General features: G+C 59.4%; 104 protein-coding genes and 1 tRNA gene (1 of these 105 cut by a window edge). 54 read left to right on the forward strand and 51 right to left on the reverse strand.

What is annotated here, in order from left to right:
- The first annotated feature begins 103 nt into the window (after positions 1–103).
- Positions 104–1,036 (forward strand): lipid A biosynthesis lauroyl acyltransferase, encoded by a 933-nt coding sequence (locus J2Y39_RS03675; RefSeq protein WP_041479319.1) that lies wholly within the window; start codon positions 104–106, stop codon positions 1,034–1,036.
- Between the two features lie 35 nt (positions 1,037–1,071).
- The gene (locus J2Y39_RS03680) at positions 1,072–2,244 is read left to right on the forward strand and encodes a patatin-like phospholipase family protein (protein WP_041479321.1); all 1,173 of its coding nucleotides are present in this window, start codon (positions 1,072–1,074) and stop codon (positions 2,242–2,244) included.
- Positions 2,245–2,335: 91 nt separating this feature from the next.
- Here J2Y39_RS03680 and J2Y39_RS03685 read toward each other — a convergent pair whose 3' ends face one another.
- The 8 genes from J2Y39_RS03685 to puuE all read right to left on the reverse strand — a co-directional run bounded on the left by J2Y39_RS03685 (position 2,336) and on the right by puuE (position 10,464).
- A complete protein-coding gene (locus J2Y39_RS03685; RefSeq protein ID WP_056784020.1) occupies positions 2,336–3,121 on the reverse strand; it encodes an outer membrane protein OmpK in 786 nt (261 codons plus the stop codon).
- Between the two features lie 371 nt (positions 3,122–3,492).
- Positions 3,493–4,278, reverse strand: coding sequence for an outer membrane protein OmpK (locus J2Y39_RS03690; RefSeq protein ID WP_252869054.1), 786 nt, complete (start codon positions 4,276–4,278; stop codon positions 3,493–3,495).
- A gap of 162 nt (positions 4,279–4,440) precedes the next feature.
- The gene (locus tag J2Y39_RS03695; RefSeq protein WP_042608508.1) at positions 4,441–5,793 is read right to left on the reverse strand and encodes a nucleobase:cation symporter-2 family protein; all 1,353 of its coding nucleotides are present in this window, start codon (positions 5,791–5,793) and stop codon (positions 4,441–4,443) included.
- Positions 5,794–5,954: 161 nt separating this feature from the next.
- Entirely contained in the window at positions 5,955–7,268 is a 1,314-nt protein-coding gene (locus J2Y39_RS03700) for a urate hydroxylase PuuD (RefSeq protein ID WP_056784023.1), read from the reverse strand.
- A gap of 51 nt (positions 7,269–7,319) precedes the next feature.
- Positions 7,320–7,823, reverse strand: a complete 504-nt coding sequence (locus J2Y39_RS03705; protein WP_016773758.1) for an ureidoglycolate lyase — start codon at positions 7,821–7,823, stop codon at positions 7,320–7,322.
- A 119-nt stretch (positions 7,824–7,942) separates the two neighbouring features.
- Complete coding sequence (gene alc / locus J2Y39_RS03710) at positions 7,943–8,938, reverse strand: allantoicase (RefSeq protein WP_310215173.1); 996 nt, start codon at positions 8,936–8,938, stop codon at positions 7,943–7,945.
- Positions 8,939–9,025: 87 nt separating this feature from the next.
- Complete coding sequence (gene uraD / locus J2Y39_RS03715) at positions 9,026–9,541, reverse strand: 2-oxo-4-hydroxy-4-carboxy-5-ureidoimidazoline decarboxylase (protein ID WP_016773760.1); 516 nt, start codon at positions 9,539–9,541, stop codon at positions 9,026–9,028.
- On the reverse strand, positions 9,538–10,464 hold the full coding sequence (puuE, locus tag J2Y39_RS03720) for an allantoinase PuuE (RefSeq protein ID WP_056784025.1): 927 nt from the start codon (positions 10,462–10,464) through the stop codon (positions 9,538–9,540). The genes uraD and puuE overlap by 4 nt, the downstream gene beginning before the upstream one ends.
- 420 nt (positions 10,465–10,884) lie before the next feature.
- On the opposite strand from puuE, the gene uraH reads away from it, so the two are divergent.
- Complete coding sequence (uraH, locus tag J2Y39_RS03725; RefSeq protein WP_041479332.1) at positions 10,885–11,238, forward strand: hydroxyisourate hydrolase; 354 nt, start codon at positions 10,885–10,887, stop codon at positions 11,236–11,238.
- A 125-nt stretch (positions 11,239–11,363) separates the two neighbouring features.
- Here uraH and J2Y39_RS03730 read toward each other — a convergent pair whose 3' ends face one another.
- The 5 genes from J2Y39_RS03730 to J2Y39_RS03750 form a co-directional block, all read right to left on the reverse strand.
- The gene (locus J2Y39_RS03730; protein ID WP_310215176.1) at positions 11,364–13,202 is read right to left on the reverse strand and encodes a hypothetical protein; all 1,839 of its coding nucleotides are present in this window, start codon (positions 13,200–13,202) and stop codon (positions 11,364–11,366) included.
- Between the two features lie 95 nt (positions 13,203–13,297).
- On the reverse strand, positions 13,298–16,819 hold the full coding sequence (locus J2Y39_RS03735) for a calcium-binding protein (RefSeq protein WP_310215179.1): 3,522 nt from the start codon (positions 16,817–16,819) through the stop codon (positions 13,298–13,300).
- Positions 16,820–17,012: 193 nt separating this feature from the next.
- Positions 17,013–17,642 (reverse strand): LysE family translocator, encoded by a 630-nt coding sequence (locus J2Y39_RS03740; RefSeq protein ID WP_041479336.1) that lies wholly within the window; start codon positions 17,640–17,642, stop codon positions 17,013–17,015.
- Positions 17,643–17,727: 85 nt separating this feature from the next.
- Positions 17,728–19,077, reverse strand: a complete 1,350-nt coding sequence (locus J2Y39_RS03745) for an NCS2 family permease (protein ID WP_310215184.1) — start codon at positions 19,075–19,077, stop codon at positions 17,728–17,730.
- A 290-nt stretch (positions 19,078–19,367) separates the two neighbouring features.
- Positions 19,368–19,814, reverse strand: coding sequence for a MarR family transcriptional regulator (locus J2Y39_RS03750; RefSeq protein WP_310215187.1), 447 nt, complete (start codon positions 19,812–19,814; stop codon positions 19,368–19,370).
- Between the two features lie 81 nt (positions 19,815–19,895).
- On the opposite strand from J2Y39_RS03750, the gene J2Y39_RS03755 reads away from it, so the two are divergent.
- Positions 19,896–21,062 (forward strand): PLP-dependent aminotransferase family protein, encoded by a 1,167-nt coding sequence (locus J2Y39_RS03755; RefSeq protein ID WP_310215190.1) that lies wholly within the window; start codon positions 19,896–19,898, stop codon positions 21,060–21,062.
- Positions 21,063–21,229: 167 nt separating this feature from the next.
- Here the strand turns inward: J2Y39_RS03755 and J2Y39_RS03760 are convergent, their stop codons facing one another.
- The 5 genes from J2Y39_RS03760 to J2Y39_RS03780 form a co-directional block, all read right to left on the reverse strand.
- Positions 21,230–21,601 (reverse strand): glutathione S-transferase N-terminal domain-containing protein, encoded by a 372-nt coding sequence (locus J2Y39_RS03760; RefSeq protein ID WP_076566801.1) that lies wholly within the window; start codon positions 21,599–21,601, stop codon positions 21,230–21,232.
- 103 nt (positions 21,602–21,704) lie between these two features.
- A complete protein-coding gene (gene folE / locus J2Y39_RS03765) occupies positions 21,705–22,250 on the reverse strand; it encodes a GTP cyclohydrolase I FolE (RefSeq protein ID WP_011062625.1) in 546 nt (181 codons plus the stop codon).
- A 77-nt stretch (positions 22,251–22,327) separates the two neighbouring features.
- Positions 22,328–22,885: a Smr/MutS family protein gene (locus J2Y39_RS03770; RefSeq protein ID WP_016773770.1), complete on the reverse strand. Its 558-nt coding sequence runs from the start codon at positions 22,883–22,885 to the stop codon at positions 22,328–22,330.
- A 74-nt stretch (positions 22,886–22,959) separates the two neighbouring features.
- The gene (locus tag J2Y39_RS03775; RefSeq protein WP_056784040.1) at positions 22,960–23,280 is read right to left on the reverse strand and encodes a hypothetical protein; all 321 of its coding nucleotides are present in this window, start codon (positions 23,278–23,280) and stop codon (positions 22,960–22,962) included.
- A 131-nt stretch (positions 23,281–23,411) separates the two neighbouring features.
- Complete coding sequence (locus tag J2Y39_RS03780; protein WP_056784043.1) at positions 23,412–24,002, reverse strand: cysteine hydrolase family protein; 591 nt, start codon at positions 24,000–24,002, stop codon at positions 23,412–23,414.
- 239 nt (positions 24,003–24,241) lie between these two features.
- Here J2Y39_RS03780 and prmB point away from each other — a divergent pair, with 239 nt between their 5' ends.
- Positions 24,242–25,150: a 50S ribosomal protein L3 N(5)-glutamine methyltransferase gene (gene prmB, locus J2Y39_RS03785; protein WP_056784046.1), complete on the forward strand. Its 909-nt coding sequence runs from the start codon at positions 24,242–24,244 to the stop codon at positions 25,148–25,150.
- A 134-nt stretch (positions 25,151–25,284) separates the two neighbouring features.
- Here prmB and J2Y39_RS03790 read toward each other — a convergent pair whose 3' ends face one another.
- Positions 25,285–26,076: a hypothetical protein gene (locus J2Y39_RS03790; protein WP_071171526.1), complete on the reverse strand. Its 792-nt coding sequence runs from the start codon at positions 26,074–26,076 to the stop codon at positions 25,285–25,287.
- Positions 26,077–26,175: 99 nt separating this feature from the next.
- Entirely contained in the window at positions 26,176–27,129 is a 954-nt protein-coding gene (locus J2Y39_RS03795) for an alpha/beta hydrolase (RefSeq protein WP_041479390.1), read from the reverse strand.
- Positions 27,130–27,259: 130 nt separating this feature from the next.
- On the opposite strand from J2Y39_RS03795, the gene aroC reads away from it, so the two are divergent.
- The 5 genes from aroC to mtnC all read left to right on the forward strand — a co-directional run bounded on the left by aroC (position 27,260) and on the right by mtnC (position 31,480).
- Positions 27,260–28,351, forward strand: coding sequence for a chorismate synthase (aroC, locus tag J2Y39_RS03800; protein ID WP_024012223.1), 1,092 nt, complete (start codon positions 27,260–27,262; stop codon positions 28,349–28,351).
- Between the two features lie 34 nt (positions 28,352–28,385).
- The gene (locus J2Y39_RS03805; RefSeq protein ID WP_073472596.1) at positions 28,386–29,531 is read left to right on the forward strand and encodes an MFS transporter; all 1,146 of its coding nucleotides are present in this window, start codon (positions 28,386–28,388) and stop codon (positions 29,529–29,531) included.
- Positions 29,528–30,154, forward strand: coding sequence for a methylthioribulose 1-phosphate dehydratase (locus tag J2Y39_RS03810; protein ID WP_024012225.1), 627 nt, complete (start codon positions 29,528–29,530; stop codon positions 30,152–30,154). The genes J2Y39_RS03805 and J2Y39_RS03810 overlap by 4 nt, the downstream gene beginning before the upstream one ends.
- A gap of 92 nt (positions 30,155–30,246) precedes the next feature.
- The gene (locus J2Y39_RS03815; RefSeq protein ID WP_038861971.1) at positions 30,247–30,792 is read left to right on the forward strand and encodes an acireductone dioxygenase; all 546 of its coding nucleotides are present in this window, start codon (positions 30,247–30,249) and stop codon (positions 30,790–30,792) included.
- Positions 30,793–30,796: 4 nt separating this feature from the next.
- Complete coding sequence (gene mtnC, locus J2Y39_RS03820; protein ID WP_056784055.1) at positions 30,797–31,480, forward strand: acireductone synthase; 684 nt, start codon at positions 30,797–30,799, stop codon at positions 31,478–31,480.
- Positions 31,481–31,655: 175 nt separating this feature from the next.
- Here mtnC and J2Y39_RS03825 read toward each other — a convergent pair whose 3' ends face one another.
- A complete protein-coding gene (locus tag J2Y39_RS03825; protein ID WP_016773780.1) occupies positions 31,656–31,934 on the reverse strand; it encodes a DUF3509 domain-containing protein in 279 nt (92 codons plus the stop codon).
- Between the two features lie 385 nt (positions 31,935–32,319).
- Between J2Y39_RS03825 and J2Y39_RS03830 the strand changes: the two genes are divergently transcribed.
- From J2Y39_RS03830 to J2Y39_RS03875, 10 genes are all read left to right on the forward strand, one after another.
- Positions 32,320–34,158 carry a long-chain-acyl-CoA synthetase gene (locus tag J2Y39_RS03830; protein ID WP_310215208.1) on the forward strand — a complete coding sequence of 613 codons (1,839 nt, stop codon included), beginning with the start codon at positions 32,320–32,322 and terminating at the stop codon, positions 34,156–34,158.
- A 94-nt stretch (positions 34,159–34,252) separates the two neighbouring features.
- The gene (locus J2Y39_RS03835; RefSeq protein ID WP_056784059.1) at positions 34,253–34,771 is read left to right on the forward strand and encodes an ankyrin repeat domain-containing protein; all 519 of its coding nucleotides are present in this window, start codon (positions 34,253–34,255) and stop codon (positions 34,769–34,771) included.
- Between the two features lie 158 nt (positions 34,772–34,929).
- Entirely contained in the window at positions 34,930–35,460 is a 531-nt protein-coding gene (locus J2Y39_RS03840; protein ID WP_150741360.1) for a hypothetical protein, read from the forward strand.
- 71 nt (positions 35,461–35,531) lie between these two features.
- Entirely contained in the window at positions 35,532–35,723 is a 192-nt protein-coding gene (locus tag J2Y39_RS03845) for a PLDc N-terminal domain-containing protein (RefSeq protein WP_016773784.1), read from the forward strand.
- Between the two features lie 241 nt (positions 35,724–35,964).
- A complete protein-coding gene (gene speE, locus J2Y39_RS03850; RefSeq protein WP_016773785.1) occupies positions 35,965–36,840 on the forward strand; it encodes a polyamine aminopropyltransferase in 876 nt (291 codons plus the stop codon).
- A 288-nt stretch (positions 36,841–37,128) separates the two neighbouring features.
- Positions 37,129–37,362 (forward strand): hypothetical protein, encoded by a 234-nt coding sequence (locus J2Y39_RS03855; RefSeq protein WP_252877746.1) that lies wholly within the window; start codon positions 37,129–37,131, stop codon positions 37,360–37,362.
- A gap of 209 nt (positions 37,363–37,571) precedes the next feature.
- A complete protein-coding gene (locus J2Y39_RS03860) occupies positions 37,572–37,919 on the forward strand; it encodes a ribonuclease E inhibitor RraB (RefSeq protein ID WP_003223226.1) in 348 nt (115 codons plus the stop codon).
- 477 nt (positions 37,920–38,396) lie between these two features.
- A complete protein-coding gene (locus J2Y39_RS03865) occupies positions 38,397–39,806 on the forward strand; it encodes a circularly permuted type 2 ATP-grasp protein (protein ID WP_056784066.1) in 1,410 nt (469 codons plus the stop codon).
- A gap of 12 nt (positions 39,807–39,818) precedes the next feature.
- Entirely contained in the window at positions 39,819–40,769 is a 951-nt protein-coding gene (locus J2Y39_RS03870) for an alpha-E domain-containing protein (protein WP_016773788.1), read from the forward strand.
- The gene (locus J2Y39_RS03875) at positions 40,766–41,569 is read left to right on the forward strand and encodes a transglutaminase family protein (protein WP_056784068.1); all 804 of its coding nucleotides are present in this window, start codon (positions 40,766–40,768) and stop codon (positions 41,567–41,569) included. Before J2Y39_RS03870 ends, J2Y39_RS03875 begins: the two co-directional genes overlap by 4 nt.
- Before the next feature lie 121 nt (positions 41,570–41,690).
- Here the strand turns inward: J2Y39_RS03875 and J2Y39_RS03880 are convergent, their stop codons facing one another.
- A complete protein-coding gene (locus J2Y39_RS03880; RefSeq protein WP_252878162.1) occupies positions 41,691–42,512 on the reverse strand; it encodes a cytochrome c in 822 nt (273 codons plus the stop codon).
- 577 nt (positions 42,513–43,089) lie between these two features.
- On the opposite strand from J2Y39_RS03880, the gene J2Y39_RS03885 reads away from it, so the two are divergent.
- From J2Y39_RS03885 to J2Y39_RS03895, 3 genes are all read left to right on the forward strand, one after another.
- Positions 43,090–44,295 (forward strand): acetyl-CoA C-acetyltransferase, encoded by a 1,206-nt coding sequence (locus J2Y39_RS03885; protein ID WP_252877747.1) that lies wholly within the window; start codon positions 43,090–43,092, stop codon positions 44,293–44,295.
- Positions 44,296–44,319: 24 nt separating this feature from the next.
- Complete coding sequence (locus J2Y39_RS03890) at positions 44,320–46,464, forward strand: 3-hydroxyacyl-CoA dehydrogenase NAD-binding domain-containing protein (RefSeq protein WP_310215214.1); 2,145 nt, start codon at positions 44,320–44,322, stop codon at positions 46,462–46,464.
- Positions 46,465–46,556: 92 nt separating this feature from the next.
- On the forward strand, positions 46,557–47,285 hold the full coding sequence (locus tag J2Y39_RS03895; protein ID WP_252869065.1) for an amidotransferase: 729 nt from the start codon (positions 46,557–46,559) through the stop codon (positions 47,283–47,285).
- Positions 47,286–47,354: 69 nt separating this feature from the next.
- Here J2Y39_RS03895 and J2Y39_RS03900 read toward each other — a convergent pair whose 3' ends face one another.
- The 3 genes from J2Y39_RS03900 to J2Y39_RS03910 form a co-directional block, all read right to left on the reverse strand.
- Positions 47,355–48,326: a magnesium and cobalt transport protein CorA gene (locus tag J2Y39_RS03900; RefSeq protein WP_056784082.1), complete on the reverse strand. Its 972-nt coding sequence runs from the start codon at positions 48,324–48,326 to the stop codon at positions 47,355–47,357.
- Positions 48,327–48,458: 132 nt separating this feature from the next.
- The gene (locus tag J2Y39_RS03905; RefSeq protein WP_076566842.1) at positions 48,459–49,181 is read right to left on the reverse strand and encodes a 1-acylglycerol-3-phosphate O-acyltransferase; all 723 of its coding nucleotides are present in this window, start codon (positions 49,179–49,181) and stop codon (positions 48,459–48,461) included.
- Positions 49,182–49,400: 219 nt separating this feature from the next.
- Positions 49,401–50,090 carry a crotonase/enoyl-CoA hydratase family protein gene (locus tag J2Y39_RS03910; RefSeq protein WP_076566844.1) on the reverse strand — a complete coding sequence of 230 codons (690 nt, stop codon included), beginning with the start codon at positions 50,088–50,090 and terminating at the stop codon, positions 49,401–49,403.
- A gap of 64 nt (positions 50,091–50,154) precedes the next feature.
- On the opposite strand from J2Y39_RS03910, the gene J2Y39_RS03915 reads away from it, so the two are divergent.
- The 7 genes from J2Y39_RS03915 to J2Y39_RS03945 all read left to right on the forward strand — a co-directional run bounded on the left by J2Y39_RS03915 (position 50,155) and on the right by J2Y39_RS03945 (position 53,716).
- Positions 50,155–50,391 carry a hypothetical protein gene (locus J2Y39_RS03915; protein WP_150638707.1) on the forward strand — a complete coding sequence of 79 codons (237 nt, stop codon included), beginning with the start codon at positions 50,155–50,157 and terminating at the stop codon, positions 50,389–50,391.
- Positions 50,387–50,476, forward strand: a tRNA-Ser gene (locus J2Y39_RS03920). The genes J2Y39_RS03915 and J2Y39_RS03920 overlap by 5 nt, the downstream gene beginning before the upstream one ends.
- 431 nt (positions 50,477–50,907) lie before the next feature.
- Positions 50,908–51,162, forward strand: a complete 255-nt coding sequence (locus J2Y39_RS03925; protein ID WP_256811930.1) for a type II toxin-antitoxin system HicA family toxin — start codon at positions 50,908–50,910, stop codon at positions 51,160–51,162.
- The gene (locus tag J2Y39_RS03930; RefSeq protein WP_310215223.1) at positions 51,159–51,491 is read left to right on the forward strand and encodes a type II toxin-antitoxin system HicB family antitoxin; all 333 of its coding nucleotides are present in this window, start codon (positions 51,159–51,161) and stop codon (positions 51,489–51,491) included. Before J2Y39_RS03925 ends, J2Y39_RS03930 begins: the two co-directional genes overlap by 4 nt.
- A gap of 137 nt (positions 51,492–51,628) precedes the next feature.
- Positions 51,629–52,060, forward strand: coding sequence for a LexA family transcriptional regulator (locus tag J2Y39_RS03935; protein WP_236169525.1), 432 nt, complete (start codon positions 51,629–51,631; stop codon positions 52,058–52,060).
- A complete protein-coding gene (locus J2Y39_RS03940) occupies positions 52,047–53,327 on the forward strand; it encodes a Y-family DNA polymerase (protein WP_252877752.1) in 1,281 nt (426 codons plus the stop codon). The genes J2Y39_RS03935 and J2Y39_RS03940 overlap by 14 nt, the downstream gene beginning before the upstream one ends.
- A gap of 68 nt (positions 53,328–53,395) precedes the next feature.
- A complete protein-coding gene (locus J2Y39_RS03945) occupies positions 53,396–53,716 on the forward strand; it encodes a YbjQ family protein (protein ID WP_016773801.1) in 321 nt (106 codons plus the stop codon).
- A gap of 55 nt (positions 53,717–53,771) precedes the next feature.
- Here J2Y39_RS03945 and J2Y39_RS03950 read toward each other — a convergent pair whose 3' ends face one another.
- On the reverse strand, positions 53,772–54,050 hold the full coding sequence (locus J2Y39_RS03950) for a hypothetical protein (protein WP_056784095.1): 279 nt from the start codon (positions 54,048–54,050) through the stop codon (positions 53,772–53,774).
- Between the two features lie 221 nt (positions 54,051–54,271).
- On the opposite strand from J2Y39_RS03950, the gene J2Y39_RS03955 reads away from it, so the two are divergent.
- The 4 genes from J2Y39_RS03955 to J2Y39_RS03970 all read left to right on the forward strand — a co-directional run bounded on the left by J2Y39_RS03955 (position 54,272) and on the right by J2Y39_RS03970 (position 55,985).
- A complete protein-coding gene (locus J2Y39_RS03955; protein WP_024012286.1) occupies positions 54,272–54,460 on the forward strand; it encodes a hypothetical protein in 189 nt (62 codons plus the stop codon).
- A 312-nt stretch (positions 54,461–54,772) separates the two neighbouring features.
- Complete coding sequence (locus J2Y39_RS03960) at positions 54,773–55,144, forward strand: hypothetical protein (protein ID WP_016773803.1); 372 nt, start codon at positions 54,773–54,775, stop codon at positions 55,142–55,144.
- Positions 55,145–55,279: 135 nt separating this feature from the next.
- On the forward strand, positions 55,280–55,699 hold the full coding sequence (locus J2Y39_RS03965) for a YMGG-like glycine zipper-containing protein (RefSeq protein WP_024012287.1): 420 nt from the start codon (positions 55,280–55,282) through the stop codon (positions 55,697–55,699).
- A 118-nt stretch (positions 55,700–55,817) separates the two neighbouring features.
- Positions 55,818–55,985, forward strand: coding sequence for a hypothetical protein (locus tag J2Y39_RS03970; protein ID WP_016773805.1), 168 nt, complete (start codon positions 55,818–55,820; stop codon positions 55,983–55,985).
- Between the two features lie 68 nt (positions 55,986–56,053).
- Here J2Y39_RS03970 and J2Y39_RS03975 read toward each other — a convergent pair whose 3' ends face one another.
- The 6 genes from J2Y39_RS03975 to J2Y39_RS26420 all read right to left on the reverse strand — a co-directional run bounded on the left by J2Y39_RS03975 (position 56,054) and on the right by J2Y39_RS26420 (position 63,514).
- Positions 56,054–56,428, reverse strand: coding sequence for a hypothetical protein (locus J2Y39_RS03975; protein WP_310215232.1), 375 nt, complete (start codon positions 56,426–56,428; stop codon positions 56,054–56,056).
- Between the two features lie 267 nt (positions 56,429–56,695).
- Positions 56,696–56,854 carry a DUF6896 domain-containing protein gene (locus J2Y39_RS26410; protein WP_409037392.1) on the reverse strand — a complete coding sequence of 53 codons (159 nt, stop codon included), beginning with the start codon at positions 56,852–56,854 and terminating at the stop codon, positions 56,696–56,698.
- 301 nt (positions 56,855–57,155) lie between these two features.
- Positions 57,156–57,569, reverse strand: a complete 414-nt coding sequence (locus J2Y39_RS03980; protein WP_217851032.1) for a DUF6896 domain-containing protein — start codon at positions 57,567–57,569, stop codon at positions 57,156–57,158.
- Positions 57,570–57,779: 210 nt separating this feature from the next.
- On the reverse strand, positions 57,780–58,136 hold the full coding sequence (locus J2Y39_RS26415; RefSeq protein ID WP_409037393.1) for an Imm50 family immunity protein: 357 nt from the start codon (positions 58,134–58,136) through the stop codon (positions 57,780–57,782).
- Positions 58,137–58,274: 138 nt separating this feature from the next.
- Positions 58,275–58,661 (reverse strand): hypothetical protein, encoded by a 387-nt coding sequence (locus J2Y39_RS03985; protein WP_310215237.1) that lies wholly within the window; start codon positions 58,659–58,661, stop codon positions 58,275–58,277.
- Positions 58,658–63,514 carry an RHS repeat-associated core domain-containing protein gene (locus J2Y39_RS26420; protein WP_409037394.1) on the reverse strand — a complete coding sequence of 1,619 codons (4,857 nt, stop codon included), beginning with the start codon at positions 63,512–63,514 and terminating at the stop codon, positions 58,658–58,660. Before J2Y39_RS26420 ends, J2Y39_RS03985 begins: the two co-directional genes overlap by 4 nt.
- Before the next feature lie 239 nt (positions 63,515–63,753).
- On the opposite strand from J2Y39_RS26420, the gene J2Y39_RS04005 reads away from it, so the two are divergent.
- On the forward strand, positions 63,754–64,449 hold the full coding sequence (locus J2Y39_RS04005) for an HAD-IA family hydrolase (protein WP_056784114.1): 696 nt from the start codon (positions 63,754–63,756) through the stop codon (positions 64,447–64,449).
- Positions 64,450–64,511: 62 nt separating this feature from the next.
- Here J2Y39_RS04005 and J2Y39_RS04010 read toward each other — a convergent pair whose 3' ends face one another.
- Complete coding sequence (locus tag J2Y39_RS04010) at positions 64,512–65,258, reverse strand: 3-oxoacyl-ACP reductase family protein (RefSeq protein ID WP_056784118.1); 747 nt, start codon at positions 65,256–65,258, stop codon at positions 64,512–64,514.
- Positions 65,259–65,383: 125 nt separating this feature from the next.
- On the opposite strand from J2Y39_RS04010, the gene J2Y39_RS04015 reads away from it, so the two are divergent.
- Positions 65,384–66,307: a LysR family transcriptional regulator gene (locus tag J2Y39_RS04015; RefSeq protein WP_073473947.1), complete on the forward strand. Its 924-nt coding sequence runs from the start codon at positions 65,384–65,386 to the stop codon at positions 66,305–66,307.
- 131 nt (positions 66,308–66,438) lie between these two features.
- Here J2Y39_RS04015 and J2Y39_RS04020 read toward each other — a convergent pair whose 3' ends face one another.
- The 3 genes from J2Y39_RS04020 to J2Y39_RS04030 form a co-directional block, all read right to left on the reverse strand.
- Positions 66,439–67,167 carry an aspartate/glutamate racemase family protein gene (locus tag J2Y39_RS04020; protein WP_095180831.1) on the reverse strand — a complete coding sequence of 243 codons (729 nt, stop codon included), beginning with the start codon at positions 67,165–67,167 and terminating at the stop codon, positions 66,439–66,441.
- Positions 67,168–67,221: 54 nt separating this feature from the next.
- On the reverse strand, positions 67,222–68,760 hold the full coding sequence (locus tag J2Y39_RS04025; protein WP_310215247.1) for an NCS1 family nucleobase:cation symporter-1: 1,539 nt from the start codon (positions 68,758–68,760) through the stop codon (positions 67,222–67,224).
- A 574-nt stretch (positions 68,761–69,334) separates the two neighbouring features.
- A complete protein-coding gene (locus J2Y39_RS04030; protein ID WP_041479156.1) occupies positions 69,335–70,075 on the reverse strand; it encodes a phosphoadenylyl-sulfate reductase in 741 nt (246 codons plus the stop codon).
- Between the two features lie 165 nt (positions 70,076–70,240).
- On the opposite strand from J2Y39_RS04030, the gene thrH reads away from it, so the two are divergent.
- The gene (thrH, locus tag J2Y39_RS04035; RefSeq protein WP_122747089.1) at positions 70,241–70,858 is read left to right on the forward strand and encodes a bifunctional phosphoserine phosphatase/homoserine phosphotransferase ThrH; all 618 of its coding nucleotides are present in this window, start codon (positions 70,241–70,243) and stop codon (positions 70,856–70,858) included.
- 131 nt (positions 70,859–70,989) lie between these two features.
- Here the strand turns inward: thrH and pabB are convergent, their stop codons facing one another.
- From pabB to J2Y39_RS04055, 4 genes are all read right to left on the reverse strand, one after another.
- Positions 70,990–72,333, reverse strand: coding sequence for an aminodeoxychorismate synthase component I (gene pabB / locus J2Y39_RS04040; protein WP_310215252.1), 1,344 nt, complete (start codon positions 72,331–72,333; stop codon positions 70,990–70,992).
- Between the two features lie 303 nt (positions 72,334–72,636).
- A complete protein-coding gene (locus J2Y39_RS04045) occupies positions 72,637–73,623 on the reverse strand; it encodes an alpha-L-glutamate ligase-like protein (RefSeq protein WP_056784132.1) in 987 nt (328 codons plus the stop codon).
- A complete protein-coding gene (locus J2Y39_RS04050) occupies positions 73,623–75,158 on the reverse strand; it encodes an inactive transglutaminase family protein (protein ID WP_024012295.1) in 1,536 nt (511 codons plus the stop codon). The genes J2Y39_RS04045 and J2Y39_RS04050 overlap by 1 nt, the downstream gene beginning before the upstream one ends.
- A gap of 5 nt (positions 75,159–75,163) precedes the next feature.
- Complete coding sequence (locus J2Y39_RS04055; RefSeq protein ID WP_016773819.1) at positions 75,164–75,700, reverse strand: ATP-dependent zinc protease; 537 nt, start codon at positions 75,698–75,700, stop codon at positions 75,164–75,166.
- A gap of 404 nt (positions 75,701–76,104) precedes the next feature.
- Here J2Y39_RS04055 and J2Y39_RS04060 point away from each other — a divergent pair, with 404 nt between their 5' ends.
- From J2Y39_RS04060 to prpD, 6 genes are all read left to right on the forward strand, one after another.
- Positions 76,105–76,827 carry a GntR family transcriptional regulator gene (locus J2Y39_RS04060; protein ID WP_177180867.1) on the forward strand — a complete coding sequence of 241 codons (723 nt, stop codon included), beginning with the start codon at positions 76,105–76,107 and terminating at the stop codon, positions 76,825–76,827.
- Positions 76,824–77,717 carry a methylisocitrate lyase gene (gene prpB, locus J2Y39_RS04065; protein ID WP_024012298.1) on the forward strand — a complete coding sequence of 298 codons (894 nt, stop codon included), beginning with the start codon at positions 76,824–76,826 and terminating at the stop codon, positions 77,715–77,717. The genes J2Y39_RS04060 and prpB overlap by 4 nt, the downstream gene beginning before the upstream one ends.
- Before the next feature lie 138 nt (positions 77,718–77,855).
- Positions 77,856–78,983 carry a 2-methylcitrate synthase gene (prpC, locus tag J2Y39_RS04070; protein ID WP_076566881.1) on the forward strand — a complete coding sequence of 376 codons (1,128 nt, stop codon included), beginning with the start codon at positions 77,856–77,858 and terminating at the stop codon, positions 78,981–78,983.
- Between the two features lie 198 nt (positions 78,984–79,181).
- Positions 79,182–81,776, forward strand: coding sequence for a Fe/S-dependent 2-methylisocitrate dehydratase AcnD (gene acnD, locus J2Y39_RS04075; protein ID WP_310215257.1), 2,595 nt, complete (start codon positions 79,182–79,184; stop codon positions 81,774–81,776).
- A 53-nt stretch (positions 81,777–81,829) separates the two neighbouring features.
- Positions 81,830–83,020, forward strand: coding sequence for a 2-methylaconitate cis-trans isomerase PrpF (gene prpF / locus J2Y39_RS04080; protein WP_310215260.1), 1,191 nt, complete (start codon positions 81,830–81,832; stop codon positions 83,018–83,020).
- 186 nt (positions 83,021–83,206) lie between these two features.
- A complete protein-coding gene (prpD, locus tag J2Y39_RS04085; RefSeq protein WP_310215262.1) occupies positions 83,207–84,691 on the forward strand; it encodes a 2-methylcitrate dehydratase in 1,485 nt (494 codons plus the stop codon).
- 133 nt (positions 84,692–84,824) lie between these two features.
- Here the strand turns inward: prpD and J2Y39_RS04090 are convergent, their stop codons facing one another.
- A complete protein-coding gene (locus tag J2Y39_RS04090; protein WP_016773826.1) occupies positions 84,825–85,643 on the reverse strand; it encodes a pyruvate, water dikinase regulatory protein in 819 nt (272 codons plus the stop codon).
- 174 nt (positions 85,644–85,817) lie between these two features.
- On the opposite strand from J2Y39_RS04090, the gene ppsA reads away from it, so the two are divergent.
- From ppsA to J2Y39_RS04130, 8 genes are all read left to right on the forward strand, one after another.
- Complete coding sequence (gene ppsA, locus J2Y39_RS04095) at positions 85,818–88,193, forward strand: phosphoenolpyruvate synthase (RefSeq protein WP_056784146.1); 2,376 nt, start codon at positions 85,818–85,820, stop codon at positions 88,191–88,193.
- Between the two features lie 185 nt (positions 88,194–88,378).
- The gene (locus J2Y39_RS04100) at positions 88,379–89,368 is read left to right on the forward strand and encodes an alpha/beta fold hydrolase (RefSeq protein WP_252877761.1); all 990 of its coding nucleotides are present in this window, start codon (positions 88,379–88,381) and stop codon (positions 89,366–89,368) included.
- A 211-nt stretch (positions 89,369–89,579) separates the two neighbouring features.
- Positions 89,580–90,071 (forward strand): ribonuclease E activity regulator RraA, encoded by a 492-nt coding sequence (gene rraA, locus J2Y39_RS04105; protein WP_039762996.1) that lies wholly within the window; start codon positions 89,580–89,582, stop codon positions 90,069–90,071.
- Positions 90,072–90,092: 21 nt separating this feature from the next.
- Positions 90,093–91,088: a zinc transporter ZntB gene (locus J2Y39_RS04110; RefSeq protein WP_016773830.1), complete on the forward strand. Its 996-nt coding sequence runs from the start codon at positions 90,093–90,095 to the stop codon at positions 91,086–91,088.
- Between the two features lie 63 nt (positions 91,089–91,151).
- Positions 91,152–91,400, forward strand: a complete 249-nt coding sequence (locus tag J2Y39_RS04115) for a hypothetical protein (RefSeq protein WP_003223293.1) — start codon at positions 91,152–91,154, stop codon at positions 91,398–91,400.
- A gap of 2 nt (positions 91,401–91,402) precedes the next feature.
- Positions 91,403–92,227 carry a mechanosensitive ion channel family protein gene (locus tag J2Y39_RS04120; RefSeq protein ID WP_016773831.1) on the forward strand — a complete coding sequence of 275 codons (825 nt, stop codon included), beginning with the start codon at positions 91,403–91,405 and terminating at the stop codon, positions 92,225–92,227.
- Between the two features lie 90 nt (positions 92,228–92,317).
- Positions 92,318–92,908 carry an RNA polymerase sigma factor SigX gene (sigX, locus tag J2Y39_RS04125; RefSeq protein ID WP_016773832.1) on the forward strand — a complete coding sequence of 197 codons (591 nt, stop codon included), beginning with the start codon at positions 92,318–92,320 and terminating at the stop codon, positions 92,906–92,908.
- 107 nt (positions 92,909–93,015) lie between these two features.
- Positions 93,016–94,050, forward strand: coding sequence for an OmpA family protein (locus J2Y39_RS04130; protein WP_039762998.1), 1,035 nt, complete (start codon positions 93,016–93,018; stop codon positions 94,048–94,050).
- Between the two features lie 88 nt (positions 94,051–94,138).
- On the opposite strand, the gene cobA is transcribed toward J2Y39_RS04130, so the two are convergent.
- The 8 genes from cobA to J2Y39_RS04170 form a co-directional block, all read right to left on the reverse strand.
- Positions 94,139–94,891 (reverse strand): uroporphyrinogen-III C-methyltransferase, encoded by a 753-nt coding sequence (gene cobA, locus J2Y39_RS04135; protein WP_252879747.1) that lies wholly within the window; start codon positions 94,889–94,891, stop codon positions 94,139–94,141.
- A gap of 13 nt (positions 94,892–94,904) precedes the next feature.
- Positions 94,905–97,616, reverse strand: a complete 2,712-nt coding sequence (locus tag J2Y39_RS04140; RefSeq protein WP_310215269.1) for a molybdopterin-dependent oxidoreductase — start codon at positions 97,614–97,616, stop codon at positions 94,905–94,907.
- On the reverse strand, positions 97,616–97,933 hold the full coding sequence (gene nirD / locus J2Y39_RS04145) for a nitrite reductase small subunit NirD (protein WP_041479130.1): 318 nt from the start codon (positions 97,931–97,933) through the stop codon (positions 97,616–97,618). Before nirD ends, J2Y39_RS04140 begins: the two co-directional genes overlap by 1 nt.
- Entirely contained in the window at positions 97,930–100,383 is a 2,454-nt protein-coding gene (gene nirB / locus J2Y39_RS04150) for a nitrite reductase large subunit NirB (protein ID WP_310215272.1), read from the reverse strand. Before nirB ends, nirD begins: the two co-directional genes overlap by 4 nt.
- 375 nt (positions 100,384–100,758) lie before the next feature.
- Positions 100,759–102,432 carry a bifunctional protein-serine/threonine kinase/phosphatase gene (locus J2Y39_RS04155; protein WP_310215274.1) on the reverse strand — a complete coding sequence of 558 codons (1,674 nt, stop codon included), beginning with the start codon at positions 102,430–102,432 and terminating at the stop codon, positions 100,759–100,761.
- Positions 102,433–102,439: 7 nt separating this feature from the next.
- Positions 102,440–103,651, reverse strand: a complete 1,212-nt coding sequence (locus J2Y39_RS04160) for a NarK/NasA family nitrate transporter (protein WP_041479125.1) — start codon at positions 103,649–103,651, stop codon at positions 102,440–102,442.
- A gap of 431 nt (positions 103,652–104,082) precedes the next feature.
- A complete protein-coding gene (locus J2Y39_RS04165; RefSeq protein ID WP_056784167.1) occupies positions 104,083–104,658 on the reverse strand; it encodes an ANTAR domain-containing response regulator in 576 nt (191 codons plus the stop codon).
- 15 nt (positions 104,659–104,673) lie between these two features.
- Complete coding sequence (locus J2Y39_RS04170) at positions 104,674–105,885, reverse strand: CmpA/NrtA family ABC transporter substrate-binding protein (protein ID WP_310215277.1); 1,212 nt, start codon at positions 105,883–105,885, stop codon at positions 104,674–104,676.
- A 218-nt stretch (positions 105,886–106,103) separates the two neighbouring features.
- Between J2Y39_RS04170 and J2Y39_RS04175 the strand changes: the two genes are divergently transcribed.
- The gene (locus tag J2Y39_RS04175) at positions 106,104–107,123 is read left to right on the forward strand and encodes a quinone-dependent dihydroorotate dehydrogenase (RefSeq protein ID WP_056784173.1); all 1,020 of its coding nucleotides are present in this window, start codon (positions 106,104–106,106) and stop codon (positions 107,121–107,123) included.
- Positions 107,124–107,423: 300 nt separating this feature from the next.
- Here the strand turns inward: J2Y39_RS04175 and rmf are convergent, their stop codons facing one another.
- Positions 107,424–107,639, reverse strand: coding sequence for a ribosome modulation factor (gene rmf / locus J2Y39_RS04180; protein ID WP_003223300.1), 216 nt, complete (start codon positions 107,637–107,639; stop codon positions 107,424–107,426).
- A gap of 530 nt (positions 107,640–108,169) precedes the next feature.
- Between rmf and rlmKL the strand changes: the two genes are divergently transcribed.
- Both rlmKL and J2Y39_RS04190 read left to right on the forward strand, forming a co-directional pair.
- Positions 108,170–110,440, forward strand: a complete 2,271-nt coding sequence (gene rlmKL, locus J2Y39_RS04185) for a bifunctional 23S rRNA (guanine(2069)-N(7))-methyltransferase RlmK/23S rRNA (guanine(2445)-N(2))-methyltransferase RlmL (protein WP_310215281.1) — start codon at positions 108,170–108,172, stop codon at positions 110,438–110,440.
- Positions 110,441–110,584: 144 nt separating this feature from the next.
- Entirely contained in the window at positions 110,585–112,969 is a 2,385-nt protein-coding gene (locus J2Y39_RS04190; RefSeq protein ID WP_310215284.1) for a diguanylate cyclase, read from the forward strand.
- Between the two features lie 159 nt (positions 112,970–113,128).
- Here J2Y39_RS04190 and dacB read toward each other — a convergent pair whose 3' ends face one another.
- Positions 113,129–113,993, reverse strand: the 3' portion of a protein-coding gene (gene dacB / locus J2Y39_RS04195) for a D-alanyl-D-alanine carboxypeptidase/D-alanyl-D-alanine-endopeptidase (protein WP_041479117.1). It continues 596 nt past the right edge of the window; the window shows 865 of its 1,461 coding nt (coding positions 597–1,461); the start codon falls outside the window, past its right edge; the stop codon is at positions 113,129–113,131.

Raw genomic sequence — 113,993 nt, forward strand, 5'->3', positions numbered from 1 at the left:
GCTTGTCACTAAAAGTGCCGAGACTTATAACGAGAACGCCCGCGAGCCGCAAGCCGGGTCGAACGATGTAGAATGCGCGGCCACTGTATTTACGGAAGCTTTAATGGATCGCCCGCGTTTTCGAAAAGCATATCTTGCTCCGCGCTTCTGGCCGCTCTGGTGCGGTCTGGGGCTTTTGTGGCTGATCGTGCAGTTGCCGTATCCGGCGCTGCTGACCATCGGTCGAGTTTTGGGCGCGTTGATGTATCGCGTCGCCAGCGACCGGCGAACCATCGCCCGGCGCAATCTGGAATTGTGCTTCCCGGAAAAATCCGCCGCCGAGCGCAAACGCCTGCTCAAGGAAAACTTCGCCTCCACCGGCATCGCCTTTTTTGAAATGGCGATGAGCTGGTGGTGGTCGCGCGAACGTCTGGCGAAACTGGCCCACGTCGAAGGCCTTGAACATCTGCAGAAGGCCCAGCGCGAAGGCAAAGGCGTGATTCTCATGGCCGCGCATTTCACCACACTGGAAATCGGTGCGGCGCTGCTCGGCCAGCAGCACACCATCGACGGCATGTACCGCGAACACAAAAACCCCTTGTTCGACTTCGTCCAGCGCCGTGGCCGCGAGCGGCACAATCTCGATTCGCTGGCGGTGGAGCGCGATGACGTGCGCGGCATGCTCAAACTGCTGCGCTCGGGACGGGCGATCTGGTATGCGCCGGATCAGGATTACGGCGCCAAGCAGAGCATCTTCGTGCCGCTGTTCGGCATTCAGGCCGCCACCGTCACTGCGACGACCAAGTTTGCACGGCTGGGCAAAGCGCTGGTGGTGCCGTTCACTCAGGAACGTCTGGCCGACGGCAGTGGTTATCGTCTGGTGATTCATCCGCCGCTGGAAGATTTCCCCGGCGAGAGCGAGGAGGCCGATTGCATCCGCATCAATCAGTGGGTCGAGAGTGCTTTGCGTGCCTGCCCCGAGCAGTATCTGTGGGCGCATCGGCGCTTCAAGAGTCGCCCACCGGGCGAGCCGAAGCTTTATCCCAAGCGTCGTTGATTCACCCGTACTGACAAGCACTGTGGAGTGTTGCGATGAGTCCTGCTGAACCGGTCACAGGTTTGATTCTTTCCGGCGGCGGGGCTCGGGCGGCTTATCAGGTCGGGGTGCTGGCGGCGATTGCCGAGTTGCTGCCGGTCGGTGCGGACAATCCGTTTCCGGTGATCGTCGGCACCTCGGCCGGGGCGATCAATGCGGTCAGCCTGGCCAGTGGTGCCATGGATTTTCGCGCTGCCATCGAACGCCTGACCCAGTTCTGGCAGGGCTTTCGCAGCCACCGCGTGTTGCGCAGCGACTGGCCCGGGGTCATCCATCAGGCCAGCCGTTTTGTCAGCCACAGCCTGCTCGGCCTCGGTCGGCAGATGCCGGTGGCACTGCTCAACAGTTCGCCGCTGCGCGAGCTGCTCGAGGAAAAACTGCACCTGCCCGGCATCGCCGAATCCATCGCGCGCAAGCAATTGCACGCGGTAGCGGTGACCGCGTTCGGCTACGAATCGGGGCAAGCGGTGACGTTCTATCAGGGCGGCGGCACCATCGACGCCTGGCTGCGGCACCGCCGTATTGGCGTGCCGACGCAATTGTCGGTCGATCACCTGTTGGCCAGTTCGGCGATTCCGCTGTTGTTCGCGCCAGTGAAAATCGGCGAGGAATATTTCGGTGACGGCGCAGTGCGCCAGTCGGCGCCGATCAGCCCGGCGCTGCATCTGGGGGCCAGTCGCGTGCTGGTGGTGGGCGTCAGCGGCAACCCGCGCGGCGTCGATCCGCAGCAGCCGCTGGAGCGCGCCTACAGCGGCCAGCAACCGACTCTGGCGCAGATTGGCGGGCACATGCTCAACAGCACGTTCATCGACAGTCTGGAGAGCGATATCGAGTTGCTGCAGCGTCTGAATCAGTTCAGTCATTTGCTCCCGGCCGGCACACCCACTCGCGCGCTGGGTGTGGCGCCCGTGGAAGTGCTGGTGATTGCGCCGAGTCAGCCGATCGACGAAATCGCCGCGCGGCATCGCCAGGAGTTACCGGCGGCGTTGCGCCTGTTTCTGCGCGGGCCGGGGGCGACGAAGACGAGCGGGGCGGGGGTGCTCAGTTATCTGCTGTTCGAGGCGGGGTATTGCAGCGAGTTGATCGAGTTGGGACGGCGGGATGCGTTGGCCAAGCGCGAGGAGCTGTGCCGGTTTTTGCGGATATCTGAAGCGGTGGCTCCTGCCTGAAATCTGCGGTGAGGCCTTCGCGAGCAGGCTCGCTCCCACATTGGAACTCGGTCTGAATGTGGGAGCGAGCCTGCTCGCGAAGCTTTCAGGGTCAGAAGTGGAACTTGACCAGGAAGCTTGTGGTGCTCTGATCGGTCTTGAAGTACTGGCTGTCCTTGATCCCGTACTTGTCCGACCAGTAGTCGTACTCGACACCGACATACAACTGCTTCTCGCCGAAATTCAGCGCCTTGCCCAGGTCGTATTTGACCTGCGGGTTGAAGTGCAGGTTGGCGTGGTAGTCGCCCTTGGAATTGGAGTCGTTGTCGACCACCCAGTCCATGAAACCGTCGATGAGGATGTTCGATTTGCCCACCGGGATGGTGTAGGACCACACCGGGGTGATCTGCCAGACATTGTCACCGGCGCGTGCGCCCTGGGTGTGACGCTGGTAGAAGTTCAGCTGGAAGTAATCGAAGCCTGGAATCGCCAGGTCGAAGCCCGGACCGATCAGGTACGACTCGGTATCGCCTTCACCGAACTCGTAGGTCATGGCCAGCAGCACGTCAGTCACCGGACCAAAGGCCAGTTTCTGATCGAAGATCTTGCCGAACGACAGGCGCGGGCTGAGCTCGCCGTAGTAGGTGTTGGAGCCGACGCCGCCATCATCCTTGCCGTTGTAGAAGATCTTGTCGATGAACAGGAAGTTGTCCCCATACTTCCAGGCATCGGCGTGCTCGAAGGTCACGGTCTGCTGAATGCGCGGGTTGACCTGGAAGTCCTTGCCATACAGGTAGGTCAGGCTGTTGTTCTGCCACTGCAGCAGGCCTTCGGCCATCGCCTGGCCGCCGGCGAACATCGATCCGGCCAGCATCAGGCTGGTGCACATACGTTTCATTCGGTTGCTCCCAAAGTAGGTGTTCCACGTTATTTTTTTAAGATCGGCGCTCTGATGTGGCGCCTTTTTTCGTACCGCAAATTTCATCCGATCGGTCAGCTTTGAATGCTGGTAGCAAAAGCTGCGCCAAGGCTTTTGAAAAACCAAAAAACGCCCGTTCGGCTGCTGAAAAACAGTCGACGAGCGTGTTTTCGGGATGCCTCAGGACTGACCGCAGCCGGGATAAGTTGGCTTTTCGGTCAGAAATTGAATTCAGGCTTTTTTTTAGAGCGAATTCGGAAGGCCGCGGAGAATACTGACTCCTCGGCCAACGCTCAAGTGCCCCGCAACAGAGCACCGACAGCAGGCATGGCGCACGGTTGCGAGCCATCTCAGAAGTGCACCTTCAGCAGCAGGCTGGCGGTGTTCTGGTTGGTATCGAACGCGTGGCTGTTTTCGATGCCGTATTTGTTCTTCCAGTAGCTGTACTCGGTGCCGACGTACAGCTGTTTCTGGCTCCAGCCCATGGCTTTGCCGAGGTCGTATTTGATCTGCGGATTGATGTGCAGGTTGGCGTGGTAGGTGCCGCGCGAGTTTTCGTCGTTGTCGACGACCCAGTCGAGGTAGCCGTCGATCAGCACATCGGAATTGCCCAGCGCAAAGCTGTAGGACCACGCGGGGGTGATCTGCCAGACACCATCGCCGGGCCGCGGGCCTTCGGTCTGGCGACGGAAAATGTTCAGGGTGACGTAGTTGAAGCCGGGCACTTTCAGATCGAAGCCGGGACCGATCAGATAGGCCTCGGTTTCGCCTTCGCCGTACTCGTAGGTCATCGCCAACAGCACATCCTTGATCGGGCCGAACTCGATCTTGCGGTCGAGGATCTTGCCGAAGGACAGACGCGGGGTGAACTCGCCGTAGAAGGTATGCGGCCCTTTGTTCGGGTCTTCCTTGCCGTTGTAGAAGATCTTGTCGACGAACAGAAAGTTGTCGCCGTACTTCCACTTGTCGGCGTGCTCGAAGGTGACCGTCTGCTGATACGAGGGGTTGATCGCGAAATTCTTGCCGTACAGATAGCTGAGGCTGTTGCTCTGCCACAGCAGCAGATCGCCGGCCATGGCCTGACTCGCGGCCAGCAGGCCGCCACTCAACAGAACGTTGCTTTGCGTGCGGATCATCTGTTGCTCCCTGTTGTTTTTATTGTTTGAGGCACAAGCAGTTGCGTAGTCCCTGTGGGAGCGAGCCTGCTCGCGAAGCGGTTGTGTCAGTCGCCATCAATGTTGAATGACACAGCGCTTTCGCGAGCAGGCTCGCTCCCACAGGTGGTGTGGTGGTTTCAATCAGTGAGCATGGCAATCGTTGATCGCCGCACGCTCCTTGCCGCCGAGGATGTTGAACAGCAGGTTCAGCGTCAGCGCGCTGAGGGTGGCCATGGCGATGCCGCTGTGGGTGATCGGGCTCATCCACATGGGCAAGTGGGCGAAGAATTCCGGACGTACCACCGGGATCAGGCCCATGCCGATGCTTACCGCGACCAGCAACTGATTGCGGCGGTCACCGATGTCGGCCTCTTGCAGGATTTTGATGCCAGTCGCGGCGACCATGCCGAACATCGCAATCGCCGCACCGCCCAGCACTGCCGGTGGAATCGATGCCACCAGAAATGCCGCTTTCGGCAACAGGCTGAGGACGATCAGCAGGCCGCCGGCAACGATGGTCACCGAACGGCAGCGCACACCGGTCATCTGCACCAGGCCGATGTTCTGCGCGAACGAGGAGTGGGTGAAGGTGTTGAAGAAACCGGCGAAGAACGACGCGCCGGCATCGCACAACAAGCCACGACGGAGCATGCGCGGGCAGACTTCCTGGCCGGTGATTTTGCCCAGCGCGAGGAACATCCCGGTGGACTCGACGAAGATGATCACCACCACCAGACACATCGACAGAATCGGTGCCAGCTCGAATTTCGGCATGCCGAAATGCAGCGGGGTGACGAACTGAATCCACGGTGCGCTGGCCATGCCGCTGAGGTCGACCATGCCGATCACGCCGCACAGTACATAGCCCAGGCACATGCCGATCAGCACGGAAATGTTGACCCAGAATCCGCGCATGAAACGATGAACCAGAAGAATCGTCGCCAGCACCAGCGCAGCGATGGCCAGATAAATCGGCGAACCGAATTGCGCGGCGTCGACACCGCCACCGGCCCAGTTCACGGCCACAGGGAACAACGATAAACCGATCGAGGTGATGACCGTGCCGGTCACCAGTGGCGGGAAGAAACGCACGACCTTGGACATGAACGGCGCGATCAGCATGCCGAAGAAACCGGCAGCTATCGTCGCACCGAAGATCCCTTGCAGACCGATGCCGGGCATGCCGGCCATGGCCACCATGCTGCCGACCGCAGCGAAACTGGCGCCCATCATCACCGGCATGCGAATGCCCATCGGGCCGATGCCGAGCGACTGCACGATGGTGGCGATGCCGGCGACCAGCAGGTCGGCGTTGATCAGGAAGGCGATTTCTTCACGACTCAGGCCAGCGGCCTGTCCGATGATCAGCGGCACCGCGATGGCACCGCCGTACATCAGCAGAACATGTTGCAGACCGACCAGGATCAGTTGCAAAAGGGGCAAACGCTGAATGGCGGGTGCGTCGGGGATGCGCGCTTTGGACAGCTCGGACATGCAACACCTCGGATCTTTTTTATTCTTGTGATTAACAGCTGCCGGGTTGCTTGCAGCTGTTTCTTTGCATCAGGGGGACCGCGTTGCGGCGGCTATTCGCGAGCAGGCTCGCTCCCACAGGATCTCTGTAGGCGTGAGCCTGCTCGCGATGCTTTTAACGATTAATTGGTTTGCGCTCCCTGGGCAATCCAGGCACCGATCAGGTCACGTTCCTGCTGGGTCATCTGGGTGATATTGCCCAGTGGCATGATCTGCGTGGTGATGGCTTGCGCCTGAATGCGCGCGGCGTTCTGGCGGATCTGCTCGGGGGTGTCGAACATCACACCGGCCGGGGCTGCGCTGAACAACGGGCTGGTCGGCTTGGACGAATGGCACACCGTGCAACGCTCTTGAATCACGTTGTGCACCTTGTCGAAACCGGGGCCGGCATTGGAGGCTTGCGCGGGTGCCGCCGCAGGGGCTGCGGGTGCCGCAGGTTGCGCCGCTTCGGCCGGTTTCGCGCCACCGCCCAGTGCCGTTTCCGGCAGCGGTTGGTACTCGATTTTCGCCGGTGCCTTGGCCACTTCAGGTGCGCTCGACATCGGCGCCGGGCCAGTGACGTAGGCCAGGCAGATCATGCCCACCGCTGCCACCGGCAGGGTCCAGGCAAACTTGTGGCTGTCGTGACGGGTGTTGAAGTAGTGACGCACCAACACCGCCAACACTGCGATCCCGGCGAGGATCAACCAGTTGTACTGGCTGCCGTAAGTGCTCGGGAAGTGGTTGCTGATCATGATGAACAGCACCGGCAGGGTGAAGTAGTTGTTGTGTCGCGAACGCAGCAGGCCCTTGGCCGGCAGGGCCGGATCAGGCGTGCGGTTCTCGGCGATCGCCGCGACCAGTGCCCGTTGCGCCGGCATGATGATGCGGAACACGTTACCGACCATGATGGTGCCGATGATCGCGCCAACGTGCAGGTACGCACCACGACCGCTGAACACTTTGCTGAAGCCATAGGCGGCGGCAATGATCAGCACGAACAGGATGAAACCGAGCAGGGCAGGGCGTTTGCCCAGCGCCGAGTCGCAAAGGAAGGAGTAGACGAACCAGCCGACGAACAGAGAGCCAATGCCCAGTGCCACGCCTTCAGGGCCGGTCAGACTGCTGCCCGGTGCCAGCAGGTACAGCGTCGGGTTGGAGTAGAACACCACGCACAGCAGCGCGATCCCCGACATCCAGGTGAAGTAGGCTTCCCACTTGAACCAGTGCAGGTTGTCCGGCATGGACGGTGGGGCCAGTTTGTATTTTTCCAGGTGGTAGATGCCGCCGCCGTGGATCGCCCACAGATCACCGGCCAGACCGGTTTTCGGGTTGACGCGGTTGAGGTTGTTCTCCAGCCAGACGAAGTAGAACGACGCGCCGATCCAGGCCACGCCAGTGATCATGTGAACCCAGCGCACGCTCAGGTTCAGCCATTCCAACAGATGTGCTTCCACAGTCTTTACCTCTCGCCTGTCACTCTTGTTGTCGAGTGATCAGACCTTCTCTTATTGGTGGGGGGCGAGGATCAACCGCTCATCCTCTTTGAAAAAATGCTCATCGCAGTTATTGCCTGTGCCACTGCGATCAACCACCAGGAAGTCATCCCGCTTTTCGATCGTCAGCACCGGGTGGTGCCAGACGCCGCGATGGTAATTGATGCCCTGCCTGCCGTTGGTGACGAAGGCGCGGACCAAGCCTGATACAGGTTCATCGCCAACTGGCGCGACCACGATCAGAAAGGGGTTGCCGAGCAGCGGAATGAAAGCCTGGCTGCCCAGCGGATGGCGTTCCAGCATGCAAACGGTCAGCGGCATGTCCTGCGCGTCGGCGCGGAAAATGCTGATGATCGCGTTGTCCTCAGGCGTAGCGGTTTCGACCGTCGCCAGTTTGTGGAAGCGCATGGTCGAACCGTTGTTGATCATGAAGTGATCGCTGCCGTCGGTTTCGATCACGTCACCGAAAGGGGCGAAGGCTTCTTTGGTCAGCGGTTCAATCGTCAGTGTGCGCATGCTGTTCTTCTTATCCGAATTCTGTGTTGACTGTTTTGATGCCTTCGCGAGCAGGCTCGCTCCCACATTTGGAATGCAATCCCCTGTGGGAGCGAGCCTGCTCGCGAATGGGTTCAACCCTATTTAGCCACCTTGCCGAGTACACGCAGGCGACTCACGCCACCATCCGGGAACACGTTCAGGCGGATGTGGGTGATCGGGCCGAGTGCCTTGATCTGCTCGACGAAGGTGTGTTCGGCGTGCATTTCCAGCTTCTGGCTTGGCAGCAGTTCGCGCCAGAACAGCGACTGGGTTTCGATCTGGCTGTCAGTCCCGCCTTTCACGAACGCGCCCTGGATCGAGCAACTGTCCGGGTAGTTGCCTTTGAAGTGCAGGGTGTCGACGACGATCTTCTCGATCTCGCCCGGATGACCCAGGGCGACGATCACCCAGTCATTGCCCGGCGTGCGACGACGCGCGGTTTCCCAGCCGTCGCCCATGTTGATGCCACGGCCCGGGTTGAGGATGTTGCTCATGCGGCCGAAGTGTTCGTCGGAGCAGGCGAGGGCGCGGCCACCGTTGAGGGCTGCTGCCAAGTCCACTTGCTCGTTGTCACCCACAGCGGACCAGTCGCGGAACGGAATGCCGTACACGCGCAGACGGGCAACACCGCCGTCCGGGTAGATGTTGAAGCGCAGGTGGCTGAACGCTTTGTCGTTGCTGATTTCGTGGTAGTGGTGGCTGTTGCCCTGCAACTCGACGGCCGACAGCACTTCGGTCCACTGGGTGTTTTCATCCGGCTCGCCCGAGGCGAGGAAGCACGCTTCCAGCGAGGCCGATGGCGGGTAGTTGCCGGTGAAGAATGAAGTGTCGATGTCCACGCCTTTGATCGAGCCCGGTACGCCCAGACGGATCACCGCGCTGTCGAAACCTTCGAAGCGCTTGCGGCGCGACTCCCAGCCGTCCATCCACTTGCCGTTGTCATCGAACACGCCCTCCTTCCATACGGCCGGGGTCGGTTGGAACAGACGATTGGCGTCTGCGAACCAGTCATCGGTGACCGAAATGATTTTGGTGCCCAGACGGGCGTCGGCCAGGTTGACGTATTTTTCGAAAGGTACGGCGTAAGCTTTCATTCTTCTTGTCTGCCTTTGATAAGTTGGCTGGGGATGCTCGCAGGGCCCTGGGCGTTTGCGCGTTCATTCACGCTCGGGCCAGGCTTGCTAAAGAGTCAGTAAACGGAACAGGGCAATCTTGTTGATCTCCGCCAGCGCGCATTTGAACTCGGCTTCCACCGAATTGTTGATGCGCGTTTCGAACGCCGCGAGGATCTGATGCCGGTTGCTGCCTTTTACCGCCATGATGAAGGGAAACTTGAACTTGGCTTTGTAGGCGTCGTTCAGCTCGGTGAAGCGCTGGAACTCTTCGGCCGTGCATTGGTGAATACCGGCGCCAGCCTGTTCATTGGTGCTGGCTTCGGTCAGTTGGCCCTGGACGGCAGCTTTGCCGGCCAAGTCCGGGTGAGCGTTGATCAGGGCCAGCTGGCTGGCATGATCGGCGCTCAACAGGATATCGCTCATGCGCTGGTGCAGGGTTTCGATCTCGTCGATCGAAGCGTCCGCACCGAGGTCGTAGGCCTTTTCGGCCACCCATGGCGAATGTTCGTAGATGTCGGCGAAGGCTTTGACGAAAGCGTCGCGGCTCAGGGTCGACGGTTGCAGGGTTTGAAAGCGGCTCATTTTGCAGTCCCTTGGTACGGGTGGGTTTCTTGCCAGTGACGCGCGATGTCGACGCGACGGCTGAACCACACCTGTTCATGACTTTTGGCGTATTCGATAAAGCGCTTGAGCGAAGCGAGGCGACCAGGACGGCCGATCAGGCGGCAGTGCAGACCGATCGAAAGCATTTTCGGCGCCTCGGCACCTTCGGCGTAGAGCACGTCGAACGCGTCTTTGAGGTATTCGAAGAAATCGTCACCCTTGTTGAAACCCTGCACTTGCGTGAAGCGCATGTCGTTGGTGTCGAGGGTGTAGGGGATCACCAGATGCGGCTTGCCGGTCGGGTTGTTCGGTTCCCAGTAGGGCAGGTCATCGTCGTAGGTATCGCAGTCGTAGAGGAAACCGCCTTCTTCCATGACCAGGCGACGGGTATTCGGCCCGGTACGGCCGGTGTACCAGCCCAGCGGACGCTCGCCAGTCAGTTCGGTGAGGATGCGGATCGCTTCGAGCATGTGCTCGCGTTCCTGCGCTTCGTCCATGTACTGGTAGTCGATCCAGCGGTAGCCGTGGCTGCAGATTTCGTGGCCGGCCTCGACCATCGCACGGATCACGTCCGGGTGACGCTGGGCGGCCATGGCCACGGCGAAGATGGTCAGCGGAATATCGAATTCCTTGAACAGCTTCAAAATGCGCCAGACGCCGGCACGGCTGCCATACTCGTAAAGCGATTCCATGCTCATGTTGCGCGCGCCCTGCAGCGGCTGGGCAGCGACCATTTCCGACAGGAAGGCTTCGGATTCCTTGTCGCCGTGCAGAACATTGCGCTCGCCACCTTCTTCGTAATTGAGCACGAAGGACAGGGCGATCCGGGCATTACCCGGCCAGTGTGGGTGAGGAGGGTTACTGCCGTAACCGATCAGGTCGCGTGGGTAGTCAGCGCTCACTGCAGTCTTCCTTCTTGTACGTTGACAGATTGGTGTGGCGGCCTGGCAGGCTGGCGTCACAGCGATAGGCTGATTGTATACAACTTTATTTACATTTTGTAAGCCTGAATTTTCGCATTTTTCACCGGCTGTCATCTTTTGCTGTTAATGGTTCCGGCCTGCAAGAAACCTGCCTGACCAGTCAGCTAATGAATAGAAGGTTCAATGGTCAGGCGCTTTGGCTACAGATTGGCGATAAAGGCCCGGATGGCGGGGGGGAAGCGAAAAATGTCGTTTTTATTGTGTACAATTTTTTTGAAAAGTGTCTTAATCAGTCGCTCGCCGCAGCGTTTCGTGCTCCGAAACGGTGCGGTCTCCTTTTCAACTGACTTCGGGAGGCGCGAGGTCTGACCGCTTGTTGCGGCCAGGCGCGCAGAATCAATGGGACGTTTGACAACACACGTTTTGGACGCTGCACACGGTTGCCCGGGCAGCTCGATCAAGGTCGAGCTGTACCGCGTTGAAGGGTCGCACCTGGAATTGGTCGCCAGTGCGACAACCAACAGCGATGGCCGGGTCGATGCGCCGTTGCTGCAAGGCGATGATTACCGCACCGGGGTTTATCAGGTGCAGTTCCATGCCGGCGATTACTACCGCGCCCGGGGCGTGCAACTGCCCGAGCCGGCCTTCCTGGACGTGGTGGTGCTGCGTTTCGGCATCTCCGCCGAGCAGGAGCACTATCACGTGCCCCTGCTGATTTCGCCTTACAGCTATTCCACGTATCGGGGCAGCTGACCCCCAAGCAGCTGCCCACCGGGAAGCGACTGCGCATATAGCTTCTTTGGTCTTTCGCCCGCTCACACTGCGGGCTTTTTTTATGCCTGTTTACAGCTCATCTGCCGGTGCAGGCGGGTAGCGGCTCAGCGCTCGCGGATAATGAATACCGAATCTGGCGTGGACGCGACCTTCAATACGCCCCCGATCAGCCATACCACTTTGTTCTGCGCGGCTGCATCGGTCAGTGCCTTGAAGGCGTCCTGGCCGATTCTGGCGGGCAAGCCAGGTTCCGTCAGTTCGTTGCCAGGCACATGAGTCAGGCCGGCCTGACTGATCGCGCCCAGTTTCAAAAAGAAGATCTGATCGTGACCGGCTCGTTTGAAGACCAGCGTCGGCATTCTGTGCTCATAAGTCAGTGGAAACAGCTCGTAACCACAGCCGACCAGCAACGCGCCGAGCAATCGCCGCAGATTCAGATCCGAGGGATAGGTCTTGTAATGATTCCAGGCAGAGGGGAAATGCTGCGGATCGAAGCTCAGGCGTTGCAATTCGCTGTCGGTCTGGGAAGGCATCGGAATAAGCCGTTTGCTTCCCAGGTCGATGTCCGGCGCAACGGCCAGCATGTTCAGCGGGTCGGCAAAGTCGGGAGCTGTGGAAAACGGCAGTTGTTTCCACTGATGCAGAACGGCCTGGACATTGATCAATCCGGTGCCGGTAATCGTCTCGGAGTGATCGGCGAGTTCGAACAACCTGCGGGCGACGGCCCTTGCTGTTGCTTCAGAGAAATCGGGGAACGCGCGAGCGACGGACGTTGATATCGGCTCTTCAAAAAAACGTTTGCCCGGATGGACCTCACCCGGATCACTGCCGATGCGAAAAGTCGCTACCGGCTGTCGCTCGGGCATGTTTATCAGCATGCTTTCGAAAGTATTGAAATCTGTCGGGACAAACTCGGGATGACATACGAAATACACTTTGGGTGTCGTGTTCGAGCCGACAGGGACGATTGGATAATGCAGCCAGCCAAGCTGTACCGATTCGATGTGCACAGGTTTGTTCAGGTGCCCCCAGGGCAGCCAGAAATACGGGGTCAGCTCCTCAGGCGCAGTGGTGGCTTTCGACGCGGTTAGCGTTTCTGTGGCCTCGGCAAGTCGTGGACGCTTGCTCGGGCCGGGTAATGCGTTGTCGGACTGGCTGGCTTCGGGCTTGGTACCTGATGGCTTCGTCCCGGGTGTTTTTCGCCGCCAGAAAACGGTGCCGGGGATTTGCTCGAAGAAAACGTCGGGTGCATTGGTCGTTGAGGCAAACGCTTGTTGATATTCACCGTCCTGGTTTTTGCGCACCATGACGGTGCCGTCTACCGTGGTTACGAAGGTTTGCCTGAGTCTGTTGTAACGAAGGCCTTCTGTCGCCATTTCCGGCTTGGTCAACGTCATGGCGTCGGCCGGCGAGATGTATGAGGGCAAGTGTGGCGTGGAGGACGCAAGCCGGTTGGAGGGCCTCGCGGGCCGCTGGATTTGCCAGATCGCCTGACCCTCGGTTCGCGTCAGAGGCAGGCCGGGCACGCCGGGCGCGAAGGTCAGTGGCACATGGTAGTTGCCTTGCCCGTCCTGCTCGACGACAAATTGGCCTTCATTGGCGATTTGAGCGTAGGTGCGCTGATCCGGTCCAGTGAACAAGCCATCGTTCTGCGTCACCGGCACCAATTCGTGGAAACGCTCTTGCGGCCAGGCGATTGCGTTCCGAGTGGCGCTGAAATCATGCGCTGCATCTGGCAACGCTTGAAGGCTGACCGTGGGCACTGCGTTGGCTGCGGCAGAGGTGGCTGGCGCTTGGCTGATCGCCGGCGAATCGATGCCCAGGAGCAGGGCGTCAGGCATGTCCAGGCCCACATTTTTGACGAGGGGCGGTGATCCGGGATGTGTGGCATCGGGCGAATCGGGCGATTTTATGGTCGGGATTTTTTTGGGTGATTTGGCCATGGGAAATACTCGGAAAAAGAGCGCGCAGACGCGTGCGGGTGCCGCGTAGACAGTACGCTGATAAAAAAGGGTGTTTGTTGACGGGTTATCGCGAATTACGCGGGAGGCACTTTCATCAGCGAAACAGGGCGGAAAATGTTGGTCTGGTGACTGCAGCGATTCACTACTCTTAACGCAGACTTTTCGATGCGGGATTTGTCGGCACGCAATACCCAGCCATGGGCGGCCAGGTTGTAGCCCACGCGTGCGGTTTCGTCGTTGACGCAGATAACGTTCCAGACTTTGACTTCGTCGTTGGCCAATGCGGCAAGATATGGCGGGAGCGCTTTTGAGGCGTTTGGCTCTTCGAAAAAACGTGCATCAAGCCCATCCAGATAAATGCGATCAAAGACCAGATCGACCGTGTGCACAACTCCACCGGTGGTAATAACGCGGATTTGATCTATCAGATCTTCGCTTCCATAGACCGGCAGATAAAAAGTGGTGGTGCCGATGGAGAGCCGGTTTTCTTCCAGCCTTATTTCGACCTTGCCGAGCTGCGTTGCATCAAGTTCCCAAGTGGATGAATAGGGCAGGCGAACTTTGGCATCGGCAAGTGCGCCGGGAGTCGAGAGTTTGATGGTCATGTCCGGGAGTACGTGGATGAGATAACTCGAACCCTCTCCTTCGTAGTTGTCCATGTCGGTTTGCACGGCCAGTCGAATCGGCGTTGCGCAAACTCTTGTACGGCCCATCGGTTCAGCTGCTTTTTCAGCCAGATTGTGAAAGTAACGCTGAGAGCGAACCTCGAGCGGCAGTTTCATCTGGGTCACCCAATCCCGCGATACCGTGAAATCCGTAAAGGCAGGTGCGATTTCGGTTTGCGCTGTAAGCTCGGCATCTGCAACGACACCGTCCTTGAAAATCAATACGTAACGGCTGAACGGACGAACAGCCATGGTGCGCAGGATTTTCGTAATATTGTCGTGATCGTCTTCGTTACGCGCAGCGGAGTAATAATTGAGCTTGATGCTTTTCGCGCCGAAGTGATAGACGAGATGGCAACCAACAGTCAGGTGATATGACTTGGGTTTGTCCGAGAAAAAATGCGCCTCCGCTTTTGTCAGCTCATCGCTGCGGAAATCCAGATATATCCGGGTGATTACATCAGAACGTAAAACTGCGTAAAAAGTGGTTGTCTTGCCGGTTCTCGGGACGTAATAGGCAGCGGGTTGGCGGTGGCGGATCCAGCATTCCGCTGCATAAATAATGATCGGGTTTACCGGTTTGCCACGTTTGAGGAAGATTTCGGTTATTTCTACGGTGTGGCCGTCCGGGATTGTGTCTGGCAGATCAAGTCTGAAATGGAAATCATCGCTGGTTACGAAAACCAGGTTTTTGTTGCTCAGCTTTCTAGTGTGTTCGGTGTTCGTATAAACGTCATGAATGGTCAACACGTTTTTGAGGTGGTCAGACGTTTCGAAACCTGAGCGGATGACCAGGTCGTTACCCTCGATATCAAAGGATTCAATCAACTCCTTGCGCCAGTTCATGACGATGTAGCTGGTCTGTTCACCATCATCGACAATGGAAAAACGGCCAGCCACATGCGCAATGTAATATTGATCGGTGCCGGCGCCTCCCGACGCTTTTGCTCTTTCGTGAGAGAGAAATATCTGGTCGTCCCCAGCGCCAGCTTCAATGCTGTCGCTGCCCCGGGATTTGATGATGTTGTTTTGCGCGGAGCCCGTTACCACGCTTGCCGCGCGATGGACTGTCTCAACGTTTTCGATGCTGTCCAGCAAACTGTGCAGGATAAATATCCGGTTATTGTCGGCATCGACATCGCTCGTGATGATCTGCAATGTTCCAGCCAGCAGATCTACGTCATAGCCAGTTCTGTTGGTATTACGGGAGGAGTAGCTGCCGCCGAGTACCAGTGTGTCATTTCCTGCGCCGCCGCTCAGCGTCGAATGATCTGCGACATGGCGACCCCTTTCAAGGAAGTCCGCTGCGTTCTCAAACAGGAACTGGTCATTTTCTTCGCCGCCCGAAAGTTGTTTTTTTCCTGACTTGTAATGGAAGGTGTTGGGTTTTTTTTCTACCCCTCTGATCGAGTCGTTGCCCTCGCTGATGAACCAGAGAACGTTCTTGCCCTCTGCGGCGACCCCCAACTCCGCGCCGGGTGTATCTTTTGTAACCCCTGCGCGTGCATCAATGATGTCATCAGTGCCTACCACTTCAGGGACATTGACCGATTCCCACGCATCCTGTTTGGTCCACCAGTTTCGTTTCCAGACCCGCGTTGGTTTCAGACGCACATCGAACTTGCCGTTGACGATGGCTTCGGTGGTCTCTTTCAAGGGGCCATCGAGCAGCGTTCTGGCGGACTTTTTCAGTTGCAGAGAGTGCTGCAACAGCGTCTTTGCCTTGATATAGCGGTTTTGAACGCTTTGATCGACCTCCATCATGCAGAACGAAAACCAACCGCTACGCCACCGTTCATCGACAGTCAATTCAATGTAGTCATCTATATCGTCAACGATACGTACTGCGCCGTAGACCTGTGAGCCGATGGCGAGAATCGCGCCGGCTGCAAGTCCGACAGGGCCGGCAAACGAGAACCCGGCCATCGCGGCGGACCCGAGGATGACAGTCATGGCTGCACTGGTAATGCTCAGGCCAGCGCTGACGTAATGATCCATCGCTTCTTTGCCGGTGGCATTCTGAGCGGCGTTCATCGACCTCACGGCGGTAAAGATGTCGAAGGGCAGCGTCAGCATGCCGCCGACCAACCCTCCCGATCGACCCAATCTGAGTGCAAAGCGGGTTTTGGCGAAGTCCCGATAAGCACTTTGCCCGGCTGTGAGCATCTGCGTGGCTATCTTGCTCACCGCGACATCGGCCGCGATGGAGCCCAGCTCCGATACAATGCCTGCGCTGTTTATCGCTATTTCAGCAGTGTTTTCGGCTTTGATCGCATCGACAACGCCGCGAATTCCCATGAAGATGCCGAAGCCCTGGATGCCCACGCTGGAGCCCAGCGTCGCGTAACTTTTGGTCAATGCGGCCCAGCGGGGATGATGTTTGGGGACGTGCACGTGTTGCAGATCAAGCGACTGTGCGGCACTCAGAAGTTTGACAAGTTTGTGGCGGTAATTGCCGGATACAGTATCTGCAGCACTCTCCCTCAAGAGCCGGGGAGCGGTGAGCGGGCGCTGGCTGGCCATTTCAAACAGGAGCGTGGGCAACAAGTAGCTATCGCTGCCCGTTGAAGTTTTCAGGTAGTGTTCAACTTTATTGGCGTCGAACTGCAGGCTATTGATAAAAGAGCGCTTGGGGCGGCGAAAGAAACTGTTCTCGCCATTCAACGGCTGACCGTCAATGGTCGCGCCTAATCCGTCGAGTGCGGTACGGGTAATTGAAATATCGCCAATTTCAAAAGGGCCGAACACTTCGTCCACCATTTGCAACTGACTCGATTTTTCGTTAGTTCGGCTCTGATCGATGGTTGAGGGCTTGTATTCGTTGGCTTCATAGCCCAGATCCATGATTATTACGGTATCGGAAACAGGTTGCAGGTCCGCGTGTATTGAAGGGTCGGTTTGTGCTGTTGCTTCGCTTATCAGTGTGGCCATTAGAACTTCCTTGTTCCGGCAATTGTCGTTAAGGCGAAGAATATTACGTTGGCTTTTCCAGAGCTGTATATCGGGGGGTTGTTGCTATCTATTGCATATTAAAGATTGAATGTTGTTCGAGTTGAATTGATTCAAAACAACACATCATCCCGCCCGAGGTCCGTTCCGGCAGGATGATCAATAGTGGCGCTTTTCAGTGGCTGCCAAGCAACGACGCGGCGCCAGCACCACCAAATAGTCCGGCACTGACCCGATTGAACCAACTCTGGCCTTTGCCGCTGCGCAGATAACGTGCGGCGCCATGGGCGCCCAGGCCATAGGCCAGCTTGCAGCACAGATCGAGCACTACCCAGGTCGCGATCATGATCAGCAATTGCGGCAGAAAAGGTTGCTCAGCGCGGAGGAACTGCGGCAGAAACGCGGCGAAAAACAGGATGTCCTTCGGATTGCTCGCACCCAGTACAAAGGCGCGTCCGAACAATGTGCGAAAGCGCGGCACCGGTGCAGCCTCAGGTACTTCGGCGCCCGTCGATGGCTGCCGCGACTGCTGCCAGCTCTGCCAGGCGAGGTAGAACAGGTACAGCGCACCGACTATTTTCAGTGCGCTGAACAACTGCTCCGAAGCCATTAGCAAAGCGCCGAGGCCAAGTGCCGACGCGCTGAGCAGGCAGATCGAGGCGATCACGCCACCCAGGAACGCGGGGTACGACCGGCGCAAACCGTAATTCAGACTGTTGCTGATCATCAGCAATGACAGCGGTCCCGGGATCAGGATCACCACCAGCGCAGCGCCACTGAACAGCAGCCAGGTTTCCAGACTCATCGTATTGCTCCTTTGTTGTTATCGAGATGTGCAAAAGCCCCACCGGTGAGGGTGAGGCTGGTTTGAAGCCTGAACCGCGCAGCGTTTACAGGAAGATGAACTTGGCGATGAAGATCGCGCAGAGCACCCACAGGCTGACGGAAATTTCCTTGTACTTGCCGGTGCCAGCCTTCAACGCGACGTAAGTGATGAAGCCCAGCGCGATGCCGTCGGCGACCGAAAAGGTCAGCGGCATCATGATCGCCGTGACGATCGCCGGAATGGCGTCGGTCGCTTCGTCCCATTCGATGTGGGCCATACCGCCCATCATCAGCATCGCCACGTAGATCAGTGCACCTGCCGTGGCATAAGCGGGAATCATGCCAGCCAGCGGTGCGAAAAACATGGCTGCTATAAATAGCACACCCACGGTGACGGCGGTAAGACCAGTCCGACCACCAGCGGCTACGCCGGCGGCACTTTCCACGTAACTTGTCACGGGTGGAACCCCCACCACGGCGCCAAATACGCTGGATGCGCTGTCAGCCTTCATGGCTCGGGAAAGATTCTCGATGCGACCGTCAGCGGCGACAAGGTTGGCGCGCTGGGCCACGCCCATCAGCGTACCGGCGGTGTCGAACATGTGCACGAAGAGGAAGGCGAGCACCACGCTGATCATGCTGACGTTGAACACGCCGGCGACGTTCATTGCCATCCAGGTCGGCGCCAGGCTCGGCGGCGCGGACATGATGCCCTCGTAGTGAACCAGGCCCAGGCCCCAGCCGGCGAGGGTGACGGTGATGATGCTGATCAGGATCGCACCGAACACGCGGTGGTAACTGAGGATCGCGATCATCAGGAAGCAGATCGCGGCGAGCAGCGGGCCAGGTTCACGCAGCGAACCCAGCTTGATCAGTGTCGCCGGGCTGTCGACGACGATACCGGCAGTCTTCAGACCGATCAGGCCCAGAAACAGACCGACACCGGCGCCCATCGCGAACCGCAGGCTGACCGGGATACTGTTGAGCAGCCACTCGCGGATCCGCGAAAAGGTCAGGAACATGAACAGCACGCCAGAGACGAACACCGCGCCGAGGGCGGTTTCCCAGTTGTAGCCCATGGTGCCGACCACGGTGTAGGTGAAGAAAGCATTGAGGCCCATGCCCGGCGCCAGGCCGACCGGCCAATTGGCATAGAGCCCCATCAACAGGCAACCGAGCGCAGCGGCGATGCAGGTGGCGACGAAGGCCGCACCGTGGTCGATGCCGGCATCGGCCATGATGTTCGGGTTGACGAAAATGATGTAAGCCATGGTGATGAAGGTTGTCAGACCGGCAATCAGCTCGGTCTTCACCGTGGTGCCATGCAAGCTGAGTTTGAACAGACGCTCCAGCAGGCCATTGCGTGATGGCGGCGTGAGCTCGAGCGGCGGTGCTTCGGATTTGCGGCTTTCCACAGCGAGTACTCCTCAAGAGTTTTATTGTTATTTCCAGGGCCGGACCCATGAGGGGTGGCAGCGGCCCTTTGAGGCATACGCGAATTTGTTGACCGTATAGTCAGGAACTCGCACGCAGTGGATTATGCTTTTGTGTACAAATAAAGCAAATATTGTTTTTTGTTTTGTCGGCGATTTTTTTGCCGATAGGGATATATGGCTATCAGGATGGCTACGCGAGCAGGCTCGCTGCCTCCTTTGTAATGCGCTTCCCTGTGGGAGCGAGCCTGCTCGCGAAGAGGGCGGTCCTGTCAATCGAGTTGCAGCTGATTCCCCCCAAGCGCCAGATTCACCGCCAACCACCCATTCACCGCCGCTTCCCCAGCGTCGGCAAATACCCGCTCGAGCAATTTCACCTGCTCACGGCGCAGCGCTTGCTCGAACTTCGCGCCTTCCGCCGTCAGCTCAAGCAGGCGCTTACGCTTGTCCGTCTGCGAAGCGACGCTGTCGACCAGGTGCATTTCCTGCAATTGGCGCAGGGGCATGTTCAACGCTTGTTTGCTCACGCCCAGCAGGGCCAGCAACTCTTTCACGCTGAGGTTCGGATAGCGCGCGATGAAAAACACGATGCGTTGATGCACTCGCGAGAGGCCGCGGCGCTCGAGCATTTCATCCGCCTTGGCAGTGAACGCCTGATAGCCGAAGAAAAACGCTTCCATGGCCTGTTGCTGAGTGGAGGGGTTCTTAAGGTCAAGCATGTTGACGTACTCGCTCAAGCTGTCGTAATTTCAGTCAACAAGTTTGACTCATTTCCTGCATGCCTTGCTACGGTGACCTTCATGGCTTTTTCCGAACGTGTCTCGCGCCTTAAAAGTTCTTTGATCCGAGAAATCCTCGCCGCCGCCCAGCGTCCGGAGGTCATGTCGTTCGCCGGCGGCTTGCCCGCTGAGGCGATGTTGCCGAAGGTGGAGTGGGACGAGATGCCGCTGTCGCTGGGGCAGTACGGCATGAGCGAAGGCGAGCCGGCCTTGCGCGAGGCGCTGGCGGCACAGGCGAGGGCGCTGGGCCTTGCGTGCGAGGCGAGTCAGGTGCTGGTGGTCAGTGGTTCCCAGCAAACTCTGGATCTGGCGGCAAAACTGTATATCGACAAGGGCACGGAAATTCTGTTGGAGGCGCCGACTTATCTGGCCGCGCTGCAAATCTTCCAGCTGTTCGGCGCCGATTGCCTGACTGTGGCGCAGGAAGCCGACGGTCCAAATCTGGCGCAATTGCGTAATCGTTTAGAGCAGCATCGCCCTGCGTTTATCTACCTGATCCCGACTTTCCAGAATCCTTCCGCCGTGCGCTACAGCGAGGCCAAGCGCGCAGCGGTCGCGGCATTGCTCGATGAATTCGGCGTCACTCTCATCGAAGACGAGCCATACCGCGAACTGACTTTCGATGGTGGCAGCGCAAAATCGATTGCGGCGCGCCTGAACAAAGCCAGCTGGATCTACACCGGCACCGTGTCGAAAACCTTGCTCCCGGGTTTACGTGTTGGCTACTTGATCGCCAGTGCGGATCTGTTCCCGCACCTGCTCAAGCTCAAGCAATCGGCGGATCTGCACACCAATCGCATCGGTCAGTGGCAGGCGCTGCAATGGATCGGCTCGGAAAAGTATCAACAGCATTTAAGTGAGTTGCGGGATTTCTATCGGCTGCGGCGAGATGCGTTTCAATTGGGGCTGGAAAGCCATTTTGCCGATCTGGCTGACTGGGACATGCCGCAAGGCGGACTGTTCTTCTGGCTGACGCTGAAGCAACCGCTGGATACGCGCACTTTGCTCAATGAGGCGTTGGCCAATGATGTGGCGTTCATGCCCGGTGAGCCGTTCTTTCCCGAGCCGGACAAGCATCATGGGCATTTGCGCCTGAATTTCAGCCACATCGATCCGGCGAGGCTGGATGAAGGGTTGAAGAGATTGGCGGCGGTGGTGCGGCGGGCGCAGATGGAGAGGGCGGCCTGATAAGCAATAAACCGGCTGGAGGGCCGGTTTATCATTGTCTGAGTTTTGTGATGATTTGACGGGCCTCATCGCTGGCAAGCCAGCTCCCACAATTCTTGTCTACAACCTGAGATCAATGTGGGAGCTGGCTTGCCAGCGATGGCGCCATCAGCCACAGCACATCAATGTCAGACTGCAGCAAACCGCTTATCCAGATAATCAATAATCACCTTGGATTCATACATCCAGGTTGTCTGCCCATTCTCATCAATTCGCAGGCAAGGCACTTTGATTCGGCCACCCTGTTCCAGCAGGGTCTGGCGATCCTGCTCGTTGTTCTTCGCGTCTTTCAGCGCCACCGGCACATTCAGGCGATGCAGGGCGCGGCGGGTTTTCACGCAGAACGGGCAGGCGTGAAATTGGTACAGGGTCAGATCTTTCGCGGCAGCGTCGACTTGTGCCTGAGCAGCAGCGGGGCGTTTTGTCTTGCCCGGGCGGGTGATGAAATCGATGAAGATAACCAGTTGGCCGAGGCCGACACGAAGCGCTTTGACGAACACGTTGAAAGCCTCACGGTGCAAATGAAGAAAGGCGCGCAGCTTACCCGATTTTTCACGGGCGAAAAAAAACCGGCGATCAACGCCGGCTCTTTTCTGTTGCGAATTACTTGATGAGGCTGAGGAATTCGCTACGGGTTGCCGCGTTTTCACGGAATTCACCGAGCATCACCGAAGTGATCATCGACGAATTCTGCTTTTCGACGCCGCGCATCATCATGCACATGTGCTTGGCTTCGATCACCACGGCCACGCCCAGCGCGCCGGTGACTTGCTGCACCGCATCGGCGATCTGGCGGCTGAGGTTTTCCTGAATCTGCAGGCGACGGGCGTACATATCGACGATCCGCGCAACCTTCGACAGGCCCAGCACTTTGCCGCTCGGGATATAGGCGACATGCGCCTTGCCGATGAACGGCAGCAAGTGGTGTTCGCACAACGAATACAGCTCGATGTCCTTGACCAGCACCATCTCGCTGTTGTCGGAGCTGAACAGGGCACCATTGGTGACCTCTTCGAGCGTCTGTGCATAACCGCGGCAGAGGTACTGCATGGCTTTGGCGGCACGCTTTGGCGTGTCGAGCAGGCCCTCGCGGGAGACGTCCTCGCCCAGTTGGCCGAGAATCGCGGTGTAATTCTGTTCCAGGGACATGAAACTACCTGTGGGGATTTTCGCAAAGGGCAAGGGTACGGTGGCGGACACAACCCTGCAAGTTCGGTGTGATGGCTTTATTCGTCGCGGCCTTCCATCATCGTCCGTTTCAGCATCACATAAACCGCGCCGGCGCCGCCGTGACGGGCCTGGCAGGAGCAAAAGCCGAGGACTTGGGCGTGCTGGCGCAGCCAGGTGTTGACATGGCTTTTGATCATTGGCCGCTTGCCATCGAGGCGCACGGCCTTGCCGTGAGTCACGCGCACGCAGCGGATTTCGAATTTGGTCGCCTCAGCGAGAAACGCCCAAAGGGTTTCGCGGGCCTTCTCGACACTCATGCCGTGCAGGTCGAGGCTGCCTTCGAACGGGATCTGCCCGACCTTGAGCTTGCGCATCTGGCTTTCCTGCACGCCGTCGCGGGACCACATCAGTTCGTCTTCCGGGCCGACGTCGATCACGAACTGGTCGGACAAGCCATCAATGATAGTGGTGTCGCTGCGCACGGTGGCGGACTGACGCAGCTTGGCGATCTGCGCGCGGTCAGCCTTGGGTTTGCCGGTGTCGGCGCGGTCGTGCTTGATCGGCTTGACGCCCTGGATCGCACTTTTGAACAGAGAAAAATCGTCGTCTTGCATGTCAGCCTCCGCGAAGGGCGGCCAGTTTACCCAAGTCGACAGAAAACGGCCCGGCAAAAAGCCAGGCCGTTGGGTCAGTCGTGTTTTTTCATCAGATGCGGGGCCATGTTCAGTTCCCGCGATTGCCGTGCGCGACGGCGGCAGCGGCGCCACAGGGCAACGCCGAAATACAGAAACAGCAAGCCGATGGCGAGCATGATTGCCGAGCCCAGCGGTGACGCGTTCAGGTCACCCAGCGCCGGCGGACGGCCGAGCAGGCTGGCTGCCCCAGCCATCGCCAGCAGCACGCCGAACGTCGCCAGAATGGCCGAGATCGCCGCGCCAAATCGAAAACGCCAGTTGCTTTGGCCTTTGGGCCGCAAACGGCGTGCGTCAAATCCATCGGATAACTTCATTCCGACCTTCCTCAATGGTATCGGCCCTTCGACCGGGAGTTGACCGGGTTGTTCCTGAGGCTATGGCATTTGCGGCAAATCAGCGGATATAGCGGATGAGCGGCGCCAACGCACCGCTCGCGAGGGCAGGATCAGATCAGGTCCTGAGTCTTGGCCAGCGTGGCGAAGTTGTCGGCCATGATCGCCATTTCCGCTTCCTGCACGCGTTCGGCGCTGAGTACGCCGCTCTTGAACGGCAGATCGCGTGTCGCGCAGGCGTCTTCGACCAGGGTGCAGCGGAAACCGAGATTCTTCGCCGCGCGCACGGTGGTGCTGACGCTGGAGTGACTCATGAAACCGCAAACGATCAGGTCCAGCGAGCCGAGGTTCTGCAGGCGCTCGAGCAGTTCGGTGCCATGGAACGCGCTCGGCAGCAGTTTGCCGATAATGGTTTCATCACCCTGTGGTTCCAGACCAGGGATGAACTCGCCACGTTCGCCCTGCGGGTCGAACAGGCCACCCACGGTGCCGAGATGACGCACGTGCACGATCGGCCGACCGGCGGCACGGGCTGCGGCAACCACTTGTTTGATGTTCGCGACGGCCGCGTCCATGCCGCTCAGGGCCAGCGGGCCACTGAGGTATTCCTTCTGGGCATCGATGATGACCACGGTGGCATGGCTCAGGGTGGCCGCTGCGTAACCGCGGCCGCTGAGTTGAAACATCGTTTTTGGAACGGACATTCTGGGGCTCCTCGGGGTGGGGCTTTTGCGACATTGTCCTCTGGCTGAGCGGTTCTGTGAATCGCTACCATCGTAGGCGCCGTCGTTCTTGGCCTGCAGCCTTGTCAAGTTACACGTTCCGTTCAATGCCTGATGCAAAAAAAAGAAATCTCCTACCGTTGCCACGCGGTTTTTCCTGCGTCGTCGTCGCGCGTTTTGGCTGCTAGAATCGCCAGTCGTTTTTTCTGGAGTTCTACGCCGTGATCACTTCCCGACTTCGTACCCTGCGCGACCACATCCGTTGGGCCGTCAGCCGCTTCCATGGGGAGGATCTGTTTTTCGGTCATGGCACCGACAACGCCTGGGACGAGGCGCGTCAGCTGGTGCTGGGCGCTTTGCACCTGCCTTGGGAAATCGCCGACAGCTATCTTGATTGCGCGCTGGAAGACGACGAACTGGTCAATCTGCAGCGCCTGCTCAAGCGCCGCATCGAAGATCGCGTTCCGACCGCCTATCTGCTCGGCGAGGCGTGGTTCTGCGGCATGTCGTTCATCGTCGACCAGCGCGTGTTGATCCCGCGTTCGCCGATTGGTGAACTGATCGAAAACCGCTTTGCGCCATGGATCGGCAACGAACCGGCGCGGATTCTCGACCTGTGCACGGGTTCCGGCTGCATCGGCATTGCCTGTGCTTACGAGTTTCAGAATGCCGAGGTAGTGCTCGCGGACCTGTCGTTCGAAGCGCTGGAAGTGGCCAACCAGAACATCGAGCGCCATGGCGTCGATGAGCGCGTCTATACCGTGCAGGGTGATGGCTTCGATGGCTTGCCGGGTCAGCGTTTCGACCTGATCGTGTCGAACCCGCCCTACGTCGATGCGGAAGATTTCGCCGACATGCCGGATGAATATCAGCACGAGCCGGAACTCGGTCTGGCCTGCGGTGATGATGGTCTGAATCTGGTCCGGCGCATGCTCGCCGAAGCGGCGGATCACCTGACCGAGAAAGGTTTGTTGATTGTCGAGGTGGGCAACAGCCAGGTGCACGTCGAGGCGTTGTACCCGGAAGTCGATTTCGCCTGGCTGGAGTTCCAGCGTGGTGGGCATGGCGTGTTCATGCTGACAGCCGAGCAGTGCCGCGCGCATCAGGCCCTGTTCGCGTCCCGCGTCTAAGGTTGTGACAGATCGTTCCCACGCTCCGCGTGGGAATGCATCAATGGACGCTCTGCGTCCGCTTTTGGGATGCGGAGCGTCCCGGGCTGCATTCCCACGCAGAGCATGGGAACGATCAGTACGCGCTCAAGCCCTCAGCGGTGCGTAGCAATCCAGATCAACAACCCCGCCTGAAACACCGCAAACGCCACCAGACACGTAATGGTGAAGCGCAACCCGGCGTCTTCACGCTTGAACTTGCTGACTTTCTCTTCCTGCTTCTTCAGTTTCACTTCCTGCTCAGCCAGATTCTGTTCGGCCTGCTGCAGCATCTGCGCGGCTTCAAGAATCTCGACGATCTGCAGTTTTTCGCTGTTCCAGTCACCCAGCAGGTCACCGACCTGCACAGCCTTGATGCTGCCTTTCAAATGCTGGGCATCGGCGTAAGCCACATCGAAACCGTGCACGCGCAGGAAATGGTCGCGGCGCAAGCGAGTGTCTTCGTTGAGCGCATCCTTGTTGTTCAGGTCGATGCCGTCGACGGTATAGCCGGGCCAGCGCTTTTTCGCCCAATTGATGCCTTGCGCGGCCATGAAACGACCAATGCCGCGATTCAGCGGTTCGACCTGCAAGCCACTGTCGGGACCGAAACTCACACGTTTGCTCGCGTGGTCGACCCACACATCAAGATGATTTTGTTCTTTGCGCACACGCTGGTTGGGCAGCTTGATCGCCATGCGCATCAGGCTGCGCTCTTTGCTGTTGCGCTCGGCGTAACCGAATTCGACAAAGCGCAACGGCCGGCCACCGGTGTTGCGGTCGGTCTGCAGCGGCGCCAGGCGGAGCATCTTGTGGTGCTCGGCCTGAACGTCCGCCCACGGCAGTTCGACCGCTGGCGGTGCGTCTTTTTCAGCGCTGGTATCAGTTGAAGTCTGGGTTTCAGTCATAACGGCGAGATCCTGTCCAAGCCCTGCTTGCCGCCAGACGTTGCGCTGGCGACAAAGGCTTATCGGCCGTTTTCTGTGAGGCTGGAGGGTAAAACGCAGTTAACTTGCACGAATTCCGTCAATAAATTCGATGACGGCGGCGCCCAGTTCGGCGGCCAGGGGCAAATTCGGGTCCTTGTAGGAGGCCAATTGCCGCTTCATGTCGTTGTGGACGATGCGCAGCACGTGATTCATACCGTCGATCACTGTCAGTTGCGCGTCCGGTTTCGCCGCCTTGAGCAGCTTCGCGTCCTCGGTGCCGACCTGAATGTCGTTGCTGCCCTGGACAATCAGCGCCGGCATTTTCAGCTGGGCAAAGGCTTGCGCCGGGTCCTGACGGAACAGCGAAATCAGGTACGGCTGCACGCTCGGGCGAAAGATCACCTGCAACGGTTGCGGCACGTTGTCATCGGTGTGGCCGGCCTTGAGGCTGTCGAGCAGTTCGTTGCTGCGCAGCATCAGTGGTGGCGGCAGGCTGCGCGCCAACTGTTCGCGGATGACCTGGTCGACCGGGCGCGCGCTGCCGGACAGCGAGATCACCGCCGCTGCGTCCAGCTTCGGCGCGGCGAGGCTGGCAATCAGCGCGCCTTCGCTGTGGCCGAGCAGAATCAGTTTGCCGAAACGCGGATCGGCCTTGAGCTTCTGCCCCCACGCCACGGCGTCCGCCGCATAGCCTTCTACAGACAAATCACGTTCATCGGGAGCGGCCGCCAGGCTTGCCGCAACGCCACGCTTGTCGTAGCGCACGCTGGCGATGTTGTGTTTGGCCAGCACCCAGGCCAAGCGCTTGAGGCTGTCGTTACGCCCGCCGTCGGGGTTGTTTCCATCGCGATCTGTAGGACCCGAGCCAGAAATCATCAGAACAATCGGCACCGGGCTGTCGGACTTGGGCAGTAACAGCGAACCGAAAAGTTCGCCGCTGCCGGTGTCCAGAGTGACCGGGCGCTGTAGGACTGTCGCTTGGGCAAAGCCGGTAAAGAGGGTAAGACTCAAGATCAGAACTCGCAGCATCATCACGCCATCATTGGTCAAGGTGCCGGTTGGACTCGCCAGCACCACTAAGGTTCGAGGATGAACTACTCGGTTAGCCTGCGTATACTGGCGCGCATCAAGAATTCGGGTTTGATTTCACGGAGCGTCCTGCATGTCCGGCAATACCTACGGCAAGTTGTTCACTGTCACCACCGCTGGCGAAAGCCATGGTCCGGCGTTGGTCGCCATTGTCGACGGCTGCCCGCCGGGCCTGGAGATTTCCCTGGAAGATCTGCAGCGCGACCTCGATCGCCGCAAGCCTGGCACCAGCCGCCACACCACCCAGCGCCAGGAAGCCGATGAAGTCGAAATCCTCTCCGGCGTGTTCGAGGGCCGCACCACCGGTTGCTCGATCGGCCTGCTGATTCGCAATACCGACCAGAAGTCCAAGGACTACTCGGCGATCAAGGACCTGTTCCGCCCGGCTCACGCCGACTACACCTATCACCATAAATACGGCGAACGCGATTATCGCGGCGGTGGCCGCAGTTCCGCGCGGGAAACCGCCATGCGCGTGGCGGCCGGTGCGATCGCCAAGAAGTATCTGGCCAGTCAGGGCATCGTCATTCGCGGTTACATGAGCCAGCTCGGCCCGATCGAAATTCCGTTCAAGACCTGGGATTCGGTCGAAGAAAACGCCTTTTTCAGTCCTGACCCGGACAAGGTCCCGGAGCTGGAAGCGTACATGGACCAGTTGCGCCGCGATCAGGACTCGGTCGGGGCGAAGATCACCGTGGTCGCCGAAGGCGTGATGCCGGGTCTTGGCGAACCGATTTTCGACCGCCTCGACGCCGAACTGGCCCACGCGCTGATGAGCATCAACGCGGTCAAAGGCGTGGAGATCGGCGCCGGGTTCGCCTGTGTCGCCCAGCGTGGTACCGAACACCGCGATGAACTGACGCCGGAAGGATTCCTCAGCAACAACGCCGGCGGCATCCTCGGTGGCATCTCGTCCGGCCAGCCAATCGTTGCGCATCTGGCATTGAAACCGACCTCGAGCATCACCACCCCGGGCCGCTCGATCGACGTGAATGGCAACCCGGTCGACGTGATCACCAAGGGTCGTCACGACCCATGCGTCGGCATCCGCGCGACGCCGATCGCCGAAGCGATGATGGCCATCGTGCTGATGGATCACCTGCTGCGCCACCGTGGGCAGAACGCCGATGTGCGCGTGAGCACGCCGGTGCTGGGCCAGCTCTGATGGCCGCGCTCAAAGCCGTCGCGGCATAACCGGCGTGGCGGCGCTTCCTTACTGGCGGTTGTCCAGTTTCTATCTGTTCTATTTCGCCTTGCTCGGATCGACAGCGCCATTTCTGGCGCTGTACTTCGATCACCTCGGCTTCAGCGCCGCACGCATCGGCGAGCTGGTGGCGATTCCGATGCTGATGCGCTGCGTGGCGCCGAACATCTGGGGCTGGCTCGGCGATTACACCGGCAGGCGTCTGGCCATCGTGCGCTTCGGTGCGGTGTGCACGTTGCTGACCTTTTCGCTGATTTTCGTCAGCCAGACCTACGCCTGGCTGGCGATGGTCATGGCCCTGCATGCGTTCTTCTGGCATGCAGTGCTGCCGCAGTTCGAAGTCATTACCCTCGCGCATCTGCAGGGGCAAACATCGCGCTACAGCCAGATTCGCCTGTGGGGCTCCATCGGTTTCATCATCACAGTGGTAGTGCTGGGGCGGCTGTTCGAATGGCTGAGTCTGGACATCTACCCGGCTGCGCTGGTGCTGATCATGGCCGGTATCGTTCTCAGCAGCCTGTGGGTGCCGAATGCGCAGCCCGCGCAAGGCAATCGGCCGGCGGGTGAGGGCTTTCTCAAGCAATTGCGTCATCCCGGCGTGCTGGCGTTTTATGCTTGCGTCGCGCTGATGCAGGTCAGCCACGGGCCGTATTACACCTTTCTGACTTTGCACCTTGAACGCCTCGGTTACAGCCGTGGCGTCATCGGTATGCTCTGGGCCGTGGGTGTGGTGGCGGAAGTGCTGATGTTCATGGCCATGAGCCGCATTCTGGCGCGCTTTTCCCTGCGCCGGGTGCTGCTGGCGAGCTTCCTTCTGGCGGCGTTGCGTTGGGTGCTGCTCGGTTCGTTTGCGGAGTTTCTCTGGGTGTTGTTGTTCGCCCAGGTGTTGCATGCAGCGACATTCGGCAGCTTTCATGCGGCTGCCATCGCTTTCGTGCAACGTAGTTTCGGCGCCCGCCAGCAAGGCCAGGGCCAGGCGCTGTATGCGGCACTGGCCGGCACCGGCGGGGCGCTCGGCGCGCTGTATTCCGGCTACAGCTGGAATGCCCTCGGCGCAACATTGACCTTTAGTATTGCCAGTCTCGCAGCGCTTGCCGCTGCCGTTATCATTGCCACATGTATGCAAGAGGACAGGCCATGAGCCTTAGCCGTGAACAGCTCGCCCAGCAGATCGTTGACGCCGGGCGTTTTCTATATGGCCGTGGCTGGTCGCCAGCCACCAGCAGCAACTATTCGACACGCCTGTCGCCGAGCGAAGCGCTGTTGACCGTATCGGGCAAGCACAAGGGCCAGTTGGGTGTGGATGACGTGCTCGCTACCGATCTGTCCGGCAATAGCCTGGAGCCGGGCAAGAAACCCTCCGCCGAAACCTTGCTGCACACCCAGCTCTACAGTTGGCGCGCGGAAATCGGTGCGGTGCTGCACACCCATTCGGTGAATGCCACGGTGCTGTCGCGCCTGACCCCGGAAGATTTCATCGAGTTCGAAGACTACGAACTGCAAAAAGCCTTCAGCGGTATTTCCACCCATGAATCACGGGTGCGTGTGCCGATTTTCGACAACGATCAGGACATTGCGCGCCTCGCCGCCAAGGTGCAGCCTTGGCTCGACGCCCATCCCGATTGCGTCGGTTATCTGATTCGCGGCCATGGTCTCTACACATGGGGCGCGCAGATGAGCGACGCGCTGCGGCAGATCGAGGCTTTTGAATTCCTGTTTGAATGCGAGTTGAAAACCCGCAGCGTCATGAACCGCCAAGGCTGAGTTCATCTGAAACAGCCTGTTTGCCTGATGCCATGCGGCGCCCGACCGGTCTTCAAGAGCCGGACGGCGCCGCCGCTACCGAGGAATTGCCCATGAGCAGCCTGTCCGTTTATCACGTTTCCAGCCCTGAGATTCCCAATAAGGTGCTGACCCATTTCGAAGATATCGCCTCGACGCTGGCCGAGCAGGGCGTGCGTTTCGACCGCTGGCAGGCCGCCGCGAAGATTCAGCCCGGCGCCAGTCAGGAAGAGGTCATCAGCGCTTATAAAGAGCAGATCGACAAACTGATGACTGAGCGCGGTTACATTACGGTCGATGTGATCAGCCTCAACAGTGATCATCCGCAAAAAGCCGAGCTGCGCGCCAAGTTCCTCGAAGAGCACCGCCATGGCGAAGACGAAGTGCGATTTTTCGTCGCCGGTCGTGGCTTGTTTACCCTGCATATCGACGATTACGTCTACGCCGTGCTCTGTGAAAAGAACGACCTGATCTCGGTTCCGGCCGGCACCAAACACTGGTTCGACATGGGCGAGCATCCGCATTTCGTGGCGATTCGTCTGTTCAACAACCCGGAAGGCTGGGTTGCCAATTTCACCGGCGAAGACATCGCCGGTCGTTTCCCGCGTCTGGAGGACTGAAACCGTGTCGATCAAAGCCATCCTCACCGACATCGAAGGCACCACCAGCGCGGTGAGTTTCGTCTTCGACGTGCTGTTTCCCTACGCCGCCGAACATTTGCCCGACTTTGTGCGCCAGAACGCTTCGCGTGCTGATGTCGCCGAACAGCTCGACGCCGTGCGCCGAGACAGCAACGAGCCGCAGGCCGATGTCGAGCGGGTTGTTGAAATCCTCTTGAGCTGGATCGCTGAAGACCGCAAAGCCACGCCGCTCAAGGCGTTGCAAGGCATGGTCTGGGCGCAGGGCTATCAGGCCGGGCAGCTGAAAGGGCATGTTTATCCGGATGCTGTTGAAGCGCTGCAACGTTGGCATGCGGCCGGTTATCAACTGTTTGTTTACTCATCCGGCTCGATCCAGGCGCAGAAACTGATTTTCGGTTGCTCGGAGGCGGGGGATCTGACACCGCTGTTCAGCGGCTATTTCGACACCACATCAGGGCCGAAGCGTGAGGCGCAGTCCTACCGCAACATTCAACAGGCGGTGGGTGTTGAAGCCGATGAAATCCTGTTCCTCTCGGATATCGTCGAAGAGCTCGACGCTGCCCAGTCAGCCGGCATGAAAACCTGTGGCCTGGCGCGTGAAGGCGGTGAGTTGGCAGGACACGTGACGGTGGACAGCTTTACCGGGATCGAACCGGAAGCGTTCTGACCATTGCACACATCCCTGTAGGAGCTGTCGAGTGAAACGAGGCTGCAATCTTTCGATTTACGCATGAAATCAAGATCAAAAGATCGCAGCGTGCCGCAGCTCCTACAAAAATCATGCGCACATAAAAACAGGCCGTGAAGCGCATGCTCCACGGCCTGTTTTTGTTTAAAGCCAATTACAGCGAGTGATAGGTCGGCAGAGCAAAACGCTGCTGGCTCTGCAGCATCGCAATTTGCGGCAGCTCGCTGGCTTGTTCGGCCAGGTCGCGGCGGATCGCGCTGATCGCCCACGACAGTTGGTCACCGGCATGCAGTTGCTGATACGAGAGGGCGCGTTTGAAGACTTTGCCGTCGCTGCTACGCAGTGTGAGCAGGATGCCACCGTCAGGACGCGGGGCAGTGCTGACTTCGTAGTTGGAGAACAGCGATGTAAATTTTTCTTGAATCAGGCTCATGTCATCAGCTCCGTATGTACTTGAATGGCAAGCATGCGGAGGTAGTTGCAGCGTTTGTGCCAGTATTGATGCGAATAAATTCCCTTTAAAATCAACAAGTTGAAAGTAGTTCATTTTGCAGGCGTCGTGCAATCTGCATGAATTGCCATCGTGCATCCTGCATTTTGCGTGATTTTTCTCCGTACAACGGAACCAAACGTCCGTACCAGAATCCGCTCTTCCCCGGAGGCGCGACGGGATACAAATCATTGCAAAAACCGCGTGTACAGCCCCGCGAGCACTGACGTACTTTCCTTCTCGACCCACGGCGTAAACGCGTCGGTCGCAGTCATTACCCGATAACAAGAACAGCGGTCTGCACGTCAAGATCGAACGGGGAGCTTTCATGCGTCACGCACCAAGCGACACGATTACCTGGGGCATGATGCTCCGCAAACTGCCGATGATCGCCAAGGCCATCCCCCGGGTGGTCAAAGGCATGAAGGTGGCCAACGTCACGGATCCGACCCAAACGTGTGGCCTGGGCTGGACGTTCGAGCAGGCGACGCTGCGCAATCCCGATGGTGTGGCGTTATTGCAGGGCGACGTGGCGTTGACCTACACACAGGTCAACCAGTGGGCCAATCGCATTGCGCATTATCTGAGCGAGCAAGGTATCGGCAAAGGCGATGTGGTCGCGGTGTTCATCGAGAACCGTGCGGAATTACTGGTGACAATCCTGGCGCTGGCCAAGCTCGGCGCGGTCAGTGCGCTGCTCAACACCTCATTGATGCGCGACACGCTTGTTCACAGCATCAATCTGGTTGCGCCTGTGGCCATCGTGGTCGGGGAAGAACTGACCGCTGCCTATGCCGGCGTGCGTGATCAGGTAGCGATCGCAGCGCCCCGCACCTGGTTTGTCGCTGATCAGGACACATACAGCCACCCGGGCATCGCGCCCGAGGATTACGTCAATCTGATCAGCGCCAGTGCTGACGCCAGCAGCGATAACCCGCCGAGCAGCGCGCAAGTATTCTTCTACGATCCGTGTTTCTACATCTACACCTCCGGCACCACCGGTCTGCCCAAGGCCGGGGTTTTCAAGCACGGACGGTGGATGCGCAGTTCGGCGAGCTTCGGCATGATCGCCCTCGATATGCGCCCGGATGATGTCGTTTACTGCACCTTGCCGCTGTATCACGCCACAGGTCTGTGCGTGTGTTGGGGATCGGCGATCAACGGCGCCTCGGGTTTCGCCATCCGCCGCAAATTCAGCGCCAGCCAGTTCTGGAATGATGTGCGCCGCTATCGCGCGACCACCATCGGCTATGTTGGCGAATTGTGCCGCTACCTGGTCGAGCAACCGGTCAGCGTCGATGACAGCCGTCACGATGTGCGCAAGATGATCGGCAATGGCCTGCGTCCTGGTGCCTGGGCCGAGTTCAAATCACGTTTTGCGGTGGAGCATATCTGTGAGCTGTACGCGGCCAGCGACGGCAACATCGGTTTCACCAACATCCTCAATTTCGACAACACCGTCGGGTTTTCCCTGATGGCCTGGGAACTGGTCGCTTACGACCATGACAGTGGCGAGCCGTTGCGCGGCGAAGATGGTTTCATGCGCAAGGTCGGCAAGGGCGAGCAAGGCCTGCTGCTGGCGCGGATCGACGAAAAAGCGCCGCTGGACGGTTACACCGATCCGCAGAAAACCGCGCGCGTCGTCCTCCACGATGTGTTCAACAAGGGCGATCGCTTTTTCAACACCGGCGACCTGCTGCGCAACATCGGTTTCGGCCATGCTCAATTTGTTGATCGCCTCGGCGATACGTATCGCTGGAAGGGTGAAAACGTGTCGACCACCGAAGTCGAAAACCTGTTGCTGCAACATCCATTGATTGCTGAAGCTGTGGCCTACGGTGTCGAAATCCCCAACACCAACGGGCGCGCCGGCATGGCCGCCATCACTCCTGCGGAATCCTTGGCCACGCTGGATTTCGCTGAATTGCTGAGTTTCGTTCGGCAACGTATGCCGGCTTATGCCGTGCCGTTGTTCCTGCGGGTGAAAGTGAAAATGGAAACCACCGGCACGTTCAAGTACCAGAAGACTCGCCTGAAAACAGAAGGCTTCGATCCCGGCCTCACGGGCGATGACCCGATCTTCGCCTGGCTGCCGGGCAGCGAAACTTATGTGCATGTCAGTGAGCAAATCCTCGCTGAAATTCAACAAGGCAAACATCGGTATTGAGCGTGGCTATCGGGACGCTCGGAAAAAACCGAGTGACAGGCACCGTCGCGCTCGGGAAACTGTCGGCTTCCGATAGACCGAAATGGAGTGCCACATGTCTGACCAAAGCCGCCAGATGACCCCTGAAGAAGCTGCCGAATTCACCGAGCAGGTTTTCAACAAGGCGCGCGACGGTGATGCCGAGATGCTTGATCGCCTGGTCACCGCCGGGCTGCCGGTGAACCTGAAAAACAGCAAGGGCGACACCTTGTTGATGCTCGCCAGCTACTACGGCCATGTTGATGCGGTGAAGGTTCTGCTTAAACACAAAGCCGATCCGGAAATGCGCAATGGCAACGGCCAGAGCCCGATTGCCGGCGCTGCGTTCAAAGGCGATCTGGCGGTGGTCAAGGCGCTGGTCGAGGCGGGCGCCGAAATTGAAGGTTCTTCCTTCGACGGCCGCACGGCGCTGATGATGGCGGCGATGTTCAACCGCGTTGAAATCGTCGATTACCTGATCGGCCAGGGTGCTGACCCGAGAGCCAAGGACGCCAATGGCGTGACCGCGCTGGATGCGGCGCGGACCATGGGTGCAGTCGATACCACTGCGCAGCTGGAAAAGTTGTTGGCCTGATAAACGATCAAAAGATCGCAGCCTGCGGCAGCTCCTACACTTGATGCGTTCGCCAAGTGAACGCAGGACCTGTAGGAGCTGCCGAAGGCTGCGATCTTTTGCTTTTCTGCGCTATTCTTCGCGCCCGAAATTCTACTGTCACTACAGGATCCGCCCTCATGAAAGCCGCACTCGTCGAACTCATCAGCAAAATCAGCTCCGGCTGCATGGGCGAGGACGAGATCCTGAAAGTGGCCGACGAAGCCGCGCAGGCCTACGCCGATGCCAATGCTTTTCTGGCCGCCAATCCGGACATCAACTACGACGACACATTCCCGATCCCGCTGGGTGAGTGGGTAGTGGTCGGCAGCCTGCCGGAAACTGTGCTGTTCCAGGCCGATACCTATGTCGATCTGTTCGCACAAATCGTTGCTTCGTTTGGCCCCGGTGTGGATTTCAACCTCAAGCCCAAACAACTGGCCAAGACCGAAGCACTGACCGCACTCAACCGCATCCAGGTGCAGATGAGCAGCCTGAACAAGGAAAACGGCGGTTACACGTTGATGAACTTCAGCCAGTTGCTCGACGATGAGCTACAAATGGTCCTGGTCTACGGCAACGATGTGCCCCGCGTGCTGGAGTTATGCGCCGAGATTGGCATCGCCGCTGCGCCAGCGCTGGAAGCCTTGAAGGTCGCCGTTCACGTCTGAACGCAATAAAAGGGAACCCTGCGCGCGACCGTCTATCCTAAAAGTGCATGCCACTATTCTGGAGCGACACCATGGGTTCCACGTTCAACGGTCTGATCGGCCTGATCATCCTTGCCCTCGATATCTGGGCCATCATCAATGTGCTCAAAAGCGGCGCCTCCACCGGGATGAAAATCGTCTGGGTGTTGCTGATTATCCTCCTGCCGGTGCTGGGCCTGATCATCTGGGCGATTGCCGGGCCACGGGGTAACGTCCGGATCTGAGCTGATTTTCGATCACACGGTCATCCCTGTGGGAGCGAGCCTGCTCGCGAAGACGTTGTGTCAGTCGCCATCACCGGCAACTGATACTCCGCTTTCGCGAGCAGGCTCGCTCCCACAGTGGTTTGCGCTGGTAAAAAACAACCGGAGGTTCGACCTGTCATCTTCGGCAACGTAGAATGCGCGCCTTTCCCGGGCAATCGTCCCCACGATGGCGCCCGCGCATTTATCGGAGCACTTGACCATGACCGTCACCAAGACCAGCGAGTACCTGGAAACCCTCTACGAAGGCTACGGCCAGCGTTTTCGCATGGAAAAACTGCTGCACGAAGTGCGCACCGAACACCAGCATCTGGTGATCTTCCAGAACCCGCGCATGGGCCGGGTGATGGCGCTGGACGGCGTGATCCAGACCACCGAGGCCGACGAATTCATCTACCACGAAATGCTCACCCACGTGCCGATCCTTGCTCACGGCACCGCCAAGCGCGTGCTGATCATCGGCGGCGGTGACGGCGGCATGTTGCGCGAAGTGACCAAACACGCCGGCGTCGAGCACATCACCATGGTCGAAATCGACGGCACTGTGGTCGACATGTGCAAGGAATTCCTGCCGAACCATTCCGCCGGAGCCTACGACGATCCGCGCCTGAACCTGGTGATCGATGACGGCATGCGTTTCGTCGCCACCACCACTGAAAAATTCGACGTGATCATCTCCGACTCCACCGACCCGATCGGCCCGGGCGAAGTGCTGTTCTCGGAGAACTTCTACCAGGCGTGCCACCGCTGCCTGAACGAAGGCGGCATCCTCGTGACTCAGAACGGCACGCCGTTCATGCAAATCGACGAAGTCAAAACCACCGCCGGTCGCCTGCGCAGCCTGTTCCCGGACTGGCACTTCTACCAGGCCGCCGTGCCGACCTACATCGGCGGCTCGATGACCTTCGCCTGGGGCTCGACCAACCCGGCCTACCGCAAGCTCAGCCGTGAAACCCTGCAACAGCGCTTCATCGGCAGCGGCATCGTCACCCGTTACTACAATCCGGAAATCCACATCGGCGCGTTCGCCTTGCCGCAATACGTGCTGCAAGCGGTCAACAAGCCAAGCAACGACTGATCACTCTGAAGTCGCTCTGCAAGGGAGCTTTTGTGGCGAGGGGATCTATCCCCGTTGGGATGCGCAGCATCCGTGAACCGGCCTGCGCGGTGTCTCCGTTAAACCGCAATGGACGGCATTACGACTGCTGCGCAGCCGAACGGGGATAAATCCCCTCGCCACAGAGTCCGCCCTATCGATCGGATGGTTATTTTCACCGTTGGCGGCTGTAATCCTTTTGAACCAACTATCGCGGAAAAAAGTCGAGATAGAGGTAAGCCCATTTACGGGTTGATCGAGGAGGCACTGATGCAAAAGTGGAAAGTCACTTTCGTGGATGATCACGGCGAAATTGTTGATGAAGTCTTCGAACGTGAGGAATGCCCGTCCGATGATGAAGCCGCGCGGCTGATCAAGGAGCGGCTTCTTCCGGTCGCCGCCCAGCTGGATCTCAACGACCTGCAAGGGCGCACCACCGATGCCGAGGTGAAAAACCTCAAGACCCAGAACGGCATCGAAATCCGCAGCATCACCCCTGTCTGAACACTTCCTGTCATCTCGTAAACCAGGCCTTGGCAGCGGCGCTCTCTTGGGGCTACTCTGCAAGCGAGATCAGCGAATGGATCGCTAAGGTCTGGTCTTGTCAGCTACATGCTTGTTTCCCGCGCGCAACCACGTTGCCGTAGTACTTAGGCCAAAAGGCCCGGGGCGGGAATACGGAAAGTCTATCCATCAATCGAGGGGGACGATTCATGAGCACAGCCTATCAAGAAGACATCAGCAGCAACGTTCTGCGCCGCATGAAAGAAGGCGGCTTCGATTTTTCCCGGTTCCATCCCATCGAGTTCTACGCGATTTTCCCGGACGAGGAGCGGGCGCGCAGGGCAGCAGGCAAATTTCGCGGTGAATCCATCAATGCCCAGGTCAGTGCGCGCGACGACGGCGCCTGGTCGCTGGAATTGAGCAAAGTGATGTACGCAACCTATGACGACATCGGCGATTTCGAGCAAGGCTTTTCTGCCGTGGTCGAACCGCTGGGCGGCATTATCGAGGGTTGGGGCGTGAAGCAGGAGGTGCGCAATCGTTACCGGTTGAATTGATATTGCGCATTGTTTGTCGGGCAACGGCTGACCTTCGGGTCGGCCGTTGTCGTTTCTGGCTTCTGCACATCGCAGTGGCAAAACCCTGAAACAAGAATCCCGGGCAAAAAAAAGCCACCGGAGAGGGTGGCTAAAAGGGAAGACGGGTGTGCAATAAAGTCCTGTCGGGACGGGGCTGCCAAGGCAGTTCAGATCAGTTGAGCTGACTACTTCGCGACGGCGTGCCGGGGAAGTTTTGCAGCGAATGCGCGGATTATCCGCAATCGCGGCCGGGCAGTGAAATCAACTCTGACTATGCTGGTGATAGGCGATGCAGTGCGTCGCAATGAAGCGGGGGCAATCGGGCCGGGGCATTTGCCGCACAGGAATGGTGCGCAGCGTTCGGCGTGGATCTACAACCGATTGAAATCAAAGCGTTTATGCCGATGGCACGGGCCTTGCGAAGGCCTGTATGTCCGGAGTGACAAGGAGTACGGCATGATCCGCACCTATTTTGACGAGATGTACGATGCCGGTGGCCTGGTCCGCCCGCATTACCGGGAATTTGCCCGCTGGCTGGCCGAGACGCCCGACGAGCTGCTCGCGCAGCGCCGCCGCGAGGCCGATCTGTTGTTTCACCGGGCCGGGATCACCTTCACGCTCTATGGCGACGAGCAGGGCACCGAGCGCCTGATTCCGTTCGACACCATTCCCCGCAGCATTCCCGCCAGTGAATGGCGGATTGTCGAGCGCGGCTGCATCCAGCGGGTCAAGGCGTTGAACATGTTTCTCGCTGACCTCTACCACGAGCAGCGCATCATCAAGGCCGGGATTATTCCCGCCGAACAGGTGCTGGCCAACGAGCAATACCAGTTGGCAATGCAGGGCCTGGATCTGCACCGCGACATCTACTCGCATATCTCCGGCGTCGATCTGGTACGCGATGGCGATGGCACTTATTACGTTCTCGAAGACAACCTGCGCACACCCAGCGGCGTCAGCTACATGCTCGAAGATCGCAAGATGATGATGCGTCTGTTCCCCGAACTGTTCTCCGCCCAGCGCATCGCCCCGATCGATCACTATCCCAATCTTCTGCTCGACACTCTCAAAAGCTCGAGCCCGATCGACAATCCCAGCGTGGTGGTGCTGACGCCGGGACGCTTCAACAGCGCGTTCTTCGAACATGCGTTTCTGGCGCGGGAAATGGGCGTTGAACTGGTGGAAGGCGCAGATCTGTTCGTGCGTGACGACAAGGTGTTCATGCGCACCACCGATGGCCCGAAAGCGGTCGACGTAATCTATCGGCGCCTCGACGACGCATTCCTCGATCCTCTGGCATTCAACCCGGATTCGATGCTCGGTGTGCCGGGGCTGCTGTCGTCCTATCGCTCCGGCAACGTGGTGCTGGCCAATGCCATCGGCACCGGGGTCGCGGACGATAAATCGGTTTACCCGTTTGTCACCGACATGATCCGTTTTTACCTCGACGAAGAGCCGATCCTGAAAAACGTGCCGACCTGGCAATGCCGCAACCCGTCCGAGCTGTCCCACGTACTGGCCAATCTTGCGGATTTGGTCGTCAAGGAAACCCAGGGCTCCGGCGGTTACGGGATGCTGGTCGGACCGGCCGCGACGACGGCGGAAATCGATGCCTTTCGCGAGCGCATCAAAGCCAAACCCCATGCCTACATTGCGCAACCGACACTATCGCTGTCGACCTGTCCGACCTTTGTCGAAAACGGCATCGCGCCGCGCCATATCGACTTGCGTCCGTTCGTGCTGTCCGGCCGCGAAACCCGTGTGGTGCCTGGCGGTTTGACCCGTGTCGCGTTGCGTGAAGGCTCCCTGGTGGTGAACTCCTCCCAGGGCGGCGGGACCAAGGACACCTGGGTAGTCGAGGATTGAAGGAAGCTTGCCATGTTAAGTAGAACTGCCTCGGATCTGTACTGGATGTCGCGTTACCTGGAGCGTGCGGAGAATCTCGCGCGCATGCTCGACATCAGCTATTCGCTGTCGCTGATGCCGCAGGACGGGCGCGGCGATGGTCTGCATGAACTCGCCATGCCGTTGCTGATCACCGGCACCTTGGACGATTACCTTGAACGCCACGGTGACCTGCACGCTGAACGCTTGCTGCATTTCTTCGCACTGGACGCGGCCAACCCGGCCAGTATCTACAGCTGCCTTGGTGCAGCGCGGGCCAGTGCCCATGCCGTGCGCGGGCGAATCACTGCCGACATGTGGGAAAACATCAATGCGACCTGGCTGGAAATTCGTGGCATCGCCGAACAGGGCCTGAGCCGCTATGGCATGAGCCGTTTCTGCGAATGGATCAAGGAGCGTTCGCACCTGTTTCGTGGCGCCTCATACGGCACGATCATGCGCAACGACGCGTTTCGCTTTATTCGTCTGGGCACGTTTATCGAGCGCGCGGACAACACGCTGCGCCTGCTTGATGCCCGTTACGAAATGGCCGGCGATCAGGCCGAAGCAGTCAGCGACGGCACGGCGCACGCCTATTACCAATGGAGTGCGCTGCTGCGGGCCTTGTCCTCATTCGAGGCCTACACCGAAATCTACCGCGACGCGCCCGGCGCCCGGCATGTCGCCGAATTGCTGCTGTTGCGCGCCGATGTGCCGCGTTCGCTGCGTGCCTGTACAGAAGAGATTGACCAGATCCTCGCGCAACTGCCCGGCGCCAACGGCCGCCCGGCACAACGCCTGGCGGCGGAAATGGATGCGCGCCTGCGTTACACCGGCATCAACGAAATTCTCGAAGAAGGCCTGCACGCCTGGCTGACCGAATTCATCCCGCTGGTGCGCCAGTTGGGCAACGCCATTCACAGTTCCTATCTGGAGGCTGCATGAGACTTTCCATAAGCCACGAGACCACCTATCACTACGAAGATCAGGTGCGCGCGAGCATCCAGTACCTGCGCCTGACACCCCACGACAGCGAGCGTCAGCATGTCCTCAGTTGGCAACTCGACTTGCCGCGTCCGGTGCGTGCGCAGCTCGATCCGTTTGGCAACATCCTGCATGTGCTGACCATGGACGAGCCGCACGAAGCGATCATCATCGGCGCCCGTGGTCAGGTCGATATCGATGAATTGCGCGAGGCCGAACATGAGAGCCAGTCGGCGCTGCCGTTCCTGCGCTTCACGCGCCTGACCGAAGCCGACGAAGCCTTGCGCGAGTTTGCCGCGAAGAACTGCAAGCAGCGGCGAGACCGCACCGCGCTGATCGACTTGATGCACGGTCTGAATCAGCACATGAGCTACACGCCGGGCTCTACCGAAGTCGACACCAGCGCCGCCGAAGCTTTCGCCGGTCGGGCCGGGGTCTGTCAGGATCATGCCCACGCCTTTCTAGCCTGCGCGCGCAGTCTCGGCGTGCCGTCGCGTTACGTGTCGGGTTATCTGTACAGCGAAGATTGCGAGCATCTGGCCAGCCATGCCTGGGCGGAAGCGTGGCTGGATGACGCGTGGTACAGCTTCGACGTGACCAACCAGCTGGCGCGCCCTGAGCGACACCTGAAGCTGGCGGTGGGCCTGGATTATCTCGATGCCTGCCCGGTCCGTGGCATGCGCCGGGGCGGCGGCTGCGAGCAGATGCACGCCAAGGTGTTCGTCTCGCCGACACCGGTTATTTCCGTGCAGCAACAATAGATTCGGGATACCGCTATCGCTGGCAAGCCAGCTCCCACAGGATGACCGCTGATTCGAACTCTGCGCATACCCTGTGGGAGCTGGCTTGCCAGCGAAGAGGCCAGTAATAACACCCTAAGGCTTACGGCTTAACTTTGCGCCCGGCCATATGCTTGAGATAGCCCACCAGCATTTCAAGATCTGTATCCGGCAATACCTCAGCAGAAAACCCCGGCATCTTCGCCTGCGGCCACTGACGCAAACTCTGCGGATCGCGGATGTAGCGCTTCAAGAAATCCGCCCCGAAATACTCGGTCGGGCTATACGGAATATTCAGATCCGGACCGAACTGCGCGTCTCCGGCACCATTCAACCGGTGACAGGCCAGGCAGTTTTTTTGAAACAGGGCAAAACCCTGGTTCACCGGATCATCGGCCTTCAAGGCAGGATCGGGCAGCAGGGCAGGAAAGCGTTGGGCCACCGGCGCCATCAGCTTGATACTGGCGACTTCGAACGGCCACTGCTCGGGGCTGATATTGCCCGCCTGCGGATCGGTCCAGACCAGATAGAACGGCCCGGCGCTGTGCTTGCCGGCTGACAGCGGTGGCCACGGCTGCGCCGGATCCTCGATCGCCAGCCATGCCCGCGCGCCGTCCTTGTTCAGCAAGGGCGCGGCGGCCAACTCTGCGGCAAAGCCATCCAGCGCCACCGCCTGCAAGTGATCCTCCGGCTTGACCCCCGTCAGCAATGCGGCCAGCGGCACGGCCTGATAGGTCATGTCCTTCTTATAGGAAACATCATTGTTGATCGTGAGAGTTTGCAGCTGAGGATGCTTGAGCAGCTCTTCGGTCTGCCAGGTGCGGCTGTTTGCGCCCAACTGCAGATCCAGTTGTGCGGCGGACAAGGGCAAGCTCAGCAGCAAGGCACCGAGCGCAATGAGCGTTTTCAAATGATCGCCGTCCATGTCGAGGAAGTGCGCAAAGGTTGGCACAACCACGCTGGCCCGGGTAGCGGGCCAGTCACATTTTCATTGGCGATATACAGCACGCGACGTTTGAATCAGCCGATGACCTTGGTCAGATTCGGCAAGATCAACAACAGCGTCGTGGCGAAAAGAATGAGTCCTGCTTGACGTACTTTCGGTTGTTTGAACATGGCTTGACCGCCTTTATTGTTATTTCCTGATGCATGCCTGACTGCATTTCCCTGACGGCACGCGTTGCACTTCCTGTTGAAGCACGCCCGTCTCGGCAAAACCCGACGACGATGGCGTACATGTTCACCTTAGAGCCCGCGTCACTCTTCGCTTAGATCCATTTCATATGGGGATCTTGAAAAAAGCTTTTAAAACGGCATGAGGCGTATTGCCAGCTTCTTTGCCGCCCGCTGGCTAGACAACTCGACGACCTGAACCGGTTCACCTGAGGTCCGATGACCGTCCGTCTGAGCGTGTGCGTCAAGCGCTTTGAGCAATGTGGTCATTGCTTGCCAGTCGGCGCAGGGCGAAAGTGAAGTGACAATAAATCAGGTTCGAGGACGTCATGACTGAAGCTTTGATTTTCGATGCGTTACGCACTCCGCGTGGCAAAGGCAAGGCCGATGGCGCGCTGCACAGCGTGAAGCCGGTCAACCTGGTGGCGGGTTTGCTGAGCGCTTTGCAGGCGCGCACCGCGCTGGATACCAGTCAGGTCGATGACGTCGTCCTCGGCTGCGTCACGCCGATCGGCGATCAAGGTTCGGACATCGCCAAGACGGCGGTGCAAGTGGCCGACTGGGACGTCAGCGTCGCCGGTGTGCAGATCAACCGTTTCTGCGCTTCGGGTCTGGAAGCGGTGAATCTTGGCGCGATGAAAGTGCGCTCAGGATTCGAGGATCTGGTGGTGGTCGGCGGCGTCGAGTCGATGTCGCGGGTGCCGATGGGCAGCGATGGCGGCGCCTGGGCACTGGACCCGCAGACCAACCTGCACAGCCATTTCACCCCGCAGGGCGTCGGCGCCGATCTGATCGCCACCCTCGAAGGCTTCAGCCGGCAGGATGTCGATGACTACGCACTGCACTCCCAGCAAAAAGCCGCACGAGCGCGGGCCGACGGCTCGTTCAACAAGTCGCTGGTGCCGGTGCAGGATCAGAACGGCATCATCCTGCTTGACCACGATGAGTTCATCCGCGCCGAGTCTACCCTCGAGGGCCTGGGCAAGCTCAAGCCGAGTTTCGAAATGATCGGGCAAATGGGCTTCGACGCCACGGCGTTGCGGGTCTACAGCCATGTCGAGCGGATCAACCACGTGCACACGCCGGGCAACAGTTCCGGCATTGTCGACGGTGCGGCGCTGATGCTCATCGGCTCCGAAGCCAAGGGCCGCGCGCTGGGGCTGCAGCCACGCGCGCGTATTGTCGCCACGGCCGTCACCAGCACAGATCCGACCATCATGCTCACCGGCCCAGCGCCGGCGACCCGCAAAGCCTTGGCCAAGGCCGGACTGCGGGTGGAGGACATCGATCTGTTCGAGGTCAACGAAGCGTTTGCTTCGGTGGTGTTGAAATTCATCAAGGACATGGCCGTCGACCCGGGCAAGGTCAACGTCAACGGCGGCTCGATCGCCATGGGCCACCCGCTGGGCGCCACCGGTTGCGCGATCCTCGGCACCCTGCTTGATGAACTGGAAGCGCGCAACTTGCGCTACGGCCTGGCGACGCTGTGTGTCGGCGGCGGCATGGGCATTGCCACCATCATCGAACGCCTCTGAGCCCCGACTTCAAGGAACCCTGTTATGAGCGAAGCCATTCGTTACGAAAAAGGCCAGGACGGTATCGTCGTGCTGACCATGGACATGCCGGGCCAGAGCGCCAACACCATGAACGCCGTGTATCGCGAGGCCATGGCCGCTTGCGTTGCCCGCTTGCTGGCCGAGAAAGACAGCATTGCCGGAGTGATCATCACCTCGGCGAAGAAAACCTTTTTTGCCGGCGGCGACCTCAATGAATTGATCAAGGTTGGCAAGCCCGAAGCCAAAGCCTTCTACGACATGGTGCTGACCCTCAAGGCGCAATTGCGCAGCCTGGAAACCCTCGGTAAACCGGTGGTTGCGGCGATCAACGGCGCTGCGCTGGGCGGCGGCTGGGAGATCTGTCTGGCCTGTCACCACCGCATTGCTGTTGATGACGCTTCGGTGCAACTCGGTCTGCCGGAAGTGACCCTGGGCCTGTTGCCGGGCGGCGGCGGGGTGGTGCGCATGGTGCGCATGCTCGGCATCGAAAAAGCCCTGCCGTACTTGCTTGAAGGCAAGAAGGTGCGCCCGCAACAGGCGTTGCAGGCCGGGCTGATCGATGACCTGGCAGCGAATCGCGATGAGCTGCTGGCCAAGGCGCGCGCGTGGATTCTCGCCAATCCGACGGCAGTGCAGCGCTGGGACGTGAAGGGTTACCAGATTCCTGGCGGCACGCCATCGAACCCGAAAGTGGCGCAGATGCTGGCGATTGCGCCGTCGATCCTGCGCGCGAAAACTCAAGGCACCCTGCCGGCGCCGGAGAAGATTCTATGCGCGGCGGTGGAGGGCGCTCAGGTCGATTTCGACACCGCGCACCTGATCGAAACCCGCTACTTCACCGAGCTGACGACCGGGCAGATTTCGAAAAACCTGATCGGCACGTTTTGGTTCCAGTTGAACGAAATCAACGCCGGCGGTTCCAGACCGCAAGGTTTTGCGCCCTATAAAACCCGGAAAGTCGGCGTGCTCGGCGCCGGAATGATGGGCGCGGGCATCGCGTTTGTCAGCGCCTCGGCCGGTATCGAAGTCGTCCTCAAGGACATCAACCTTGCCGCAGCCGAGAAGGGCAAAGCGCATTCCGCAGCGCTGCTGGACAAGAAAGTTGCCCGTGGCCAAATGACTGCCGAACAGCGCGAAGCGGTGCTGGCGCGCATCGTTGCGAGCGAAAGCGATGCCGATCTGGCCGGTTGCGATCTGATCATCGAAGCGGTGTTCGAGGATCGCCAGCTCAAAGCCAAGGTATCTGCCGCCGCGCAACAGGTGGTGGGTGGCGACGCTGTCATCGCCTCCAACACATCGACCCTGCCGATCACCGGCCTGGCGACGGCCGTGCCCGATCAAAGCAAATTCATCGGCCTGCATTTCTTCAGTCCGGTGGAAAAAATGCCGCTGGTGGAAATCATCAAGGGCGAGCAGACCAGCGACGAAACTCTCGCTCGCGGTTTCGACTTCGTTCTGCAAATCAAGAAAACTCCGATCGTGGTCAATGACAGTCGCGGCTTCTTTACCTCGCGGGTTTTCGGCACATTCACCAACGAGGGCATCGCCATGCTCGGCGAGGGTGTCAGTGCGCCGATGATCGAGACCGAAGCGCGCAAGGCCGGGATGCCGGTCGGGCCTCTGGCAATCTCCGACGAAGTTTCCCTCAGCCTGATGAGCCATATCCGTCAACAGACGGCCAAGGACCTACAGGCTGAAGGGAAACCGCTGATTGAGCACCCGGCCTTCGCCGTGATTGACTTGATGCTCAATGAATTCAAGCGACCGGGCAAAGCTGCCGGAGGCGGTTTCTATGAGTATCCAGCCGGTGCCCAGAAGCATTTATGGCCGGAGCTGAAAACGCGCTTCGAGAAGGCCGACGGACAGATCTCTGCGAAGGATGTGCGTGATCGGCTGTTGTTTGTGCAGGCCATCGAAACCGTGCGTTGCGTGGAGGAGGGCGTGCTGACCTCGACGGCGGATGCCAACGTCGGCTCGATCTTCGGCATCGGTTTCGCCGCGTGGACCGGCGGTGCGCTGCAGTTCATCAACCAGTATGGCCTGGAGGACTTCATCGCCCGCGCGCAGTATCTGGCCGAGCAATACGGCGAGCGTTTTACCCCGCCAGCGCTGCTGCTGGACAAAGCGGCGAAAGATGAAATGTTCTAGGGCTGGCGAGCATTTCGGGGCTTGCCTTGGCCGGGTGTTTCAGGGCAGGCTCTGGGGTGTTCATTATTCCCATCACGTGTCAGGTATTTTTTATGTCGCTGCGCATCTGCATTCTCGAAACCGACATCCTGCGGCCCGAATTGATTGACCAATATCAGGGCTATGGGCACATGTTTCAGCGGCTGTTCTCGCAACAACCGATCGCCGCTGATTTCACTGTCTATAACGTGGTGAAGGGTGAGTATCCTAGCGACGACGAGATTTTCGATGCGTATCTGGTCACCGGCAGCAAAGCCGATTCGTTCGGTACGGATCCGTGGATCCAGACCCTCAAGACGTACCTTTTGGATCGCTACGAACGCGGCGACAAACTGCTCGGCGTGTGCTTCGGCCACCAATTGCTGGCGTTGCTGCTTGGCGGCAAGAGCGAGCGGGCCTCCCAGGGTTGGGGCGTCGGTACTCACAATTACAAGCTGGCAGCCAAGGCACCGTGGATGAGCCCGGTGCGCGAAGAGCTGACACTGCTGATCAGTCATCAGGATCAGGTAACCGAGCTTCCGGAAAACGCCACGGTCATCGCCTCCAGCGATTTCTGCCCGTTCGCGGCGTATCACATCAACGATCAAGTGCTGTGCTTCCAGGGCCACCCGGAATTCATTCACGATTACTCGCGGGCGCTGCTCGATCTGCGCCAGGAAGCGCTGGGTTCGCAGATTTACAGCAAAGGCATGGCCAGCCTTGAGCAGGAACATCATGGCGCTACGGTTGCGGAGTGGATGATGCGCTTCGTGGCGCACAAACCAGAAACGGCTCAACGCTAAAAGGCCCTGCTCCCACAATCCCTGTGGGAGCGAGCCTGCTCGCGAATCTCCGGGGCAACGCGGTCCCGGCTACAGCCACCCGGACCGCTTGAAGCTCGCCCACAAACTCACACACCCCACCGCAATAAACCCCAGCACTGCAAAATAACCGTAGTGCCAGGTCAACTCGGGCATGTTCTGGAAATTCATCCCGTAGATCCCCGCTACCGCAGTCGGGAACGCCAGAATCGCCGCCCACGCTGCAAACTTGCGCTGCACCACGCTCTGCCGTGATGCCTCAAGCAACACGCCAATCTCGATGGTCTGGCTGGCAATGTCCGCCAGCGTGGTCAGGTCTTCCATCTGCCGCGTTACATGAATCTGCACATCGCGAAAGTACGGGCGCATGTTCTTGTCGATGAACGGGAAACTGAGCTTTTGCAGCTCCTCGCCGATCTCCACCATCGGTGCCGCGTACCGACGCAAGCGCACCACATCGCGGCGCAGACCGTGCAGCTTCTGGATGTCGCGCTCGTTGAGGGCGCTGCACAGCACGTTGCGCTCCAGCTCATCGATCTCGGCGTGGATCGCTTCGCCCACCGGCTGATAGTTTTCGATGACGAAATCGAGCAGCGCATACAGGACGAAATCTTCCCCGTGCTCGAGCAAAAGCGGACGCGCCTCACAGCGTTGACGCACATAGGCGTACGACGCGGAATGGCCGTTGCGTGCGGTAATGATGTAACCCCTGCCGGCGAAGATATGCGTTTCGATGAATTGCAAAACGCCGTTTTCGCGAACCGGTGAGTAGGTGACGATAAACAGAGCGTCACCAAAGGTTTCCAGTTTTGGTCGGCTGTGTTTTTCCAGCGCGTCTTCGATGGCCAGTTCATGCAGGTTGAACTGTCGTTGCAGGTTGGATAATTCCTGTGCGTCCGGTTCTTCCAGACCGATCCAGACGAAGTGGCCGGGTTTGGCGGCCCAGGCAGCACCTTCGTCCAGCGCAATATTGGTGACTTTCTTACCCTCGCTGTACACCGCAGCAGCAACAACTCGACCCATGGTGGTGATTCACTTCTTCTTGGCAGATGGCAGGGAAACTAGGCTTCAGCTTAGCCGTGTCGCTGCTTGAGAGTCAGTGAAACTTCTACAGTTCACCCGGCAAAAGAAAACCCGCACGGGGCGGGTTTGGTTTCACGCGGCTTGCAGTTGCCGATCCATCGATTCGATGCACTCGCGCATCTGCTCGCGGCATCGCTCGATCAGCATGGGCATGTCGTCCATGGTCAATCCGACTGTAGGAATCGCCGGCAAGGAACGTATGAGAACGTTGCCACTGCGCCAGCGATTCAGGCGCATGTGCTTTATATAGCTGCTCACGCACACCGGAACGATCGGCACGCCGGCAGCAATCGCCATCTGGAACGCGCCTTTCTTGAACGGCAATAGATCTTCACCGAGGTTGCGGGTGCCCTCCGGAAACACCCAGATCGAGGTGTCTTCGTTCTGCAAGGTGTGGGTCGTCGTCAGCATCGACTGCCGCGCCTTGTGCGCATTGCCACGGTCGATCAACACATTGCCGGCCAGCCAGAACAACTGGCCGAACAACGGCACCCACTTCAGGCTCTTCTTGCCGATACAAACGGTGCGACGAGGGACGACATTGCCGAACACGAACAGATCGTAGTTTGACTGATGGTTGGCGATGATCACGCAACTGTCGGGCTTGTTCATCAAGCCGTTGACCTCGGACTTGACCCGCAAACGCAAGATACACATCGCCGGCAAAGCGTAGAGGCGGGCGCAGAGTCGGCTGTTGTCCGGGTTGAACGGGCGGCACAATCCAAGGATCACGCCCAGCACGCCGGCCAGAATAAAGTGCAGGCCCATCAACAACATACGAAACACAAACAGCATTTTTGCAGGCCCACCGGGACAAAAGGTGGCGCAGTGTACGGATGTGCACTGTTTTCGGCAATTGCCGCTATAGAGTCCGGAGATGGCCGATGTTTAAGCGCATGTTTCAGCATTGCCTGTCAGGCGCGTCCTAGAGCTTTCAGCGAATCTTCAACGCTGAACGTAAGAAAAAGCCCGACCAAGGTCGGGCTATTCTCTTACCGGCAGATTTTGGACGAGTCAGCCCAGATGTTGCTGATCCTGCAGGATCGCGTCGTCGAGGGTTTCCAGCAGTTGCTTGCGCACTTTGAGCTTGGTGTTCTTGTGCGCCAGCATGTTGATCTTCTTCAACTGACGCGCGGCAGCCAGCGCGGCGCCCTGCAATTCTTCGGCAGTGACGACTTTGTCGAGGAAGCCTGCATCAACGGCACTTTGCGGATCGAACATCTCGCCATTGATTACCGAGCGATGGAAAGCCGAACGCCGCAAGCGGTCGCGTGCCAGCTCGATACCGGCATGGTGCATGGTCATGCCGATCTGCACTTCGTTCAGACCGATGCTGAACGGGCCGTCGACACCGATGCGGTAATCGGCGGACAACAGCAGGAAAGCACCCTTGGCCACGGCGTGCCCCGGGCAAGCAACGATCACCGGGAACGGGTGAGAGAGCAGGCGGCGCGCCAAGGTCGAACCGGCTGTCACCAGCGCAACGGCCTCTTTCGGACCGGCCGTCATCACCTTCAGGTCATAACCACCGGAGAGAATCCCCGGCTGCCCGGTAATGATCACCACGGCGCGATCCGCCACCGCCTGATCCAGCGCCGCATTAAACGCCGCAATCACATCCGGAGAAATCGCGTTGACCTTGCCATTGTTCAGGGTCAGGGTCGCGATACCGTCTTCGAGGTGGTAGGCAATCAACTCGCTCATGACGCTATTCCTTATTAGAAAGATGGGCAGACGTTACCCACCGCCGCAGGCCAGGTAAAGCGCCGTGACTGACCTGCCAGTCACCGTTTTGCGCTTCGGCCAGCGCTGCGCGCGTGTTGCCTTCTATAAAGGAAGCGCACGGCTTACCCGAGATTGGCAGGTTTGCCATCGTCCGCTCTGGCTGAACGCAACGGCCTCTCTTAAGCGCATGAAAATTCTGAAAAAAAGTTTGCCATCGGAAAAGCTTTCGACTACATTAGCGCGCCTCGACAGACAGAACATGTCTGCAGAGATACGGTGAAGTGTCCGAGTGGCTTAAGGAGCACGCCTGGAAAGTGTGTATACAGGAAACTGTATCGAGAGTTCGAATCTCTCCTTCACCGCCAAATTTGAAACGACTAAACCCCTGAAAACTTAGAGTTTTCAGGGGTTTTGCGTTTCTGAAAGCCAAAAAAGTGAATATCAAAAATAACCCGACTCAGTGTCGGTTTGTTTGTGCCTTGGATGGATGCGCCAAGCGCACAGCTCCCTTGAGCCCTTCACCTTTTCTCGCCAAGAATATCCGCGCTGATATAGCGGTGTCCCAATTCTGGTACTCGGAAAAGAGCACTGCCTGCTGGAAACGGAAAAGTCGCTCTTCCTCACACAACTCGCAGAATTCGCCTACAACCGCGCGTTGAGTCTCTCGTTATCCTGATGCAGTAACAGTCTGCAGCGATCCCATCAAGAAATACGTTTTCCGCAGAAAGCAGGCTTTCTCCTCGTAATTGCGGGTTGACCCAGTTGCCCTATTATCGCGGTATCATGATCTAATACCATGAACAACAAACAGCTCGGCACGCTTAAAGCTATTTTTTCAAGGCCGGTCCCAAATAACCTGGAGTGGGTTCGTATGGAATCCCTCTTCGGCGCAGTAGGCGCCCAGACCATCGAAGGCAGCGGCTCTAGAGTGCGTTTTGAATTGAACGGTGTGGTCGTGACGTTTCACCGGCCCCACCCAGACAAAGAAGCGAAGCCCTATCAGGTGCGTGACGCTCGGGCTTTCCTTGAGCAAGCAGGAGTCATCCCGTGAATGTAATGAACTACAACGGCTATGCCGCCCGGATTGAATACAGCGACGAAGACGGCCTCTTTGTCGGCCACATCGCCGGTATCAAGGACGTCGTTGGATTCCATGGAGAGTCGGTGGCAGAACTGCGAAACGCGTTTCAGGAGGCCGTGACTGATTATCTCGAAACCTGCGCCAGGCTCGGTCGCGAACCGCAGAAACCCTATTCGGGAAATCTGAGCCTGCGTTTGGCACCAGGGCTGCATGCGACGGTCGCTGTAAAGGCGCAGCTTGCTCACAAGAGCATCAATCAATGGGTTGCAGACGTGCTCGATCGTGAAGTCCACGCGTAGCCGCGAAATCCAATTTTCGGCAGAAGTTGTACAAAACCCTGTCACCCGTCGAAATCTCCTACACGCCTCATTGACCCCCCGAACCGTCCCGAGTTTACTGTATGCGCATACAGTAAATTCACTATCAGGTTCGTATCATGAGCGTCACCATCCTCGGCCCTTTGTCAGGCGCAGGCGAACAGCTTGCGCTGTATTCGTTTCGGATTCCCGCCGGATTTCCTTCGCCTGCGGCTGATCACATTGAAAAGCACATCTCTCTGGACGAGGTTTTTGATATTCGTGCACCGCACGTTTATCTGGCGAAGATCGAAGGCGAGAGCATGCAGGACGCCGGGATATTTTGCGGTGATCTGGTGATTGTTGATCGCAGCCTGAATGCCGAGCACGGCGATATCGTCATCGCCGGTCTCAACTCCGAACCTGTCTGTAAGCGCCTGCACATGCGCGAGAACACGATCATTCTTCTTTCGGCCAACAGCAAATACCCGCCTCGCTACGTGATGGAAGGGGATGAGCTGGTGATCTGGGGTGTGGTGACTTACAGCGTGCGCGACCATGGCAAATCGTGAGCAGGTTTTCGCGCTGATCGATTGCAACAGCTTCTATGCCAGCTGTGAGCGAGTGTTCCGGCCCGATCTGGCGAAGACGCCGATTGTCGTGCTGAGCAACAACGATGGCTGCGTGATCGCGCGCAGCTACGATGCCAAACCTTTTGTGAAAATGGGCGCGCCGTACTTTCAGATTCGTGATGATCTGCGCCGCCACGGCATTCAGGTGTTCAGCAGTAATTACGCGTTGTACGGCGACATGAGCGAACGGGTGATGACGATCATCGAATCCATGGTGCCGGCGGTCGAGGTTTACAGCATTGATGAGGCGTTCGCCGATCTCAGCGGCATTCCTGGGGACCTGACAGGTTTTGGCCGAACCATTCGCTCTGCTGTTTATAAGCGCACCGGCATCCCGGTCGGCGTCGGCATCGCCCCGACGAAAACGCTGGCCAAGCTCGCCAACCACACCGCGAAACGCCTGCAAGCGCATACCGGCGGCGTGGTCGACATCTGCGATCCGTCCAAACGCGACTGGGTGCTGCGCAATACCGATGTCGGTGACGTGTGGGGCGTCGGTCGGCGGATGAAAGCTCATCTGGAAAGCATGCAAATCAGAAGTGCGATGGACCTGGCGAAGGCCGATCCGTGGACACTGCGGCGCAAGTTCAGCGTGGTGATCGAGAAGACCGCGCGCGAACTGGGCGGCACATCCTGTCTGGAACTGTCGGAAACAGAACCGCCGAAGCAGGAAATTTGCAGCAGCCGCATGTTTGGCAACCGTTTGACTACCATCGAGCCGATCAAGGAAGCCGTTGCTACTTATGTGCATCGAGCGGCGGAAAAGCTGCGTGCGCAGAGTTCGCTGTGCAAAAAGATCCGCGTGAGTATCCGCACCGGCATGTTCAATCCGGAAGAGGCGAAGTACGCCAATGGCGCGCTGATCGAGTTGCCTTATCCGACCAATGATGTGCGATTGCTGAGCAAGGTGGCGAGCGAGGCGGTTGATCGATTGTTCCGGCCGGGCTTCAAGTACAGCAAGGCTGAAGTGTTATTGATGGATCTTCGGCAGCCCGGAGAGTTTACCGAAGACTTGTTTGCCCAGTCGCAACCGCAGACGGCGGAGAAGGTGATGGGGGTGCTGGACCAGATCAATCAGCGCTGGGGGCATGGAACGTTGCGAGCGGGGAGTGTGCCGGCGGATCCGGCCTGGGGCATGCGGCGGGAGATGATGAGTTCGAGTTTTACGACGAAGCTGGATCAATTGTGGGTCGTTAAATCCAATTGAGGCACGGGCCAGATCTGGTGCCGCGCTACAATCGCCGCCTTCACTTTTGCAGTAAAAGGACGACTTTCATGATCATTTCCACCACTCATTCCGTCGAGGGGCGGCAGATCACTGCCTATCTGGACATCGTCAGCGCCGAGTCTGTGCAGGGCGTCAACGTGATCCGCGATATGTTTGCGGGCATGCGCGACTTCTTTGGCGGGCGCTCGCAGACGTTGGAGCGGGCTCTTAAAGAAGCACGTATTCAGGCAACCGACGAACTGAAAGATCGAGCGCGGGCATTGCAGGCTGACGCGGTGGTTGGCGTGGATTTTGAGATCAGCATGCCGGCAGGCAAGGGTGGCATGGTCGTGGTGTTTGTCACCGGAACGGCGGTGAAGCTGCGCTGATCATTGTGTTCAAGGCAAAGTCCACTCGCACAACGAATGGGCTTTTTCGCGTCAATCAGCCTTGTGGCTTGAGCAACACAGCGCCTCTTGAGTCATAGGTCAGCGGTGTATCGATGGCAACGAGGGGCGGCGTCCCGTCAGGCTGCGCCGATGGTGCGGGCTCGCTGGGATGGTAGACGACGCCCGGTTGCAGAAGCGGTTTGTCTGGGTATTTGATGGTGATTTCACCCGAGGCGATCTTTTCCTTGAGTTTTTCCGCACCGGCCTTGCCGGCAGCGATCTGCTCGTCCGTGAGTTTTACGACTGGCATGTTCGGGAATCCATTGATCTGCATGATCTCTCCTTGAGATTCATTTGTAGGAGTAAGGGCAGCGGCCGTTCGATGGAAATCTTTAGCGAATGATCGTTCACGACGCTTTTTTCCATTCGTCGGTGATCAGTCTTTCTGAACGGCAAGTCCAGTAGTGACCAGCTAGTCTCAAAAGCGCTGAGGGGCGATATTTTCCAGGCAAAACTGTTTTGTCGGTGTCGACCCAGTTGCGTAGGGGAGAGTCTATGTCAGGTCCATTTATCGAAGATGATGGCGCAGAGTTTTCATTCAACAATTGTGTGCGCTGCGGTCAGTCGGAGTATCAGTCGGGGTTTGGCGAGGATCCGGTGAGCATCGGCAAAATCAAATCCACAGCCCCCAAAGGGCCGAAAGCGAAATTCCTACCCAAGGTCACGGCAAGGACCAGAAAGTGATTTCATCCTGCACCCCGTCACTGAACGGGGTTTTTTATGTGCGCAAGAATAGGGGTTTGAAATCTCTGGCAAGCATTGACATTAATGTCGGTTTTTTTTCACAAACTTTTCACGTTGGCCAACGTAGTGTGAAGCCATCCGTTAGAAAGCAAGTCTCCAGCCCGTCTCCCCAGCGGGCTTTTTTTTGCCCGGCATAAAACCTTTTCCCTGATCGCGGTCCAAACGACGCTGTCGCCTGCGTCTGGACTTTCCTGGGCCGAGCGCATTAAATCCCGCTCCTTTTCGTCATCCCGTTTATTTGAGGTTTTCGTCATGCGTTTAACACTGCCTGCTCTGGTTCTTGGCCTTCTGGTTGCTCAAGGTGCGATGGCTGCCGGTGATGGCACCGCTGCGCTGGGCGGTGGCCTGGGTGGCGCGCTGGGTAACGTGGTCGGTCAGAAAATGGGCGGCAGCACCGGTGCCGCCATTGGCGCTGGCGTCGCGGGCGCAGCAGGCAGTGCCGTCGCCGCACGCAAGGGCAGCCGCACCAAAGCGGCGATCGGCGGCGGTGTCGGTGCAGCCGGCGGTTCGGTGATCGGCAACAGCCTGGGCGGCCGCAACGGCGCCACCATCGGTGCAGGTCTGGGCGGCGCGGCCGGCGGCGCAGTCGGCAGCAACCTGGGCAAAGGTCACAAGCGCCACTGAGACTGATGGCCTGTCAGAAAAAGCCCGACTCGATGTCGGGCTTTTTCATGGCTGAACGTTTCGTCCGAAATCATCTCCAATCTGCATACGCCCCGCTTGGGCGGACTGTCCCGATTCGGGAACTGCGAGGTTCATATGCGATTGTCATTATCTGCACTGTTTTTTGGCTTGGTCGTGGCGCAGGGCGCGATGGCGGCCGGAGACGGCACCGCTGCCGTAGGCGGTGGTCTCGGCGGTGCGCTGGGTAATGTGGTTGGCGGACAACTTGGCGGCAGTACGGGCGCAGCGGTCGGCGCAGGTGTTGGCGGCGCGGCCGGCAGTGCCGTCGGCGCGAACAAACGCAACCGCACCGAAGCCGCGATTGGCGGCGGTCTTGGCGCAGCAGGCGGCTCGGTCGTCGGCAACAGCCTCGGCGGCTCCACCGGCTCCGCCATTGGCGCAGGCCTGGGCGGCGCAGCAGGCGGCGCGGTAGGTAACAATCTTGGCGACGACGACGGCGGATCTCATTCCGGCGGCCACAAGCACAAGAACAAACACAAAAATAAACATCGCTGATTGATCAACGAAAACCCGGCCTGGCGCCGGGTTTTTCGTGTCTGGCCGTCAGGCAGAGGAACGATTGGCGATAGGGCTTTTCGAAAGTGATACATCCCACACGCTCAAGAGGTGCGCCATGACTCCCGAAACCGAAGGCAAAGAAGAGAAGGGCCCGAGTGGATTGCCGTTTATCAATGATCCGGGGAATGAAGATCCCGGCTCGCTGATGGATGATGCGACGGTGCCGTTGAATGATGCGGATGAGGCGGATATGGAGTATGAGGAGGATGGGGATGAGCAGTGAGGTGGGGTTGAGGTTTTGAATGATGGTTTAAGGGCCTGACTCCGCAGGCCCTACAGAAAATCTGTTCCTCAGAATGAGACGTCGATTCTTTGTGCTCTGATTTTTACAAACTGACCATTGAGGTGCGGAAAATCGAAGTGGATATCTTGATCCGCAAATTCGACGAACGACTTGAGCGTATCGCCTTCTAAGCGCCCGTAAATCTCGCATGAGAAACCATTGTCAATCATCTTGACACGTGTTTCGCTGCCATCACATTTTGAGATGTCTATTTCGTCCGGCAGCACCATTTCGAACTCGGCTGAGTAGGTCTCACCTACTTCGATTACTGACGGGCAGTGGCCTGCGAAGCATCTCACAGTCACACCGTTGATGCTGAGTAGGACCATTTCTTCGATGATTGGGTCGATCTCTACAATATGCGCGGGATATTTCTTAGTCATCTGCGAGCCATGCTCTCGTTTTCTTTCAGAGGATTGAGGTGATCAGTGAAGTTTTTTATGAGTTGGACTTTGCCATAATGGCCTGAGTCAGCAGGCGCTTAAGTCTCGTTTTCAGAGGTTTTCCGGCGGGTCGATTAATTCATAGAGGTCATCGGAGGGCGATATTTTTTTGATTCTGCCTGAGTCTATATAAGACTTGAACTCGCTCTCAAGAAAATTTATGTCAGTGTATTTTTTGTACTCTTCAGGTCTGTCGGTGGCGTACATTTAAAGGCGCCACTCATCAAAACCATCGATCCTGTTATTCGAACCGTAATCGAAATCCACTGATTCAGTGGGAAAATGAATAGCACAGCCTATGCCGTGTAGTTCATATTCAACGCCATCGATGACTTCTCCGCAACTTTCTATTTTGCCGCTCCCCAAAGTCTTAGGATGTTTCGAGTGCCAAATTTTTCTTGTAATAGCGTTGTTCCTTCTTCAACTTTGCTGAGGAAGTCTTTGATCAAGTCTTCGAGATGTATCATATTGTTACTCATGTTTTTCTATTGTCATCCAGTCGATCGATATCGAGTCTTTTTAGGTTGACATGTTTCATTCACTCTTGTCTCAAAAATGGTTTCCCAAATATTTCTAAATGATTTTTACGTTGTGAATTTTGGTGTTTGTCTCACAAGCAGGTGCGGAAGTCAGGGGGGTTTTATGTGTTTTGGTCTATTCGTTTTTTTCAGTTGGTCCATATATACAAGTTGCTAATTAAGGAAATTTTCTTGATTTTTTTTAGATCTATGTATTCGGCGAATTCTTTTTCGATTATTTTTTTGTCGCAGTATTTTCTATATTTAGATGGTCTTTCACAAGCAAAGAAGTATAAGCGGCGAATGTCAAACCCATTGATTTCACCATTAGGCCCATAGTCAAAATCTACAGTTCCTGTCGATAGATTAATGCGGCAGCCAATGCCGTGCAGTTCATATTTAACGCCTCGAGTGACTCTCCCGCGACGCTTTATCGCCCTGGTATGCCAAAGCCTTCGAATGTCCCGAGTGCCAAATTTTTTTTCAAATATAAGCGTGCTTGTCTCTACCATAGAAGTAAAGTCATGTATCAGGGTATCCAAAGTTTGATCTTGGTCACTCATTTTTTTTCTCCGGTTTTGCGAAATATCTAGTCCAATGATTTGGCTGGCTGGATTGCATTTTTATCGTTTAAAAATTGCTGATTGCTCTTTGGGGTGGTAGTGATTTTCAGCCTTGGTGATATTGCTTTTGGTCTTGCAGGCGATGCGCGAGGAGTGTTTGATGCGTGATGTTTAGAAAAGTGACTCTGTTAAGTAGATGCTAGGTTCTCTTTATCTCAATGATGATGTAATGAATTTTATCTCGGAAGTCTCTGATGCAACGCAAACTAAGTGCCTGCTCTCAATAGTTTGAATGGATAATTGAAATTTTTCCCGTGTGGGGAGATTGGATGTCGTCAAGCTTGTAACTTCACTGCACGTCATCCCTATGCGGCAAGCATTGTATTCTATGGATTCCCACGTCTTCGGAGGCGTGTCTGGAATTTCTCTGATGTCAAATGCCAGAGTCAGTGTTGAAAGATTATTGTCTATGTTTAGAGTGAAGAGCTTAATCTCTCCGATAGGTATATTTCGGCTGAAGACCATATTGAAGAATTTGCTGCCATTTATCTCATTCCAGTATTTCATGTGTTTCTTTTACTCTGTCGATCTATTTCTAAAAAGCGTCTTCATGTAGTGTTGGTTAATGCTCGGCCTGCGTTTTTCTAAATATTTACATGGGCGCCATTTGTCCATTCTGTCGTCACGAGATATGTCGTTCTTCCCCTAAGTCCCTATCCACTGTAAGAAAAATTCCCTCTGTAATTCTGGCGAGTTTGTTAGGTTTTCATTTTCGTAGTCAAATATCGACACTACGTCTTTTAGTGATGGTTCTGCTCCATTTGTCAATTCATAAGCTTTTAATCCAAGAGACATTTGTGATGATAAGCTCGAGGGGTGAACATTTAGCTTTGAGCCTTTGCAAAAAAAAGTTACTAGAGGGTTGTCCTTTCGGATCAAACCGAAACAATGATAAAAATTTTTGCCGGCGTATGTTTTTGGCGATAAACCGTCCAGGTTTAGAGTTATGCTTATTTTCTCGCTGTCGCAAATCAGAACTACATCTTTGATTGCATATTCTTTTTCTATGATAATTGTGAATTCCGAAATCATTTGTCAATTTTCCTATATGGATTCGGGATGGAGTAACCAAAGTCACGCCCATCATCAATAATTATCGTGGCGCCTAGAATATCTTCGTTTTTGATGATTTTTGGGACGGCGAATTCCTGTTCTCGGGAAAATTTGTATCGGTTTCCTAATTCTTGCTTCAAATCATAGCCATTGACTCTCTTCAAAGTATAAAGAAACCCGGTTTTTGTAAAAAAGCTGGTAGCAAACTCTTTTCCCACGTCTCGAGAGGGGGAGGTGCTGATAAAGCCGCTTGGAGGAAAATCGCTATCAATGGAGTGGAGGAATAAGTCCTCGCTGTCTCCCTTGCTTTTGAATCCGTTCACAAAAACATCGGACGGGTCTCTTGAATCTCCTCGGTACAGATATTCCTGCTTTTTCTTAGGCGCTGGTGCATCAGGCTCCCCCTCATCAACCTTAACCCCATCACTCGCCCCCGGCACCTCACACCTAGGCTTATTCGGCGGAGGGCAGTTGGACGTCAACCCCAACGGATCCACCCACCCCGTCGGATTCGGCACGTACTGGTACTGATTCAACCCACCCGCCAGCTTCACCGGGTCCGGCGTCAAATACCGTCCAAGCCTTGGGTCGTAATACCGATGCCGGTTGTAATGCAATCCGCTTTCAACATCGAAATACTGCCCCTGAAAGCGCAGCGGTTGGTCGAGGTAGTCTTCGCCGGCCAAGGTGACGGCGGCGACTTTGCCGTAGGCGTCGTATTGCGCGGACCAGACGATTTCGCCGCTGTAGTCGGTGAGTTCCTGCGGGGTGCCGAGGTGGTCGAGTTGGTAGTAGAACGGGCAGGCTTTTTTCGGGCCTTTGCCATCGAGCATCGCCAGTGGGCGGAAGGTGCCGGGTTCGTAGAGGAAGCTGCGGTATTGCGTGGCGCTGCTTTCGGCGACGAGGTGTTCGCCTTGCCAGAAGAATTCGGTGACGGCGCCGTCGATTGTTTTGCGGATGCGCCGGCCGAAGGCGTCGTATTGATAAGTGGCGGTCTGGCCGTCGGGGCGGGTCAGGCCGATCAGGCGGTGCTGGCAGTCGTAGCGGTATTCGGTGACCAGGGTCTGGCCGTGGCCTCGGCGTTCGCGGATCAGGTTGCCGAAGGCGTCGTAGTCGTAATGGCGGTCGCCTTGCATCAGCAGGCGATTGCCCTTGATCTGCGCAGGACCGGGGCGGTCCTGCATCAGCAGGTTGCCCGCCGGGTCGTGGGCGAAGGATTCGGGCAGTTCGTCGCGTGAGTGACGTACGCGGATCAACCGGTCGAGGGCGTCGTAGCCATAAGTACGCTGGCCGTGGCGGCTGTCGGCAATGTGCTCGAGATTGCCGTTGGCGCTGTAGGCATAATCGCGGCGGTACAGCGAGGCGTGGCGATGGCCTACAGCATGGGCAAGCAAGCGGCCCTGATCGTCGTAGGAGTATTCGCTGAGCAGCAAACCTTGCTGGCGTTGCTGTTCGCGACCGGACTGATACACATGCCGGGTCAGCGGCGTGCCGTTGAGGTCGATGGCGCTCAGCGCACCGCCCTTGGCGTAGTGATAATCGAGCTTGCTGTTGTCCGGCAGACGCAGGCGTTTGAGCTGACCGCAGGCGTCATAGGCGTAGCGCAAGGTGCCCCAGCCCTGATGCTCGGTGATCAGCCGGTCCTGACGGTCGTACTCGAAGGCCAGAGGATGGTTCTGGCCGTCATCAACGGCAACCAAGCGCCCGAGGCGGTCGTAGTCGTAGCGGACTTTGATCCCATCGGACAGGGTTTTGACCAGCAAGCGCCCGGACTTGTCGCGCTCATAGTGGGTGACCAGACTGGGGCCGAAATCACCAAACTCGGTCTTCTCCAGCAAATGACCATTGAGGTCGTAGACGTAAGCCGTGCGCCGCCCATCAAACCCGGTTTCCTGTCGGATCAATCCGGTCGGCGTGTAATCCAGTCGGTACTTTTCTCCGGACTCGTTTTCAATCTCGGTCAGCAACAGCCGCGCATGGTCATAGCGGTACTGCACGCGGGTGCCGTCAGGGTTGATCCGCCGCGAGACCAGATGCAGGTCGTCGTCATATTCGTAGCGGGTGATGCGCCCGAGCTCGTCGCGCTCAGCGGTGATCTGGCCGTAAGCGCCGTAGCTGTAGGCGCGCGTGCTGCCCGTAGGAGAAGTCGTCAGGATCAGTCGGCCGGCCGCGTCCCACTGCTGACGACTGACAACACCAAATTCGTCCTGGGTGGTAATCCGCCGGCCCAGCGCATCGTAGGAAAAACGCCGCACGCCGCCGTCCGGCAGGGTTTCTTCGATGAGCTGGCCGAGCTCGTTCCACACCCAGCGGTGGCGGCTGCTGTCCGGATAGCGCAGCGACAGCAATTGGCCGCGCAGGTTGTAGTAGTAATGGGTGACCTGGCCGTCGGGATCGACCGCTTCGGTGACGGCGCCTTCAGCGTTGCGCCGGTAGATCCACACCGCATCACCACGGCAACGCTTGTAGAGAAAACCGTTGCGGTACTCGTAGGACGTTGGTGCATCGTCCGGCGGAATCAGCGCGATCAGCCGTCCGACCTCGTCGTAGCGGTATTCGGTAACCGCGCCCAACGCATCCTGCTCGGCGATCAACCGGCCCTGCTGGTCATAGGCCTTGAGCTGCTCGCCACCATCGGCCGCGACCTGCCGCACCAGCCGTGCGCGCTCGTCGTGGACGTAGACTTCTTCGGTACCGTCGACGTAATGCACGGTCACGCTGGCGTCGTCATCGTTCCAGACGTAACGGGTGTTCATCTGCGAGAACGACGCCCAGTGCCTCACGCAGCGGGCGGCTTTGCCCTCGCGCTGCCACTCCCAGAAGAAGCTCGCGCCGCCGGTCAGCTGGCGCTGGAGGATGACGTGATGGTCGTCGTAGTCGTAGCGCTCGCTGTCGCCGACCGCGTTGGTCGCGGTCAGCAGCCGTTGCCGGGCATCGAAGCTGTAAGTGGCGAGGGTTTGCTCGGTGGTCCACTCGCCCTGGACGAACACCTGATAATCGATCGCCACCAGCTGCGTGCGGTCATAACGCAACAGCAATGAGCGGCCGGCGCCATTGTCCAGACGCTGAATGCGGTCGGAGCGATCACGTTGCAGGGTCAGACGATTGCCGTAGACATCGCTGATTGCGGTCAGCCGGCCGGCGCGAAAGTGGTAGAAGCGCGCGTTTTCCCCGGCCAGGGCGAGGATCAGTTCTTCCGGTTCATCACCGAGAAAGATCGCCGCCCGCGACAGGCTGTTGTGAATCGCCGGACGCGCGACGTTGGGCAGGGGAAAACGAGTGCGGCGGTTTTCGTGGTCGATCCAGATCACGCCATCGCCGTCGAAGGACAGGCGATGGGCCAGCGTGTGGCTCCAGCCAAAACCCAGGCCGATGTCGATCTCGACCGCGCTGCTGCGGTACAAGCGGGTGAACTCGAAGGGCAGCACGCCATCGAGCACCGCGTCGGTCAGGGTCAGCAGTTCTTCGCCGGTGACCATCGACACCGGGCAGCCGTTTTTGCAGGTATTGGGGACGCAGTCGGCGGCGTCGCCGTTGGGGTTTTTCGCTTGATCGGGGACGTCGTCGTGGGGCTCGTGGCGCTCAAGGCGCGCCATGCCCTGGGATTTTTCCCGCGCGAGCGGCGCCGGATTCGGCACGCGGAGCACCACCGCGTCGGCCTGACGAATGTTCAGCGGAATCGATGGCGTCGGCTTCAGCTCCACTTCGCGCGCATGAAACATCAGCGGCTTCAGCGTGCTCGCGTGCTGTTTGAGTTCCGGTGTCGAAGTCAGCTCAGCCAGACGCAAGGCTGAGGCGGCCAGCCACTCTCGCGCCCGTGGCGACTTGACTTTCGCCAGGACCTTGCTGCTCAAACGCAGCGATACGCCGGCACCGCCCGCCACGCGCATCAACAGGAAGCTGATCAGCAACTCGGTGCGAACTTCGGCCACCACCTCGGCGAGGTATTGCGGCGGCAGCATCTTCAGCCAACTGGTGAACGCGGCCAGATGAATGAACAACAACGGCTCGTCGCTGAGCATCAACAAGGCGTTGGCGATCGCTTCGTTTGAAGCAGCAAGCAGCGCCTCGAGTTCGACTTCGCTCAGATATTCGAGGAGCTTTGCGCTGTGTTCCTGGAGGTCGGCGAGGAGGGCAAACAGCTGCTGAATGTCATCCCAGACGCCATTCAGGGCTTTTTCCAGGCCGCGCCAATCGGCCCGCTGCAACTGCCCGTAACGATCAAGAAAACCGGCGCTGGAAAACTCCGTCCACTGCGGCTGGAAGCCTGTCCATTCGCTGCGCAGCCAGCCTTCAAGGCCGGCAATGACCCCTTCATATGAGGCATACAGGGCGCGGACATGGGCGGAGGAAACGTTGGGAAAGAAGGTGACGCGATAGCGCTGGCCGCGCATGCAATCGGTCACCTCGAGGATCCCGCTCGGGCCAATGGTGTAGCGCTTTGGTTCGCCGAAGGTCAGCACGCCGTCGACGTCGCTGAGCAGCGGTTCGAGGGTCACCGGGGTGTCGCCGATCGGTACGAAGCGCGCTGCTTCAAACAGATGCACCAGGGTCAGCGGTCCGCTGGCCGAACACATGACCACCGATGAACTGACAGGTGCGCGCGAAGTGATCGGCGCGCTCAGTTGTACGTCATTGCCAACCTTGAACACCTGCTCGATGTCCAGCGCCGTCCCCGTCCAGAATTGCTCGGCCCAGGCGTCGTAGTTGTTCAGGCACAGGCGGAACTCGTCGATCAGCGCTTCAAAATCTGGCTGCTTCGGATTCAGGGCGGCCACCACCAGCAGTCCGATGCTGTTGTTCAGGGCCAGGAGCTGATCGGGTTGAAACATTCGCAGTCGCTCGCGCATATGAAGAAACGGGAGCGCGGACTTTGCGGGGGATCAAAAAGGAAAGAAGTCGGGGAAGTAGGCAGTGTCTGTAGGAGTTTTCGCTAAATGCGAAAAGGCGTCGATGGCATTGCCCGTTGCTCAATGTCCATCGGCCTCGCTATGCTGCTGAACCCATTAATCAGATCCGCGTTGCGGCACGTTGCCTGTCGCCCGGGATGTCTTTGTTAACGGATCCGATGATGAATGCACCGCTGAAGACGTTCGGCCCGATCAAGGCCGTGATTTTCGATATGGACGGTTTGCTGCTCGACACCGAGGGCATTTACACCGAGGTCACCTCGCTGATTGCCGGGCGCTACGGGAAAACCTTCGACTGGAGCGTCAAGCAGAACATCATTGGTCGCGGTGCCAATGATCTGGCCAACTACGTGGTGCAGGCGTTGGAGTTACCGATCACTCCGGAAGAATTTCTGCAGATCCGCGAGCCGCTGATGCGCGAGCGTTTCCCCAAGGCGCAAGCGATGCCGGGGGCCGAAGCGCTGGTGCGTCACCTCAAGGCGCACAACATCCCGATCGCAGTCGGCACCAGTTCGTCGCGCCAGTCGTTCGGGCAGAAAACCACCTTGCACCGTGAGTGGTTTGCGCTGTTCGATTTCATCGTCACGGCGGACGATCCGGAAGTCGGCGCGGCCAAACCGGCGCCGGATATCTTCCTCACCGCCGCCCGGCGCCTGGGCATCGCGCCCGGGGATTGTCTGGTGTTCGAGGATTCGCCGTTCGGCGTCACCGCCGCGAAAGCGGCAGGCATGACCGCAATCGCCATCCCCGACGCAGCGATGGCTGATGAGAAATATGCTCACGCTGACGGCATTATCCGCTCGCTGAAAGCATTTATGCCCAGCGCCTTTGGCTTGCCGACGCTGGAACTGGCTTGACCGTCCGCACAAAAACGCCGTCCTTCCTGTAAAGAAGGGCGGCGTTTTTTCTTGCCGGTCTGTCAGGCGCCGAAACCACCGTCGATGGTCAGGCTGGCACCGGTGATGTAGCCGGCTTCAGGCCCGGCCAGGTAGGCGACGAAGCTGGCGATTTCATCGGCGGTGCCGTAACGACCGACGGCCATCAGCGGGATCAGGCTGTCGGCGAATTCGCCATGGGCCGGGTTCATGTCGGTGTCGACCGGGCCAGGTTGCACGTTGTTGATGGTGATGCCGCGAGGGCCGAGGTCGCGGGCTAGGCCTTTGGTCAGGCCGACCAGTGCCGATTTGCTCATCGCGTAGACACCGCCACCGCCGAAGGGCATGCGGTCGGCGTTGGTGCTGCCGATGTTGATGATCCGCGAGCCTTCGCCCATGTGTTTCGCCGCTTCCTGGGACGCAATGAACACGCTGCGCACGTTGATGGCCAGGGTCTGATCGAAGTCTTCGAGTTTGAAGTCTTCCAGCGGCGCGATGGCCAGTACGCCGGCGTTGTTGACCAGAATGTCCAGGCGTCCAAACGCTTCGACGGTGGCGCTGACGGCGTGGCGAATCGCGCTGGCATCGGCGCTGTCTGCCTTGATCGCCAAGGCTTTGCCGCCGTTGCCAGTGATGCTGTTCTGCAGTTCTTCAGCTTTGGCGGCGGAGCTGACGTAGGTGAAAGCGACAGCGGCGCCTTCAGCGGCCAGACGTTTGACGATGGCCGCGCCGATGCCGCGCGAACCGCCTTGAATCAGAGCGACCTTGCCGCTGAGGTGTTGAGTGGTCATGTTCGATCTCCAAGTGTTCAAGGCGGAATGCCTTGGTGTTGGTGCCGAGTATCGGCCTGGTATCGACAACCGGGTAGACCATGATTGCTATAGTCTGTGTAAACCAGAAGTTTATAGTGGCGATCATGGAAACATTCAGCAGTATCGAATGCTTTGTGCGCAGCGCCGAAGTCGGCAGCTTTGCCGAAGCCGCGCGACGCTTGAGCCTGACCCCGGCGGCGGTCGGCAAGAGCGTGGCGAAACTGGAAGCGCGGCTTGGCGTGCGGCTGTTCCAGCGTAGTACACGCAGCCTGACGTTGACCGAAGCGGGGCAGCTGTTTTTGAGTGAAGTCAGCGCCAGCCTGACCACCATCCAGAACGCCGTAGCCAATCTGGCCAGTGCCGGCGGGCAACCGGCCGGCACGCTGAAAGTCAGCATGGGCACGGTGTTCGGTCGTCTGTATATCGTGCCGCTGCTCGGTGAGTTCTTGCGGCGCTATCCGGCGATCAACCCGGACTGGCATTTCGATAACCGCCAGGTCGACCTGATCGGGCAGGGCTTCGACGCGGCGATTGGCGGCGGCTTTGAACTGCCACAAGGCGTGGTTGCGCGCAGGCTGACACCGGCGCATCGGGTGTTGGTGGCATCGGAGGACTATCTGCAAAAACATGCGCCGATCAGCCATCCCGATGACCTCAGGCAACACGACGGCATTCTGATTCGCTCACCGCAGACCGGGCGCGTGCGTTCCTGGCAACTGACTCACCGCGATCAGCAACACAGTCCGCTGACATTGCGGGCGCGGATGACCATGAGTGATTCCGAGGCGGCGTGCGCGACGGCGATGCAAGGTTTGGGCATTGCGCTGGTGAGCATGCCGTTTGCGGTGCCGTATCTTCAGGCAGGGACGTTACAGCGAGTGCTGCCGGACTGGTTTGTCGATGACGGCAACATTTCGATCTATTACGCCGAGCACAAATTGTTGCCGGGCAAGACCCGGGCGTTTGTGGATTTCGTGATTGAACAGTTTGCTGAGCAGGGACTGGGGCGTCGGTTTAGTGCTATCTGAGCCAGGCATCAAACCGAGTTGCGGCTATCGCGGGCAAGCCCGCTCCCACAAGTTTTGAGTTGTTCACACATCTTGCAAACAACACAAAACCCTGTGGGAGCGGGCTTGCCCGCGATGAACGATAACTCGGTCTATCGAGCAAAGCGCTCCGCCCAACCAACAATGTTCTTCGGCCGTGGCGTCGCATAAGTGCGCACCTTGGACGTCGACAACTTCAAACGCACCAGCGACTCGGCAATCATCACGGCGGCTGTCACGCCATCCACCACCGGCACGCCGGTGCGCCGGCGGATCTGCTCGTCCAGCCCGGCCATGCCGCCGCAGCCCAGGCAAATCACCTCTGCCTTGTCCTGGGTCACCGCCAGTTCGGCCTGCTGCACGATCGCTTCCAGCGCGCGCTGCGGTTCGTGTTCAAGCTCCAAAACCGCCAGACCACTGGCGCGCACCGAGGCACAGCGATCCCACAAGCCGGACAATTTCAGCCGATCCTCGATCAGCGGCACGGTGCGATCCAGCGTGGTCACCACCGAGTAGGCATGGCCGAGAAACATCGCGGTGCTGGCCGCCGCGTCAGTGATATCTACCACTGGCACGTTGAGCAGTTCCTGCAAACCTTCGCGGCCATGTTCGCCGTAGCCGGCCTGGATCACCGCATCGAAGGGTTGATCGTAAGACATCACTCGATCCATCACGGCGATGGCGGCCAGGTAACTTTCGAAATTGCCTTCAATCGATTCGGCGCCGAAGTACGGCGTCAGGCCGACGATTTCGGTACCGGGCGAAGCGACGGCCTGTGCCGAGCGGGCGATGGCGTCGGTGATGGATTCGGTGGTGTTGACGTTGACCACGAGAATACGCATGGAAAATCCTTATTGCGGGCAGTGGTGCGGCCCGAAAACCGGGCCGCGAAGGGATCAGTGGCTGACGTTATCCACAGCGATGCATTCACCGCTGACTTCGGCGTAATGGGTCTGGCGCTTGGCGATGATCAGGTAAAGCATGCCGGCGATGCCGGCACCGATCAGCCAGGAGAACGGCGAGACGCTGTGGAAACCGGGCACCAATACCAGAACGATGGCGATCAGCGCCGCAGGAATAAACGCCGCCACCGCGCGGAAATTGATGCCGCGGCTGTAGTAATAAGCGCCGTTGGGGTCTTCGCTGTAGAGCTGCGGCACATTGATCCGGCCTTTGCGGATCAGCCAGTAGTCGACCATGATCACCCCGTACAGCGGGCCGAGCAGGGCGCCGAGGCCCGACAGGAAATACACGATCACCAGCGGGCTGTTGTAGAGGTTCCACGGCAGGATGAGCACGGCGATGGTCGCGCTGATCAATCCGGCGCGGCGGAAGGTCAGGTACTTCGGCGCCAGGTTGCTGAGGACGAACGCCGGGGCAACGAAGTTGGCCATGATGTTCACCGCAACGGTGACAATCAGAAAAGCCAGGCAGCCGAGCACCAGAAAGAACGTGTTGGGGATCGAAGCGATGATCTCGGTCGGGCTTTCGATGATCCGCCCGTTGATCTGGAACTGCGCGCCACACAGCAGTACGGTAATCGCGGCGAATACCAGAATGTTCACCGGCAAGCCCCAGAAATTTCCTACTTTGATGGTTTTGCGGCACGGCGAAGAACGGGCGAAGTCGCAGAAATTGAGGATCAGCGTGCCGTAGATCGCCAGCCACAACGCGCCACCAGCAAAAATGTTGCGCCACATCTCGCCCCCGGTCAGCGGCTCGCGGATCGACCAGGCAATGGTCGCGTTGGCCTGGAAGTACATCCACCCGGCGAGTGCGGCTACGGTCAGCAGAATCACCGGCCCGGCAAATGCCTCGTAACGGCGCACCATCTCCATGCCGTAGGCGAGGATCGCCAGTTGCACCAGCCAGATTGCTACAAAGCACACCCAGCCCAGACTCGACAGGCCCAGAATTGAGTCGTGATCGTATTCGGCAAAGCCGGGATGCACGGCGGTCAGCAGGACGCGGAATACCACCGAGGCGAGGTACGTCTGAATACCGAACCAGGCGATGGCGATAACCGCCCTGATCAATGCAGGAATTTGCGCACCGTGGATGCCAAAACTGATCCGGCTGATCACCGGGAACGGCACCCCGGTTTTCTGCCCCATGTACCCGGACAGGTTCATGAAGAAGTACACCAGCGCCGCGCCGATCCCCAGTGACAAGAGGATTTGCCAGCCGCCCAGACCCAGTGCATACAAGCCGATGGCGAACGAGTAGTTGGCGATGTTGTGCACATCATTCGTCCACAGGGCGAAGATGCTGTACTGGCCCCAGCGCCGCCCTTCGGCTTTGGTCGGCGCCAGATCGCTGTTGTGCAGACGCGGGCTCAGTTGCAGCGGCTCGCTCAGTCCGTCATCGGGCAACGGTTGATCAAGCGTGGAGGAGGGCAGATTCAGCGCGATGTTATTCGAAAGACTTGTACGCATTCCGGCAGGCTCCTGACGTTCACTCCCGCGATGACTGTGCATGAGCGCTCAGGCTCGACAAATCTTCGTCGCGACGGTGAAAACATCACTGGTTACGGGGCATCTGCAGCCTGTACGGGATAGGGCGCTTCAGGCTTGCGGATCGAAAGTGTGCATGTTTTGCAGTTTTGTATACAAAACATGTATGCGATAAAGCCAGATTTGTGCCAGTTGCGAATCCATAAGCGCCAGGGCTCATTTCGAATAGTTATCAATGCGGGGTAAGTGACTGAAAAACCGGCGATATAAATTGATCGATTGGACAGGTATTTTTTTTGGGGGAGGGATTTTGCAGGGGGCGCACGCAGAGGGGATTCTGCTGAGGGATGTAACTTTTCAGGGCGAAAAAACAGAAAGTGCACACATAAATGGCACCGATGGTGACAACCTTGTGTACACCTTTTGCGTGCCTGGCACATATCAATGTGGGAGCGAGCCTGCTCGCGAATGCGGTGTATCAGGCAACTGAAACGTTGACTGGAACTGCGCTTTCGCGAGCAGGCTCGCTCCCACAGGTCTTTCTATAAATGAGGGATCAGACCTTGCTCTTGCTGATGATATTCCCCGCATGGAGTCCGCATTCTTTCTGCGTGGCTTCTTCCCACCACCAGCGGCCTTCACGCTCGTGCTGGTTCGGCAGCACCGGGCGGGTGCAGGGTTCGCAGCCGATGCTGATGAAGCCGCGCTCGTGCAGGCTGTTGTACGGCAGTTCGAGCATGCGGATGTAACCCCAGATCTCCTCGCTGGTCATCTGCGCCAGCGGGTTGAACTTGTACAGGGTGCGTTCCGGTGTCGAGAAGGCTGTGTCGATTTCCAGCACCGCCACGGCGCTGCGGGTGCCCGGGCTCTGGTCGCGGCGCTGGCCGGTGGCCCACGCTTTGACGTCGGACAGCTTACGGCGCAGCGGCTCGATCTTGCGGATGCCGCAGCATTCGCCGTGGCCGTCCTTGTAGAAACTGAAAAGGCCTTTTTCCTTCACGAACGGTTCGAGTTTCGTGTAGTCCGGCGAGACGATTTCAATATCGATCTTGTAGTGCTCGCGCACTTGCTCGATGAAGCGGTAGGTCTCCGGATGCAGGCGGCCGGTGTCGAGGCTGAACACTTTCACGTTCTTGTTCAGCTTCCACGCCATGTCCACCAACACCACGTCCTCGGCGCCGCTGAAAGATATCCACAAGTCATCGCCGAATTCGGCGAAGGCGAGCTTGAGGATGTCCTGGGCGGATTTGTTGGCATAGGTCGTGGCGAGTTCCACGACGTCGAACGTTGGGCTCATCAGGTCGGCTTCCTACAGGTCAATGGCGCTCGGGCGCTCTATAGGGGGCCGATGGTAACAAAAAGCTGCCGCGGCCGGGGCGTCCTCTGCGTTGCGCGCGTCTGGTGCAGACGCTAGAGTTCGGCCTCGCTTGACTCAAATAATCACTACAAACGGGAGTGTCTTGTGGAAATTGCTTGCCTGGATCTTGAAGGGGTACTGGTACCGGAAATCTGGATCGCCTTCGCCGAAAAAACCGGAATCGACTCCCTCAAGGCCACCACCCGGGACATTCCCGATTACGACGTATTGATGAAGCAGCGTTTGCGCATCCTCGATGAGCACGGCCTCAAACTCTCGGACATTCAGGAAGTGATCGCCACGCTGAAACCGCTGGATGGCGCAGTGGAGTTCGTCAACTGGCTGCGCGAGCGTTTCCAGGTGGTGATTCTCTCGGACACTTTTTATGAATTCTCGCAGCCGCTGATGCGCCAGCTGGGCTTCCCGACCTTGCTCTGCCATCGCTTGATCACTGACGAAAGCGGTCGGGTGACGGGCTATCAACTGCGTCAGAAAGATCCCAAGCGCCAGTCGGTGCTGGCGTTCAAGAGCCTGTACTACCGGGTGATCGCGGCGGGGGATTCATACAACGACACGACCATGCTCGGCGAGGCGGACGCGGGGATTCTGTTTCATGCGCCGGACAACGTGATTCGCGAGTTTCCGCAGTTTCCGGCGGTGCATACGTTTGAAGAGCTGAAGCAGGAATTTCTCAAGGCCTCAAACCGCGATCTCAGCCTGTAAGCCTGGCTACCTGATGATCGTTCCCACGCTCTGCGTGGGAATGCCTCAACGGACGCTCCGCGTTCGGCTTTGGATGGGACGCGGAGCGTCCCGGGCTGCATTCCCACGCGGAGCGTGGGAACGATCATTCCTCAGAGGTTTTGCAGGGTTTCCAAGAGAATTCTGACTTTGGTCATCGACTCCTGATACTCCGCCTGCCAGTCCGAATCGGCGACGATCCCGCCGCCGCCCCAGCAGCACACCTGGCCATCCTTGACCAGCAGACTGCGAATGGCGATGGAGCTGTCCATCTCGCCGCGCACGTCCAGATACAGCAACGAGCCGCAATACAGACCGCGCCGGGTCGGCTCCAGCTCGTCGATGATCTGCATCGCCCGAATCTTCGGTGCGCCGGTGATTGAGCCGCCGGGGAAGCTGCCGGCGATCAGGTCCAGCGCGTCACGATCCGCCGCCAGTTCACCGGTCACGCTGCTGACCAGATGATGCACATTCGGATAGCTCTCCAGACTGAACAACTCCGGCACCCGCACCGAGCCGATGCGGCAAGTGCGCCCGAGGTCGTTGCGCAGCAGGTCGACGATCATCAGGTTTTCCGCGCGATCCTTGGGGCTGGCCAGCAGTTCGGCGGCATTGGCGGCGTCTTCGGCTGGAGTCAGGCCGCGAGGGCGGGTGCCCTTGATCGGACGCGTTTCAACCTGGCGCTGGCTGACTCTGACGAAACGTTCCGGTGACAGGCTCAGCACCGCGCCGCCGTCGGGCAGGCTCTGGAAACCGGAGAACGGCGTCGGGCAGGCCTGACGCAAAGCGCAGTAAGCCAGCCACGGATCGCCCTGGCATTCAGCACGAAAGCGTTGCGCGAAGTTGACCTGATAGCAGTCACCAGCCTGGATGTAATCCTGAATACGCTCGAAGGCCTGACGGTAGTCGTCGGCCGAGAGATCAGCGGCCATGGGGGCGTTCAGTTTGAATGGCGCCAGCGCGTCAAATTGAGGCTGAGTGAACAGCGCGACCAATCGCTGCCGTTCACTGTCGACAAGCGAAGGATGAAAGACCAGTTGGCTGGTTTGCGCGTGGTGATCGCTGATCAGCGCCCAGTCATACAGGCCAAAACGCGCATCGGGCAGTTGCAGGTCATCCAGCGCCTGACTCGGCAGGTTTTCCAGATGTCGCCCGAAGTCGTAGCTCAAATAGCCGATCAATCCGCCGGCGAATGGTAATTCATACCCGGCAGGCAACTGAGCTTCGCCCAAGCGGCTGAGATGGTCACGCAAGCGCTGGAGGAAATGCGCACCGCTTTCCTCCGGCAACACCGCCAGTTGTTCCAGCGGCCAGGCGCTCAACAAGTCATAACGGCCGCGTTCGGCGCTCGGCCGGCCGCTGTCGAGCAGCACGGCGCCAGGTGCGTTGCGAATGGCCGCAAAGTAGTCGGCGGGATTGGCGCGGTAGGGCAGTGGGTGTACGGAGCAGGTCAACATGGGCGGGGCAGATCGGCCGTTGAGGCGGGGTGGGGATTGTAGTCCTCTGCGCTGCCAGATCAAAGTCAAAAGCCTCCCCCTCACCCCAACCCTCTCCCCCAAGGGGGCGAGGGGGAAAGGGAGCAGATCGGGGGCTTTTCAAAACTTGGGTTCGGCTCGATATCTTGGGGGAGGGAGCCGATCTTCATGCTTTTCAAAGCTTGAGTTCGACTCAAGACGTTCAGGTCGGCGTACCTCCAACATCCACCTCGGTCAGTCCCCTCTCCCTTTGGGAGAGGGTTAGGGTGAGGGGCTCTTGAGCTTTTAGCCTTCGACAGCTGGAATATGCCCAAACATCTCCTGGGTAAACGCCACCCGCTCTTCAACCGACTCCGTCACGCCCCGCGCCTTCAGCTCTTCCAGCCGCGCTTCAACCGCGTGGGTACGCAAGGTCAGGCCGCAATCGTTGGCGATCTGAATGTTCAGCCCCGGCCGCGCATTCAGCTCGAGGATCAGCGGGCCTTTTTCCTGATCAAGCACCATGTCCACGCCGATATAACCCAGCCCGCACAGCTCATAGCAGCCGGCGGCGAGTTTCATGAAACCGTCCCAGTAGGGCAGTTGCACGCCATCCACCGCGTTGGTGGTGTCGGGGTGTTTGGTGATGATGTTGTTCAGCCAGGTGCCGCGCAGCGTAAGGCCGGTGGCCAGATCGACGCCGACGCCAATGGCGCCCTGGTGCAGGTTGGCCTTGCCGCCGGACTGGCGGGTCGGCAGACGCAACATCGCCATCACCGGGTAACCCATCAGCACGATGATGCGGATGTCCGGCACGCCTTCGTAGCTGATGCTTTTGAAGATCTGGTCCGGGGTCACACGGTATTCGATCAGCGCGCGGTCGCGGTGGCCGCCCAGCGAGTACAGGCCGGTGAGGATGCTGGAGATGTGATGTTCCAGCTCCTCGTGGGCGAGGATCTTGCCCGACACCGTGCGATAACGGCCTTCGAAGCGGTCGGCGATGACGATGATGCCGTCGCCACCCGCGCCCTGCGCCGGTTTGATCACGAAGTCGCTGCGCCCGCCGATGATCTCGTCGAGCTTGTCGATTTCCTTCTCGGTGGAGATCACCCCGTACAGCTCCGGCACATGAATGCCGGCGGCGATGGCGCGTTCCTTGGTCAGGATCTTGTCATCGACGATCGGGTACAGGCTGCGCTTGTTGTACTTGAGCACGTAGTCCGCGTTTCGGCGGTTGATGCCCATGATGCCGCGCGCCTCGAGGGCCTTCCAGGTCTTCCAAAAACCGAACATCAGGCGTCAGCCTTCTTCAGGAAGGCCTTGAAACGTACCAGTTCGGTCAGGCGGTAGCCGCGATAGCGACCCATCGCCAGCATGAAACCGACCAGAATCAGCAGGATCGCCGGGAAGGTAAACACGAAGTACACCAGCTCCGGCACGGTCATGATCAGGTGTGCGAGAGAGGCGGCGAACAGCGTGCCGATGGCGACTTTCAGCGCATGGTTGGCGCCGCGTTCTTCCCAGGTGATCGACAGACGTTCGATGGTCATGGTCAGAATCACCATCGGGAACAGCGCCACCGACAAGCCACGCTCAAGCCCCAGCTTGTGGCTGAACAGACTGATCGCCGCAATCAACACCACCACGAACGTCAGCACCACCGACAGGCGCGGCAGCATTTGCAGCTTCAGATGTTCGAGATACGAGCGCAATGACAGGCCCAGCGCCGTGATCACTGTGAACAGCAGGATGCCGAAGCCCAGCTGCGTTTCGCGGAAGGCGAGGGCGATCAGCACCGGGGTGAATGTGCCGAGGGTCTGCAGGCCGACCAGGTTGCGCAGGATCAGGATCACCAGCACACCGATCGGGATCATCACCATGATCATGAAGGTCTGCTGGGTCTGCAGCGGCAAGCCGTACAGCGAGTAATCGAGGAAGTTGGCGTCAGTGTTTTCGTCGGTCAGCTTGGCCAGACGAATCGCGTTCATCTCGCTGTTGTTCAAGCTGAAGGTCACGTTGGCTTTCTTGCCACCGTCGACGGTGATCAGGTTTTCGTCGCCGGTCCACCACAGCAGGCGATCGGTCGGCAGGCCTTGCTCACCGGTTTCCGGGTTGAAGTACAGCCAGTCGTTGCCGTTGAAGCTGCGCAGCCACAGTTCGGGAGTCTGAGGCTGATCGGCGACGAGGCGGATGGTGTGGACTTTTTCTACCGGAACGTGGGCAATCGACAGCAGCAGTTCGACGATCTTGGCTTTGTGCGAAGTCGACGGATCGCCGGCCAGCAGCAATTTGACGTTGTCGTCGTTGACGTTGTTGACGCGCTTGATCGCCTCGCCAATAAAGGTTTCGACGTCGGCCGAATGTTGGCGGATCGGCGCGAGCAGGGCTTCGGCGGCGATTTTTTCCGGGCCTTCGATGACCATGCTGTCACGGAAGGTCGGGCCTTTGACCTTGGATTTTTCCGCGGTGTAGCGCTTGGTCAGCACCAGACGGTAATACAGCGTCTGATTGCCCTTGGCGCGACGGGCCGACCAGGTCACCTTGCGGTTGCCGTCGATGCGGTTGACCGCGACGCCGTAGTTATTGGAGATGAAGCTTTCGTTGAGGCTCACGTAATCGCGGCTCAACGGCGGCACGAACATCTGGATCTTCACCGGATCTTTGGTGCTGGCGACGAACTCGACCTTGGCGTCGATGTTCCACAGGTCGTCGGTGGCGTCTTCGGTCACCGGGATGCCGAGCACGAAAATCTGATAGGCCGTAACCGAAACGCCCAGCAGCACCAGCACGGCGATCAGGATTTTCAGGTGGAAGGTTAGAGAACGCATGGAAATTACTCGGCGGTGTGAGCGGCGATGGTGCAGGCAGGTTTGCCGGCAGCGTATTTAAGACTGGGGTCGACCAGCGCGTCGAAGCGTTTCAGCGCCTCGGAGCCGATCAAAAGCGGGTATTGGAACGCACTTCGGTCGGTGAGGTTCACTTCGATGCTGCGCATTGCCGAACCCATGCAGATATCCAGCTCGATCACCGGACGGGCGGTGTACTGCTTGCCTTCTTCCGGATCGTAGTCGCCGGCGCGGCGCTTGATCTTGCTGACCCGCGCCAGCGGCCGTTCGATGGGGTGCGAATGCGCGGTGTCGATCGCCAGGTAGAAACGTACCCAGGATTCACCGTTGCGTTTGAAGCGTTTGATGTCGCGGGCACTCAGCGAGGCGGTTTTCGCCCCGGTGTCGAGTTTGGCCGCAACTTCGAGATTGATGCCGTCAAGCGAAGCGTATTCGTTGAGGCCGTACACGGTTTTTTCCCCCGCGGCGGCGAGGCCGGGCAGGCAAAACAGAGCAAAAAAGGTGGGGAAAGGCTTGAGTCTCATAAATCCTGGTGCGCAGCGTTCCGTTATCGGTTCAGGTGCCCGCACAACCGTGCGCAAGCCCCCGCGTGTGCCTGGCAGCTTTTTATGGCAAGCCGTACAAAAGACCCGCAAATGCGGGCGGCATTCTAGCACGGTGGTTTTATGGCGCCAGCGCTTGCGCCGACCCATGAGCTGCAAGGGATGCCACTCTTGTGGGAGCGAGCCTGCTCGCGAAAGCGCTGTGTCATTCGATGCAGAAGCCGGCTGATGTGCCGCCTTCGCGAGCAGGCACGCTCCCACAGTAATAGATGATCGATTGGCTGCGGTTATTAGACGATTGTCGACAATACCTATTTATCCTTTGACTCATCGGGCCAGATTGGCTAGTTTTTGCCGCATTGGATTTAAAGGTGTCGACAATCATGCTGGATCAACTCGATCCCCCGGTCATCAGTGGCGACGATTCCGAGACGCTGTCGGAAAACGTCTTCCGGCGTATCCAGGCCGCAATCGTCAAAGGCGAAATCGCCCCGGGCAGCAAGATCTCCGAGCCGGAGCTGGCGCGCACCTATGGCATCAGCCGAGGCCCGCTGCGTGAGGCGATCCATCGTCTGGAAGGCCAGCGCCTGCTGGTGCGCGTGCCGCACGTCGGTGCGCGGGTGGTCTCGCTCAGCCATGCCGAATTGATCGAACTCTACGAAATCCGTGAATCCCTCGAAGGTATGGCCTGCCGCCTCGCCGCCGAGCGCATGAGCGTCGAGGAAATCGACGAACTGCGCCGGGTCCTGGAAACCCACGAGCGCGATGCGGCGTTTCAGGCCGGCGTCGGTTATTACCAGCAGGAAGGCGATTTCGACTTTCATTACCGGATCATCCAGGGCAGCGGCAATCGCACGCTGACGCAGATGCTCTGCGGCGAGCTGTATCAATTGGTGCGCATGTACCGCATCCAGTTTTCCACCACGCCGAATCGCCCGCACCAGGCCTTCGCCGAACACCACCGCATTCTCGATGCCATCGCCGACCGTGACGGCGAACTCGCGGAATTGTTGATGCGCCGCCACATCGGCGCCTCGAAACGCAACATCGCCCGTCACTACGAGGACGGCGCCCACAACAAGACAGCCACTGAACGAGGTGATGCATGACTTCCAACCTGAACACGCCGGGCCAGCGCTTCCGCGATGCGGTCGCCAGCGAGCATCCTTTGCAAGTGGTCGGCGCGATCAACGCCAACCACGCGCTGCTGGCCAAACGCGCCGGTTTCAAGGCGATCTACCTGTCCGGTGGCGGTGTAGCCGCAGGTTCTCTGGGCGTGCCGGACCTGGGCATCACCGGGCTGGACGACGTGCTCACCGACGTGCGCCGCATCACCGATGTCTGCGACCTGCCGCTGCTGGTGGATGTCGACACCGGTTTCGGCTCGTCGGCGTTCAACGTCGCGCGTACGGTCAAGTCGATGATCAAGTTCGGCGCGGCGGCGATTCACATCGAGGACCAGGTTGGCGCCAAGCGCTGCGGCCATCGCCCCAATAAAGAAATCGTCAGCCAGCAGGAAATGGTCGATCGCATCAAAGCCGCCGTCGATGCCCGTACCGATGACAGCTTCGTGATCATGGCGCGTACCGACGCACTGGCGGTGGAAGGTCTGGAGTCGGCACTCGATCGTGCGGCGGCGTGCATCGAGGCCGGCGCTGACATGATTTTCCCTGAGGCGATTACCGAGCTGGACATGTACAAGCTTTTCGCCAATCGCGTGAAAGCGCCGATCCTGGCCAACATCACCGAGTTCGGCGCAACGCCGCTGTACACCACCGAACAACTGGCCGGCGCCGACGTTTCTCTGGTGCTGTATCCGCTGTCGGCATTCCGCGCGATGAACAAGGCGGCGGAAAATGTCTACACGGCGATCCGCCGCGATGGCACGCAACAGAATGTCATCGACACCATGCAGACTCGCATGGAGCTCTACGATCGTATCGATTACCACACGTTCGAGCAGAAGCTCGATGCGTTGTTTGCACAGAAGAAAGGCTGAACAAAACCCTGTGGGAGCGAGCCTGCTCGCGAAGACGGACTGACATCCAACATTGATGTCGACTGATCCAGCGCTTTCGCGAGCAGGCTCGCTCCCACAAGTTTTCCCCATACAAATTCAAGAAGATTGGAGAACACAATGGCCGAAGCAAAAGTACTCAGTGGCGCCGGGCTCCGTGGCCAGGTTGCCGGGCAAACCGCACTGTCCACCGTGGGCCAGGCCGGAGCCGGGCTGACCTATCGCGGCTACGACGTGCGTGAACTGGCCGCCGACGCGCAATTTGAAGAAGTCGCCTATCTGCTGCTGTACGGCGAACTGCCGACCAAAGCGCAACTGGCCGACTATCAGACCAAACTGAGCAAGCTGCGCGACCTGCCGCAAGCTTTGAAAGAAGTGCTCGAACGAATTCCCGCCGACGCGCATCCGATGGACGTCATGCGCACCGGTTGCTCGTTCCTCGGCAACATCGAACCGGAGAAAGACTTCTCCGAACAGCGCGACAAGACCGACCGTCTGCTCGCCGCGTTCCCGGCGATCATGTGCTACTGGTATCGCTTCAGCCACGACGGCAAGCGCATCGACTGCGTCAGCGACGAGCCGACCATTGGCGGCCACTTCCTGCATTTGCTGCACGGCAAGAAACCGAGCGAACTGCACGTCAAAGTCATGAACGTGTCGCTGATCCTTTACGCCGAACACGAATTCAATGCCTCGACCTTCACCGCGCGGGTTTGCGCTTCGACTTTGTCGGATCTGTACTCGTGCGTGACGGCGGCGATCGGTTCGCTGCGTGGCCCGTTGCACGGTGGCGCCAACGAAGCGGCGATGGAAATGATCGAGCGCTTCTCGTCGCCGGAAGAGGCGATCAAAGGCACCCTCGGCATGCTCGAGCGCAAGGACAAGATCATGGGCTTCGGCCACGCGATCTATAAGGACAGCGACCCGCGCAACGAGGTGATCAAGGGCTGGGCGAAAAAACTCGCGGACGAGGTCGGCGACAAGGTGTTGTTCCCCGTCTCTGAAGCCATCGACAAGACCATGTGGGAGCAGAAGAAACTGTTCCCGAATGCCGACTTCTATCACGCCTCGGCTTACCACTTCATGGGCATCCCGACCAAGCTGTTCACGCCGATCTTCGTCTGCTCGCGCCTGACCGGCTGGGCCGCGCACGTGTTCGAACAACGCGCCAACAACCGCATCATCCGCCCGAGCGCCGAGTACACCGGCGTCGAACAGCGCAAGTTCGTGCCAATCGAACGTCGCTGAATGGTGAGCTGACCCGGAACCAGAGAACCCCGCTAGACCCTGTGGGAGCGAGCCTGCTCGCGAAGACGGACTGGCATCCAACAAGGATGTCGACTGATCTATCGCTTTCGCGAGCAGGCTCGCTCCCACAGTGGACGGTGTGCAACTCAGGTGTCTGGCCTCACCCTTTGAAATTACCGTGACCCGAGTCCTGACCCGATGAACACAGAATTCCGCAAGAACCTGCCCGGCACGCCGCTGGATTACTTCGACACCCGCGCGGCGGTCGAGGCGATTGCGCCTGCCAGCTACGACACCCTGCCGTACACCTCCCGCGTGCTGGCGGAAAACCTTGTGCGTCGCTGCGACCCGGCCACGCTCACCGACTCGCTCAAGCAACTGATCGAACGCAAGCGCGACCTCGATTTCCCGTGGTTCCCGGCGCGGGTGGTCTGCCATGACATCCTCGGCCAGACCGCGCTGGTCGACCTCGCTGGCCTGCGCGATGCCATCGCTTTGCAGGGCGGCGACCCGGCGCAGGTCAACCCGGTGGTGCCGACGCAATTGATCGTCGACCACTCGCTGGCCGTCGAGGCGGGCGGTTTCGATGCCCAGGCCTTCGAGAAGAACCGCGCCATCGAAGACCGCCGCAACGAAGACCGTTTCCACTTCATCAACTGGACCAAGAAGGCCTTCAAGAACGTCGACGTGATCCCGCCGGGCAACGGCATCATGCACCAGATCAACCTGGAGAAAATGTCCCCGGTGATTCAGGTGCGCGAAGGCGTGGCGTTCCCCGACACTTGCGTCGGCACCGACAGCCACACGCCGCACGTCGATGCGCTGGGCGTGATTGCCATCGGCGTTGGCGGCCTCGAAGCCGAGAGCGTGATGCTCGGCCGTGCGTCGTGGATGCGCCTGCCGGAAAGTGTCGGCGTCGAACTGACCGGCAAGCTGCAACCGGGCATCACCGCCACCGACATGGTCCTGGCCCTGACCGAATACCTGCGCAAACAGAAAGTCGTTGGCGCATGGCTGGAATTCTTCGGTGAAGGGGCGGCAGCACTGACCCTCGGTGACCGCGCGACCATCTCCAACATGGCCCCGGAATACGGCGCCACGGCGGCGATGTTCTACATCGACCAGCAGACCATCGATTACCTGAAACTGACCGGCCGTGAAGACCAGCAGGTTCAATTGGTCGAGCAGTACGCCAAACTCACCGGCCTGTGGGCTGACAGCCTCAAAGGTGCGCAATACGAGCGCGGCCTGACCTTCGATTTGTCCTCGGTGGTGCGCAACATGGCCGGCCCGAGCAACCCGCACGCCCGCGTTGCGGTGTCCGATCTGGCCGCCAAAGGCATCTCCGGCCAGTGGGATGACGTGCCGGGGCAAATGCCCGACGGCGCGGTGATCATCGCCGCGATCACCAGTTGCACCAACACCAGCAACCCGCGCAACGTCATCGCCGCCGGCCTGTTGGCGCGCAATGCCAACAAGCTCGGCCTGACGCGCAAGCCATGGGTCAAATCCTCGCTGGCGCCGGGCTCGAAAACCGTGGCGCTGTACCTCGATGAAGCGGGGCTGACCACTGAACTTGAACAGCTCGGCTTCGGCGTCGTCGCGTTTGCCTGCACCACTTGCAATGGCATGTCCGGCGCGCTCGATCCGCTGATCCAGCAAGAGATCATCGACCGCGATCTGTACGCGACCGCGGTGCTTTCCGGCAACCGCAACTTCGACGGCCGCATTCACCCGTATGCCAAACAGGCATTCCTCGCCTCGCCGCCGCTGGTGGTTGCCTACGCGATCGCCGGGACCATCCGTTTCGATATCGAGAAGGATGTGCTGGGCGTGGTCGATGGCCGGGAAATTCGCCTGAAAGACATCTGGCCGAGCGATGAAGAAATCGATGCGGTGGTGAAGTCTTCGGTCAAGCCTGAGCAGTTCCGTCAGGTCTATATTCCGATGTTCGCCGTGCATGAAGACACCGGGCAGAAAGTCGCGCCGCTGTACGACTGGCGCGAGATGAGCACCTACATCCGCCGTCCGCCGTACTGGGAAGGCGCACTGGCCGGCGCCCGTCCATTGAAGGGCATGCGCCCGCTGGCGGTGCTGCCGGACAACATCACCACTGATCACCTGTCGCCATCGAACGCGATCATGCTCGACAGCGCCGCCGGCGAATACCTGGCGAAAATGGGCCTGCCGGAAGAGGACTTCAACTCTTACGCCACCCACCGTGGCGACCACCTGACCGCCCAGCGCGCGACCTTCGCCAATCCGAAGCTGTTCAACGAAATGGTCGTGGAAAACGGCAAGGTCAAGCAGGGTTCGCTGGCGCGTGTCGAGCCGGAAGGCCAGGTCATGCGCATGTGGGAAGCCATCGAAACCTACATGCAGCGCAAGCAGCCGCTGATCATCATCGCTGGTGCCGACTACGGTCAGGGTTCGTCCCGCGACTGGGCGGCGAAAGGCGTGCGCCTGGCCGGCGTCGAGGCGATTGCCGCTGAAGGTTTCGAGCGCATTCACCGCACCAACCTGGTGGGCATGGGCGTGTTGCCGCTGGAATTCAAACCTGGCACCAACCGCCACACTCTGGCCATCGATGGCAGCGAAACCTACGACGTGATCGGCGAGCGCAAGCCGCGTGCGGATCTTACGCTGGTGATCAATCGCAAGAATGGCGAGCGTGTCGAAGTGCCGGTGACCTGCCGTCTCGATACCGCTGAAGAAGTGTCGATCTACGAGGCCGGCGGCGTGTTGCAGCGCTTCGCGCAGGACTTCCTCGAAGGCTCGGCGGTAGCCGTCTAAATCAACTTGTGGGCATGGGATTTTCAAGTCCCATGCCTTCGGTAAGGAGCACCATGGCTCACGCACCACAAATCAGAATCGCTGCCACCTACATGCGCGGCGGCACCAGCAAAGGCGTGTTCTTCAGCCTGACCGATCTGCCCGAAGCCGCGCAGGTTCCTGGCCCGGCACGCGATGCGCTGCTGCTGCGGGTGATCGGCAGTCCCGACCCGTACGACAAGCAAATCGACGGCATGGGCGGCGCGACGTCGAGCACTAGCAAAACCGTGATCCTGTCGAAAAGCACCCGCGCCGATCACGACGTCGATTACCTGTTCGGCCAGGTGTCGATCGACAAGCCGTTCGTCGACTGGAGCGGCAACTGCGGCAACCTTTCGGCGGCGGTCGGTTCGTTCGCCATCAGCAACGGTCTGGTCGACGTCAGCCGCATTCCGCACAACGGCGTGGCGGTGGTGCGCGTGTGGCAGGCCAACATCGGCAAGACCATCATTGCCCACGTCCCGATCACCAACGGCGAAGTGCAGGAAACCGGTGATTTCGAACTCGACGGCGTGACCTTTCCGGCGGCCGAAGTGCAGGTTGAATTCATGGATCCGGCGGCGGAAGAAGAGGGCGGCGGTGGCTCGATGTTCCCCACCGGCAATCTGGTCGATGAGCTTGAGGTCCCGGGTGTCGGCACGTTCAAGGCGACCATGATCAACGCCGGGATCCCGACGATATTCGTCAACGCCGAAGACATTGGCTACACCGGCACCGAACTCCAGGGCGCGATCAACGGCGATCCAAAAGCGCTGCTGATGTTCGAGACCATTCGTGCCTACGGTGCGTTGCGGATGGGGCTGATCGCCAATCTGGAAGAAGCCGCCAAGCGGCAACACACGCCGAAAGTTGCGTTCGTCGCCAAGCCTGCGGATTACGTAGCGTCGAGTGGTAAAGCGATCGCTGCTGGTGATGTGGACCTGCTGGTGCGCGCGTTGTCGATGGGCAAGCTGCACCACGCGATGATGGGCACGGCAGCGGTGGCGATCGGCACGGCGGCGGCGATTTCCGGCACGTTGGTCAATCTTGCTGCCGGCGGCGTCGAGCGCAATGCCGTGCGCTTTGGACATCCGTCCGGGACGTTGCGCGTGGGCGCCGAGGCGACGCTGGAGAATGGCGAATGGGTGGTGAAGAAAGCCATCATGAGTCGCAGTGCGCGGGTGCTCATGGAAGGCTATGTCCGCGTGCCCGGCGATTGCTTTTAAGCAACAGCAATATCCTTGTGGGAGCGAGCCTGCTCGCGAAAGCGATGCATCAGACATGCAAATGTTGACTGACGCTCAGCCTTCGCGAGCAGGCTCGCTCCCACAGTGGATTGCATTTCAATCATAAGAAATCGTTAGCCCTGAACCGAGGTCCCATCAACGAACCACTTCACGAGTGAATCGAACATGAGCGCCAACGTCGACCTGAACAACCGCCCCGATTACGACGCAGTTCTGCAGGACATCGCCGACTACGTCCTCACCTTCAAGCCCGAATCCGCCGAAGCGCTGAACACCGCGCGCAACTGCCTGATCGACACGCTGGGCTGCGGTCTGCTGGCTCTGCGTTTTCCCGAATGCACGAAACACCTCGGCCCGATCGTCGAAGGCACGGTGGTGCCGTTCGGCGCACGAGTGCCGGGCACCAGTTATCGCCTCGATCCGGTTAAGGCCGCGTGGGACATCGGCTGCATCGTCCGTTGGCTCGATTACAACGACACCTGGCTTGCCGCCGAATGGGGGCATCCATCGGACAACCTCGGTGCCATCCTCGCCGTAGCCGATCACCTGTCGCAGAAACGCGTCGCCCACGGTGAGGCGCCGCTGACGGTTCGTGATGTGCTGGAAGCGATGATCATGGCCCACGAGATTCAAGGCGTGATCGCTCTGGAAAACTCCTTCAACCGGGTTGGACTCGACCACGTCATTCTGGTGAAAGTCGCCTCGACCGCCGTCAGCGCCAGACTGATGGGTGCCAATCGCGAGCAGATGCTGTCGGCGCTGTCCCATGCCTTCGCCGACGGTCAGGCGCTGCGCACCTATCGTCACGCGCCGAACGCTGGCTCGCGCAAATCCTGGGCGGCGGGGGATGCGGCGAGTCGCGGCGTAAGGCTGGCCGACATCGCCATGCGCGGCGAGATGGGCATTCCCGGAGTTTTGAGCGCGAAGCAGTGGGGCTTCTATGACGTTTCGTTCAGCCACACCAACAACGATCTGGCGCTGAAACCCTCGGACAAACGCGCTTTCAGCTTTTCCCGGCCGTTCGGCAGTTACGTGATGGAAAACGTGCTGTTCAAGATCAGTTTCCCCGCCGAATTCCATGCGCAGACGGCGTGCGAGGCGGCGGTGACCCTGCATCCGCAGGTGCGCAATCGCCTGCACGAGATCGACCGCATTGTCATCACCACCCATGAATCGGCGATCCGCATAATTTCCAAGGTCGGCCCGCTGGCCAACGCAGCCGACCGCGACCACTGCCTGCAATATATGACCGCCGTGCCGCTGGCATTCGGCAATCTGGTGGCGGAGCACTACGAAGACGACTTCCACAAGGCGCATCCGATCATCGATGTGCTGCGCGAAAAAATGCTCATCGTTGAAGAACCGCGCTTCACCCGCGAATACCTTGAGCCCGACAAACGCTCGATTGCCAATGCCGTGCAGGTGTTTTTCAAGGACGGCAGCAGCACCGAGAACGTCGTGGTGGAGTACCCGATCGGCCATCGCCGCCGCCGCGCCGAAGGTATTCCGTTGCTGGAGGACAAGTTCAAGGCCAACCTGGCCACGCGGTTTGCCGGGCAGCGTTGCGCTGAGATATTTGCGCTCTGTGAGGATCAGGCGCGGCTGGAAGCCACAGCGGTGAATCGATTCATCGACCTGTTTGTGCTCTGACAGACCGCGTTATCGTTCTTCGCGGGCAAGCCCGCTCCCACAGGGAATGGTGATGAACACAGAAATTGTGAACACCTTCAGAACCTGTGGGAGCGGGCTTGCCCGCGATAGCGTCAGATCAGGCACCGCAAACCTACTTGAACCGCCGCTCAACCCCTTTCTCCACCAGAATCTTCGCCGAAATCTCTTCCACCGAGAAATGCGTGGAATTGATGTGCGGAATGTTCTCGCGGCGGAACAGGTTCTCCACTTCGCGCACTTCGAATTCGCACTGGGCGTAGCTCGAATAACGGCTGTTGGGCTTGCGCTCGTTGCGGATCGCGGTCAAGCGGTCCGGGTCGATGGTCAGGCCGAACAGCTTGTGCTGATGGGCGCGCAGGGCCGTCGGCAGGGTCAGGCGCTCCATGTCGTCTTCGGTCAGCGGATAGTTGGCCGCGCGGATACCGAACTGCATGGCCATGTACAGACACGTCGGCGTTTTGCCGCATCGCGACACGCCCACTAGTATCAGATCGGCTTTGTCGTAATAGTGGGTGCGCGCGCCGTCATCGTTGTCGAGGGCGAAGTTCACCGCCTCGATGCGCTCCATGTAATTGGAGTTGTGCCCGATGGAATGGGACTTGCCGACGGTGTAGGAAGAGTGCTCGGTAAGCTCCTGTTCGAGCGGCGCGAGGAAGGTCGAGAAAATGTCGATCATGAAACCATTGGACGTTGCGAGAATCTCACGAATGTCCTGATTGACGATGGTGTCGAAGATGATCGGCCGAAAGCCGTCGGTTTCAGCGGCTTTGTTGATTTGTTGTACCATGGCCCGCGCTTTTTCCACGCTGTCGATGTAGGGCCGCGTGAATTTGCTGAAGGTAATGTTTTCGAACTGCGCCAGCAGGCTTTGACCCAGGGTTTCGGCGGTAATGCCGGTGCCATCGGAGATGAAGAAAGCAGATCGTTTCATTTGCACCTTGGGCCTTAAGCTAGTAACGAATCTTGGATATGATAGGCGCGATTTGCCGGCCGCCATTGGCCCGCATTCTCACTTATTTTCCAGGTCCAGGCCATACAACCGGCCGAGGCTCCCCCGGGCCGCCGGTTTCTGAGCTTTTCCAACACAGTTAGTGGAGAGATCACCTTGGTAGAGTACGTAGTTTCCCTCGATAAGCTCGGCAAACACGATGTTGAGCATGTGGGGGGCAAGAACGCATCCCTGGGCGAGATGATCAGTAACCTGGCAGGCGCCGGTGTTTCGGTCCCCGGCGGCTTCGCCACGACGGCTCAGGCCTATCGTGACTTCCTCGAACTGAGCGGCCTGAACGAGCAGATCCACAAGGCCCTCGACGCGCTTGACGTCGACGACGTCAATGCCCTGGCCAAGACCGGCGCGCAGATCCGCCAATGGATCATGGACGCCGAATTCCCGGAAAAACTTAACACCGAGATCCGCACCGCGTTCGCCGCGCTGTCGGCGGGCAACCCTGACGTAGCCGTGGCCGTGCGTTCTTCTGCTACCGCCGAAGACCTGCCGGACGCCTCGTTCGCCGGTCAGCAGGAAACCTTCCTGAACATCCGTGGCGTGGAAAACGTAATCCGCGCCGCCAAAGAGGTGTTCGCTTCGCTGTTCAACGACCGTGCGATTTCCTACCGCGTGCACCAGGGCTTCGACCACAAACTGGTCGCCCTGTCGGCTGGCGTGCAGCGCATGGTGCGCTCGGAAACCGGCACCGCCGGCGTGATGTTCACCCTCGATACCGAATCCGGTTTCCGTGACGTGGTATTCATCACCGGCGCCTACGGCCTGGGTGAAACCGTCGTACAAGGCGCGGTCAACCCGGATGAGTTCTACGTACACAAAGGCACGCTGGAGGCCGGTCGTCCGGCGATCCTGCGTCGCAATCTGGGCAGCAAAGCCATCAAGATGATCTACGGCGACGAGGCCAAGGCCGGTCGTTCGGTCAAGACTGTCGATGTGGACAAGGCCGAACGCGCGCGTTTCTGCCTGACCGACGCCGAAGTCAGCGAGCTGGCCAAGCAGGCGATGATCATCGAGAAGCACTACGGCTGCCCGATGGACATCGAGTGGGCCAAGGACGGTGACGACGGCAAGCTGTACATCGTCCAGGCGCGTCCGGAAACCGTGAAAAGCCGCACCCAGGCCAACGTCATGGAACGTTACCTGCTGAAAGAGACCGGCACCGTGCTGGTGGAAGGCCGGGCGATCGGCCAGCGCATCGGCGCCGGCAAAGTACGCATCATCAAAGACGTCTCGGAAATGGACAAGGTCCAGCCGGGCGACGTGCTGGTTTCCGACATGACCGACCCGGACTGGGAACCGGTGATGAAGCGCGCCAGCGCCATCGTCACCAACCGTGGCGGGCGTACCTGCCACGCGGCGATCATCGCCCGTGAGCTGGGCATTCCGGCGGTGGTCGGTTGCGGTAACGCCACCCAGTTGCTGAAGGATGGCCAGGGCGTGACCGTATCCTGCGCCGAAGGCGACACCGGTTACATCTTCGAAGGCGAACTGGGCTTCGACATCAAGAAGAACTCCGTCGACGCCATGCCGGAGCTGCCGTTCAAGATCATGATGAACGTCGGCAACCCGGACCGCGCCTTCGACTTCGCCCAATTGCCGAACGCCGGCGTTGGTCTGGCGCGACTGGAATTCATCATCAACCGCATGATCGGCGTGCACCCGAAAGCGCTGTTGAACTACGACGGCCTGCCCCAGGAAATCAAGGACAGCGTCGACAAGCGCATTGCCGGTTACAGCGACCCGGTCGACTTCTACGTCGACAAACTGGTGGAAGGCATCAGCACCCTGGCTGCAGCGTTCACGCCGAAAAAAGTCATCGTGCGTCTGTCGGACTTCAAGTCCAACGAATACGCCAACCTGATCGGCGGCAAGCTCTACGAGCCGGAAGAAGAAAACCCGATGCTGGGCTTCCGTGGCGCTTCGCGTTACATCAGCGAATCGTTCCGCGACTGCTTCGAACTCGAATGCCGCGCGCTGAAACGCGTGCGCAACGAGATGGGCCTGACCAACGTGGAAATCATGGTGCCGTTCGTCCGTACTCTCGGCGAAGCCAGCCAGGTGGTCGATCTGCTCGCCGAGAACGGCTTGAAGCGTGGCGAGAACGGTCTACGCGTAATCATGATGTGCGAACTGCCATCCAACGCGATTCTGGCTGAGGAATTCCTCGAATTCTTCGACGGTTTCTCGATCGGCTCCAACGACCTGACCCAACTGACGCTGGGTCTGGACCGTGACTCGGGGATCATCGCGCACCTGTTCGACGAACGTAATCCAGCGGTCAAGAAGCTGTTGGCCAACGCCATTCAGGCCTGCAACAAGGCTGGCAAGTACATCGGCATCTGCGGTCAGGGTCCTTCGGACCACCCGGATCTGGCCAAGTGGCTGATGGAACAGGGCATCGAGAGCGTGTCGCTGAACCCGGACACCGTGCTGGAAACCTGGTTCTTCCTCGCCGAAGGTCAGGCACAGGCTTGATCAACATGTGAACGGGCCGCGCCCCCTGTAGGAGCGAGCCTGCTCGCGAAGACGGAGCAACATTCACCATGGATGTTGATTGATACACCGCTTTCGCGAGCTGGCTCGCTCCCACAGGGGCCGGGCCTTGAGATTGAAGTAGGGCGGGCTCCATCGGATGCCGCCCTTTTTTGTGCAAGAGCATTATGCAAAGCAGCAGCAACCTGTTTCCTGTCGCGCTGATCAGCGCCGAGCGGCGCGGCGATCTGAGCGAAGACGTCTATCGATTGAAACCCGGCAACAGCCCGGACTGGTCCGTAGAGATCGCCGTCACCCGCCTGGGCATGGCCGATGACACGGCGCCACGCGGCGTGCCGGTGATTCTGTTGCACGGCAGCTTTTCCAATCGGCGCTTCTGGTTTTCCCCCAAAGGCCTCGGGCTCGGCGCGTATCTGACGCGGCTGGGCTTCGACGTGTGGATTCCGGAAATGCGCGGTCACGGCCTGTCCCAGCGCAACGAAGACTATCGGCGCAACCGCGTGGCCGATTATGCCCGTTACGATCTGCCGGCGATTGCCGCGTTCGTGCGTGAGCAAAGCGGACAGATCCCGCACTGGATCGGCCATTCGCTGGGCGGCATCACCCTGGCAGCAGCGCTCGGCGGCGAGTATCTCGGCGAACCGGCCGTGGCCTCGGCGGCGTTTTTCGGCACCCAGGTCAGCCGCACCTATTGGCCACTGAAGATTCCACCGGTGGAGTGGGGCGGGCGCTTTATTCTCAAGCGTTTCGCGCAGTTGTCCGGCTCACGCCTCAAACGCGGTCCGGAAGACGAACCGATCGGCCTGGCCATCGAAAGCATGCGCTGGTACGGCTTGTTCGGTCGCTTCGGCGACAAGGACAAGGACTGGTGGGCCGGACTTGCCGAGGTTCAGGTACCGGTGCTGGCGGTGACGGCAGCGGGCGATCATCAGGATCCGGCGTGGGCCTGCCGCAAGCTGTTCGAGCAGATCGGCTCAGAGTGCAAGCAGTTCATCAACCTGGGCCGCGAGCAGGGCTTCTCGGATAATTTCGGCCATGTCGAAATGCTGGTGAGCAAAGCTGCGCAGGCTGAAGTGTGGCCGCTGGTGGCGCGCTGGTTGAAGGATCAGCAGACACCGTTGCTTGCGCAGCCAGCGAATCTGGCCTCCGCAGTGTGAGGGGCGTTCCGTTCAGCCTGGCTTGCGGCTAAGATATGACGCATTGTGCGGTTCTGGTCATATTTCGTGACTGTTTAGCTATTACGTTTCAGGGTTTGTTCAGGTTGCGTCAGCGACCATGGCATGGACTAAGGTAAACAGCGACCGCCGGAACTCGTCTCATCAGAATGCGGCATCCCTTGATCGTCTTCCTTGTTACAGGAGTTTTTCGATGGAACATTACCTTACGCCTGACCTGTGCGACGCCTACCCGGAGCTGGTGCAGGTGCTGGAACCGATGTTCAGCAATTTCGGCGGCCGGGATTCCTTCGGCGGCGAAATCGTGACCATCAAGTGCTTCGAAGACAATTCGCTGGTCAAGGAGCAAGCCGAACTCAACGGCAAAGGCAAAGTGCTGGTGGTTGATGGCGGCGGTTCGCTGCGCCGCGCCCTGCTGGGCGACATGATCGCCGCCAAGGCCGCGCAGAACGGCTGGGAAGGGCTGGTGATCTACGGTTGCATCCGTGACGTCGACGTCATTGCCCAGACCGATCTCGGCGTGCAGGCGCTGGCCAGTCACCCGATGAAAACCGACAAGCGCGGCATTGGCGACCTCAACGTCCCGGTGACTTTCGCCGGTGTGACGTTTCACCCGGGCCAGTACATTTATGCGGACAACAACGGCGTGATCGTTTCGCCGACTCCGCTGAAAATGCCTGAATAAGGTTTTCGACAAGGGATGCGGATGTTCGAGGAAGAAAACGCGCAATGGGGGCTGGTACATGCCCTGGTACTGGACGGCAAGGGCGGTGCGCGTTCGATAGCCCGGACTGAGCTCGACGATTTGCAGCTGCAGGCCCATGAAAGCCTGTGGCTGCACTGGGATCGCAGCCATCCGCAGACCCAAACCTGGCTGCGCAAATCCAGCGGGCTCAACGAATTCACCTGCGATCTGCTGCTGGAAGAGAACACCCGCCCGCGTCTGTTGCCATTGCCCGACTCCGAGCTGCTGCTGTTTCTGCGCGGGGTCAATCTCAACCCGGGCGCCGAGCCGGAAGACATGGTCTCGGTGCGGATTTTTGCCTCCGCTCAGCGCGTGATTTCCCTGCGCTTGCGTCCGTTGCGCGCTACAGATGAGTTGCTGGCGCTGCTGGGGGAGGGCAAAGGTCCGAAAACGTCTTCTGAATTGATGCTGTATCTGGCGCAGTTCCTCACCAATAAAGTGCAGGATCTGGTCACGTGCCTGTCGGAAGTGGTCGATGAAGAGGAAGAAAAACTCGACGCCGACGAACGGTATACGCCCGAGCACGGGGCGATTTTGCACATCCGCCGTAGAGCGGCCGGGCTGAAGCGTTTTCTTGCGCCACAGCGGGATATTTTCGGACAGCTGACGCGGATAAAATTGCCGTGGTTCGTCGAAGACGACGCCGACTACTGGAACGAATTGAACAACAGCCTGACCCGTTATCTGGAAGAGCTCGAATTGACTCGAGAGCGTGTGGGGCTTGTGCTGGAGGCCGAAGACCGGCGTTTGAGCGTGCACATGAATCGCACCATGTACCGCTTCGGCATCATTACCTGCATCTTTTTGCCGATGAGTTTCATCACCGGTCTGCTGGGCATCAATGTCGGCGGTATTCCGTTTGCCGAAAGCCCGTATGGTTTCCTGATTGCCTGCCTGACGGTACTCGCCCTGGCGTTCGGTCAGTGGTGGTTGTTCCGTCGATTGCGCTGGGTGTGAACATGGCGTATGTGACCCGAGTAAAACTGCCCGCGTCTTTCACAGACATCACGAGAGGTGCGTATGCACGATCCGTTTGAACAGTCTTTGCGCGACATGCTCAACGCTTCGCCGTCCAGCCGCGACGACGATGCCTGCCTGGGCCGCGTACTCAAAACCGCCAACCGCCAGGTCGGCGCCGGTGATCTGTTCAGCCTGCTGGGCCGCTGGCTGCCCGCGCTGATGATCGCCCTGAACAATGGCTCGGCGCATGTCTCGCCGGTTTCCCGTCTTCGTAAAACCACTGCTCGCACTGCTGATAAGGCTGATTGAATATGGAACTTGATCTCTGGACTCAGAGCCTCGTCACTGCAATGACTGCGTTGTGGACCAAAGTCGCTAACTTCATTCCGAACCTGTTCGGCGCACTGGTTGTGCTGCTGTTGGGTTTCGTCGTGGCCAAGCTGCTCGACACCTTGCTCTCCAAATTGCTCGCAAAACTGGGCCTTGATCGCCTGATGGGCGGTACCGGGCTGACCAAGCTGATGTCGCGCGCCGGGCTGCAAGTGCCGATCTCGACGCTGATCGGTAAAATTGTCTACTGGTTCGTTCTGCTGATTTTTCTGGTTTCTGCGGCAGAATCCCTTGGCCTCGAGCGAGTTTCAGCTACGCTGGACATGCTGGCGTTGTATCTGCCGAAAGTATTCGGCGCCGCGCTGGTGCTGCTGGTCGGTGTCCTGCTGGCGCAACTGGCCAACGGGCTGGTGCGCGGCGCAGCAGAAGGCGTAGGCCTGGACTACGCTTCCGGGTTGGGACGGATCGCGCAGGGGCTGGTGATCATCATCAGCATCTCGGTAGCGATCAGCCAGCTCGAGGTCAAGACCGACCTGCTGAACCATGTGATTGTCATCGTATTGATTACCGTTGGTCTGGCAGTTGCGCTGGCCATGGGTTTGGGAAGCCGGGAAATCGCCGGTCAGATTCTTGCGGGAATCTATGTGCGTGAGCTGTACGAGGTTGGGCAACAAGTGCGTGTTGGCGAGGTCGAAGGCCAGATCGAAGAGATCGGCACGGTTAAAACCACATTGCTGACCGATGAGGGTGAGCTAGTCTCTCTCTCCAATCGGATCCTGCTGGAACAGCATGTGAGTAGCCGCTAAACCGGCAAACCCTGCTAATGTATGCCGCCGCAAAATGCCAGCCGAGGCTGGTTGTGGCGGACATTGACCTGACTGTCGGCACGACTTGTTTTGAATAAAGCCCAACCGCTATCCACGCGCTACGACCCCCGCGAGCTCTCTGATGAGGAGTTGGTCGCGCGCTCGCATACCGAGCTGTTTCACGTAACGCGCGCCTACGAAGAGTTGATGCGGCGTTACCAGCGAACATTATTTAACGTCTGCGCGAGATATCTTGGGAACGATCGCGACGCAGACGATGTCTGTCAGGAAGTGATGCTGAAGGTGCTGTACGGCCTGAAGAACTTCGAGGGGAAATCGAAGTTCAAAACCTGGCTTTACAGCATCACTTACAACGAATGCATCACGCAGTATCGGAAGGAACGGCGTAAGCGTCGCTTGATGGACGCTCTCAGTCTGGACCCTCTTGAAGAAGCGTCTGAAGAAAAGGCGCCGAAGCCGGAGGAGAAGGGTGGGCTTGATCGCTGGCTGGTGTATGTGAATCCGATTGACCGCGAAATTCTGGTGCTACGATTTGTCGCAGAGCTGGAGTTTCAGGAGATCGCAGACATCATGCACATGGGTTTGAGTGCGACAAAAATGCGTTACAAACGCGCTCTAGATAAATTGCGTGAGAAATTTGCAGGCATTGCTGAAACTTAGTTCAGCGCAAATATCTCTTACGTGTAGGCAAGTTCTGATAGACTTGCCGCCGAGTTGTCCCCCGGTTTGCGGGACTGCTTCACAATCACCAGATGGGGATTTAACGGATGAAACTGAAAAACACCTTGGGCTTGGCCATTGGTTCTCTGATTGCCGCCACTTCGTTCGGCGCTCTGGCACAAGGCCAAGGCGCAGTTGAAATCGAAGGCTTCGCTAAGAAAGAACAATTCGACAGCGCTCGTAACTTCAAGAACAACGGCAACCTGTTCGGCGGTTCGATCGGTTACTTCCTGACCGACGACGTTGAACTGCGTCTGGGCTACGACGAAGTGCACAACGTACGTGCCGACGATGGCAAGAACGTCAAAGGCGCTAACACCGCTCTGGACGCTCTGTACCACTTCAACAACCCAGGCGACATGATTCGTCCATACGTTTCGGCCGGTTTCTCTGACCAGAGCATCGACCAGAACGGTTCGAACGGTCGTAACCGTTCCACCTTCGCCAACGTTGGCGGCGGTGCCAAGCTGTACTTCACCGAGAACTTCTACGCCCGTGCCGGCGTTGAAGCTCAGTACAACATCGACCAGGGCGACACCGAGTGGGCTCCTAGCGTCGGTATCGGTGTGAACTTCGGTGGCGGCTCCAAGCCAGCTGCTGCTCCAGTTCCAGCACCTGCTGAAGTCTGCTCCGACAGCGACAACGATGGCGTTTGCGACAACGTTGACAAGTGCCCGGACACCCCAGCCAACGTAACCGTTGACGCTGATGGCTGCCCAGCAGTTGCTGAAGTTGTTCGTGTTGAGCTGGACGTGAAATTCGACTTCGACAAGTCGGTAGTCAAGCCTAACAGCTACGGCGACATCAAAAACCTGGCTGACTTCATGAAGCAGTACCCATCCACCACCACTACTGTTGAAGGTCACACTGACTCCGTCGGTCCTGACGCTTACAACCAGAAACTGTCCGAGCGTCGTGCAAACGCCGTTAAGCAAGTTCTGACCAACCAGTACGGTGTTGAATCGTCCCGCGTTCAGTCTGTTGGCTACGGCGAATCCCGCCCAGTTGCTGACAACAAAACTGAAGCTGGCCGCGCTGTAAACCGTCGCGTAGAAGCGCAGGTTGAAGCTCAAGCTAAGTAATTAGCTGCCGCTGATGGAAAAGCCCGGCTCAGGCCGGGCTTTTCTTTGTCTGCGATTTGGCTTCGCCGCTTAAAAGCGCGTGCGCGCGTTACGCCGTGCAGGAGCTGCCGAAGGCTGCGATCTTTTGCTCTTGCACGACACCAGCCACCGCACCAATCACCAGAATCGCCGGGCTCTTCAATTCAAACGCCGAGGCATCCTCAGCCATCGCACTCAGGTCACTGCGACATTCACGCTGATGCGCCAACGAGGCGTTTTCGATCATCGCCACCGGCGTATCCGCCGCCATTCCTCCCGCCAGCAGCTGATCACGAATCTCGCCCAGCTTGGCCACGCCCATGTAAACCACCAGCGTCGTCCCGCCTTGCGCCAGCGCCTGCCAGTTCAACTGGCTGTCATCCTGGGTGTGCGCAGTCACCAACGTTACTCCGCGCGCCACGCCCCGCAACGTCAGCGGAATATCGCACTGCGTCGCCCCGGCCAGCCCGGCGGTAATGCCATTGACCAGTTCCACTTCAACCCCGCGCTCGCGCAACCACTGCGCTTCTTCGCCACCGCGGCCGAAAATGCACGGATCGCCGCCCTTCAGGCGCACTACGCATTTGCCCTGGCGTGAATAACGCAGCATCAGCCGATGAATGAATGCCTGTGGCGTCGAACGGCAGCCGCCGCGCTTGCCAACGGGAATAACCCGCGCAGTCGGGCAGTGTTCCAGCACGGCGTCGTTGACCAGATCATCGATCATCACCACATCGGCCTCGCGCAACGCCCGCACCGCTTTGAGCGTCAACAACTCCGGATCGCCAGGGCCTGCGCCCACCAGCCAGACTTTCGCATTCATGGTGTTGTCCTCGTTAAATGACCGCGACCGGCCGCGCTTCGGCAGCCAGCAGACGCTTGATTTCCGGCACGCAGGAACCGCATTGCGTACCGCATCGGAGATTGTTTTTCAGGCCTTGCAGATCCAGTCCCTGGCGAATGCCGGCGCAGACTGCGTTGAGACTGACGTTTTCGCAATTGCACAAGGTCTTGTCGCTCGCAATGGCGCCGACAGCGCCCGGCGGCGCGCTCATCGGCGCGAGCAGCCAGCGCCGCAGTTGTTGGTCGGCACGGCCCTCCAGCCACAGGCTTTGCAGCCAGTGTTGCGCAAGGGTTTCGCCGGCGAGGCGAATCGCAGTGATACGGCCGTTTTCGATACGCACCCGCTTGCCGATGGCTCGGCGAGGGTCGTCGTAGGCCAGAACCGGGCCATCCAGCAGCGAGAGGCATTGGTCGATCTCGCCCAGCAACTGTGGATCGGGCGCCTGGCCGTGTGCAGCGCGTATCAGCAACGCTGGCCGCTCACGACCGACAAGGCTGAGGCTGACGTAGGAAAACGCCTCGCACAGCGGTCGTAGCGTCTCGAAATGCCGCTGAACATCACCCTCGATCAAAGCGAACAGTTGCCACGGCAGGTTGACTGCCTCCAGACGCACGCCGCTGTGCTTGAGCTCCGGTTGCCTGGACAGCGGATCAAACGCCGACAAGGTCAGCGTGTTGACGCCGCCCTTGAGATAGCGATCGCCCCAGTGCATCGGCAGGAACGCCTGGCCCGGACGCACGCTGTCGTCGCTTCCGACCGCAACAATCACCGCGCCACGGCGGCTTTTCAAATTGACCAGATCACCGGGCTGCAAGCGGTGCCGACGCATTTCGTCAGGGTGCAGGCTCAGCACGGCTTCGCTGACGTGGCCGAACAATTGCGCGGCGGTGCCGGTGCGGCTCATGCCGTGCCACTGGTCACGCAGGCGACCGGTGATCAAAGTCAGCGGGAAGCGCGCGTCGCGTTGTTCCTTGGCGGCGCGATAAGGATCGGCAATGAACTGCGCGCGGCCGCTAGGCGTAGGAAAGACGCCGTCTTCGTAGAGTCGTGGCGTGCCTTGGCGGGCGCCGGCAGGGAAGGGCCATTGCTGCGGACCGATCTCGTCGATCAAGGCATGACTGATTCCGCACAGATCCAGGTCTCGCCCTTGGGTCAGCGCTTTGAATTCATCAAACAACTGCGAAGGTTGATGGAAAGCGAACAGGCTCGGCTGCCTGGGGCGCAGACGTTTCTCCAGACGCTGTGCGAAATCCACCGTGATTGCCCAGTCCGGCCGCGCTTCGCCCGGTGCGACAACCGCTTTGCGCACGTGGGAAATGCGCCGTTCGGAGTTGGTCACCGAACCTTCTTTCTCGCCCCAACTGGCGGCGGGTAACAGCAGGTCCGCAAACGCAGCGGTTTCGGTGGTGCGAAAGGCTTCCTGCAACACTACAAAAGGGCAGGCCTCAAGCGCTGCGCGTACTGCGCTCTGATCAGGCATCGATTGCGCCGGGTTGGTACAAGCGATCCACAGCGCTTTGATCTTGCCGCTGCGCAGGCTTTCGAACAGCTCGATGGCGCTCAGGCCCGGCGCCTCGGGCAAGCTCTCGACGCCCCAGTACGCCGCCACCTCGGCGCGATGTTCCGCATTGCCGGCATCGCGATGGCCCGGTAGCAGATTGGACAGACTGCCGGTTTCCCGCCCGCCCATGGCATTTGGCTGACCCGTCAGGGAGAAAGGTCCAGCACCGGGCCGGCCAATTTGCCCGGTGGCCAGGTGCAGATTGATCAGCGCACTGTTTTTTGCGCTGCCGGCGGTGGACTGATTCAGGCCCATGCACCACAGCGACAGGAAGCTCGGCGCAGTGCCGACCCATTCTGCGCATTGCTGCAGTTGCTCGATGCTGATGCCGCACAGTTGCGAAACCATTTGCGGGGTGTAATCGCGCACAAGGGTTTTGAGTTCGGCGAGGCCTTCGGTGTGCGCCTTGATGAAATCGCGATCAATCCAGTCTTCCCACAACAGCAGATGCAAAATCCCATGGAACAAAGCGACATCGGTGCCCGGAAGAATCGCCAGATGCAGGTCAGCCAAATCGCAGGTGTCGGTGCGACGCGGGTCGATCACGATGACTTTCATCTGCGGGCGACGGGATTTGGCTTCCTCCAGCCGACGGAAAAGTACCGGATGGGCGTAGGCCATGTTACTGCCGACGATCATCACGCAGTCGCTGAGCTCCAGGTCTTCGTAACTGCACGGCGGCGCGTCGGCGCCGAGGCTGCGTTTGTAGCCGACCACCGCCGAGGACATGCACAGCCGCGAATTGCTGTCGATGTTGTTGGTGCCGACCAGCGCCCGCGCCAGTTTGTTGAAGGCGTAGTAGTCCTCGGTGAGCAACTGCCCGGAGATGTAGAACGCCACGCTGTCCGGGCCGTGTTCGGCGATGGTTTCGGCAAACACGTTGGTCGCGTGGTCGAGGGCGGTATCCCAGTCAGTACGGCTGCGCGCCAGGCCTTTGCCCAGGCGCAGTTCCGGGTACAAGGCGCGGGCGGCGAGGTCGCCGGTCAGGTGCAGCGTCGAGCCTTTGCTGCACAGTTTGCCGAAGTTGGCCGGGTGCGCCGGATCGCCGCTGACGCCGAGGATGCGCTCGCCGTCATGCTCGATCAGTACGCCGCAGCCGACCCCGCAGTAACAGCAGGTCGAGGCGGTCGTCTGGCGGTTCATCAGATGGCGTCCCGCAGGGCCAGTTGCACCCGGCCATTCTCGACTCGCGCCGGATGGTGATGGGCGCAGCCGATGTCCGGCGCCTGGGCTTCGCCGGTTGCGAGGTCGATCTGCCAGTTGTGCAGCGGGCAGGCCACGCGCTTGCCGTAGATCAGGCCTTGCGACAATGGCCCACCCTTGTGCGGGCAGCGATCATCGAGGGCGAAAACCTCGTCGTCGCTTGTACGAAAAATCGCGATGTCTCCTTTCGGCCCGGCAATGATCCGCGAACCGAGGGCGTTGATCTCTTCCAGCGCACAGATATCGAGCCAGTTCATGCCGGCACCTCCAGGTTTTTCACGGGGATCACGTCGAATTCTTTCTTCAGTTGCGGCTGCGCCAGGCGCTCTTTCCATGGGTCCTGTTCGAACGACAGGGAGAATTGCAGGCGCTCGTTCAGGGCCTTGCGCCGCTCGGCGTCTTCGAGCACGTTCTTCTTGATGTGCTCCATGCCGACCCGTTGCAGGTAATGCACGGTGCGTTCGAGGTAGAAGGCTTCTTCGCGGTAGAGCTGCAGGAACGCGCCGTTGTATTCGCGGACTTCTTCGGCGGTCTTGAGCTTGACGAAGAACTCGGCGACTTCGGTCTTGATCCCGCCGTTGCCACCGATGTACATCTCCCAGCCGGAGTCGACGCCGATAATTCCTACGTCCTTGATGCCGGCTTCCGAGCAGTTGCGTGGGCAACCGGACACCGCCAGCTTCACCTTGTGCGGCGACCACATGTTGAACAGGTCGTGCTCGAGTTCGATGCCCAGTTGCGTCGAGTTCTGCGTGCCGAAGCGGCAGAACTCGCTGCCAACGCAGGTTTTCACCGTGCGGATGGATTTGCCGTAGGCGTGGCCGGACGGCATGTCGAGGTCTTTCCAGACGCCGGGCAGATCCTGTTTCTTGATCCCCAGCAAGTCGATGCGCTGACCGCCGGTGACCTTGACCATCGGCACGTTGTACTTGTCGGCCACATCGGCGATCCGCCGCAGTTCCGATGGATTGGTCACGCCGCCCCACATGCGCGGCACCACCGAATAGGTGCCGTCCTTCTGGATGTTGGCGTGGGCGCGTTCGTTGATCAGGCGCGATTGCGGATCGTCCTTGGCTTCGCCCGGCCAGGTGGAAATCAGGTAGTAGTTGAGCGCCGGGCGACAGGTCGCGCAGCCATTGGGCGTGCGCCAGTTCAGGTAACTCATGGTCTCGGCGATGTTCAGCAGGTGTTCCTGACGGATCGCCTGACGAATCTGCCCGTGGTTGAGGTCGCTGCAACCGCAGATGGCTTTTTCGCTTTTCGGTTTGACGTCCGCCGCGCCACCGACGGTGTTAATCAGGATCTGCTCGACCAGCCCGGCGCACGAACCGCACGAGCTGGCAGCCTTGGTGTGTTTCTTGACTTCATCGACGCTGAACAGGCCGTGTTCCTGAATCGCCTTGACGATGGTGCCTTTGCACACACCGTTGCAGCCACACACTTCGGCGCTGTCGGCCATGACCATGGCTTTGTCCTGGCCCTGATGTCCTACGTCGCCTAAGGCGTTTTCGCCGAACATGAGGTGATCGCGGATTTCGCCGATGGCGTGATTCTCACGAATCTGCCGGAAATACCAACCGCCATCTGCCGTATCGCCGTACAGACAGGCGCCGACCAGCACGTCATCCTTGATCACCAGTTTTTTGTACACACCGCCGATCGGGTCGGAGAGGGTGATGGTTTCGGTGCCTTCGCCGCCCATGAAGTCGCCGGCGGAGAACAGGTCGATGCCGGTGACTTTCAATTTGGTCGAGGTCACTGAACCCTGATAGCGAGCGAAACCCAGTTGCGCGAGGTGATTGGCGCAGACCTTGGCTTGTTCGAACAGCGGCGCGACCAGACCGTAGGCGATGCCGCGATGGCTGGCGCATTCGCCGATTGCGTAGATGCGCGGGTCGTAGGTTTGCAGGGTGTCATTGACCAGAATCCCGCGATTGCACGGGATGCCGGCCTTTTCCGCCAGCTCAGTGTTGGGGCGAATGCCGGCGGCCATCACCACCAGGTCGGCAGGGATGATGTCGCCGTTCTTGAACTGCACCGAGCCGACCCGGCCATTGCCGGCGTCGTGCAGGGCTTGGGTCTGTTCGCACAGGCGAAAATGCAGGCCACGGGATTCCAGCGCCGATTGCAGAAGCTGGCCGCTGGTCTTGTCCAGTTGCCGCTCCAGCAGCCATTCGCCGAGGTGCACCACGGTCACGTGCATGCCGCGCAGCATCAGGCCGTTGGCCGCTTCGAGGCCGAGCAGACCGCCGCCGATGACCACGGCGTGCTTGTGGGTCCTGGCGGTGTCGATCATGGCCTGGGTGTCGGCGATGTCGCGATAACCGATCACGCCCTGCAAAGTGTTGCCGGGGATTGGCAGGATGAACGGGGTCGAGCCGGTGGCGATCAGCAGGCGATCGTACTCGGCTTCGGTGCCGTCCTCGGCAATCACTCGGCGTTTGACCCGGTCGATCTCCACCACTTTGCGGTTGAGCAGCAGCTTGATGTTGTTTTCCAGGTACCAGTCGAGGTCGTTGAGCACGATCTCTTCGAAGGTCTGCTCACCGGCCAGCACCGGCGACAACAGGATGCGGTTGTAGTTGGTGTGCGGTTCGGCGCCGAAGACGGTGATGTCGTAGAGCTCGTCGCTCAGTTTGAGCAGTTCTTCCAGGGTACGCACCCCGGCCATGCCATTGCCGATCATCACCAGTTTGAGTTTTTTCATCAGGTTCTCCGGGAGCTGCGGCTGGCCTCTGGTGGGCCGTCGGGCCTTGCTCGACAAATTTTGCGCAAACAAAAAAAGGCGTCCCGCTAGTTGCCTAGCGAGGACGCCTTTGTCCTGGTCCCGTTCTCTCGGGAAGCGCAGCCTTCGTCGTTGAAGGTTGGGCTTTATGTATGGTGAAAAGGGTAATGCAGTGGTTGTGCCAACTTGTTATGGCGCCGCAATTGCTGGTTTTTTTGCCCGATTGGAGCTGGCTCGATGCACTTTCTCGAGGCGTGTTGCGCTTTTTTGGAGCGCAGGATCAAAAGATCGCAGCCTTCGGCAGCTCCTACAGGTGTACGCAACCAACTGTAGGAGCTGCCGAAGGCTGCGATCTTTTCAGGGCTGATGAAACAACAAAACCAGCAGCACCACATTCCCCAGCAACGACACCAAAGCCATGGTCCGCCAGACCTTCAACGGCTCCCGCTCCAACAAAGGCCGGGGCCGCACACTCAAACTTTGCCGCTCACCCTGTTCCAGCACCAGCAGCCACTCTTCAGCGGTTTCGAAGCGTTGCTGCGGATCGGCGGCGACGCCGCGTTCCAGACTTTGCGCCAGCCAGTCCGGCAAGTCCGGGCGATAGCGACTGGCATTCACCGGCACGCCAAATCGGGGCCGTTGAAACGCTTCGATTTCGCCGTAGGGGAAATGCCCGGTGAGGAGGAAATACAGGGTGACGCCCACCGAATACAAATCCTGCTGCGCACTTGGCGACTCGCCGCGAAACGCTTCCGGGGCGATGAAACTTGGCGTTCCCGGCAGGGTCGACGGCGCGTCCTCCGACAATCCCGGGCAATAAGCCAGGCCGAAATCCAGCAGGCGCAGCTCGCCGTCATCCCCCAGCAACAGATTTTCCGGTTTGATGTCGCGGTGCAGAATCTGCCGCCGATGCAGCAACCCGACCGCGCGCAACAGCCGCTCGGCGATGTCCTGCCACTGCGCCAGTGGCAACGGGCCGTTGAGTTGAAACATTTCGGCCAGCGTCGTCCCGGCGTATTCGCGCATGACGTAATACAAATGCTGACGCTGAGTGCAGGCATGGATTTGTGGAAAATGCCGGCCGGCCACGCGCTTGAGGAACCATTCTTCCGACAGCAGCGCCTGCCCGGCTTGCGGATCGTCGGCCAGGCGCGCCGGCAAGGTCTTCAACAGCCAAGGCTGGCCCTGACTATCGAGCACGCGATACAGCAATGATTGCTGGCTCTGGCCGATGATGCCTTGCACCTGCCAGCCTTCAAACGCTTGCCCGGGTTTGAGCGCTGGCGGCAGCGGCCATTGCTGCAATTGCACCAGCGCATCGCCAATGCTCGCTTCGCCCAGCGCATCGACGCGCACCAGCAGGGCACTGGCGTTGTCCTGACTGCCGGCCAGATGCGCGGCGTTGACCAAGGTTTGCGCCGCGCTGGGCAGATCCGCTTGATCACGCAGAATCGCCCCGATCGCGGTATCGCCCAAGGTCGACCAGACGCCGTCGCTGAGCAGCACGAAGCTTTCGCCCTCTCGCAGTTCGCCGTCGAGGAAATCCAGGACCAGATGCTGATCGAGCCCGAGCGCACGTTTGAGCACGTGTTGCATGCCCGGTTGCTCCCAGACGTGATCCTCGCTGATGCGCTGCAAGCGCTCGGCGTGCCAGCGATAGACCCGGCAATCGCCGACGTGGGCGAGGGTGAATCGCCGACCGCGCATCACCAGCGCGCTGACCGTGGTCAGCAGCGGTTGCCCGCCGCCGTTGGCCTGCAGCCAGCGATTTTGCGCGAGCAGCAGGCGATCCAGCGCCTGGGCCACGCTCCAGGTTTCCGGCGTGGCAAAGTAGTCCAGCGCCAGGGCCTGCAAGGTCGAACGCGCGGCGAGGCCGCCATCGGCGCACTGGCTGACGCCGTCGGCGATGGCGAAAAGATAACCCTTGCTCACCGCCAGTGCCGGCGCCGGTGTCACTGAACGCAGGGCGTCCTGATTCTCCGCGCGCGGGCCGGTGGCGCTGGCTTCGGCGAAGCTCAGTTGCAGGGCCATTGGGGCCTCAGACCCGCGCCGCCGTCACCGCCGCCGAGCCCCAGGTGGTTCTCCAGCGACGCTTGACGCCGTGCAGGCCAAACCATGCCAGCACGCCGAGGCTGGCGAACAACCACAGCGCCAATTGATAACTGCCGGTGCTTTGCTTGATCGCGCCCATACCGGCGGCGAGGGCGAAGCCGCCAATTCCGCCGGCCATGCCGATCAGCCCGGTCATCACGCCGATCTCCAGACGAAAACGCTGTGGCACCAGTTGGAAAACCGCACCGTTGCCGGCGCCCAAGCCGAGCATGGTGCAGACGAAAAGCGCCAGCGCCGCGTAGGAACTTGGCAGATTGAAGCCCACCGCTGCGATGCAGATGGCAGCGACGGTGTACATCGCCAGCAAGGTACGAATGCCGCCGAAGCGGTCGGCCAGCGCGCCACCCAATGGCCGCATCAGGCTGCCGCCGAACACGCAGGCAGCGGTGTAGTAGCCGGCGGTCACCGGGCTCAGACCGTATTGATCGTTGAAGTAACCGGGCAGGGCGCTGGCCAGGCCGATGAAGCCGCCGAAGGTGACGCTGTAGAAAAACATGAACCACCAGCTGTCGCGATCACCGAGGGCCTTGAAGTAATCGGCCATGGCTTTCGGTTTTGGCCGCTGGGGAGCGTTTTTTGCCAACCAGGCGAATAGCACCAAAGTCAGGACCAGCGGGATCAGGGCAAACCCGAAGACATTGCTCCAGCCGAACGCGGCGGCAATCACTGGCGCCAGCAGCGCGGCGAACACGGTGCCGGAGTTGCCCGCACCGGCGATGCCCATGGCTTTGCCTTGGTGCTCTGGCGGATACCATTGCGAGGCCAGCGGCAGGGCCACGGCGAACGACGCGCCGGCCATGCCGAGGAACAGGCCGAGGATCAGCGCCTGTTCATAACTGTGGATGCCCAGTTTCCAGGCGCCGAACAGCGCGCAGATGACGATGACCTGGCCGATCAGCCCGGCGGTCTTCGGCGACAAGCGATCAGCGAGCATGCCCATGGCGAAGCGCAACACCGCGCCGGCCAGAATCGGCGTGGCGACCACAAGGCCGCGTTGCTGGGTGGTCAGGTGCAGGTCGGCGGCAATCTGCACCGCCAGCGGGCCGAGCAGGTACCAGACCATGAAGCTCAGGTCGAAATACAGAAAGGCCGCGAACAGGGTCGGGGTATGGCCGGATTTCCAGAAGCTTGAATTCATCGCGCACCTCGGCTGAAAAGAGTCTCGAAAGGAGTCATGCACAGCAGGTGGAGCGCCTCACGGCCGCACCACCGGCCCCGTTCTGTGGGGCCAAAACGCAAAAACGCCGCTACCTGATTCGCCGGGGGGCGAACGGGGTGAGCGACGTCTTTGTCGTAGGTGGGGCAACCGCCGTTGGTTACCTGTGCGGTTTACTTAGCGAGATTTGTGCCAACAGCTGAAAAGCAAAAGCCCCTCACCCTAGCCCTCTCCCAGAGGGAGAGGGAACCGAGCGGGGGATGGCCGAATCATTTGCCGATCTGAACGATTTCGAGTGAATCCATAATCGACTCGGTCGTTCAGGTCGGCGGACAGCGCAAGACAACGCGGTCGGTCCCCTCTCCCTCCGGGAGAGGGCTAGGGTGAGGGGCTCTTGATTTGCAGCGAAAATTTCAGCCCAGCAACTCACTCATGGCAATGATCTGCTCCGCCACCTGAATCAGCTTCTGCTGGCGGCTCATCGCCTGGCGGCGCATCAGCGTGTAGGCCTGTTCCTCGTTGCAATCCTTCATCTTCATCAATAAACCCTTGGCCAGTTCGATGCGCTTGCGCTCGGCCAGTTGCTGGTCACGGGCCTGCAATTGCGCGCGCAAGGCCTGGTCACTCTCGAAGCGCGCCATCGCCACGTCGAGAATCGGCTGCAACCGTTGTGCGTGAATGCCTTCGACGATGTAGGCACTGACCCCGGACTTGATCGCCTGACGCATCACCCCCGGGTCATGTTCGTCGGTAAACATCACGATCGGCCGGGGCTGGTCGCGGCTGACCAGTACCACTTGCTCCATGACATCGCGGCTCGGTGACTCGGTATCGATCAGGATCACGTCCGGGCGCACCGTTTCGACGCGCGCCGGCAGGTCGATGGTCAGGCCGGACTCGTCGATTACCTCGAAGCCGGCCTCGGTCAGCGCCGCTTTCAGGCGTCCGACTTTTTTCGCGGTGTCGTTGATCAGCAGAATGCGCAACATGTTCGCGGTCTCCTGTCAGCGCTGGGCGAGAAGGGCGGCGGTGTCGCTCAGAGCATGCAGTTTGAAACTGCGCGCATAGCCCGCCGGGTCGCTGCCGTCCCAGACCTTGCCGTCGAGCAACTGGCTGCTGCGCAGGTCTGCGTGCGAAGTCGCAACGCCGACCGCGCTCGCTGCCTCGCGGTACAGATCCAGACGCTGAACCTGACGGGCGACGGCCAGATAATCCGGATCCTCGCGCAACAGACCCCAGCGACGAAACTGGGTCATGAACCACATGCCGTCGGACAGGTAGGGCAGATTGACCTCGCCATCGCCATGAAAACGCAGCGCATGCGGATCCTGCCAGCGATTACCGAGGCCATCGGCGTAGTCGCCCATAAAACGCGGCTCGATGCACGCGGCGGGGGTGTCGAGGTATTCGGTGGCGCTGAGCAATTGCGCGGTACTGCGGCGGTTTTCCGGGCTTTCTTCGATGAAGCGGCTGGCCTCAAGAATGGCCATGACCAGCGCCCGCGCGGTGTTGGGGTATTGCTCGACAAATTCGCGGGTGCAGCCGAGGACTTTTTCCGGGTGGTCGGGCCAGATGCTCTGGCTGGTCGCCAGGGTGAAACCGAGATTCTGCTGCACGGCGCTGGCCGCCCACGGTTCGCCGACGCAAAAGCCGTCGATGCGCCCGGCTTGCAGGTGCGCAACCATTTGCGGCGGCGGCACCACCACGCTGTCGACGTCCTGCAACGGATGAATGCCCTGGCTCGCCAGCCAGTAATAAAGCCACATCGCATGGGTGCCGGTGGGGAAGGTCTGGGCGAAGGTCAGTTTTGCGCGGCTTTGGTGCACATGCCGATCGAGCGCTTCAGGACTGTTCACGCCAGCCTGTTGCAAACCATGGGACAGGTTCAGGCTCTGGCCATTCTGGTTCAGGCCCATCAGCACTGCCATGTCGGTCGGGGCGACGCCGCCGATGCCCAGGTGCACCGCATAAATCAGCCCGTACAGACTGTGCGCGGCGTCCAGTTCGCCGCTGACCAGTTTGTCGCGCAGGTTGGCCCATGACGCCTGACGCTTGAGGTTCAGCGTCAGGCCGTAGGGCTGGGCGAAGCCCTGAGTGGCGGCGACCACCACGGAGGCGCAGTCGCTCAGCGCCATGAAGCCGAGATTGATCGCGCTCTTTTCCGGCGCATCGCTGCCATTGAGCCAGGCCAGAGGCCCCAAGGACGTTTCGTTCATACGCTACCTCAAAAAAAACGTCGTCCCGGATTCTGCGCAGGCAAAACCCGGGGACGACGCCATTGTCCTGGCCTGCGCGCCGTCATTGGTCGGCAGACTGATGAGCGGGGTGGTGCAAGGCATATGCCAGTCGCCTGATTCGCGCAGGCGCCTCGCGCCGGGGGACGATGCCCGGCTATAATCGCCGCCTCTTTTCGCCGCCCGAGTCATTGCCGCCCATGTACACCCTGGCCCGTCAGCTGTTGTTCAAACTTTCCCCGGAAACCTCCCACGATCTGTCGCTGGATCTGATCGGCGCGGGTGGACGTTTGGGCCTCAACGGCTTGCTGTGCAAGGCACCGGCGAAAATGCCGGTGACCGTCATGGGCCTGGAGTTCCCGAACCCGGTAGGGCTGGCGGCAGGTCTGGACAAGAACGGCGCGGCCATCGACGGCTTTGCGCAACTGGGTTTCGGTTTTGTCGAGATCGGCACCGTGACCCCGCGTCCGCAGCCGGGCAACCCGAAACCACGCATCTTCCGCCTGCCGGAAGCCGAGGCGATCATCAATCGCATGGGCTTCAACAACCTCGGCGTGGATAACCTGCTGGCGCGGGTCGCTGCGGCGAAATACACAGGCGTGCTGGGCATCAACATCGGCAAGAACTTCGATACCCCGGTCGAGCGCGCGGTGGATGATTACCTGATCTGCCTGGACAAGGTTTACGCCCACGCCAGCTACGTCACCGTCAACGTCAGCTCGCCAAACACCCCGGGCCTGCGCAGCCTGCAGTTCGGCGACTCGCTCAAACAATTGCTCGCGGACCTGGCCACGCGCCGCGCCGAACTGGCTCTGCGTCACGGCAAGCATGTGCCGCTGGCGATCAAGATCGCGCCGGACATGACCGACGAAGAAACTGCGCAGGTCGCCCAGGCGTTGATCGAAACCGGCATGGATGCGGTGATCGCCACCAATACGACTCTGAGCCGTGTCGGCGTCGAAGGCATGGAGCATGGTGACGAGGCGGGCGGTCTGTCGGGTGCGCCGGTGCGTGAAAAGAGCACCCATACCGTGAAGGTGCTGGCGGGCGAATTGGCCGGGCGTTTGCCGATCATTGCTGCGGGCGGGATTACCGAGGGCAAACACGCGGCGGAGAAGATCACGGCCGGTGCAAGCCTGGTGCAGATCTATTCGGGCTTCATCTACAAAGGCCCGGCGCTGATTCGTGAATCGGTAGACGCCATCGCCGCGTTGCGCTGAGGATTGCCGAGGACTTGTCGGAGCCTTTGTGGCGAGGGGATTTATCCCCGCTGGGCTGCTCAGCAGCCCCAAAGCCTTGCACATTGATACGCCAGGTAAATTGAAATTCGGACTTCGCGACTGCTGCGCAGCCGAGCGGGGATAAATCCCCTCGCCACGTGGATCCCGGTTAACCCTTTTTGCAGGCATAAAAAAGGGCTCCTCGAAGGAGCCCCTGGGCCGTAGCCCGCCGTCCGGGAGGGACGTGCGTGGTTAATTCAATGCAAATTCAGATTGTCGTGTCGGAATAAATGCCCTGTGTCAGCCGACGGCGTGAAGTTCGTTGAGTCTGTGGATTCCCGCAGTGCCGGTCATACCGTCCCAGTTGTCGCCGCGTCCTTCTCGCCAGCCGTTGATCCAGGCTTGACGTACCGACGGTAGAGTAAATGGGCAAAGCTCACGGGATTTGCCACCAACGCCATATTGATATCCGCGCAAAAATGCTCTTTCCAACGGATCACGCTTAAGTCTTCTCATAGGGTGTTTCCCTCACTTGTTGACTGTAGTGTCGCGTTGACCTCAATTGAGGTCTGGCAGAAAAAACCTGCCATCGTGCGGCTCGCTGCCGGCGTGGCGAGCCAAGGTGTTGACGCCGTTGCGACGTCAACCTGTGTTCAGTTCTAACCAATGAGTCACACCGAGGGAATGATCGTTTTGTCATAAGCACGTAACGTAAAGGATGCTATGGCAATAAGTAACCGCGTATTTATTCAACGTTCATTGCGCAAACCCCGGTATGATCGGCGCCCCGCTGACTCAGGGGGTTAATCCTTTAGTGAGAATGACCCACGTTTGCGCTTGGGTAATATTCGACGAAGGGTCGCTTTCAGTCTTTTTGTTTCACCAACTTTTTTATCTGTCCCGGCATCTAAGCTCTTTTAACCCGAGCAGCGGGGATGGAACGGCACACCTTCGTGCCACGCGGGCGCTCTTTCAGAAAAGCGCCTGATTGAAAACCGGGTCGGCAATGCGTTGCCGGCCCACTAGCCAAAGGCTCTGGAATTACCATGTCCGATCGTTTCGAACTCTTCCTCACTTGCCCCAAAGGCCTTGAAGGCCTGCTCATCGAGGAAGCCGTCGGGCTTGGCCTTGAAGAAGCGCGCGAGCACACCTCCGCCGTGCGTGGCATGGCGACCATGGAAACCGCTTATCGCCTGTGCCTCTGGTCGCGTCTGGCCAACCGTGTGTTGCTGGTGCTCAAGCGTTTCCCGATGAAGGACGCCGAAGACCTCTACCACGGCGTGCTCGACATCGACTGGCAGGATCACATGCTCAGCGACGGCACCCTGGCCGTCGAATTCAGCGGCCACGGCTCGGGCATCGACAACACCCACTTCGGCGCGCTGAAAGTCAAAGATGCCATCGTCGACAAACTGCGCACGCCACAGGGTGATCGTCCATCCATCGACAAGCTCAACCCGGACCTGCGCATTCACCTGCGTCTGGATCGCGGCGAAGCGATTCTCTCCCTCGACCTCTCCGGCCACAGCCTGCACCAGCGCGGCTATCGCTTGCAGCAGGGCGCCGCGCCGCTGAAGGAAAACCTCGCGGCGGCAATCCTCATTCGTTCCGGTTGGCCGCGTATTGCTGCCGAGGGCGGCGCGCTGGCTGACCCGATGTGCGGTGTCGGTACGTTTCTCATCGAAGCGGGGATGATCGCCGCCGACATGGCGCCGAACCTGCGTCGCGAGCAGTGGGGCTTTACCGCGTGGCTCGGTCACGTGCCGGCACTGTGGAAAAAACTCCACGAAGAAGCCGTCGAGCGTGCCGCCGCCGGTCTGGCCAAACCGCCGCTGTGGATTCGCGGTTACGAAGCCGATCCACGACTGATTCAGCCAGGCCGCAATAACGTTGAGCGCGCCGGCCTCAGCGAGTGGATCAAGATTTACCAGGGCGAAGTGGCGACCTTCGAGCCGCGCCCGGATCAGAACCAGAAAGGTCTGGTCATCTGCAACCCGCCGTACGGCGAGCGTCTCGGTGACGAAGCCAGCCTGCTGTATCTCTACCAGAATCTGGGCGAGCGTCTGCGTCAGGCCTGCCTGAACTGGGAAGCGGCGGTGTTCACCGGCGCCCCGGATCTAGGCAAGCGCATGGGTATCCGCAGCCATAAGCAGTATTCGTTCTGGAACGGCGCGCTGCCGTGCAAACTGCTGCTGATCAAGGTTCTGCCGGATCAGTTCGTCACTGGCGAACGTCGCACCCCGGAACAGCGTCAGGCCGAGCGCGAGCAAGCGGCTTACGATCAGACCCCGGACGAGCCGCAAGAGCGCAAGTTCAACAAGAACGGCAACCCGATCAAGCCGACGCCAGCCCCGGCGCCAGTGATCGAACAGCCGCGCCTGAGCGAAGGCGGGCAGATGTTTGCCAATCGCTTGCAGAAAAATCTCAAGGCGATGGGCAAGTGGGTCAAGCGCGAAGGCATCGATTGCTACCGCGTCTATGATGCCGACATGCCCGAATACGCAATGGCCATCGACCTGTACCACGACTGGGTGCACGTTCAGGAATACGCCGCGCCGAAATCCATCGACCCGGAAAAAGCCTCGGCGCGCATGTTCGATGCGCTGGCGGCCATACCGCAGGCGTTGAACGTCGACAAGAACCGCGTGGTGGTCAAGCGCCGCGAGCGGCAGAGCGGCACCAAGCAGTACGAGCGTCAGGCGGCCCAGGGCAAGTTCGTCGAGGTCAATGAAGGTGGCGTGAAGTTGCTGGTCAACCTCACCGATTACCTCGACACCGGCCTGTTCCTCGATCACCGGCCGATGCGCATGCGCATTCAGAAAGAGGCGGCCGGCAAACGCTTCCTCAATCTGTTTTGCTACACCGCGACCGCCAGCGTGCACGCGGCCAAGGGCGGCGCGCGCAGCACCACCAGCGTCGACCTGTCGAAAACCTATCTGGACTGGGCGCGACGCAACCTGTCGCTGAACGGCTTCTCGGACAAGAATCGTCTGGAGCAGGGTGATGTGATGGCGTGGCTGGAAAGCAGCCGTGACGAATACGACCTGATCTTCATCGACCCGCCGACGTTCTCCAACTCCAAGCGCATGGAAGGCATCTTCGACGTACAGCGCGATCAGGTGCAGTTGATCGACTTGGCGATGGCGCGGCTGGCACCGGGTGGCGTGCTGTATTTCTCCAACAACTTCCGCAAGTTCCAGTTGGAGGAAAACCTCGCCGAGCGTTATGAGGTCGAGGAAATCAGTGCGCAGACCATTGATCCGGATTTCGCCCGCAATACCAAGATCCACCGCGCCTGGAAAATCACGGCTCGTTGACGCTTTCACTGGTTGGATCCACAGAGCCTTGATTTTTAACGGCTCGGTGGATCCAGCGGTGCTGGCTAAATTAGTGGCTAATAGCTATAACTCACACACCGCCAATGGGGTTTTCCCGTGAATCTGGCGGAGTGAGTCGTGCTTATGCCGTTGCACCCCGTGCGCCCGAAAATCCTCGGTTTCATCAGTGAAGACGTCTCAGCCTGGCTGGTCGCTTTGCTGGTGTTGCTTGCCGGCGGGATTCTCACCGGGCTGCTCGCGTGGGGCACCTTCAACCAGTTTCAGCAACAATCGCGTCAGCGCTTTCAACTGCTGGCCAACGAACGCTACAGCCGTATCGCCGAACGTTTTCAGGACCAGGAGCAACGTCTCGATGGTCTGCGCCGGTTCTTCGCCAACTCCGAATCGGTGTCCCGCGCCGAATTCGACGGCTACTCCCGCCCTTTATTGCTGCGCACCCAAGCCTATACCTATGCCCCGAGAGTCAGTGGTGCCGAACGCGCCGCGTTCGAACAGCAGGGGCGTGACGAAGGCCTGAGCAACTTCACCATTCGCGAGCTCGACGCCAATGGCGAGCTGCAACTGGCGGCAGCGCGCGACGCATATGTGCCGGTGCTGTACACCCAGACCCAAAGCCGATTGGCGCCACCACTGGGTTATGACTTGCTCGCCCAACCCTTGCGCCGCGAAACCCTGCAACGCGCCGACCAGCTCGGCAGCATGGCGGTGTCGCAACCGATGCATCTTGTCGGGATTGAGCCGTCCTACGCGCGTGGGGTGTTGCTACTGGCGCCGGTCAGTCGCGCCGGAGAATCGCAGCCGTTCGGCTATGTGATGGCGGTGATCAGCATGCGCCAGTTGCTCGCCGATGGTTTGCCCGATGCCCTGCACGATTACCTGTCGGTGCGCATTCTCGACCTGTCGACCCAGGATCAGCACGAGGCGCTGTTCGAATCGAGCAACGAGGCGGTGCCCGGCGATCTGGCGGCGACGCGCTTGCTGCGCATGGCCGACCACGACTATCAGGTCGATATCCTGCCGAGCGAAGCGTTCATGCAGGCCAACCATTCGTCGGTAGGCAGCGTGATCATTCTTGGCGGCTTGCTCAGCGCATTGCTCAGCGCCTTGTTGTACGTGCTGGTCAGCCAGCGTCAGCGCGCGGTGCGTCTGGTCGAGGTGCGCACCCAGGAATTGCACGAGCGCGAGCAGGAACTGCGCGGCACCCACGGTCAGTTGCGCGGCGTGCTGAATGCCGCCACCCAGGTCGCGATCATCGCCACCGACTTGCGCGGCGTGATCAACACCTTCAACCCCGGCGCTGAACAGATGCTCGGCTACAGCAGCGCCGAAGTGGTCGGGCGCATGACCCTGGAGAACCTGCATTTACCCCGAGAGCTGGCGGCGCGTTCGGCGGAGCTGAGCGCGCGCTACGGCAAAAGCATCCCGACTTGCCACGCGATGCTGGTCGAGGGCGGCGAAGTCGGCGGTCATGAAGCACGCGAATGGACCCTGGTGCGCAGCGATGGCAGTCATCTGCCGGTGAACATGCTCGCCACGCCGGTGCTTGACGAGCAAGGCCTGTGGGTCGGTCATCTGGCGATCTGCATCGACATCACCGAGCGCAAACGCGTGCACGAAGTGCTGGCAGCACGCGACACGTTGCTGAAGAAGCTCAGCGCCCATGTTCCGGGCGGCATTTACCAATTCAAAATGGAATTCGACGGACGCTTCAGCGTGATCTACGCCAGCGATGGCATCCGCGAAATCTACGAGCTGGAGCCGGATGTGCTGCTGCTCGACTCCGAGGCGATTTTCAGTCGCATTCACCCGCAGGACGCGATTCGCGTGCGCTCATCCATCCGCGAATCGGCGGAAAATCTCAGCCCGTGGCGCGAGGAATACCGCGTGCAACTGCCTGAACGCGGCCTGCGCTGGGTGCGCGGCGAGGCGACACCGGAAGAGCTGCCGGGCGGCGGGGTGCTGTGGCACGGTTACATCTCGGATATTTCTGACCTCAAGCGCGTGGAAGAAGAATTGCGCGCGTTGTCGATCACCGATTCGCTGACCGGCATTCACAATCGCCGCTATTTCCAGGAACGCCTGACCACCGAAATGGCCCGGGTTGAGCGTGGCGGCGGTGAGTTGTCGGTGATCATGCTCGACATCGACCACTTCAAACGCATCAACGATCAGTTCGGCCACGCCGTCGGCGACCGCGTGCTGCAAGCAGTTTGCGAGCGGATCGGCCATCGCTTGCGCCGCACCGACGTGTTCTGCCGTCTGGGCGGCGAAGAGTTCATGGTGCTGTGCCCGGACATCGACGGCGAACACGCCTACATGCTGGCGAGGGAATTGTGGGAAGGTTTGCGCGGCGCGCCGGTGGACGTGGTCGGCGTAGTCACCGCCAGTTTCGGCATCGCCAGTTGGCGCCCGGGGGAGGGCGCGGATGCGCTGTTGCTGCGCGCTGACTCAGGGGTTTATGCAGCGAAGCAGAATGGCCGGGATCGGGTTGAGCGGGAGATGAGCTGATTCGAACCTGACACCTGACCCTGTGGGGCAGAGGGGACCTGGCGCTGATTTTCTGTGGGAGCGAGCCTGCTCGCGAAAGCGGTGTGACAGTCACTGAACATGCTTACTGAACCGACGCCTTCGCGAGGAGGCTCGCTCCCACAATTGCACCTGCTGCGCTTACAGCACCGAAGCGGTCTGCGGCAGTTTCGGCTGTTTGTACAGATCCAGCAGCACCTGATCGAGCACCGACGAGGCGCCGAACGGGGCCTTGTCGTTGAGGATCGCTACCACCGCCCAGGTATTGCCGTTCACATCGCGACTGAAACCGGCGATCGCGCGCACGGTGTTCAGGGTGCCGGTCTTGACGTGGGCTTCGCCGCGCATCGCCGTGGTTTTCAGGCGTTTGCGCATGGTGCCGTCGGTGCCGGCAATCGGCAGCGAGCTGATGTATTCGGCGGCGTACGGGCTGTGCCAGGCGGCCTGCAGCATGTTGGCCATCTCACGTGCACTGACCCGCTCGGCCCGCGACAGACCAGAACCATTCTCCATCACCAGATGCGGCGCGGTGATGCCTTTCTTCGCCAGCCACTGACGCACCACGCGCTGCGCAGCCCGGGCGTCGTCACCGTCGGCATCGTTGCGGAAACGCTGGCCAAGGCTGAGGAACAGCTGCTGGGCCATGGTGTTGTTACTGTATTTGTTGATGTCGCGGATGATCTCGGCCAGATCCGGCGAGTACGCACGGGCAAGCAGTTTGGCGCTGCTCGGCGTCGGCGCCAGACGATCCTTGCCCTGAATGCTGCCACCCAGTTCCTTCCAGATCGCCCGCACGGCGCCGGCGGTGTAGGTCGCGTGGTCGAGCAGCGACAGATAAGTCTGCGAGCTGCAGCCTTCGCCCAACTGGCCGCCAACGGTCACGGTCACGCTGCCATCGGCCTGCGGCACCGGGTTGTAGCGCACGCCGCCGGTGCATTGCTTGGACGGCAGGGCTTTGACGGTGTTTTCGATGCGGATGTTCGCGATCGGCGGCTCCACGGAAATC

It is taken from the genome of Pseudomonas sp. 2957 (genome assembly GCF_031456345.1).
Lineage (GTDB): Bacteria > Pseudomonadota > Gammaproteobacteria > Pseudomonadales > Pseudomonadaceae > Aquipseudomonas > Aquipseudomonas siliginis.

What these genes read in the sequence shown, in the direction of transcription:
- J2Y39_RS03675 (WP_041479319.1), top strand. Translation starts at nt 104, where the DNA reads ATGGATCGCCCGCGTTTTCGAAAAGCATATCTTGCTCCGCGCTTCTGG.
- J2Y39_RS03680 (WP_041479321.1), top strand. Translation starts at nt 1,072, where the DNA reads ATGAGTCCTGCTGAACCGGTCACAGGTTTGATTCTTTCCGGCGGCGGG.
- J2Y39_RS03685 (WP_056784020.1), bottom strand. Translation starts at nt 3,121, where the DNA reads ATGAAACGTATGTGCACCAGCCTGATGCTGGCCGGATCGATGTTCGCC.
- J2Y39_RS03690 (WP_252869054.1), bottom strand. Translation starts at nt 4,278, where the DNA reads ATGATCCGCACGCAAAGCAACGTTCTGTTGAGTGGCGGCCTGCTGGCC.
- J2Y39_RS03695 (WP_042608508.1), bottom strand. Translation starts at nt 5,793, where the DNA reads ATGTCCGAGCTGTCCAAAGCGCGCATCCCCGACGCACCCGCCATTCAG.
- J2Y39_RS03705 (WP_016773758.1), bottom strand. Translation starts at nt 7,823, where the DNA reads ATGCGCACACTGACGATTGAACCGCTGACCAAAGAAGCCTTCGCCCCT.
- alc (WP_310215173.1), bottom strand. Translation starts at nt 8,938, where the DNA reads ATGAAAGCTTACGCCGTACCTTTCGAAAAATACGTCAACCTGGCCGAC.
- uraD (WP_016773760.1), bottom strand. Translation starts at nt 9,541, where the DNA reads ATGAGCCGCTTTCAAACCCTGCAACCGTCGACCCTGAGCCGCGACGCT.
- uraH (WP_041479332.1), top strand. Translation starts at nt 10,885, where the DNA reads ATGGGACGTTTGACAACACACGTTTTGGACGCTGCACACGGTTGCCCG.
- J2Y39_RS03730 (WP_310215176.1), bottom strand. Translation starts at nt 13,202, where the DNA reads ATGGCCAAATCACCCAAAAAAATCCCGACCATAAAATCGCCCGATTCG.
- J2Y39_RS03735 (WP_310215179.1), bottom strand. Translation starts at nt 16,819, where the DNA reads ATGGCCACACTGATAAGCGAAGCAACAGCACAAACCGACCCTTCAATA.
- J2Y39_RS03740 (WP_041479336.1), bottom strand. Translation starts at nt 17,642, where the DNA reads ATGAGTCTGGAAACCTGGCTGCTGTTCAGTGGCGCTGCGCTGGTGGTG.
- J2Y39_RS03750 (WP_310215187.1), bottom strand. Translation starts at nt 19,814, where the DNA reads ATGCTTGACCTTAAGAACCCCTCCACTCAGCAACAGGCCATGGAAGCG.
- J2Y39_RS03755 (WP_310215190.1), top strand. Translation starts at nt 19,896, where the DNA reads ATGGCTTTTTCCGAACGTGTCTCGCGCCTTAAAAGTTCTTTGATCCGA.
- folE (WP_011062625.1), bottom strand. Translation starts at nt 22,250, where the DNA reads ATGTCCCTGGAACAGAATTACACCGCGATTCTCGGCCAACTGGGCGAG.
- J2Y39_RS03770 (WP_016773770.1), bottom strand. Translation starts at nt 22,885, where the DNA reads ATGCAAGACGACGATTTTTCTCTGTTCAAAAGTGCGATCCAGGGCGTC.
- J2Y39_RS03775 (WP_056784040.1), bottom strand. Translation starts at nt 23,280, where the DNA reads ATGAAGTTATCCGATGGATTTGACGCACGCCGTTTGCGGCCCAAAGGC.
- J2Y39_RS03780 (WP_056784043.1), bottom strand. Translation starts at nt 24,002, where the DNA reads ATGTCCGTTCCAAAAACGATGTTTCAACTCAGCGGCCGCGGTTACGCA.
- J2Y39_RS03790 (WP_071171526.1), bottom strand. Translation starts at nt 26,076, where the DNA reads ATGACTGAAACCCAGACTTCAACTGATACCAGCGCTGAAAAAGACGCA.
- J2Y39_RS03795 (WP_041479390.1), bottom strand. Translation starts at nt 27,129, where the DNA reads ATGATGCTGCGAGTTCTGATCTTGAGTCTTACCCTCTTTACCGGCTTT.
- aroC (WP_024012223.1), top strand. Translation starts at nt 27,260, where the DNA reads ATGTCCGGCAATACCTACGGCAAGTTGTTCACTGTCACCACCGCTGGC.
- J2Y39_RS03810 (WP_024012225.1), top strand. Translation starts at nt 29,528, where the DNA reads ATGAGCCTTAGCCGTGAACAGCTCGCCCAGCAGATCGTTGACGCCGGG.
- J2Y39_RS03815 (WP_038861971.1), top strand. Translation starts at nt 30,247, where the DNA reads ATGAGCAGCCTGTCCGTTTATCACGTTTCCAGCCCTGAGATTCCCAAT.
- J2Y39_RS03825 (WP_016773780.1), bottom strand. Translation starts at nt 31,934, where the DNA reads ATGAGCCTGATTCAAGAAAAATTTACATCGCTGTTCTCCAACTACGAA.
- J2Y39_RS03830 (WP_310215208.1), top strand. Translation starts at nt 32,320, where the DNA reads ATGCGTCACGCACCAAGCGACACGATTACCTGGGGCATGATGCTCCGC.
- J2Y39_RS03835 (WP_056784059.1), top strand. Translation starts at nt 34,253, where the DNA reads ATGTCTGACCAAAGCCGCCAGATGACCCCTGAAGAAGCTGCCGAATTC.
- J2Y39_RS03840 (WP_150741360.1), top strand. Translation starts at nt 34,930, where the DNA reads ATGAAAGCCGCACTCGTCGAACTCATCAGCAAAATCAGCTCCGGCTGC.
- J2Y39_RS03845 (WP_016773784.1), top strand. Translation starts at nt 35,532, where the DNA reads ATGGGTTCCACGTTCAACGGTCTGATCGGCCTGATCATCCTTGCCCTC.
- speE (WP_016773785.1), top strand. Translation starts at nt 35,965, where the DNA reads ATGACCGTCACCAAGACCAGCGAGTACCTGGAAACCCTCTACGAAGGC.
- J2Y39_RS03855 (WP_252877746.1), top strand. Translation starts at nt 37,129, where the DNA reads ATGCAAAAGTGGAAAGTCACTTTCGTGGATGATCACGGCGAAATTGTT.
- J2Y39_RS03860 (WP_003223226.1), top strand. Translation starts at nt 37,572, where the DNA reads ATGAGCACAGCCTATCAAGAAGACATCAGCAGCAACGTTCTGCGCCGC.
- J2Y39_RS03865 (WP_056784066.1), top strand. Translation starts at nt 38,397, where the DNA reads ATGATCCGCACCTATTTTGACGAGATGTACGATGCCGGTGGCCTGGTC.
- J2Y39_RS03870 (WP_016773788.1), top strand. Translation starts at nt 39,819, where the DNA reads ATGTTAAGTAGAACTGCCTCGGATCTGTACTGGATGTCGCGTTACCTG.
- J2Y39_RS03875 (WP_056784068.1), top strand. Translation starts at nt 40,766, where the DNA reads ATGAGACTTTCCATAAGCCACGAGACCACCTATCACTACGAAGATCAG.
- J2Y39_RS03880 (WP_252878162.1), bottom strand. Translation starts at nt 42,512, where the DNA reads ATGGACGGCGATCATTTGAAAACGCTCATTGCGCTCGGTGCCTTGCTG.
- J2Y39_RS03885 (WP_252877747.1), top strand. Translation starts at nt 43,090, where the DNA reads ATGACTGAAGCTTTGATTTTCGATGCGTTACGCACTCCGCGTGGCAAA.
- J2Y39_RS03890 (WP_310215214.1), top strand. Translation starts at nt 44,320, where the DNA reads ATGAGCGAAGCCATTCGTTACGAAAAAGGCCAGGACGGTATCGTCGTG.
- J2Y39_RS03895 (WP_252869065.1), top strand. Translation starts at nt 46,557, where the DNA reads ATGTCGCTGCGCATCTGCATTCTCGAAACCGACATCCTGCGGCCCGAA.
- J2Y39_RS03900 (WP_056784082.1), bottom strand. Translation starts at nt 48,326, where the DNA reads ATGGGTCGAGTTGTTGCTGCTGCGGTGTACAGCGAGGGTAAGAAAGTC.
- J2Y39_RS03905 (WP_076566842.1), bottom strand. Translation starts at nt 49,181, where the DNA reads ATGCTGTTTGTGTTTCGTATGTTGTTGATGGGCCTGCACTTTATTCTG.
- J2Y39_RS03910 (WP_076566844.1), bottom strand. Translation starts at nt 50,090, where the DNA reads ATGAGCGAGTTGATTGCCTACCACCTCGAAGACGGTATCGCGACCCTG.
- J2Y39_RS03925 (WP_256811930.1), top strand. Translation starts at nt 50,908, where the DNA reads ATGAACAACAAACAGCTCGGCACGCTTAAAGCTATTTTTTCAAGGCCG.
- J2Y39_RS03935 (WP_236169525.1), top strand. Translation starts at nt 51,629, where the DNA reads ATGAGCGTCACCATCCTCGGCCCTTTGTCAGGCGCAGGCGAACAGCTT.
- J2Y39_RS03940 (WP_252877752.1), top strand. Translation starts at nt 52,047, where the DNA reads ATGGCAAATCGTGAGCAGGTTTTCGCGCTGATCGATTGCAACAGCTTC.
- J2Y39_RS03945 (WP_016773801.1), top strand. Translation starts at nt 53,396, where the DNA reads ATGATCATTTCCACCACTCATTCCGTCGAGGGGCGGCAGATCACTGCC.
- J2Y39_RS03950 (WP_056784095.1), bottom strand. Translation starts at nt 54,050, where the DNA reads ATGCAGATCAATGGATTCCCGAACATGCCAGTCGTAAAACTCACGGAC.
- J2Y39_RS03955 (WP_024012286.1), top strand. Translation starts at nt 54,272, where the DNA reads ATGTCAGGTCCATTTATCGAAGATGATGGCGCAGAGTTTTCATTCAAC.
- J2Y39_RS03960 (WP_016773803.1), top strand. Translation starts at nt 54,773, where the DNA reads ATGCGTTTAACACTGCCTGCTCTGGTTCTTGGCCTTCTGGTTGCTCAA.
- J2Y39_RS03965 (WP_024012287.1), top strand. Translation starts at nt 55,280, where the DNA reads ATGCGATTGTCATTATCTGCACTGTTTTTTGGCTTGGTCGTGGCGCAG.
- J2Y39_RS03970 (WP_016773805.1), top strand. Translation starts at nt 55,818, where the DNA reads ATGACTCCCGAAACCGAAGGCAAAGAAGAGAAGGGCCCGAGTGGATTG.
- J2Y39_RS03975 (WP_310215232.1), bottom strand. Translation starts at nt 56,428, where the DNA reads ATGACTAAGAAATATCCCGCGCATATTGTAGAGATCGACCCAATCATC.
- J2Y39_RS03980 (WP_217851032.1), bottom strand. Translation starts at nt 57,569, where the DNA reads ATGAGTGACCAAGATCAAACTTTGGATACCCTGATACATGACTTTACT.
- J2Y39_RS26415 (WP_409037393.1), bottom strand. Translation starts at nt 58,136, where the DNA reads ATGAAATACTGGAATGAGATAAATGGCAGCAAATTCTTCAATATGGTC.
- J2Y39_RS03985 (WP_310215237.1), bottom strand. Translation starts at nt 58,661, where the DNA reads ATGATTTCGGAATTCACAATTATCATAGAAAAAGAATATGCAATCAAA.
- J2Y39_RS26420 (WP_409037394.1), bottom strand. Translation starts at nt 63,514, where the DNA reads ATGTTTCAACCCGATCAGCTCCTGGCCCTGAACAACAGCATCGGACTG.
- J2Y39_RS04005 (WP_056784114.1), top strand. Translation starts at nt 63,754, where the DNA reads ATGAATGCACCGCTGAAGACGTTCGGCCCGATCAAGGCCGTGATTTTC.
- J2Y39_RS04010 (WP_056784118.1), bottom strand. Translation starts at nt 65,258, where the DNA reads ATGACCACTCAACACCTCAGCGGCAAGGTCGCTCTGATTCAAGGCGGT.
- J2Y39_RS04015 (WP_073473947.1), top strand. Translation starts at nt 65,384, where the DNA reads ATGGAAACATTCAGCAGTATCGAATGCTTTGTGCGCAGCGCCGAAGTC.
- J2Y39_RS04020 (WP_095180831.1), bottom strand. Translation starts at nt 67,167, where the DNA reads ATGCGTATTCTCGTGGTCAACGTCAACACCACCGAATCCATCACCGAC.
- J2Y39_RS04025 (WP_310215247.1), bottom strand. Translation starts at nt 68,760, where the DNA reads ATGCGTACAAGTCTTTCGAATAACATCGCGCTGAATCTGCCCTCCTCC.
- J2Y39_RS04030 (WP_041479156.1), bottom strand. Translation starts at nt 70,075, where the DNA reads ATGAGCCCAACGTTCGACGTCGTGGAACTCGCCACGACCTATGCCAAC.
- pabB (WP_310215252.1), bottom strand. Translation starts at nt 72,333, where the DNA reads ATGTTGACCTGCTCCGTACACCCACTGCCCTACCGCGCCAATCCCGCC.
- J2Y39_RS04045 (WP_056784132.1), bottom strand. Translation starts at nt 73,623, where the DNA reads ATGTTCGGTTTTTGGAAGACCTGGAAGGCCCTCGAGGCGCGCGGCATC.
- J2Y39_RS04050 (WP_024012295.1), bottom strand. Translation starts at nt 75,158, where the DNA reads ATGCGTTCTCTAACCTTCCACCTGAAAATCCTGATCGCCGTGCTGGTG.
- J2Y39_RS04055 (WP_016773819.1), bottom strand. Translation starts at nt 75,700, where the DNA reads ATGAGACTCAAGCCTTTCCCCACCTTTTTTGCTCTGTTTTGCCTGCCC.
- prpB (WP_024012298.1), top strand. Translation starts at nt 76,824, where the DNA reads ATGACTTCCAACCTGAACACGCCGGGCCAGCGCTTCCGCGATGCGGTC.
- prpC (WP_076566881.1), top strand. Translation starts at nt 77,856, where the DNA reads ATGGCCGAAGCAAAAGTACTCAGTGGCGCCGGGCTCCGTGGCCAGGTT.
- acnD (WP_310215257.1), top strand. Translation starts at nt 79,182, where the DNA reads ATGAACACAGAATTCCGCAAGAACCTGCCCGGCACGCCGCTGGATTAC.
- prpF (WP_310215260.1), top strand. Translation starts at nt 81,830, where the DNA reads ATGGCTCACGCACCACAAATCAGAATCGCTGCCACCTACATGCGCGGC.
- prpD (WP_310215262.1), top strand. Translation starts at nt 83,207, where the DNA reads ATGAGCGCCAACGTCGACCTGAACAACCGCCCCGATTACGACGCAGTT.
- J2Y39_RS04090 (WP_016773826.1), bottom strand. Translation starts at nt 85,643, where the DNA reads ATGAAACGATCTGCTTTCTTCATCTCCGATGGCACCGGCATTACCGCC.
- J2Y39_RS04100 (WP_252877761.1), top strand. Translation starts at nt 88,379, where the DNA reads ATGCAAAGCAGCAGCAACCTGTTTCCTGTCGCGCTGATCAGCGCCGAG.
- rraA (WP_039762996.1), top strand. Translation starts at nt 89,580, where the DNA reads ATGGAACATTACCTTACGCCTGACCTGTGCGACGCCTACCCGGAGCTG.
- J2Y39_RS04110 (WP_016773830.1), top strand. Translation starts at nt 90,093, where the DNA reads ATGTTCGAGGAAGAAAACGCGCAATGGGGGCTGGTACATGCCCTGGTA.
- J2Y39_RS04115 (WP_003223293.1), top strand. Translation starts at nt 91,152, where the DNA reads ATGCACGATCCGTTTGAACAGTCTTTGCGCGACATGCTCAACGCTTCG.
- J2Y39_RS04120 (WP_016773831.1), top strand. Translation starts at nt 91,403, where the DNA reads ATGGAACTTGATCTCTGGACTCAGAGCCTCGTCACTGCAATGACTGCG.
- J2Y39_RS04130 (WP_039762998.1), top strand. Translation starts at nt 93,016, where the DNA reads ATGAAACTGAAAAACACCTTGGGCTTGGCCATTGGTTCTCTGATTGCC.
- cobA (WP_252879747.1), bottom strand. Translation starts at nt 94,891, where the DNA reads ATGAATGCGAAAGTCTGGCTGGTGGGCGCAGGCCCTGGCGATCCGGAG.
- J2Y39_RS04140 (WP_310215269.1), bottom strand. Translation starts at nt 97,616, where the DNA reads ATGAACCGCCAGACGACCGCCTCGACCTGCTGTTACTGCGGGGTCGGC.
- nirD (WP_041479130.1), bottom strand. Translation starts at nt 97,933, where the DNA reads ATGAACTGGCTCGATATCTGTGCGCTGGAAGAGATCAACGCCCTCGGT.
- nirB (WP_310215272.1), bottom strand. Translation starts at nt 100,383, where the DNA reads ATGAAAAAACTCAAACTGGTGATGATCGGCAATGGCATGGCCGGGGTG.
- J2Y39_RS04155 (WP_310215274.1), bottom strand. Translation starts at nt 102,432, where the DNA reads ATGGCCCTGCAACTGAGCTTCGCCGAAGCCAGCGCCACCGGCCCGCGC.
- J2Y39_RS04160 (WP_041479125.1), bottom strand. Translation starts at nt 103,651, where the DNA reads ATGAATTCAAGCTTCTGGAAATCCGGCCATACCCCGACCCTGTTCGCG.
- J2Y39_RS04165 (WP_056784167.1), bottom strand. Translation starts at nt 104,658, where the DNA reads ATGTTGCGCATTCTGCTGATCAACGACACCGCGAAAAAAGTCGGACGC.
- J2Y39_RS04170 (WP_310215277.1), bottom strand. Translation starts at nt 105,885, where the DNA reads ATGAACGAAACGTCCTTGGGGCCTCTGGCCTGGCTCAATGGCAGCGAT.
- J2Y39_RS04175 (WP_056784173.1), top strand. Translation starts at nt 106,104, where the DNA reads ATGTACACCCTGGCCCGTCAGCTGTTGTTCAAACTTTCCCCGGAAACC.
- rmf (WP_003223300.1), bottom strand. Translation starts at nt 107,639, where the DNA reads ATGAGAAGACTTAAGCGTGATCCGTTGGAAAGAGCATTTTTGCGCGGA.
- rlmKL (WP_310215281.1), top strand. Translation starts at nt 108,170, where the DNA reads ATGTCCGATCGTTTCGAACTCTTCCTCACTTGCCCCAAAGGCCTTGAA.
- J2Y39_RS04190 (WP_310215284.1), top strand. Translation starts at nt 110,585, where the DNA reads ATGCCGTTGCACCCCGTGCGCCCGAAAATCCTCGGTTTCATCAGTGAA.